At 39.4% G+C, this 115,343-nt stretch carries 114 protein-coding genes and 2 rRNA genes (1 of these 116 running past the window's edge); 46 read left to right on the top strand and 70 right to left on the bottom strand.

All coding sequences use genetic code 11. The features are described 5' to 3' along the window. The 3 genes from E6C50_RS00570 to E6C50_RS00560 all read left to right on the top strand — a co-directional run. Positions 1-765, top strand: the final stretch of a protein-coding gene (locus E6C50_RS00570) for an NADP-dependent isocitrate dehydrogenase (RefSeq protein ID WP_136401264.1). Its footprint begins 1,458 nt before the window's first position; the window shows 765 of its 2,223 coding nt (coding positions 1,459-2,223); its start codon lies beyond the left edge, outside the window; its stop codon occupies positions 763-765. Between the two features lie 230 nt (positions 766-995). After that, positions 996-1,547: a hypothetical protein gene (locus E6C50_RS00565; RefSeq protein WP_136401263.1), complete on the top strand. Its 552-nt coding sequence runs from the start codon at positions 996-998 to the stop codon at positions 1,545-1,547. A 40-nt stretch (positions 1,548-1,587) separates the two neighbouring features. Continuing rightward, positions 1,588-2,379: a polysaccharide deacetylase family protein gene (locus tag E6C50_RS00560; protein ID WP_136401262.1), complete on the top strand. Its 792-nt coding sequence runs from the start codon at positions 1,588-1,590 to the stop codon at positions 2,377-2,379. 99 nt (positions 2,380-2,478) lie between these two features. On the opposite strand, the gene E6C50_RS00555 is transcribed toward E6C50_RS00560, so the two are convergent. From E6C50_RS00555 to E6C50_RS00540, 4 genes are all read right to left on the bottom strand, one after another. After that, the gene (locus tag E6C50_RS00555) at positions 2,479-2,814 is read right to left on the bottom strand and encodes a T9SS type B sorting domain-containing protein (RefSeq protein ID WP_230978924.1); all 336 of its coding nucleotides are present in this window, start codon (positions 2,812-2,814) and stop codon (positions 2,479-2,481) included. Beyond that, positions 2,786-3,106, bottom strand: coding sequence for a hypothetical protein (locus E6C50_RS00550; RefSeq protein ID WP_136401260.1), 321 nt, complete (start codon positions 3,104-3,106; stop codon positions 2,786-2,788). Before E6C50_RS00550 ends, E6C50_RS00555 begins: the two co-directional genes overlap by 29 nt. 296 nt (positions 3,107-3,402) lie before the next feature. Continuing rightward, positions 3,403-4,098 (bottom strand): LytR/AlgR family response regulator transcription factor, encoded by a 696-nt coding sequence (locus E6C50_RS00545; RefSeq protein WP_136401259.1) that lies wholly within the window; start codon positions 4,096-4,098, stop codon positions 3,403-3,405. Further along, positions 4,074-5,078: a sensor histidine kinase gene (locus tag E6C50_RS00540; protein ID WP_136401258.1), complete on the bottom strand. Its 1,005-nt coding sequence runs from the start codon at positions 5,076-5,078 to the stop codon at positions 4,074-4,076. The genes E6C50_RS00545 and E6C50_RS00540 overlap by 25 nt, the downstream gene beginning before the upstream one ends. A gap of 177 nt (positions 5,079-5,255) precedes the next feature. Between E6C50_RS00540 and E6C50_RS00535 the strand changes: the two genes are divergently transcribed. The 4 genes from E6C50_RS00535 to E6C50_RS00520 all read left to right on the top strand — a co-directional run bounded on the left by E6C50_RS00535 (position 5,256) and on the right by E6C50_RS00520 (position 10,345). After that, on the top strand, positions 5,256-7,622 hold the full coding sequence (locus E6C50_RS00535; protein WP_136401257.1) for a TonB-dependent receptor: 2,367 nt from the start codon (positions 5,256-5,258) through the stop codon (positions 7,620-7,622). Positions 7,623-7,646: 24 nt separating this feature from the next. After that, a complete protein-coding gene (locus E6C50_RS00530; protein ID WP_136401256.1) occupies positions 7,647-8,462 on the top strand; it encodes a DUF4249 domain-containing protein in 816 nt (271 codons plus the stop codon). An 82-nt stretch (positions 8,463-8,544) separates the two neighbouring features. After that, complete coding sequence (locus tag E6C50_RS00525) at positions 8,545-9,207, top strand: thiamine diphosphokinase (RefSeq protein WP_136401255.1); 663 nt, start codon at positions 8,545-8,547, stop codon at positions 9,205-9,207. Positions 9,208-9,322: 115 nt separating this feature from the next. Further along, positions 9,323-10,345, top strand: coding sequence for a M28 family metallopeptidase (locus E6C50_RS00520; RefSeq protein ID WP_136401254.1), 1,023 nt, complete (start codon positions 9,323-9,325; stop codon positions 10,343-10,345). 105 nt (positions 10,346-10,450) lie between these two features. On the opposite strand, the gene E6C50_RS00515 is transcribed toward E6C50_RS00520, so the two are convergent. The 7 genes from E6C50_RS00515 to E6C50_RS00485 all read right to left on the bottom strand — a co-directional run bounded on the left by E6C50_RS00515 (position 10,451) and on the right by E6C50_RS00485 (position 17,811). Next, on the bottom strand, positions 10,451-10,666 hold the full coding sequence (locus tag E6C50_RS00515) for a heavy-metal-associated domain-containing protein (protein ID WP_136401253.1): 216 nt from the start codon (positions 10,664-10,666) through the stop codon (positions 10,451-10,453). Between the two features lie 5 nt (positions 10,667-10,671). Beyond that, complete coding sequence (locus E6C50_RS00510; protein WP_136401252.1) at positions 10,672-12,876, bottom strand: heavy metal translocating P-type ATPase; 2,205 nt, start codon at positions 12,874-12,876, stop codon at positions 10,672-10,674. 83 nt (positions 12,877-12,959) lie between these two features. Beyond that, on the bottom strand, positions 12,960-13,520 hold the full coding sequence (locus E6C50_RS00505) for a helix-turn-helix domain-containing protein (protein WP_136401251.1): 561 nt from the start codon (positions 13,518-13,520) through the stop codon (positions 12,960-12,962). A 61-nt stretch (positions 13,521-13,581) separates the two neighbouring features. After that, the gene (locus tag E6C50_RS00500; RefSeq protein ID WP_136401250.1) at positions 13,582-15,852 is read right to left on the bottom strand and encodes a cation:proton antiporter domain-containing protein; all 2,271 of its coding nucleotides are present in this window, start codon (positions 15,850-15,852) and stop codon (positions 13,582-13,584) included. A gap of 123 nt (positions 15,853-15,975) precedes the next feature. Then, entirely contained in the window at positions 15,976-16,695 is a 720-nt protein-coding gene (locus E6C50_RS00495; protein WP_136401249.1) for a LytR/AlgR family response regulator transcription factor, read from the bottom strand. Further along, positions 16,664-17,410, bottom strand: a complete 747-nt coding sequence (locus E6C50_RS00490; protein ID WP_211089508.1) for a sensor histidine kinase — start codon at positions 17,408-17,410, stop codon at positions 16,664-16,666. The genes E6C50_RS00495 and E6C50_RS00490 overlap by 32 nt, the downstream gene beginning before the upstream one ends. Before the next feature lie 11 nt (positions 17,411-17,421). Further along, complete coding sequence (locus tag E6C50_RS00485) at positions 17,422-17,811, bottom strand: rhodanese-like domain-containing protein (RefSeq protein ID WP_136401248.1); 390 nt, start codon at positions 17,809-17,811, stop codon at positions 17,422-17,424. A 134-nt stretch (positions 17,812-17,945) separates the two neighbouring features. Between E6C50_RS00485 and hemN the strand changes: the two genes are divergently transcribed. Next, positions 17,946-19,304 carry an oxygen-independent coproporphyrinogen III oxidase gene (gene hemN / locus E6C50_RS00480; protein WP_136401247.1) on the top strand — a complete coding sequence of 453 codons (1,359 nt, stop codon included), beginning with the start codon at positions 17,946-17,948 and terminating at the stop codon, positions 19,302-19,304. A gap of 1 nt (position 19,305) precedes the next feature. Here hemN and E6C50_RS00475 read toward each other — a convergent pair whose 3' ends face one another. Further along, positions 19,306-19,770, bottom strand: a complete 465-nt coding sequence (locus E6C50_RS00475) for a hypothetical protein (protein WP_136401246.1) — start codon at positions 19,768-19,770, stop codon at positions 19,306-19,308. A gap of 117 nt (positions 19,771-19,887) precedes the next feature. Between E6C50_RS00475 and E6C50_RS00470 the strand changes: the two genes are divergently transcribed. Next, entirely contained in the window at positions 19,888-20,463 is a 576-nt protein-coding gene (locus E6C50_RS00470) for a uracil-DNA glycosylase family protein (protein ID WP_136401245.1), read from the top strand. Here the strand turns inward: E6C50_RS00470 and E6C50_RS00465 are convergent. From E6C50_RS00465 to E6C50_RS00430, 8 genes are all read right to left on the bottom strand, one after another. Then, positions 20,460-21,161: a sulfite exporter TauE/SafE family protein gene (locus E6C50_RS00465; RefSeq protein ID WP_136401244.1), complete on the bottom strand. Its 702-nt coding sequence runs from the start codon at positions 21,159-21,161 to the stop codon at positions 20,460-20,462. The two genes, E6C50_RS00470 and E6C50_RS00465, sit on opposite strands and share 4 nt — an antisense overlap. Positions 21,162-21,240: 79 nt before the next feature. Next, the gene (locus tag E6C50_RS00460) at positions 21,241-21,687 is read right to left on the bottom strand and encodes a FixH family protein (protein ID WP_136401243.1); all 447 of its coding nucleotides are present in this window, start codon (positions 21,685-21,687) and stop codon (positions 21,241-21,243) included. 33 nt (positions 21,688-21,720) lie between these two features. Next, on the bottom strand, positions 21,721-23,139 hold the full coding sequence (gene ccoG / locus E6C50_RS00455; protein WP_136401242.1) for a cytochrome c oxidase accessory protein CcoG: 1,419 nt from the start codon (positions 23,137-23,139) through the stop codon (positions 21,721-21,723). A 46-nt stretch (positions 23,140-23,185) separates the two neighbouring features. Next, a complete protein-coding gene (locus E6C50_RS00450) occupies positions 23,186-24,130 on the bottom strand; it encodes a cbb3-type cytochrome c oxidase N-terminal domain-containing protein (RefSeq protein ID WP_136401241.1) in 945 nt (314 codons plus the stop codon). Between the two features lie 11 nt (positions 24,131-24,141). Further along, on the bottom strand, positions 24,142-24,330 hold the full coding sequence (locus E6C50_RS00445; protein WP_136401240.1) for a CcoQ/FixQ family Cbb3-type cytochrome c oxidase assembly chaperone: 189 nt from the start codon (positions 24,328-24,330) through the stop codon (positions 24,142-24,144). Between the two features lie 6 nt (positions 24,331-24,336). Then, positions 24,337-26,532: a cytochrome-c oxidase, cbb3-type subunit I gene (ccoN, locus tag E6C50_RS00440; protein ID WP_136401239.1), complete on the bottom strand. Its 2,196-nt coding sequence runs from the start codon at positions 26,530-26,532 to the stop codon at positions 24,337-24,339. A 2-nt stretch (positions 26,533-26,534) separates the two neighbouring features. Beyond that, positions 26,535-26,726 (bottom strand): cbb3-type cytochrome oxidase assembly protein CcoS, encoded by a 192-nt coding sequence (ccoS, locus tag E6C50_RS00435; protein WP_136401238.1) that lies wholly within the window; start codon positions 26,724-26,726, stop codon positions 26,535-26,537. A gap of 127 nt (positions 26,727-26,853) precedes the next feature. Next, positions 26,854-29,235: a heavy metal translocating P-type ATPase gene (locus E6C50_RS00430; protein ID WP_136401237.1), complete on the bottom strand. Its 2,382-nt coding sequence runs from the start codon at positions 29,233-29,235 to the stop codon at positions 26,854-26,856. 105 nt (positions 29,236-29,340) lie between these two features. On the opposite strand from E6C50_RS00430, the gene E6C50_RS00425 reads away from it, so the two are divergent. Beyond that, positions 29,341-30,021, top strand: a complete 681-nt coding sequence (locus tag E6C50_RS00425) for a Crp/Fnr family transcriptional regulator (protein ID WP_136401236.1) — start codon at positions 29,341-29,343, stop codon at positions 30,019-30,021. A gap of 35 nt (positions 30,022-30,056) precedes the next feature. Here E6C50_RS00425 and E6C50_RS00420 read toward each other — a convergent pair whose 3' ends face one another. From E6C50_RS00420 to guaA, 11 genes are all read right to left on the bottom strand, one after another. Continuing rightward, positions 30,057-30,995, bottom strand: a complete 939-nt coding sequence (locus E6C50_RS00420) for an NAD(P)H-dependent flavin oxidoreductase (RefSeq protein WP_136401235.1) — start codon at positions 30,993-30,995, stop codon at positions 30,057-30,059. Positions 30,996-31,006: 11 nt separating this feature from the next. Further along, a complete protein-coding gene (locus E6C50_RS00415; protein WP_136401234.1) occupies positions 31,007-32,617 on the bottom strand; it encodes a S8 family serine peptidase in 1,611 nt (536 codons plus the stop codon). A gap of 25 nt (positions 32,618-32,642) precedes the next feature. After that, entirely contained in the window at positions 32,643-33,830 is a 1,188-nt protein-coding gene (mnmA, locus tag E6C50_RS00410) for a tRNA 2-thiouridine(34) synthase MnmA (protein WP_136401233.1), read from the bottom strand. Positions 33,831-33,888: 58 nt separating this feature from the next. Then, entirely contained in the window at positions 33,889-34,635 is a 747-nt protein-coding gene (locus E6C50_RS00405; protein WP_136401232.1) for a toxin-antitoxin system YwqK family antitoxin, read from the bottom strand. Positions 34,636-34,749: 114 nt separating this feature from the next. Then, positions 34,750-36,645 carry a membrane protein insertase YidC gene (yidC, locus tag E6C50_RS00400; RefSeq protein WP_136401231.1) on the bottom strand — a complete coding sequence of 632 codons (1,896 nt, stop codon included), beginning with the start codon at positions 36,643-36,645 and terminating at the stop codon, positions 34,750-34,752. A 31-nt stretch (positions 36,646-36,676) separates the two neighbouring features. After that, positions 36,677-38,293, bottom strand: coding sequence for a CTP synthase (locus tag E6C50_RS00395; RefSeq protein WP_136401230.1), 1,617 nt, complete (start codon positions 38,291-38,293; stop codon positions 36,677-36,679). 102 nt (positions 38,294-38,395) lie between these two features. After that, a complete protein-coding gene (locus E6C50_RS00390; RefSeq protein WP_136401229.1) occupies positions 38,396-38,632 on the bottom strand; it encodes a DUF3820 family protein in 237 nt (78 codons plus the stop codon). Then, entirely contained in the window at positions 38,632-39,072 is a 441-nt protein-coding gene (locus E6C50_RS00385; RefSeq protein WP_230978923.1) for a DUF805 domain-containing protein, read from the bottom strand. Before E6C50_RS00385 ends, E6C50_RS00390 begins: the two co-directional genes overlap by 1 nt. Beyond that, positions 39,072-39,473, bottom strand: a complete 402-nt coding sequence (locus E6C50_RS00380; RefSeq protein ID WP_136401228.1) for an OsmC family protein — start codon at positions 39,471-39,473, stop codon at positions 39,072-39,074. The genes E6C50_RS00385 and E6C50_RS00380 overlap by 1 nt, the downstream gene beginning before the upstream one ends. Next, positions 39,473-41,473, bottom strand: a complete 2,001-nt coding sequence (locus E6C50_RS00375) for a PBP1 and LysM peptidoglycan-binding domain-containing protein (RefSeq protein ID WP_136401227.1) — start codon at positions 41,471-41,473, stop codon at positions 39,473-39,475. The genes E6C50_RS00380 and E6C50_RS00375 overlap by 1 nt, the downstream gene beginning before the upstream one ends. Before the next feature lie 75 nt (positions 41,474-41,548). Further along, a complete protein-coding gene (guaA, locus tag E6C50_RS00370; protein ID WP_136401226.1) occupies positions 41,549-43,078 on the bottom strand; it encodes a glutamine-hydrolyzing GMP synthase in 1,530 nt (509 codons plus the stop codon). 282 nt (positions 43,079-43,360) lie between these two features. Between guaA and E6C50_RS00365 the strand changes: the two genes are divergently transcribed. Together E6C50_RS00365 and E6C50_RS00360 are read left to right on the top strand one after the other, a co-directional pair. After that, the gene (locus tag E6C50_RS00365; protein WP_136401225.1) at positions 43,361-43,840 is read left to right on the top strand and encodes a DUF6932 family protein; all 480 of its coding nucleotides are present in this window, start codon (positions 43,361-43,363) and stop codon (positions 43,838-43,840) included. A gap of 27 nt (positions 43,841-43,867) precedes the next feature. Then, positions 43,868-44,071 carry a hypothetical protein gene (locus tag E6C50_RS00360; protein ID WP_136401224.1) on the top strand — a complete coding sequence of 68 codons (204 nt, stop codon included), beginning with the start codon at positions 43,868-43,870 and terminating at the stop codon, positions 44,069-44,071. 50 nt (positions 44,072-44,121) lie between these two features. On the opposite strand, the gene E6C50_RS00355 is transcribed toward E6C50_RS00360, so the two are convergent. Both E6C50_RS00355 and E6C50_RS00350 read right to left on the bottom strand, forming a co-directional pair. Further along, entirely contained in the window at positions 44,122-44,811 is a 690-nt protein-coding gene (locus E6C50_RS00355; protein WP_136401223.1) for an SIMPL domain-containing protein, read from the bottom strand. Positions 44,812-44,860: 49 nt separating this feature from the next. Further along, positions 44,861-45,499, bottom strand: a complete 639-nt coding sequence (locus E6C50_RS00350) for a rhomboid family intramembrane serine protease (RefSeq protein WP_136401222.1) — start codon at positions 45,497-45,499, stop codon at positions 44,861-44,863. 110 nt (positions 45,500-45,609) lie between these two features. Here E6C50_RS00350 and E6C50_RS00345 point away from each other — a divergent pair, with 110 nt between their 5' ends. Beyond that, positions 45,610-46,521, top strand: coding sequence for a lysophospholipid acyltransferase family protein (locus E6C50_RS00345; RefSeq protein WP_136401221.1), 912 nt, complete (start codon positions 45,610-45,612; stop codon positions 46,519-46,521). Between the two features lie 18 nt (positions 46,522-46,539). Here E6C50_RS00345 and E6C50_RS00340 read toward each other — a convergent pair whose 3' ends face one another. From E6C50_RS00340 to def, 8 genes are all read right to left on the bottom strand, one after another. Beyond that, positions 46,540-48,033, bottom strand: coding sequence for an aminotransferase class V-fold PLP-dependent enzyme (locus tag E6C50_RS00340; protein ID WP_136401220.1), 1,494 nt, complete (start codon positions 48,031-48,033; stop codon positions 46,540-46,542). Positions 48,034-48,187: 154 nt separating this feature from the next. After that, the gene (locus E6C50_RS00335; RefSeq protein ID WP_136401219.1) at positions 48,188-48,934 is read right to left on the bottom strand and encodes a succinate dehydrogenase/fumarate reductase iron-sulfur subunit; all 747 of its coding nucleotides are present in this window, start codon (positions 48,932-48,934) and stop codon (positions 48,188-48,190) included. A 16-nt stretch (positions 48,935-48,950) separates the two neighbouring features. Continuing rightward, positions 48,951-50,867 (bottom strand): fumarate reductase/succinate dehydrogenase flavoprotein subunit, encoded by a 1,917-nt coding sequence (locus E6C50_RS00330; RefSeq protein ID WP_136401218.1) that lies wholly within the window; start codon positions 50,865-50,867, stop codon positions 48,951-48,953. Between the two features lie 13 nt (positions 50,868-50,880). Next, complete coding sequence (locus E6C50_RS00325) at positions 50,881-51,537, bottom strand: succinate dehydrogenase cytochrome b subunit (RefSeq protein ID WP_136401217.1); 657 nt, start codon at positions 51,535-51,537, stop codon at positions 50,881-50,883. A gap of 16 nt (positions 51,538-51,553) precedes the next feature. Then, positions 51,554-52,984 (bottom strand): anion permease, encoded by a 1,431-nt coding sequence (locus E6C50_RS00320; RefSeq protein WP_136401216.1) that lies wholly within the window; start codon positions 52,982-52,984, stop codon positions 51,554-51,556. Positions 52,985-53,010: 26 nt separating this feature from the next. Further along, positions 53,011-54,183: a porin gene (locus E6C50_RS00315; protein WP_136401215.1), complete on the bottom strand. Its 1,173-nt coding sequence runs from the start codon at positions 54,181-54,183 to the stop codon at positions 53,011-53,013. 198 nt (positions 54,184-54,381) lie between these two features. Then, positions 54,382-54,774, bottom strand: coding sequence for a VOC family protein (locus E6C50_RS00310; protein ID WP_136401214.1), 393 nt, complete (start codon positions 54,772-54,774; stop codon positions 54,382-54,384). 2 nt (positions 54,775-54,776) lie between these two features. Continuing rightward, positions 54,777-55,424 (bottom strand): peptide deformylase, encoded by a 648-nt coding sequence (def, locus tag E6C50_RS00305; protein WP_136401213.1) that lies wholly within the window; start codon positions 55,422-55,424, stop codon positions 54,777-54,779. 75 nt (positions 55,425-55,499) lie between these two features. Between def and E6C50_RS00300 the strand changes: the two genes are divergently transcribed. The 6 genes from E6C50_RS00300 (at position 55,500) to E6C50_RS00275 (ending at position 59,983) form a co-directional block, all read left to right on the top strand. Next, complete coding sequence (locus E6C50_RS00300) at positions 55,500-56,312, top strand: AraC family transcriptional regulator (protein WP_211089507.1); 813 nt, start codon at positions 55,500-55,502, stop codon at positions 56,310-56,312. A gap of 92 nt (positions 56,313-56,404) precedes the next feature. After that, positions 56,405-56,779, top strand: a complete 375-nt coding sequence (locus E6C50_RS00295; RefSeq protein ID WP_136401212.1) for a VOC family protein — start codon at positions 56,405-56,407, stop codon at positions 56,777-56,779. Between the two features lie 45 nt (positions 56,780-56,824). Beyond that, positions 56,825-58,075: an agmatine deiminase family protein gene (locus tag E6C50_RS00290; RefSeq protein WP_136401211.1), complete on the top strand. Its 1,251-nt coding sequence runs from the start codon at positions 56,825-56,827 to the stop codon at positions 58,073-58,075. 92 nt (positions 58,076-58,167) lie between these two features. Next, positions 58,168-58,623 carry a GNAT family N-acetyltransferase gene (locus E6C50_RS00285; protein ID WP_230978922.1) on the top strand — a complete coding sequence of 152 codons (456 nt, stop codon included), beginning with the start codon at positions 58,168-58,170 and terminating at the stop codon, positions 58,621-58,623. Positions 58,624-58,629: 6 nt separating this feature from the next. Then, positions 58,630-59,148, top strand: a complete 519-nt coding sequence (locus E6C50_RS00280) for a 5' nucleotidase, NT5C type (RefSeq protein ID WP_136401210.1) — start codon at positions 58,630-58,632, stop codon at positions 59,146-59,148. 76 nt (positions 59,149-59,224) lie between these two features. Continuing rightward, entirely contained in the window at positions 59,225-59,983 is a 759-nt protein-coding gene (locus E6C50_RS00275) for an SDR family NAD(P)-dependent oxidoreductase (protein WP_136401209.1), read from the top strand. Between the two features lie 83 nt (positions 59,984-60,066). Here the strand turns inward: E6C50_RS00275 and glmM are convergent, their stop codons facing one another. Continuing rightward, complete coding sequence (gene glmM / locus E6C50_RS00270; RefSeq protein WP_136401208.1) at positions 60,067-61,455, bottom strand: phosphoglucosamine mutase; 1,389 nt, start codon at positions 61,453-61,455, stop codon at positions 60,067-60,069. A gap of 207 nt (positions 61,456-61,662) precedes the next feature. On the opposite strand from glmM, the gene E6C50_RS00265 reads away from it, so the two are divergent. The 5 genes from E6C50_RS00265 to E6C50_RS00245 all read left to right on the top strand — a co-directional run bounded on the left by E6C50_RS00265 (position 61,663) and on the right by E6C50_RS00245 (position 68,950). Then, entirely contained in the window at positions 61,663-62,265 is a 603-nt protein-coding gene (locus tag E6C50_RS00265) for an acyl carrier protein phosphodiesterase (RefSeq protein ID WP_136401207.1), read from the top strand. Then, positions 62,249-62,914: a DNA alkylation repair protein gene (locus tag E6C50_RS00260; protein WP_136401206.1), complete on the top strand. Its 666-nt coding sequence runs from the start codon at positions 62,249-62,251 to the stop codon at positions 62,912-62,914. Before E6C50_RS00265 ends, E6C50_RS00260 begins: the two co-directional genes overlap by 17 nt. 81 nt (positions 62,915-62,995) lie before the next feature. Continuing rightward, complete coding sequence (locus E6C50_RS00255; protein ID WP_136401205.1) at positions 62,996-64,816, top strand: chloride channel protein; 1,821 nt, start codon at positions 62,996-62,998, stop codon at positions 64,814-64,816. 253 nt (positions 64,817-65,069) lie between these two features. After that, positions 65,070-67,904, top strand: coding sequence for an excinuclease ABC subunit UvrA (uvrA, locus tag E6C50_RS00250; protein WP_136401204.1), 2,835 nt, complete (start codon positions 65,070-65,072; stop codon positions 67,902-67,904). Positions 67,905-68,224: 320 nt separating this feature from the next. Continuing rightward, positions 68,225-68,950 carry an LOG family protein gene (locus E6C50_RS00245; protein WP_136401203.1) on the top strand — a complete coding sequence of 242 codons (726 nt, stop codon included), beginning with the start codon at positions 68,225-68,227 and terminating at the stop codon, positions 68,948-68,950. An 89-nt stretch (positions 68,951-69,039) separates the two neighbouring features. Here the strand turns inward: E6C50_RS00245 and E6C50_RS00240 are convergent, their stop codons facing one another. The 4 genes from E6C50_RS00240 to E6C50_RS00225 form a co-directional block, all read right to left on the bottom strand. After that, positions 69,040-69,360: a rhodanese-like domain-containing protein gene (locus E6C50_RS00240; RefSeq protein ID WP_136401202.1), complete on the bottom strand. Its 321-nt coding sequence runs from the start codon at positions 69,358-69,360 to the stop codon at positions 69,040-69,042. A 99-nt stretch (positions 69,361-69,459) separates the two neighbouring features. Continuing rightward, positions 69,460-69,888, bottom strand: coding sequence for a lipocalin-like domain-containing protein (locus E6C50_RS00235; protein ID WP_136401201.1), 429 nt, complete (start codon positions 69,886-69,888; stop codon positions 69,460-69,462). A 244-nt stretch (positions 69,889-70,132) separates the two neighbouring features. Beyond that, positions 70,133-70,744, bottom strand: a complete 612-nt coding sequence (locus tag E6C50_RS00230) for a thioredoxin family protein (RefSeq protein WP_136401200.1) — start codon at positions 70,742-70,744, stop codon at positions 70,133-70,135. A gap of 25 nt (positions 70,745-70,769) precedes the next feature. Further along, the gene (locus tag E6C50_RS00225) at positions 70,770-71,336 is read right to left on the bottom strand and encodes a TlpA disulfide reductase family protein (protein WP_136401199.1); all 567 of its coding nucleotides are present in this window, start codon (positions 71,334-71,336) and stop codon (positions 70,770-70,772) included. A gap of 136 nt (positions 71,337-71,472) precedes the next feature. On the opposite strand from E6C50_RS00225, the gene E6C50_RS00220 reads away from it, so the two are divergent. The 3 genes from E6C50_RS00220 to E6C50_RS00210 are packed head-to-tail and all read left to right on the top strand — an operon-like array spanning position 71,473 to position 73,167. Continuing rightward, complete coding sequence (locus E6C50_RS00220; RefSeq protein ID WP_136401198.1) at positions 71,473-71,928, top strand: MarR family winged helix-turn-helix transcriptional regulator; 456 nt, start codon at positions 71,473-71,475, stop codon at positions 71,926-71,928. A gap of 11 nt (positions 71,929-71,939) precedes the next feature. Continuing rightward, positions 71,940-72,572, top strand: coding sequence for an NAD(P)H-dependent oxidoreductase (locus tag E6C50_RS00215; RefSeq protein ID WP_136401197.1), 633 nt, complete (start codon positions 71,940-71,942; stop codon positions 72,570-72,572). Positions 72,573-72,600: 28 nt separating this feature from the next. Beyond that, entirely contained in the window at positions 72,601-73,167 is a 567-nt protein-coding gene (locus tag E6C50_RS00210) for a YceI family protein (RefSeq protein ID WP_136401196.1), read from the top strand. Between the two features lie 82 nt (positions 73,168-73,249). On the opposite strand, the gene E6C50_RS00205 is transcribed toward E6C50_RS00210, so the two are convergent. The 6 genes from E6C50_RS00205 to E6C50_RS00185 all read right to left on the bottom strand — a co-directional run bounded on the left by E6C50_RS00205 (position 73,250) and on the right by E6C50_RS00185 (position 77,120). Beyond that, the gene (locus E6C50_RS00205; RefSeq protein WP_230978921.1) at positions 73,250-73,678 is read right to left on the bottom strand and encodes a TSUP family transporter; all 429 of its coding nucleotides are present in this window, start codon (positions 73,676-73,678) and stop codon (positions 73,250-73,252) included. A gap of 87 nt (positions 73,679-73,765) precedes the next feature. Beyond that, the gene (locus E6C50_RS17565) at positions 73,766-73,912 is read right to left on the bottom strand and encodes a hypothetical protein (RefSeq protein ID WP_168732715.1); all 147 of its coding nucleotides are present in this window, start codon (positions 73,910-73,912) and stop codon (positions 73,766-73,768) included. A 298-nt stretch (positions 73,913-74,210) separates the two neighbouring features. Then, positions 74,211-74,495 carry a preprotein translocase subunit YajC gene (gene yajC / locus E6C50_RS00200; protein WP_136401195.1) on the bottom strand — a complete coding sequence of 95 codons (285 nt, stop codon included), beginning with the start codon at positions 74,493-74,495 and terminating at the stop codon, positions 74,211-74,213. 7 nt (positions 74,496-74,502) lie between these two features. Next, positions 74,503-74,961, bottom strand: a complete 459-nt coding sequence (locus tag E6C50_RS00195) for a DUF1573 domain-containing protein (RefSeq protein WP_136401194.1) — start codon at positions 74,959-74,961, stop codon at positions 74,503-74,505. A gap of 20 nt (positions 74,962-74,981) precedes the next feature. Then, entirely contained in the window at positions 74,982-75,929 is a 948-nt protein-coding gene (gene nusB / locus E6C50_RS00190) for a transcription antitermination factor NusB (protein WP_211089506.1), read from the bottom strand. An 87-nt stretch (positions 75,930-76,016) separates the two neighbouring features. Then, positions 76,017-77,120, bottom strand: coding sequence for a Glu/Leu/Phe/Val dehydrogenase dimerization domain-containing protein (locus tag E6C50_RS00185; RefSeq protein WP_136401193.1), 1,104 nt, complete (start codon positions 77,118-77,120; stop codon positions 76,017-76,019). Between the two features lie 199 nt (positions 77,121-77,319). Between E6C50_RS00185 and E6C50_RS00180 the strand changes: the two genes are divergently transcribed. From E6C50_RS00180 to E6C50_RS00155, 6 genes are all read left to right on the top strand, one after another. Next, positions 77,320-79,068, top strand: a complete 1,749-nt coding sequence (locus E6C50_RS00180; RefSeq protein WP_136401192.1) for an ABC transporter ATP-binding protein — start codon at positions 77,320-77,322, stop codon at positions 79,066-79,068. A 72-nt stretch (positions 79,069-79,140) separates the two neighbouring features. Next, the gene (locus E6C50_RS00175) at positions 79,141-79,515 is read left to right on the top strand and encodes a PUR family DNA/RNA-binding protein (RefSeq protein WP_136401191.1); all 375 of its coding nucleotides are present in this window, start codon (positions 79,141-79,143) and stop codon (positions 79,513-79,515) included. 125 nt (positions 79,516-79,640) lie between these two features. Continuing rightward, positions 79,641-80,330: a response regulator transcription factor gene (locus E6C50_RS00170; protein ID WP_136401190.1), complete on the top strand. Its 690-nt coding sequence runs from the start codon at positions 79,641-79,643 to the stop codon at positions 80,328-80,330. Continuing rightward, the gene (locus E6C50_RS00165; RefSeq protein ID WP_136401189.1) at positions 80,331-81,698 is read left to right on the top strand and encodes a sensor histidine kinase; all 1,368 of its coding nucleotides are present in this window, start codon (positions 80,331-80,333) and stop codon (positions 81,696-81,698) included. 60 nt (positions 81,699-81,758) lie between these two features. Further along, on the top strand, positions 81,759-82,220 hold the full coding sequence (locus E6C50_RS00160; RefSeq protein WP_211089505.1) for a carboxypeptidase-like regulatory domain-containing protein: 462 nt from the start codon (positions 81,759-81,761) through the stop codon (positions 82,218-82,220). Between the two features lie 40 nt (positions 82,221-82,260). Then, positions 82,261-82,995 (top strand): carboxypeptidase-like regulatory domain-containing protein, encoded by a 735-nt coding sequence (locus E6C50_RS00155; RefSeq protein WP_136401187.1) that lies wholly within the window; start codon positions 82,261-82,263, stop codon positions 82,993-82,995. A gap of 280 nt (positions 82,996-83,275) precedes the next feature. Here E6C50_RS00155 and E6C50_RS00150 read toward each other — a convergent pair whose 3' ends face one another. Together E6C50_RS00150 and E6C50_RS00145 are read right to left on the bottom strand one after the other, a co-directional pair. After that, on the bottom strand, positions 83,276-86,305 hold the full coding sequence (locus tag E6C50_RS00150) for a PAS domain-containing hybrid sensor histidine kinase/response regulator (RefSeq protein WP_136401186.1): 3,030 nt from the start codon (positions 86,303-86,305) through the stop codon (positions 83,276-83,278). A gap of 2 nt (positions 86,306-86,307) precedes the next feature. Further along, positions 86,308-87,450, bottom strand: coding sequence for an FIST signal transduction protein (locus tag E6C50_RS00145; RefSeq protein ID WP_136401185.1), 1,143 nt, complete (start codon positions 87,448-87,450; stop codon positions 86,308-86,310). 431 nt (positions 87,451-87,881) lie between these two features. On the opposite strand from E6C50_RS00145, the gene E6C50_RS17560 reads away from it, so the two are divergent. Beyond that, positions 87,882-88,034, top strand: coding sequence for a hypothetical protein (locus E6C50_RS17560; protein WP_168732714.1), 153 nt, complete (start codon positions 87,882-87,884; stop codon positions 88,032-88,034). Between the two features lie 27 nt (positions 88,035-88,061). Next, positions 88,062-90,740, top strand: a complete 2,679-nt coding sequence (mgtA, locus tag E6C50_RS00140) for a magnesium-translocating P-type ATPase (RefSeq protein ID WP_136401184.1) — start codon at positions 88,062-88,064, stop codon at positions 90,738-90,740. 11 nt (positions 90,741-90,751) lie between these two features. Here mgtA and E6C50_RS00135 read toward each other — a convergent pair whose 3' ends face one another. After that, complete coding sequence (locus E6C50_RS00135; RefSeq protein ID WP_136401183.1) at positions 90,752-91,672, bottom strand: DUF4421 family protein; 921 nt, start codon at positions 91,670-91,672, stop codon at positions 90,752-90,754. 33 nt (positions 91,673-91,705) lie between these two features. After that, positions 91,706-92,056, bottom strand: a complete 351-nt coding sequence (locus E6C50_RS00130; RefSeq protein ID WP_136401182.1) for a winged helix-turn-helix transcriptional regulator — start codon at positions 92,054-92,056, stop codon at positions 91,706-91,708. 138 nt (positions 92,057-92,194) lie between these two features. Between E6C50_RS00130 and E6C50_RS00125 the strand changes: the two genes are divergently transcribed. From E6C50_RS00125 to E6C50_RS00110, 4 genes are all read left to right on the top strand, one after another. After that, positions 92,195-92,833 carry a peroxiredoxin-like family protein gene (locus E6C50_RS00125; RefSeq protein ID WP_168732713.1) on the top strand — a complete coding sequence of 213 codons (639 nt, stop codon included), beginning with the start codon at positions 92,195-92,197 and terminating at the stop codon, positions 92,831-92,833. Continuing rightward, on the top strand, positions 92,830-93,624 hold the full coding sequence (locus tag E6C50_RS00120) for a DNA alkylation repair protein (RefSeq protein ID WP_136401180.1): 795 nt from the start codon (positions 92,830-92,832) through the stop codon (positions 93,622-93,624). The genes E6C50_RS00125 and E6C50_RS00120 overlap by 4 nt, the downstream gene beginning before the upstream one ends. A gap of 46 nt (positions 93,625-93,670) precedes the next feature. Beyond that, positions 93,671-94,576 (top strand): LysR family transcriptional regulator, encoded by a 906-nt coding sequence (locus tag E6C50_RS00115; protein WP_136401179.1) that lies wholly within the window; start codon positions 93,671-93,673, stop codon positions 94,574-94,576. A 61-nt stretch (positions 94,577-94,637) separates the two neighbouring features. Beyond that, complete coding sequence (locus E6C50_RS00110; RefSeq protein ID WP_136401178.1) at positions 94,638-95,582, top strand: YeiH family protein; 945 nt, start codon at positions 94,638-94,640, stop codon at positions 95,580-95,582. Positions 95,583-95,607: 25 nt separating this feature from the next. Here E6C50_RS00110 and E6C50_RS00105 read toward each other — a convergent pair whose 3' ends face one another. After that, entirely contained in the window at positions 95,608-95,952 is a 345-nt protein-coding gene (locus E6C50_RS00105) for a tRNA-binding protein (protein ID WP_136401177.1), read from the bottom strand. A gap of 84 nt (positions 95,953-96,036) precedes the next feature. Between E6C50_RS00105 and E6C50_RS00100 the strand changes: the two genes are divergently transcribed. The 3 genes from E6C50_RS00100 to E6C50_RS00090 all read left to right on the top strand — a co-directional run bounded on the left by E6C50_RS00100 (position 96,037) and on the right by E6C50_RS00090 (position 98,833). After that, complete coding sequence (locus tag E6C50_RS00100; protein WP_136401176.1) at positions 96,037-96,594, top strand: thioredoxin family protein; 558 nt, start codon at positions 96,037-96,039, stop codon at positions 96,592-96,594. 275 nt (positions 96,595-96,869) lie between these two features. Then, complete coding sequence (locus E6C50_RS00095; protein WP_136401175.1) at positions 96,870-98,432, top strand: FMN-binding glutamate synthase family protein; 1,563 nt, start codon at positions 96,870-96,872, stop codon at positions 98,430-98,432. A gap of 11 nt (positions 98,433-98,443) precedes the next feature. Next, a complete protein-coding gene (locus E6C50_RS00090; protein ID WP_136401174.1) occupies positions 98,444-98,833 on the top strand; it encodes a GreA/GreB family elongation factor in 390 nt (129 codons plus the stop codon). 51 nt (positions 98,834-98,884) lie between these two features. On the opposite strand, the gene E6C50_RS00085 is transcribed toward E6C50_RS00090, so the two are convergent. The 11 genes from E6C50_RS00085 to E6C50_RS00035 all read right to left on the bottom strand — a co-directional run bounded on the left by E6C50_RS00085 (position 98,885) and on the right by E6C50_RS00035 (position 112,238). Next, entirely contained in the window at positions 98,885-99,436 is a 552-nt protein-coding gene (locus E6C50_RS00085; protein WP_136401173.1) for a hypothetical protein, read from the bottom strand. Between the two features lie 87 nt (positions 99,437-99,523). Then, positions 99,524-101,287 (bottom strand): 30S ribosomal protein S1, encoded by a 1,764-nt coding sequence (gene rpsA, locus E6C50_RS00080; RefSeq protein WP_136401172.1) that lies wholly within the window; start codon positions 101,285-101,287, stop codon positions 99,524-99,526. A gap of 246 nt (positions 101,288-101,533) precedes the next feature. Then, positions 101,534-102,910, bottom strand: a complete 1,377-nt coding sequence (locus E6C50_RS00075; protein WP_136401171.1) for a nucleoside permease — start codon at positions 102,908-102,910, stop codon at positions 101,534-101,536. A 139-nt stretch (positions 102,911-103,049) separates the two neighbouring features. After that, positions 103,050-103,736: a (d)CMP kinase gene (cmk, locus tag E6C50_RS00070; RefSeq protein ID WP_136401170.1), complete on the bottom strand. Its 687-nt coding sequence runs from the start codon at positions 103,734-103,736 to the stop codon at positions 103,050-103,052. A gap of 12 nt (positions 103,737-103,748) precedes the next feature. Next, complete coding sequence (porQ, locus tag E6C50_RS00065) at positions 103,749-104,768, bottom strand: type IX secretion system protein PorQ (RefSeq protein ID WP_136401169.1); 1,020 nt, start codon at positions 104,766-104,768, stop codon at positions 103,749-103,751. A 136-nt stretch (positions 104,769-104,904) separates the two neighbouring features. Next, entirely contained in the window at positions 104,905-107,364 is a 2,460-nt protein-coding gene (lon, locus tag E6C50_RS00060; RefSeq protein WP_136401168.1) for an endopeptidase La, read from the bottom strand. Between the two features lie 189 nt (positions 107,365-107,553). Beyond that, complete coding sequence (locus E6C50_RS00055) at positions 107,554-108,363, bottom strand: hypothetical protein (RefSeq protein WP_136401167.1); 810 nt, start codon at positions 108,361-108,363, stop codon at positions 107,554-107,556. A 144-nt stretch (positions 108,364-108,507) separates the two neighbouring features. After that, on the bottom strand, positions 108,508-109,275 hold the full coding sequence (locus E6C50_RS17830; protein ID WP_211089504.1) for a hypothetical protein: 768 nt from the start codon (positions 109,273-109,275) through the stop codon (positions 108,508-108,510). A gap of 150 nt (positions 109,276-109,425) precedes the next feature. Then, entirely contained in the window at positions 109,426-110,016 is a 591-nt protein-coding gene (locus E6C50_RS00045) for a lipocalin-like domain-containing protein (protein WP_136401166.1), read from the bottom strand. 48 nt (positions 110,017-110,064) lie between these two features. Continuing rightward, on the bottom strand, positions 110,065-111,360 hold the full coding sequence (locus E6C50_RS00040; RefSeq protein ID WP_136401165.1) for an MFS transporter: 1,296 nt from the start codon (positions 111,358-111,360) through the stop codon (positions 110,065-110,067). 56 nt (positions 111,361-111,416) lie between these two features. Next, positions 111,417-112,238, bottom strand: a complete 822-nt coding sequence (locus E6C50_RS00035) for a M48 family metallopeptidase (protein ID WP_136401164.1) — start codon at positions 112,236-112,238, stop codon at positions 111,417-111,419. 165 nt (positions 112,239-112,403) lie between these two features. Between E6C50_RS00035 and E6C50_RS00030 the strand changes: the two genes are divergently transcribed. The 4 genes from E6C50_RS00030 to E6C50_RS00015 are packed head-to-tail and all read left to right on the top strand — an operon-like array spanning position 112,404 to position 114,764. Beyond that, a complete protein-coding gene (locus E6C50_RS00030; RefSeq protein ID WP_136401163.1) occupies positions 112,404-113,264 on the top strand; it encodes an alpha/beta hydrolase in 861 nt (286 codons plus the stop codon). Between the two features lie 6 nt (positions 113,265-113,270). Continuing rightward, positions 113,271-113,747: a peptide-methionine (R)-S-oxide reductase MsrB gene (gene msrB, locus E6C50_RS00025; RefSeq protein ID WP_136401162.1), complete on the top strand. Its 477-nt coding sequence runs from the start codon at positions 113,271-113,273 to the stop codon at positions 113,745-113,747. After that, positions 113,728-114,120 carry a peptide-methionine (R)-S-oxide reductase MsrB gene (gene msrB, locus E6C50_RS00020; RefSeq protein ID WP_136401161.1) on the top strand — a complete coding sequence of 131 codons (393 nt, stop codon included), beginning with the start codon at positions 113,728-113,730 and terminating at the stop codon, positions 114,118-114,120. The genes msrB (E6C50_RS00025) and msrB (E6C50_RS00020) overlap by 20 nt, the downstream gene beginning before the upstream one ends. A 2-nt stretch (positions 114,121-114,122) precedes the next feature. Then, on the top strand, positions 114,123-114,764 hold the full coding sequence (locus E6C50_RS00015) for an endonuclease III domain-containing protein (protein ID WP_136401160.1): 642 nt from the start codon (positions 114,123-114,125) through the stop codon (positions 114,762-114,764). Between the two features lie 270 nt (positions 114,765-115,034). On the opposite strand, the gene rrf is transcribed toward E6C50_RS00015, so the two are convergent. Both rrf and E6C50_RS00005 read right to left on the bottom strand, forming a co-directional pair. Then, positions 115,035-115,144 (bottom strand): 5S ribosomal RNA (gene rrf / locus E6C50_RS00010). A gap of 111 nt (positions 115,145-115,255) precedes the next feature. Continuing rightward, positions 115,256-115,343, bottom strand: a 23S ribosomal RNA gene (locus E6C50_RS00005); the annotation flags it as partial.

Genomic DNA, 115,343 nt, shown 5'->3' with positions numbered 1-115,343 from the left:
TTGGATGAAAACAGAGCGCATGATAGAGAATTAATCAAAAAAGTAACTATGTACTTAAAAGAGTACGATACTACAGGATTAGACATCCGAATTCTTTCTCCGGTTGAAGCAACTCTTTTCTCATTAGAAAGAATCAAAAACGGATTGGACACCATTTCTGTAACCGGAAACGTATTACGTGATTACTTAACCGACCTGTTCCCTATTTTAGAATTAGGTACATCGGCTAAAATGCTTTCTATCGTTCCGTTAATGAACGGTGGCGGATTGTTTGAAACCGGTGCGGGAGGATCGGCTCCGAAACACGTAGAACAATTCCTTGAAGAAGGTTATTTACGTTGGGATTCATTAGGAGAATTCCTGGCTTTGGCAGTATCATTAGAACATTTAGGAAATGTTTTCAATAGCGATAAAGCTTTGGTTCTTGCTGAAACATTGGATCTGGCTACTGAAAAATTCCTTGCTAATGACAAATCTCCTGCCCGTAAAGTAGGTCAGATTGACAACAGAGGATCACATTTCTATTTAGCGCTGTACTGGGCGGAAGCATTGGCTACCCAAACTAAAGATTCAGAACTTCAGGCTAAATTTGCTCCAATTGCAAAAGAACTAAGCGAAAACGAAGCTAAAATTGATGCTGAATTAATCGGTGCTCAAGGTAAACCACAAAATATCGGTGGTTACTATCAGCCAACTGAATCATTAACAGATCAGGCAATGCGTCCAAGTGAAACATTGAATGCCATCTTATTGAAATTAGTGTAATCTTTACTTGATTATATATCATGATAAAGGGGTTGTCTCAAAAATGAGACAACCCCTCTTTTTTTTAAAATATGTCAGGCTTATATTTTACACAAAATACAAAAGTGACAGCGAAGAATTAAAAAACATCTTTATGTCCTAAAGGAATCTTCATTTATTCTTCATTTGTGATCAGTATATTTATTTCTTAATTTTAAGAATTACCATCACATTTAAACCATAATTGTATCATGGAAACACTATCAAAAAAAGATTGCAGAAAAAACAATACAAATAAAGTTTTCAGAGTTGTTATTTTATTGCTGATTATTTCTTTTACTACCAGATCTTTCGGACAGGAAAAACCAGAAAATAAAATTGTATTGCCTATTGAAGTGAAAGCCGCTTTTGAAAAACGATATCCAGATGTTAAGGCTTCCTGGACAAGGGAATATAGAGGCTATAATAATAATCAGCTAAGGTATGAAGCCAAATTCAGAGGCAGTCAAGGAAATGATCTTGCTGTATTTGATAATCTAGGCAACCTGAAAGCATTTGAATCCAGTATTGCTTTGAGCAACCTTCCTAAAAAGGCGACTAATTACTTAAAAAAAGCACATTTATTAAAGAAAGTTACCGAAGCGGTTAAGGTTACCGATATGGATATACAATCGGATTCCGATATTGATTTGAATGTAAAATCTATGATCACGTATGAAGTTGGGGTTGTTAAAGAAAACCTGTTTTATGATTTGGTTTTTACCGATAAAGGAGATTTTATCAGAATGGTACAAAAGGATTAAATCTTTTAAAACAGTATTTAAAAAGTAAACCATAATATTCATGAAGCCAATTATTTACAAATTCCTTTTGATTACCATCACGATAATTTTATCCGCATGCGAAAATAAAAAAGTATTATCTCAATCTGCCTCATCTGCAAAACCCTATAAAGCAGGTGTGGTTTTATCTTTTGACGATGCTTATGTAGATGAATGGTTTGAGGCCGATCAGACTTTAAAAAAATACGCCTGGAAAGCCTCTTTTTGTACTTGCAGGATTGATTCTATTGGGGCGCCCCAATTAAGCAAACTTCTTCAGATGCAGAAAAACGGACACGAAATAGCCGGACATGGTTATCATCATTTTAATGCAGTTAAGTATGTGGCGGCAAACGGAATCGACAATTATATAAAAGAAGAGATAGACCCCATGCTCGCTTCGATGAAAAGGTTATCTTTAAACGTAACCTCATTTGCGTATCCCTACGGTGAAAGATCTAAGGAACTCGATGAGGCTTTGGCTCTAAAATTTAATATTATGAGAGGAAGGGCATTTTGTGGTGATGTTCCGGAAAAAGAAGGCTGTTATTTTAGAGATACAAAATATATGTATGCCTTTGATATCGATAATAACCATGTTCATTTTAGCATACCTTACCTTTTAGAACTATTAGATTATGCCCGGGAAAAAAATAAGATACTTATTTTGTGCGGCCATAAACCGGTTAAGGAGTTAACGGATAATTATCAAATAAAAATTGAAACACTAGAGTTTATCTGTAAATACATAAAACAGAACAACATGAAGTTTTACACCTTATATGATTTGGGTAACCTAATTAGAAAGGAATAAAAAAGATTACTGCTATATAACATAAAAAAGGCTGTCAATGACAGCCTTTTTTATGCTTTTCGTAACCAGACAGGTTTTAGAAACCTGTCTGGTTACGCTTTATCGTTTTAACGAGAAATGCGCTTTAAACTCTTTAATCTCTCCATTCTCCGTATAGGTCACTGTGAACCAGTAATCCGTTGATGGTAGCTGTTGAGCGTTCATCGTTCCGTCCCATCCGCTTGAGCGCGATGGTTTGATCTGTTTCAATAGTTTTCCGTATCGGTCAAATATATAATTTTTTGCGTTTGGATCCTTTTCTAAATCACCAATATTCCAAAACTCGTTGTGATCGTCTCCATTTGGTGTAAAGTAATTCGGATAATTGATCACCGTTACAGGAATGGTTACTGTAGCACAACCTTTATTATCGTAAACCGTTATCCTGATTATCAAAATACAATGCTCTTAAAATTCTGGATTGGGTAACCGACACTTCTACGGCATCTCTTTCTGATAAATCAGCAACTCCTTTATTCGCTTCATACAGATAGATCAGCGCGTTGTTATAATCGCCTTTTGCCTCATAAATTTTGGCCAGCAAGAGATTGATTTTTGCGTTTTCTTTTCCGGAATTGGCATTTTTCAGTAAATGCTGTGCTACTTTTAAAGCTTCGTCCGGTTTGGAATAAACCATTTCTTCTGATTCGTTAAATAAAAGCTGTTGTTTAGATACAGCTTGTGCCATAACAGTATCTGATGATGCTATCCAGGTAAAAATAAACAGTAATAAGTAATAAGATTGTACTTTGTTATACTTCATCTGACCGTTCCGAAATTATACAATGTGTTACAAATGTATCGATAATACTAACAATCACAAGATTTTACAAGGTTAAAACAATATCGCTTATATCCTGATTTTTTGAAACGAATCGGCTTTATATTACAAAAAATGTAACATGAAAAAAGGACAACTGTCATGCAGTATCAAGCTATTCTAAATAAAAAGACAACCCGAAAGTTGTCGCACCAGAATCTACATTAATTGAGCTTATCGACCAGAATCTGGTATTTCCTCCCAACCGGAACAATCCGGTCATCTGTAAGACACAGATTGTGTTTATGATTCACGCAGAGATGTTCGCCATTAACAATATGGGAACGATGTACCTGTACAAAACGACTGTCAAGATTGTCCATGATCTCGATCAAACTGCCATATACTACAATGGGAACAATCGTATTCTGAATATAAATCTTCAGGTAATTGCCCACACTTTCGATACAAATAATCGCAGTTAGCTTAATTTCCGTTATTTCACCGTTTACTTTAAGGCGTATGGTATCCTTAATCTCCGTTTTCTGACTATTTGCATTACAAAACAGCTTTGCTTTTTCTATCGCTTTTATAAAAAGTGGAAACGAAACCGGTTTTAACAGATAATCCACTACATCGTGTTGAAATGATTTTAAAGCATAATCCGAATAAGCCGTTGTAACAATCGTTACGGGACGTTTTGGCATACGCTCCATCAATTCCACACCGGTAAGTATAGGCATATTGATATCCAAAAACACCATATCATAACATTCATTAACGATCATTTGCAACGCATCTTTACCGTTATAGGCACTTCCACCATATACCAACTCCGGACACTGTTCCATATGTGATTTTATAACCCTGTGTGCTGGTTTTTCATCATCTACGATCAGGCATTTATATTTAATTTCCATAATTGTAATTCCAGTTTAAAAACTCCAATGACATTTTTGTCGATGGTAATTTTGTGTTTTACAAACGATACAACCAATCTTCGTCTCAAATTTTCCAGTCCAAGTCCGGTACTTTCCAGAAACGAACCTTCCGCCAGACAATTATTCTCAATTGTAAAAATAAGATGATCCTCCATAAACTTCCAGTGGATGTCCACATACGGCTGTTCGCATTCGGATGAAAACTTGATGGCATTCTCAATTAACGTCATAAATACGAGTGGCAGTATAAAAAAATCTTCAAAATCGCCTTCAGAATATTCGGTTACCTTGAGATTATGGCTCTTATATTGATGATAACCTATATATTTTTGCACAAAATCGATTTCTTCCGTCAAACAGACATATTCTTTTTTGGTAGCTTCAATCTGATATCGTAACAAGCCGGAAAGCTTTAAAATCTTTTCAGCAACCGTTTGCGGTTCGGCCAATGCATCTCCATACAAATTATTCATTGCATTAAGCAGAAAATGCGGATTGAGCTGTTGTTTTAAAAAAGTAAGCTCTGCCTGTGAATTCAGGAGCTTTTTATGGGTTCGGAAAACATTTTGTAATACCCATAAATTGATAAAATAGATCCCGGTTCCTACAAAAAGCATAAAAAGCGTTCCAAGTATCTCATTAAAAAGTGAAATATATTCTCCAAAATTCTGAGTAAACTGAACCTGTACGATGATATAACACACCCAAAAAAGCGCAAAATATTTAAAAAAAGTAAAATATTTTTTCTCTAAAAGAAATTTTCTTACAAGAATTACGTTACTAAACAGGACCGCCCCATAAATGGCTGTTAAGATCAGTAGTAATTCTATGAATATGTATTCCGGCGTTTTATCCTGCTTTCTGTCAGCATATTCATTATAAAGGAATAAGGACAAAAGGAGTAAATAAAAGGTAACATTCCGGAACCAGAAGTTTTCGTAGGAAAGGCGTATTTTCATGAGTACAAAAATAGAGTAAACGGACTATTTTCAACTCCTTAGCCTTATTTTTTATACAAACGCCACTAGTATAATAAATCGAATAATTTATATAAATTTTAACTTAATTTTTCTTGCAGAAGATATCTTTGCAGTAATTTTTTAATCATCAATCAAAAAACGACAATTATCAAAAAAATGAACTTTAAACTTTTTATTTGCCTGTTTTTTTGCTCAGTCGGCATATTTGCCCAGGAGAAAGTGACACTAAGCGGTACCATTTCGGATACCCGGAACAACGAAACCCTGATTGGGGTAACCGTTTACATTAAAAGCCTGCAAACAGGGGCTACAACAAACGAGTATGGATTTTATTCGATTACTGTTCCGAAAGGAACCTACACCGTACAGGTGAACTATATGGGCTATCAGAGTATTGAGGAAAACATTACCCTAGATCAAAATACCCGTAAAAACTTCGCATTAGGTGAAAACTCACAGGATTTGCAAGAGGTTGTAATTACCGAAAACAAGAAAAAAGTGGATATCCGCCGTCCGGAAATGAGTGTTAACAAGCTTTCGATTAAAGAAATCAAAAAAATGCCGGTTGTTTTAGGAGAAACCGACGTCTTAAAATCAATTCTGACACTTCCCGGTGTGACCAATGCCGGCGAAGGTGCCTCTGGATTTAACGTACGTGGAGGTGCGGCCGATCAGAATCTGATCTTACTGGACGAAGCGACGGTTTACAATTCGTCTCACCTTTTCGGTTTCTTTTCGGTTTTTAACTCCGATGCGATTAAAGATCTGAAACTATATAAAGGCGGAATTCCGGCGCGTTTCGGTGGTCGTCTGTCTTCGGTTCTGGATATTTACCAAAAAGAAGGAAACAGTAAAGAATTTCATATGAATGGCGGTATCGGATTAATTTCCAGTCGTTTATTAGCCGAAGGCCCTATCACAAAAGACAGAGGATCATTCCTGGTTGCCGGTAGAGCCTCATATGCTCATTTATTCCTAAAAATGACAGACAATAAAAACTCGGCTTATTTTTATGACCTGAATACCAAATTGAGCTATAAACTCAACGATAACAACAACCTGTATTTATCCGGATATTTCGGTCGTGACGTATTCGATCTGAACAGTAATTTTATAAATACATACGGAAATACGGTTTTTAATCTACGTTGGAATCATTTGTTTTCGGATAAACTATTCTCTAATATGTCGATGATCTATAGTGATTATTACTATGGTCTTACATTAGACTTTGTAGGATTTAACTGGGATTCCGGTATCAAAAACTACAATTTCAAATACGATCTGAAACATTATATATCCAATAAGCTACAATTGAGCTACGGTGTAAACGCCATTTATTATGATTTTAACCCGGGAACGATCGAACCGAACAAACCAAATTCGGGTATCAACGCAGATCAATTGGATAAAAAATATGCTTTCGAACCTTCGTTCTATATTGATGCCGAGCAAAAAATCACGGATAATCTTTCCGTTAATTATGGTTTACGCTATTCGATGTTCTACCGTTTGGGACAACAAAAAATGAATATTTACGAAAACAATCAAGCCGTTATCTTTAATGATGATCTGAAAATTTATGAAAAAGGGACGCCAACCGGCAGCGAATATTTCGGACGTAATAAAACCATCGCCAGCTTTGATAATTTCGAACCTCGGGTAGCCGTTTCCTATGCTTTAAATGATGATCAATCTGTAAAAGCAAGTTATAATCGGATGAGTCAGTATTTGCATTTGATCTCCAACACAGCTTCTCCTACGCCTTTAGACGTATGGGCGCCAAGTGATAATTTCTTAAAACCACAGACTCTGGATCAGTATGCGATTGGCTATTTCCGCAACTTTAGTGAGGACAAATATTCCCTTGAAGTAGAAACCTTTTACAAAAACATCAAAAACCGCGTTGACTATATTGACGGAGCCGATCTGATTGCTAATAATGCGATCGAGCAGGTCATCCTAAACGGAAAAGCCCGCGCCTACGGTTTGGAAGTATTATTGCGTAAAAACACCGGAAAACTAACCGGGTGGGTATCGTATACTTTATCCCGTTCTGAACAGCAAACACCGGGAAGAACGCCAAATGAAACCGGAATCAACAATGGTGACTGGTACCGTACCGGATACGACAAAACCCATAACCTTTCGATCACAGGATCGTATACCCATACCGAAAAATGGACATTTGGAGCCATCTTTGCACTACAATCCGGACAACCGGTAACCTATCCGAACGGACAATATATTTATCAGGGAATTTCGGTACCAAGTTATGGCGCGCGAAACGACAATAACCTTCCGTTATACCACCATCTGGATGTATCGGCAACCTATACGCCAAAACCGGAAAAGAAAAAAGGATGGCAGGGCGAATGGGTCTTTAGTATTTACAACCTGTACAGCCGCAAAAATGCAGCATCAATCAGTTTCCGTCAAAATGAGGATACAGCCCGAAACGAAGCGATAAAACTATCTATTTTCGGGATCGTACCATCTGTAACGTATAACTTCAAATTCTAAAGTTTCAATTAAGATTCTATCATTATGAAAACGATATTAAAATATTTTACATTCCTGTTTACTATTCTGATGCTGAATAGCTGCGAAGAAGTTGTTGACGTTAAACTGGACACTGCTCCGCCCCGCCTGGTTGTGGATGCCGCTCTTAACTGGATTAAAGGCACAACGGGCAATAATCAGGTAATCTATTTAACCACCACCGCCGATTATTTCGGTACGGAAATTCCGAAAGTAAGCGGTGCCACAGTGGTCGTAACCAACAGTAGTAACGTTGACTTTAACTTTTTGGAAGCCGTACCTGGTGAATATATCTGTACCAATTTCCAACCGGTTTTAGGAGAAACCTACACCCTAACCATCGTTAGCAATGGGGTAACCTATAAAGCGACCGAAACCTTAAAAAGCGTAGCCAGTATTCTAAATATCGAACAGAAAAACGATGGTGGTTTTACCGGTGATCAGATTGAGTTAAAAACCTATTATAACGATCCCGGAGACGAAGACAATTACTATTTATTCCGTTATATTCGCAATAATACTCTGGCTGTTTTCCGTGCCAGCGACGACCGTTTTGTACAGGGAAATACGACTTTCGATATTTATTCGCACGAAGATCTGAAAGCCAACGATAACGTAAACATCCGTTTAATGGGGATTTCCAGACAATATTACAATTATATGAACATTCTGATTAATGTGGCACAAGGCGGTGGCGGGCCGTTCCAAACACCACCGGCTACCGTACGTGGTAATGTGATCAACCAAAACAATCAGGCCAACTATCCCCTCGGGTATTTTAGCCTGTCGGAAGTCGACGAAACCACTTATACCGTTCAATAAAAATCAAAAAGACAACTTTCACCGGTTGTCTTTTTTGTTTTAAAATCATTGCTTACTTTTGGAATAACTCAAAAGCAAACAAATGTCTTCACACCATATTGTCCGCGACGACCAGGAACCGGCCTTAATTATTGCCAACGGAGCGCCCTGTAACGACGAATTGCTCGGACAGCTACTGGAATGGTCACCTTTAGTTATCGTGCTCGACTCGGCTATCGAACGCGTTCTGGATCTGGGAATCAAAGTCGACGTACTCTTAGGCGATTTTGACCGGAATTTTGATGCGGAATTTTACCGTCAGTCCCAATACCCAATAGAAATTGTTCATACGCCCGATCAGGACAAAACCGATCTGGAAAAGGCCTTTGACTATCTTATCGAACGAAAAATACCGGCTGTTAACGTGGTTTGGGCCACCGGAAAAAGAGCCGATCATACCATTAGCAACATCACCAATATCGTCCGCTATCGCAACCTGCTTAAGATTGTAATTTTGGACGATCATTCAAAAGTATTTTTGTTACCGAAAAAGTTTGAAAAATGGTATCCGGCCGATACGATACTGTCCTTAATTCCGATCGGAACCGTACAGGGCATCCATTCGAAAAACCTGTTTTATCCGTTACAAAACGACACCCTAACCATTGGCTATCGAACCGGAAGTAGCAATCATGTTCATGAAGACGGACTGGTGTGTATCGAACACGAATCCGGAGATTTACTATTAATGGAATGCTTTGATTAGTATTTATTTTTTTACCGCTAAAAATAAATAATAAATAAAATTTACTTTTCAATTGAAACAAAATAGTATTTTAGGCTACCTATAAATAAGCATACAACCTACAACTCCAGAACCAATGAAAAAAATATTGCTTTGCGGCTTCGCACTTTCCCTGTTTTTAAGCAGCTGTTCTACTCAAAAAACCAGCGCTTCCAAGGATTATGTATCCAGGTATATGAATACAATTAATAAAGACGAGTTAAAAAAACACCTTTATATTGTAGCTTCCGACGAGATGCAAGGACGAGATACCGGCACACCGGGACAGAAAAAAGCCGGTGAATACCTGATTGCCGAATATAAAAAAATGGGGATTTCCTATCCAAAAGGAGCCGATGGTTTTTACCAGAAAGTTCCGTCCGAATTTATGGCACGTCCCTTTAGTCCTAAATTAGGAGACTCGGAAAATATCTGGGCCTATATTGAAGGTTCTGAAAAGCCGGATGAAGTGTTGGTGATTTCCGCACATTATGATCACGTAGGAATGAAAAACGGAGAAATTTACAATGGCGCCGATGACGATGGTTCCGGAACGGTAGCCTTACTGGAAATCGCTCAGGCCTTTATGGATGCCAAAAAAGCCGGCCACGGTCCAAAACGTTCGATCCTTTTCCTTCATGTTACCGGAGAAGAACACGGATTACACGGATCCCGTTACTATTCCGAACATCCGTTATTTCCGTTAAAAAATACGATTGCCGATATCAATATCGATATGATCGGACGACGCGATCCGGCACATAAAGACAATGGCAATTATGTATATGTGATCGGTTCCGACCGTTTGAGTACGGATTTGCATAACATCAATGAGGAAGCGAATAAAAAATATGTAAACCTGTTGTTGGATTACAAATACAACGACCGCAACGATCCGGAGCAAATCTATTACCGTTCCGACCATTATAACTTTGCCAAACACGGTGTACCGGCGATCTTTTTCTTTAATGGTGTTCATGAAGATTACCACCAACCGGGTGATACTCCGGACAAAATTGAGTACGACTTACTGGAAAAAAGAGCCAAACTGGCTTTTGCTACCGCATGGGAACTGGCCAATCGCCCTAACCGTATCGTAGTGGATAAAAACGGTGAATAAATCCCAAATAAAAACACCCGACCCATTTTAAAAACAGATCAGGTGTACAAATTAAAGATTAATCCGGAACAGCTGTCAGATCATAAGAATCCGACAGCTGTTTTTTTATTCGGTTACTTTTTCGATGATATAACCTACATTTTTTAATTGTTCCGTTAAAGTAGCTTCCGAAACTGTATCGCTGTTAATTGTTAGTATCTTTTGCGGGTTTTCGGTATCTACTTTCCAGTTATCCGAACCGACAAGCGGATTTAAAACCGGAGTTACTTTTTCGATACATCCGGCACATTTAATATTGGTTTTAAATTTCATCGTTTTCATTGTATTTATTTTTTAAATTTTAAAAGTAAACTGTTACTCACCACACTCACGGAACTCATTGCCATGGCTGCTCCGGCAATCATCGGGTTTAGTAAAAATCCGTTAATCGGGAACAATACGCCGGCGGCAATCGGAATTCCGATAACGTTATAGATAAACGCCCAAAACAGGTTTTGTTTGATTGTTTTTACGGTTTGCTTTGACAAGTGAATCGCCACCGGAATTTTTTTCAGATCGGACGAAATGATTGTCATATGTGCCACATCCATCGCAATATCCGATCCTTTACCCATCGCAATACTTACATTGGCCTGTGCCAGTGCCGCACTGTCGTTAATTCCGTCACCAACCATAGCCACCACGCGACCTTCGTGTTGCAATTGCTTAACAAAATCCGATTTATCCTGTGGTAATACTCCGGCTTTGTAGCGTTTAATATTTAATTGTTTTGACACCGCTTCTGCCGTTGCCTGATTATCCCCGGTTAGCATAATAACCTCAATACCGTCCCGTTGTAAATCTTCGATAGCCTTTAACGATGTTGGTTTTATCGCATCCTGAACCGCTATAACAGCCAGTACTTCCTGAGTCGAACCAAAAAACAAAACGGTAGCTGCATTTTGGTAATATTCGTCTGCAAATCGCTGTAATTCTTCTGAAATGCGAATCTTTTCATTTTCCATCAATTTTTGATTTCCAACAAAATAGGTTTCGCCACCGGCTGTTGCTTTTACGCCAAATCCGGTAATGCTCTCAAAATGATCCAGACCAATAGTATCCAATAAAGCATATTCCTCGACCACCGCCTGCGCTAATGGATGTTCGGATTGTTTTTCAATCGTTTTTAAGACCGCAGCTTTAGCTGCCTTATCGTGTAACCATTTTGTAGCCGTCACTTTTGGTTTTCCTTCGGTAATCGTCCCGGTTTTATCCAAAATGATGGTATCCACTTTTTGAGCCAATTCCAGACTTTCGGCATCTTTTATCAGAATTCCCTGTTCGGCTCCTTTTCCAACACCAACCATAATAGCCGTTGGTGTAGCCAATCCCAACGCACACGGACAGGCAATTACCAATACCGTTACCATCGCCATTAAGCCTTGGGTAAATCCGTTTTCACCTCCGAAAATCAACCATACGATTAAGGTAAGGATCGAAATTCCGACCACAATCGGTACAAATATCCCGGCAATTTTATCGACCAGTTTTTGAACCGGTGCTTTACTACCCTGTGCATTCTGTACCATTTTAATGATATGTGCCAGTAAGGTATCTCCGCCTACTTTCCGTGCCCGAAACTGTAAACTTCCTTTTTGGTTGAGTGTTCCGGCAAAAACAGTCGTTCCGATTCCCTTTTCAACCGGAACCGGCTCACCGGAAATCATACTTTCGTCAACAAACGAACTACCGGAAACCACTTCTCCATCTACAGCGATTTTTTCTCCGGGTTTTACCAGAATCAGATCGTCCAATACAATCGATTCGATTGGCGCTTCCACAAACTCCCCATTGTCTTTTACCACGGTTACTGTTTTGGGTTGTAAACCCATCAGTTTTTTAATTGCCGAAGCGGTATTTCCTTTAGCCTTTTCTTCCAGTAATTTACCCAAAAGAATAAACGCGATCACGACAGTAGCCGCTTCAAAATAAACATGCGCATGTAGTCCTCTTTGATGCCAGAAATCGGCAAAAAGGGTATTAAAAACACTAAAAACATAGGCGATACCGGTACTTAATGCGACCAAGGTATCCATATTGGCCGAACGGTGTTTTAACTGTCTCCATGCATTTATAAAGAAATCTTTTCCGTACCAGAACAAAACCGGCGTGGCAAAAAACCACATGATTTCATTTCCATAGGGCATATCCATAAAAAACATCCCGATGATAAAAACCGGAAGGGTTAATAGCGACGCTCCTATCGTTTTCTTTTTTAGTTCTTCGTAATGATTTTTTTGTTGGGTTTCGACTAGCTCGTTTACATTGCCATCTTCTTCAATGATCATATCGTAACCAATGGCTTGCATTGCTTTTTTAAAATCCTCGAGTGAAGCAACATTCGAATCGTATTCTATTTTGGCAGAGGCATTCGCATAATTAACAGCGGCATCGATAACACCTTTCTGATGTTTCAACATACTCTCCACGCTTACCGCACATGAAGCACAGGTCATCCCGGTTACCGGAAAATTTTTAGTGATGGCTTCCATATCGTTATTTGTTTTTGTTAGAACAAAGTTAGACCGGAATGAGCAGAAAACTATTGTAGAATTTTATAATGGAGTTGTAAGATTTACACTTTGTCTAACGGAATTCGTTTCTCTGAGCGAATGTTCTTAAAGTGTGATGGTGTTAATCCTGTTACTTTTTTAAACTGATTACTCAGATAGGCCACACTACTGTAACCTAACTGATCAGCAATTTGTTTTAGCGACAATTCATCGTAAACAATCAGTTCCTTTACTTTTTCGATCTTTTGATTGATCAGATATTTTTCGATCGTAATCCCTTCCATTTCCGAAAAAAGACTACTCAGGTAATTATAATCGTATTGTACTTTATCCGATAGAAACTCCGACACCGTCAGTTTTGTTTTTTCCTGATCGTGGTGAATAAAGTTGATAATCGTCGTTTTTACTTTTTCAATAAGCTGCTTGCGTTTGTCATCGATAATCTCGAAACCAATCGCCTCCAAAGCATCCGAAAACTGTTGCCTTTTTTCTTCCGAAACAGAATCCGAAAGTATCACTTCCCCCATCGTAACCTGTTGGTACGGAAGCTCCATTTGATCCAGGATTTGGGTAACCGCCAAAACGCAACGTTGGCAAACCATATTTTTAACAGCTATTTTCATATTCTAAATTTACTGTCAAAAATACAATTTGCCAACGGTATTTTAAATTCTTAACTTCTTTTTAAGGTTTTAAGATTAGAAGTGATGGTGTGTTGTTAAGCCAGGTACTTCTGGATTCTACCAGTTTTTTCCAACTGTCAACACTAATGATCATCAAATCTTGATCCTGTAAAAAGTCTTTTTCGATTTTGCGTTCGTTTAACAACTTAATATGATTGGGCGCCTGTTGTTCGATAGCGCGGATACCTTCTTTAATCGTCGCATTATTTTTAATATTTCCAACCACATCCAGCACCGTTACCTGCGATTCGACATTTGCGATCAGCTTTTGGGCATATTCGATCAGGAAAGCATCGGAATCATCAAATAAGGTTACAAAAACGCGATCGGCTTTTTCAAAATTTTTGTTCACCAACACCCCAACCGGAACTTCTGTTTTTGCCAGAATCTGTTCGGTTCGCTCGTCAAACGGTGAATTTTCGAATAGTTTTTCCTTACCGGTAAACTTATTCAACAGGTTTTCCGGATTGATGATACGGGTTGTAAAACCAAGAATTTTCCCCAATAGTGTGCCTTCAAAAATAGATTGTCCTAAAGCGACCAAAACCAGGTCAAATTCACCTTTATTAGACACTTCAATAATATCCGAATCCACGTCGGTTGAGGTTTTAAACAAGGTAGTCACCTTTTGTTTTAACTCTTTTGATTCGGCTAATACCGGTTTAAAACATTGTTCTTCGAATTCTTCCACATTAAAGGGATGTACTTCGTTACTCGACGGAATATGCATGGCCGTAACCATCGCATTTTTCTTCATCTTCTTAACAAAAGTATTCGCAAGTCGTAATAAACCTTTTCCTTCTTCTGGCGTATCGAACGACACCAATACCTTATATTTACTTACCTGACTGATTTCAGCCGGGATAATCTCGTCTTTGGTCTTGAATATGAAATTGATCAAATCTAAAGCCGGTCCGGTCATTAAGGTCGTAGCCAAAGCCATGATAACCATCATCGCAAAGATTTCCGGTTTTAACACCCCTAAATCATATCCGATATTTAACACGACCAGCTCCATCAATCCTCTGGTATTCATCAGCGCGCCGATCATTAGACTATCACGCCAGTTCTGACCTACAAATCTGGCTGTTATTGTACTTCCTACAAATTTTCCAACAACCGCTACCAATACAATCAAACCACAGATTTTCCATAAATACGGATCATCCAAAAGTCCGATTTGCGTACGTAATCCGGTAAAAACGAAAAACAACGGTAGTAACATTACCTGCGAAACGTCTTCCACTTTTTCGATAAAGATATTTCGAAAACGCATATTGTCCGGCATAATCGCTCCGGCCATAAAAGCTCCGAATAAAGCATGGATACCGATTACTTCCGTAGCATAGGATGAAATTAATAATGTCAGGAAAAATATTGCCACAACCGATTTGGTAATGCTTTCTTTACTGGTGTACAATTCCCCGATTCTTTTTAGGAACGGGCGCACCACTTTTAGCATTAGAATCACATAGATAATCGCCAATGCTATAATATATAAGGAACTTAAAAACGAACCGGCCTTAACGATTGCGATTACAGCGGCCAGAATACACCAGGCCGTAATATCGTCGGCTGCGGCACAGGTAATTACCATGGCGCCAAGTTTGGTTCGGTGTAATCCTCTTTCCTGTACAATACGTGCCAATACCGGGAAAGCCGTAATACTCATTGCGATACCGGTAAACAAAGCAAACGAAAGGAATTCTACACCATCCGGGGCAAATTGGGTGTAAATAAAATAAGCCAGAACCATCCCGAGGGTAAACGGAATCACGATACTCGCATGGCTGATAACTACTGCTTCTTTGGCTTTATTTTGGAGTACTTTCAGATCGAGTTCCATCCCGACCACAAACATAAAAAGAATTAATCCGATCTGACTCAGGAACTGTAAATTCCCTAATGAGGCTTCTGGAAATAATAAATTGGAAAACTCCGGGAAATAGGTTCCCACAAGCGAAGGACCTAAGACAATACCGGCCAGGATCTCACCAATAACCATTGGTTGGCCTATTTTTTTACATAACTCTCCGAATAAACGCGCCACAAAAACAATGGTCACAATTTGTGCTAATAAAATCGCCAACGGATGTGTCAGATTATGAATCAGAGATGCTAAAAATTCCTGCCATTGGCTATTCCCGGAATTGGGCAATACAATATGACGGCCACTTTCCAGAACCTTTCCGTTTTGGACAGTCCAATACATAGCCGCAAAAGCGACTCCCAATACGCCGAAATAAAAAAAGCTGTTTTTAAAATTTTTCATAAGTTATCATTTTGGCTTACACTTATTTTGGTGCAAATATGCTATATAAAGCCTTGAAAAAAATGAATTTGTACTATTAAAAACACCTCTTGTAACGAAGCCGGCAAAAATTGTAACGAAATACTATAGCTTCACTTTGTCTACAAATTCCGGTCGGTAACTTTCACTTAAACCGAAACTAAACGGCTTACCATTTGCCATCATCACATTGGCAGTAATCTCGTCGTGCGAATAAAACTGTATGTTTTTTATAGCCAATGCTTCTTTTTTATTGATGCGGCAAAATTCTTCCGCAGGCAATTGTTGTAACAACTTGTCAAAAGAGTAATTTTTAGCGACAAAATTGGTAAGATCCTGTAAATAAATCACTTTATCCCGGCTGTCCGTTTCTGCCGATTTGATAAAGAAAATCTGATCGATCGACAATATGGTTTTTCCTTTATCGGTATTTAACTGTAGGTGTTTTCGAATCGTTTTTGTAGTTTCAAAACGTTTTAATGCTTTTTGAACCGCTTGCTGCAGACGTTCTTTTTTAATTGGTTTTACGACATAATCCACCGCATCAAGGTCGTATGCTTCAACCGCAAAGTCTTTATAAGCCGTAGTAAAAATAATTGCCTTCCCTTCCAATAAGTTAGCGACTTGTAATCCATTGATTCCCGGCATCTCAATATCGGAAATCAAAAGGTCAAAATCATACTTATTACATTCGGCAAGAAAGGTTTCCGGGTTATTAAAAGCTTTGATCACTTCCAATTCGGGAATTTGCTCACAAAGCATTTTAAGATAGGTTAATCCCGGTAATTCGTCATCAAGAAGCAAGCATTTGAGTTTTGTACTCACGTAAATCAATTTTTAATTGTGCAACATAGACATCTCCTTCAATGAATTTGTCCAGTTTATAATGGTTTTTATAAATAATCTTTAATCGTTGTTCCAAGGTTTCCGATCCTAGTCCACTATTTTCTTTTTTAAAGGCCGCTTTACTGGAAATTTTATTGGTCACCGTCATTGAAAAAACCTGACCTTTTAATTCGATAACAACCGTAATAAAAGCATCGGCACTTTGTAAATCGGCATGTTTAAAAGCATTTTCAATCAGATCGATTGAAATTAGCGGCGCCATTAACTGTTGCTGGTATGAGGCATCCGTTTCGTCGATTTTCTTTTTTACCGTAAGTGCAAAAAGCGGACTAATTTTGATTTTATTAATCTCAATCAGGTTTAAAGCGAAGTCGATTTCTTCCTTTGGGCTCACAAAACGCCTTCTACTTTCATACAAGATATAATCCAGTACATTCGACAACTTATCCATCGCAAAATAGGTTTGATAGGCATGCGATTGTATCGAATTTAATATATTTTTAAACAAATGCGGATTCAGTTTGGATTCGAGTGTTTCCAATTGCAAATGGTTGAACCGTTCTTCAAAATCCACATATTTAACCTGCATATACTTTTTCTCTTTTTCCAACTGTTGCAGTCGATACAAGAGATAGCCCGCGATGCAAAGGATCAGCAGGCACAAAACTAAAAATATATAATCCAGGTTTGTCATGTAGTAAAAACTTATTTTTCCACCGGTTTTTTCTGATCATTCCATGCGTCGATACCACCGTCCAGTTCCACGATCTTTTTAAACCCCTTTTCTTGTAGGATTTCAACGGCTTCGGCGCTTCTTCCTCCTGCTTTGCAGTAAACATAAACCGGTTTTGTTTTATCCAATTTGTCCACTTCCTCTGCGAAGTTCTTTTCGTAAAGATGCAGATTTTTAGCCCCTTTGAGGTGACCGGACTGGTATTCTTTTGGAGTACGCACATCGATCAGTTGTCCTTTATTGGCTGTGATTGTTTTTTCAAAAACTTCCGGGTTTACCAATTGCGTTCCGTCTTTTACCTGCGCCTGACAAGCGGTAAAAAACAATAGCAAAAATAACAGTTTAAAAATGTTCCGTATCATAATCGTTCAATATTAAAGCCCTAAAAGTACAAAAAATGTCCGTAATCGACCGTCAATGTTTTTGTATGATAAATATCATTTTTTACCGTCGCACAACGGCTTATTTTTGTTTGTTGAAAATTCAGTTTTAGGTTATGGCAATTTCACTAGTTCAAAAATATAATGTTCCCGGACCGCGCTATACAAGCTATCCAACGGTTCCGTATTGGGACGATTCGCAGTTTTCTGTTGCGGCATGGCGGGATACATATATCCGTTCGTTTCGGGAGAGCAATACTTCCGAAGGCATTAGTCTTTATATACATCTACCGTTTTGCGAAAGTCTATGTACTTTTTGCGGATGTCACAAACGGATTACCAAACGTCATGATGTTGAAGACACCTATATTCAGGCGGTTTTAAAGGAATGGGCATTGTATTGCGATACCTTTCCGGAAACACCGAATATCCGGGAAATCCATTTGGGCGGTGGTACACCTACCTTTTTTTCTCCGGAAAACCTTGAACTTTTGATCAATGGAATTTTGAGTCGTGCCAACCGTATGGATAACTACGAATTCAGCTTTGAAGGACATCCCAACAATACAACCCGGGCACATCTGGAACACCTTTATAAACTGGGATTTCGCAGGGTCAGTTTTGGTGTTCAGGACTACAGTCCCGTCGTTCAGAAAGCGATCCATCGTGAACAACCGTTTCACAATGTAGCCAAAGTAACTTTTTGGGCTAAAGAAATTGGCTATACCTCTATTTCGCATGATCTTGTATTTGGTTTACCTTTTCAAAAACTGGAAGATGTGATTGATACGATCGAAAAAACAAAATCGTTGGCGCCACACCGTCTGTCATTTTACAGTTATGCCCATGTACCGTGGATTAAAGGAACCGGGCAACGTGGTTTTAAAGACGAAGATGTACCTAAAGATCAGAAAAAAAGGCAACTTTATGAGGTCGGAAAAATGATGTTGGAAAAAAACGGTTTTCATGAAATCGGTATGGATCATTTTGCAATTGAAGAAGACTCGATGTATACAGCATTCCATAAAGGAAAGTTACACCGTAATTTTATGGGTTATACCTCCTCCAAAACACAATTGATGATTGGATTGGGTATGTCCTCTATTAGCGACAGTTGGTATGCTTTTGCTCAAAATGAAAAAACACTGGAAGACTATTATGCCCGACTGGAACAAAACGAACTGGCAGTTTTTAAAGGTCATCTTTTAACGGATGAAGATTTGATCATTCGTCGTCATATTTTAAACCTGATGTGCCGTTTTCAAACGAGTTGGACGCAAGAAACATTTCCCGAAAAAGACATCATAATAGCACAATTACGGGAAATGGAAAAAGATGAATTAGTGGTCATGACAGCCGATAGCATTACTGTTACCGAAAAGGGAAAGCCATTTGTTCGAAATATCTGTATGGCTTTTGATTTACGCCTGAAGCGAAAAGCTCCACAAACCCAGTTATTTTCAATGACGATTTGATTTAAAGCAGTTCTGCATCGGTGATCACAATATTATTAAAGGCAAACTGTCTGTAAATACCTTTCAGCATGACTTTATCTCCATTTTTAATATCGTTGTAAAGTTGTTTCATATAGCATCCAATGTTATCCATATCTCCTACCTTTAATATCAGATAGGGCGTTTTATCGATATCCTGATTTCTTCTAAGCACAGTTCCGACGATCAGGATTTCCTTATTGTGCAGACAGGAATCTATTTCACATTTTTCGTTACAAATAAGACCTGCTATTTCCGGTGTCAGAATATAAGCTTTCGGGAGATTATCAGTAACTTTTACCGGATTTTCGACAATAGCAGTTACTTCTTTTTTTATATCGGTAATCGGTTCGAGAAAATAAAACATCCACAGACTGGTTATTCCATACACAATGACCATTGCCCAAAACGTCGCTTTTAGCATAAATTTTAGTTGTTTTTTCTTCATGTTACCCTTAAATTTTAAAATCAAAAACCTTTTTTCAATACCAGACCGAACACAATCAAAATACAGGAAGAAGTATTATTTTTACTACTTAAACCTTTTGATCTAAAACATTTCATTATGAATCCGTTATTAGAACGTATCCATTTGTGTACACTGTGTCAGGCATCATTACCTAACCTACCAAAGCCTATACTTTCTTTTGAGAGTACCTCCCGGGTTTTAATTATCGGACAGGCACCGGGACAAAAGGCGCATACCAGTGGGATTCCGTGGAATGATGCAAGTGGGGAAAAATTAAGAAACTGGTTAGATGTGGAACCATCTGAATTTTACGATACGTCATTATTTGGTATCGTTCCAATGGGGTTTTGTTTTCCGGGTAGAGGAAAATCAGGGGATTTACGTCCGAGGCCGGAATGTGCGCCAACCTGGCATTCACAGATCCTTACGGCACTTACGGATGTAAAACTTATTTTATTGATTGGGTCATATGCCCAATCCTACTATCTTAAGGAACGCTCCTATCGAACGTTGACAGAAAACGTATCGCATTACCGCGATTTTTTACCGGATTATTTTCCTTTGGTTCATCCATCACCGCGAAACCGGATCTGGCAGAAAAAAAATCCCTGGTTTGAGGAGGAAGTTATCCCCGAACTACGAAAACAAGTCCGGATGGCACTGGTTCCTTAACCACAATGTGCTTCACCTCTAACAAAAAGACTCATATTCCCGGGAGAAACATATGGAATACCGAGCCCCAATCCTCTCAATATAAACAACATACCAATACAAACCGCTACATAAGGAATTATTTTCCCTATTTTGTTTCGTATTGGCTGACTAATCCAATTGGAGGCATATACAACCGTGCTCATCATGGGTATCGTTCCTAATCCGTAAAGTAACATATATACAACACCGAGTGATTCACTCTGCATCGCAATGGCACCAAACAGAGCGGCATATACCAATCCACAAGGCAGCAATCCATTAAGCAGACCTATTGTAAAAAGTGCTGTATAACTTTTCTTTTTAAACTGATTTCCCAGACTACTTTTAATTTTAGAAAGCAGACGATACACCGGTTTTGAAAAATTATAACGCGCGAGGACTTTCTCCGGAACAAGCACGACTACAATCATTAAAATTCCGGCTATAATAGACATTTGTTGCTGCAATCCGGCCAAATAAAGACCTTTTCCTACCATCCCAAAAACCAATCCTAAGGTAGCATAGGCCATTAAACGACCACCATGGTACATTAATATCTGGATTACTTTTTTAGCTGGATTATGCTGATCAACTGGTAACATCATGGCAATAGGTCCACACATACCAATACAGTGTAGACTACTTACCAAACCGAATATAAATGCAGAAAGCAACATACTTTTTCGGATTAATTTAGTTTGTAGCCAGGAGACAACCAAAAAACTATTAAAAACATCCCTGACTACAAACTAAAAATTACAAATTGACTACTAACTTATTCAAATAGGCTTTTCCTTCGTATTCCCAATCGATAGCAATGTCCCAGCGACCGTCCACCAAATTTGTTTTAGGTATGAGCAAATTTGAAGCAGACAACGAAATCGGAACTTCGAAGTCCAGTTTCTGGTTGGACGGTCTGTAAAGGGACACTTTTCCTTTGATTTTGTCTTTATTGAAACTTGCCGGAAAAGCAATCATAATACCTTCTGGTGTTGTGGAGACTGTCACTTTTTCGGTTAAGTCGGCCGCATTCTGTTCTTTATCGAGCTGTTGCTGAAAGCTCATTTCTTTTTTATAATATTCTTCCGTAACCATTTCGTGGTCATAATTTTTATCAGACTGTACTTTAAATACGAAGTACATAATAAAAGTGATAAATAATCCGAAAGCGATTACAATACTGGTTCCCCAATTTACTTTCATGGTGCGTTTTTTTTAAGGGTTATAAACGATTCTTTAGTTAAAACTTCGCGGACCTAAAAAGTTGGTCGTCGTGGTTTCAATCAATACGTCTCCGTCATAGACTTCAATCGTTATTTTGGTTTTATCTCCTTTTAGAAAAGCCGGATGGATCTCAATAAACAAGGTTCCCTGAGCCATTCCTTCTTTTTTAATCTGAAACTGTGGTTTTCCCACTACTATAATTTTTCCTTTAGGATCTACTAACTTAAAGTGTACCTTATTAAAATCTTTTACCGTTTTATTCACGATTTTATAGGTAAATACATTGCTAATATTATCGCCTTTACGTTCGTATAATTGTCCCGGCAACCGCAATACGGTAGCTTCCACTTCGTTTCTTAGAAACAACATTCCAATGAAAACACCGGTTAATATTATCAGAACAGACACATAACCTTTCATTCGTGCCGTAAAGACGAATTTTTCTTTTTTTACAATTTCATCTTCAGAGGCATAGCGAATCAATCCTTTTGGCAGGTTGACACTTTCCATGATGTGATCACATTCGTCGATACAAGCGGTACAATTGATACATTCCAATTGCGTTCCGTTTCGGATATCGATTCCGGTTGGACATACGTTTACACATTGCCGGCAATCGATACAGTCCCCTTTTCCGACTTGTGACCGGTCTTCATTTTTACGGAATTTGGCTCTTCCGTTTTCACCTTCTCCCCTCACATGGTCGTAGGCCACAACAATTGACTTATTATCCAATAACACGCCCTGTAAACGCCCGTAAGGACAAGCAATAATACAAACCTGTTCTCTGAGCCACGCAAAAACAAAATAGAACACTGCTGTAAAAATCAACAGCGCGATCAACGTATTGGTATTGTGAAACGGTCCTTCTTTTACCATTTCGAGCACATGGTCACTTCCAACCAGATAGGCCAGAAATACATTGGCAATTAAAAACGATATGATAAAGAACACGATCCATTTGGTAACTCTTTTTCGTATTTTTTCGGCATTCCACTCTTGTTTGGCCAAACGCATTTGTGCCCCTCTGTCGCCATCGATCCAGAATTCGATTCGTCGGAAAACCATTTCCATAAAAATGGTCTGCGGACAAATCCATCCGCAAAAAATACGTCCGAAAGCAACGGTAAAGAGTGTTACAAACACAACACCAACGATCATTGAGATTACCACCAAGTGGAAATCCTGTGGCCAGAATGGAAATCCAAAAAAATTAAACTTCCGATCCAACACATTAAATAACAGAAACTGATTTCCGTTAATTTTAATAAAAGGGGCCGAAAACAAGAAGGCTAACAGAAAATAGCTGACCAGCTTTCTTTTTTCGTAGAATTTTCCTTTCGGAATTTTAGGGAAAACCCAAGCTCTTTTACCTTCTTTATCGATAGTTCCGATACTATCTCTAAAACTTTCATCGGGTAAACCAGACATGATATTTTTGATTTAACCTCAGGATTATGAATCCCGAGGTGTTATTTTACTTTAGGGTTACAGCAGCCGTATGAAGGCTGTCGGCCGGTTTGGCAGCATCGGTAGCCGGAGCACTGTTGTCTTTCCAAACATCACCTTCCGGAGCTTTTCCATCTTTTGGATTAGATCCTTGCAAACTCAGCACATAACTGGCTACTTTCTGGATATCGGATGGTTTGATAATCGCTTTCCAGGATACCATTCCTTTTCCATCACGTCCACCTTCCATAACCGTATTGAATACATTTTTGATTCCACCTCCAAGAATCCAGTGGTCGTCGGTTAAATTCGGTCCGATACCTCCACCGCCATCATTTCGGTGACAAGCGATACAGTTAGTTTCGAAAATCGCTTTACCGGCAGCCAGTGAAGCCGCATCCGTGAGCAATGTTACTTTTTCTTTATCCATTAAATCCGGTGCCGTTTTTTTGTATTCTTCGACTGCTATTTTGGCTTCCGCCATTTCTTTTTCAAATTCCGCAGTCTGATCGTCATAACCCAGGATGTGGAATTTTACCAGATAAATAAAGGCGAAAGCGATACAGGCATAGAACAAATATACCCACCATGGCGGCAATACATTATCCAACTCTTTAATCCCGTCGTAATCGTGATCCATCATCAACTCGCCTTCTTCTTCCATTTTACGGGAACGCGTCAGTTTTTGCAACAGATTTTTTACAAACGGTGTTTCAGCCAACGGAAGATTCTCTTCGATTTCTTTTTGTTTGCGTTGCTCTTCCGTTAACAGCGCATCAAGGATATTATTGGTCGCTTTTAGGACAATTTCTATTGCAATCAATACAAAAAGGAACAATAATAAGATCATCGATACGATAGGATACTTGATAAAAGCGGGTCTGTCGCCGGAATCGATAAAGAATTCCATGGCCATAAAAAAGATGGCAAATAAAACCGGAATTCGAACATATACTGGAAAATACTTTTTCATATTACTTACAATTATTGGTTGTTGGCCATGTCCTGATCTTCAAAAGGGATATTACTCATTTCGGTGATTTTTTCTTTTTTATAGGTGAAAACCCACACGTACAATCCTATAAAAAACAGGAAGAAAATAAGCAGTGAAATGATGGGATAGATTTCAATTCCTGAAATGGTCTCCATATTGTGTTTGATGAACTTTAGCATAACAAATTAATTTTTATTTTCCGCTACATCTTTAACTTTAATATCCGTTCCCAGGCGTTGTAAGTAGGCAATTAAGGCTACAATTTCCCGGTCATGCATTGGTACAAAAGCTTCTCCTCTGGCAGCAGCATTCTTTTTACTTTCTTCATAACTCTTCACAAAATCCGGATCGGCATGTAAATTCTTTTCTATTTTTTGAGCCTGCTCTTTAATCTGTTGTTGCGCATTGGCGATTTCCTGATCGGTATATGGAACCCCTAATTTTACCATGACCCTCATTTTATCTTCTGTTTTGGAATAATCCATCGGTTTGTTATCGAACAGCCATTTGTAACCCGGCATAATAGATCCTGCTGAGGTACTTTGTGGATCCCACATATGGTTAAAATGCCAGTTGTCGGAATATTTTCCACCTACACGCATCAAATCGGGACCGGTTCGTTTGGATCCCCATAAGAACGGGTGATCGTAAACATATTCTCCGGATTTGGAATATTCGCCATAACGCTCTACTTCCGAACGGAAAGGTCGTACCATTTGAGAGTGACAACCCACACAGCCTTCGCGGATATACAGATCACGCCCTTCCAGCTCCAGCGGTGTATACGGTTTAACACTTGTAATCGTTGGAATATTCGATTTTACTACCAGTGTTGGAATAATCTGTACAATACCACCGATAAGGATGGCTATAGTCGCTAAAACGGTCAACTGGATTGGTTTTCTTTCCAACCATCCGTGGAATTTTTCGCCTTTTAGTCGGCCGCTTGAAATTTTTTGTAATTCCGGTGCTTCTGCCAATTCATCTTCAATTTTCTGACCTACTTTAATGGTCATGATAATGTTGTATACCAGTACCAGTAAACCAATTACGAACAGGGTACCACCAACGGCTCTCATCGCATACATTGGCATGATTTCTTTTACCGTTTCCAGGAAGTTACCGTAAACCAATGAACCGTCCGGGTTGAATTGTTTCCACATTTGCGCCTGAACAAATCCGGCTACATATAGTGGTAAAGCGTATAATATAATCCCCAGCGTTCCAATCCAGAAGTGGAAATTGGCCAGTTTGGTCGAATACAATTGTGTTTTTGTCATACGCGGGATTAGCCAGTAAATCATACCGAAGGTCATAAAACCATTCCAGGCCAATGCTCCAACGTGAACGTGCGCTACGATCCAGTCGGTAAAGTGTGCAATCGCATTTACATTTTTAAGGGATAACATTGGCCCTTCGAATGTTGCCATCCCGTATCCGGTGATTGCCACGACGAAGAATTTTAAAACCGGTTCAGTTCGTACTTTATCCCAAACACCTCTTAGTGTTAGTAATCCGTTAATCATACCTCCCCATGATGGCGCGATTAGCATTACAGAGAAAACAACACCCAGATTTTGTGCCCAATCCGGTAAAGCGGTGTATAACAAGTGGTGAGGACCGGCCCAGATATACAGGAAAATTAAAGACCAAAAGTGGATGATAGACAAGCGGTAGGAATATACCGGGCGGTTTGCTGCTTTCGGAACGAAATAATACATCAGTCCGAGGAATGGTGTGGTTAAGAAAAATGCTACCGCATTATGACCGTACCACCATTGTACCAGTGCATCCTGAACTCCGGCATAAACCGAATAACTTTTCATGGCACTCACTGGTAATGCAAGACTATTAAAGATATGCAGCACTGCAACGGTCACAAATGTTGCCAGATAAAACCAGATTGCAACATATAAATGGCGCTCCCTTCTTCGCAAAATGGTCATTATCATATTAATACCAAATACTACCCAAATAATTGCAATGGCAATATCTATGGGCCATTCCAGCTCTGCATATTCTTTAGATGTTGTATATCCTAACGGTAATGATATGGCAGCGGCAACTATAATTAACTGCCAACCCCAGAAATTGATGTTACTCAGTACATCGCTGTACATTCTGGTTTTTAATAATCGTTGTAAAGAATAGTAGACTCCCGCAAAGATAGCATTCCCTACAAAGGCAAAAATAACAGCATTTGTATGTAATGGTCTTAAACGTCCGTAACTCAACCAGGAGATTCCATCGGTTAAATTCGGAAACAGGTACATCGTAGCTATAAGGAGCCCGACGAGCATTCCCACAACCCCAAAAACGATTGAGGCATACAGGAATTTCTTTACAATTTTGTTGTCGTAATAAAATTGTTGCACTTCCATAATTAGTTTTGTTTTTCTATTTTTGTTTCTGTTTTTTGTTTGTTATCCTTCTGTAACTCATCGTCGAAAAGCATTCGTACAGATGGTGTGTAATCGTCGTCAAACTGTCCGCTTTTGACTGCCTTTATAAAGACATACAGAAACACCGCAGCAACAACTATACTGATGGAGATTAAAATGTAAATGACACTCATACCTTAAAATTGTGTTAAACAAAATTACTTCAGCCGTTTGTCAAAAAACATGATATTTATCATGTCTTCGCAGATATTTAAATACGACAAACAACTGTATTTCACTAATATGCAAATAAATTTTATTTTAATTTCGCTCTTTGCGAGCGTATAGATTACTCATTACCGTTACAAAGCTTACAATCGTGATGGTACTCAAAGGCATAATGATCGCAGCAACCAGAGGTGAAAGATTTCCTGTTACCGCAAAACTCAATCCTACGGCATTATACAGCAGTGACAATCCGAAACTCATCATGATGGTTTTCATAGCGTTATGAGAATACTTTAGGAAATAGCTGATTTTCGAAAACTGACTCGCATCGAGTATTCCGTCGCAAGCCGGTGAAAAGACATTTACATTTTCGGAAATTGAAATTCCTACGTTGCTCTGTGCCAAAGCTCCGGCATCGTTTAGTCCGTCGCCAATCATCATCACATTGCATCCTTTTTCCTGTAACTCCTTTATATAAGCGAGTTTTTCTTCGGGTTTCTGATTAAAGACCAAGATGGTTCCAGCCGGTAATAATTGCGTCAGGTTATCCCGTTCGCCTTCATTGTCTCCGGAAAGAACGGTAAGGCTATATTTCCGACTTAACCTTTTAAACAATTTTTCAAGACCTTCCCGATATTGGTTGTCGAAGGTGAACTTTCCTTTATACTCACCATCAATACTGACGTGAACATTCGTTTGTTTTGATTTTTCCGTTTTTGATGATCCTACAAAGGTTGCCGATCCCAAACGGATTTCACTATTGGCAACGATAGCCCGTATCCCTTTTCCGGTTATTTCTTCAAACTCCCTGATTTCCAATAGTTCCATAACCGGTAGAAAATCATATAGTCTTCTGCTCAACGGATGATTGGATGCCCGAAGTAGGTTTTTTAGTTTGCCGATTTCTTTTTCCTGTAATGGTGTGCCTTCATAGGCAATTGCCGATTTTTTATTGGACGTAATCGTTCCGGTTTTATCAAATACAATGGTATCGACCTTTGCCATTTGTTCGATGACGGTTGCATTTTTCAGATAAAGTTTCCGATTCCCCATAATCCGCAATACATTTCCCAGTGTAAAAGGAGCCGTAAGTGCCAGTGCACAAGGACAGGCTACAATCAATATAGCGGTAAAAACATTAAAAGCAGTGTTTGTATCGATAAAAATCCAATAGCCAAACGAGATAAAGGCCAATAATAGCAATGCCGGAGTAAAATAGCGACTTACGGTATCGGTTATGGTTTTATACTTTAAGTTTGTTTTTTTCTGAAAAACTTCATTACTCCACAATTGTGTCAGGTAACTTTGTGAAACGGAATGCAGCACTTCCATTTCAATCACTTTTCCGATTTGTTTCCCGCCGGCAAAAATTTTATCGCCCGATTTTTTAGCAATCGGCACTTCTTCACCAGTCACAAAACTGTAGTCGATATAGGCGTTTTCGGAGATTAGAATACCATCAACCGGGATAAGTTCCTGATTTCGGATTAGCAAACGATCGCCCTTTTCAACATCATATACCTGTGTCGCTTCTTCTCTTCCATCGCGATTAATTTTGGTAACGGCTATTGGAAAATAGGATTTATAATCGCGTTCAAACGACAGGAAACTATAGGTTTTTTGTTGAAATAATTTTCCGAGTAACATAAAAAAGATCAAACCGCACATACTGTCAAAAAAGCCCTGGCCATAATCGAACACGATATCGACCGTACTTCTGACAAACATGACAATGATTCCCAATGCGATTGGAATATCAATGCTAAGCATACGCGATTGAATGCTTTTCCAGGCAGACACATAGTATCCCCATCCAGAATAGAAAAATGCGGGAAGTGAAAGTGCGAAGATCAACCAACGGAAGAAATCTTTATATTGATCAATCCAGTATTCGCCAACTTCAAAATATTCAGGAAAAGACAGGAGCATTATGTTTCCAAAACAAAAAAACGCTACCCCTATTTTGTAAATCAAACTCCTGTCGACGGTTTTCCTGATACCTTCATAATTTTCAAGACTTATATACGGTTCGTATCCAATAGCGTTTAATAGTAATACGATAGTCTTCAGATCGGTAAGTTGTGGATCATAAGTAATACGCACTTTTTTTTGCGAAAAGTTTACCTGTGACTGACTGATACCTTTTTGTAATTTTTGCAGATTTTCCAGTATCCAGATACAGGAACTACAATGTATATGCGGAATATAAAGCGATACAATATGTACCGTTTCTTCTTCAAATTCCAGCAATCTGGAAACGATTTCCCGATTATCGAGAAAATCGTATTTTCCGTGAACTTCTTGTGGTGTCGCACCCGGTGCTTTTTCGAAATCGTAATAACTTGTCAGGTCGTTTTGGCTGAAAATTTCATATACCGTTTTACAACCCAGACAACAGAATGATTTATCCTCAAAGAGGATTTCTTCCGTTTTTACAATATCGTTGCCACAATGGAAACAATTTTGCGTATTCATAATTTGCTCATTTTACCTATTACAAAGATTAGAATTCGTCTCTATATAAAATATGATATTTGTCATACTTTTGTTATATTTGTATGAAACGCTAAGGATAATTTTATGGGGAAATGTGAACAATGTATCGTTAGGGAATTCAGCTCACTCAAGGCCTTGAATAAGGAGGAGTTACTGAAGATCGCAAGCTGTAAAACTTCGTACACTATAAAAAAAGGGGAACCTATTTTTGAAGAAGGAGAGATTACCAATGGTATTTATTGTGTAAAAGACGGTGTTTGTAAATTATCCAAACTGAGCCAAAACGGTAAAGACCAGATTGTAAAACTGGTAAAACCCGGCGAACTTTTAGGTCAGCGTTCGATGATTAGTGACGAACCAACCAATTTAAGTGCGATTGCTTTAGAAGATATGCAGGTTTGTTTTATTCCGAAGAGTGAAATTCTTGCATTTTTCAACAACAACAATCAGTTTTCCATGAATGTAATGCGAACGATTTGCAGTGATCTAAAGGAAGCTGATGACCATATGGTTTCCATGGCGCAAAAAAGTGTAAAAGAACGTTTGGCTGAGACTTTATTGTACCTGCACGATACTTTTGGTGTTAATGCTGACGGTACTTTAAAAATTCAGCTTTCGCGTGAAGAGCTGAGTAGTATTATCGGTACCGCGACTGAAAGTTGTATCCGTTTATTATCTGATTTTAACAAAAGTGGGGTCATTACCCTAACCGGAAAAAAAATAAGCTTAAAAGATAAAAATCAACTGCGAAAAATGGCAGAATAGAAAACCGGCAGCATCGAACTGCCGGCTTTTTTTATTTAGAATGTTGCTACTTGTTTTTTAGCCGCTTCAAATTCGGCGATAACATTTGTCACGATTTCTGAAACCGGTTTAATATCGTGGATTAATCCTGCTATTTGTCCGATTTCCAGTTCTCCGTCTTCCAGATCACCTTCAAACATCCCTCGTTTGGCTCTTGCACGCCCCAATAAGGCTTTTAATTCGTCCGGTGTAGGACATTTGGTATATAGAGTCTGTACTTCTTCGTAAAACTTATTTTTGATCAATCGAACAGGAGCCAACTCTTTTAACGTTAACTGTGTATCCCCTTCTTTTACATTTAATATTGTTTGCTTAAAATTATCGTGCGACGAACTTTCTTCGGAAGCCGCAAAACGCGATCCCATTTGTATGCCATCAGCGCCTAATACCATCGCAGCCAACATTCCTCTTCCGGTAGCGATTCCACCGGCCGCAATTAACGGAATGTTGATTTGCTCCTTCACCATTGGAATCAGTGTTAGTGTAGTCGTTTCTTCACGACCATTATGTCCGCCGGCTTCAAAACCTTCGGCCACAACGGCATCGACTCCGGCTTCCTGTGCTTTTAAAGCAAACTTCGAACTGCTCACCACATGTACTACGGTAATTCCGTGTTCTTTTAAAAAAGCGGTCCAGGTTTTCGGATTTCCCGCTGAGGTAAAGACAATTTTAACCCCTTCTTCGACAAGAATATTCATAATTTCCTCGACATTAGGATATAACATCGGGACATTTACGCCAAAAGGTTTATCCGTTGCTTTTTTACATTTCTGAATGTGTTCGCGTAAAACATCCGGGTACATCGATCCCGCACCAATTAGCCCAAGACCACCGGCATTACTTACGGCACTGGCTAATTTATAGCCACTGTTCCAAATCATTCCTCCCTGAACAATCGGATATTGAATATTAAAAAGTTCTGTTATTCTATTCATTATACTATTTACTATTTTTTTATAATCTTTCCTGAAAACGTATTTTGTCCGGCTACAATCGTATATAGGTAAATACCCGATTTCAGATTTTCCATTCCAACTGTTGTTTCTTGTAAGTCATTTAATTTTTTGCGAATTACTTCCTGTCCAAGGTTATTGTAAAGTACAAAACTAGCTTCTCTTTGTCCCGAAGCCGAAATGGTCAGGTTTGCATTTGTAGGATTAGGATATAGGCTAAATCCGTTTAATGTAAAAGCCTCGGTTGCCAATGTAAGACTTAAGGCCGAATAGAAATCCGGAATTCCATAGCCGTAAAAATTGTCCGGGTTAGTATAGCGATCGGCCGATTGTTTTATGCGTTGTACAATCTCCGCATTGGTTTTGTCTGGTAATGCCTGCCACAAACAAGCTACTAATCCGGCAAGCGTTGGTGATGAAAAAGATGTTCCATTATTAAAGCCTAGTTCTCCGGTTTCTGTAGTTACGACCGAAGCTGCGCCCATAGCCATTACATCAGGCTTAATCCGTCCGTCGGCAGTAGGTCCCTGCGAACTAAACGACGAACGTACTTCGGATGCATTTACAGAACCGATGGTCAAAACATTTGGTCCATCTGCAGGAGCCGTAATATATTTCCACGGTTTTGCCCCTTCGTTACCGGCTGAACACACTACAATCATACCTCTTGTAAAAGCGATATTGGCACCGCGAGTCACAAAGGTTGTAGTACCGTTCATATCCTGATAGGTATAATTATAGCTGGCGTTTGTGAACTGACTATAACCTAAAGAAGAATTGATCACATCCACACCCAAACTATCAGCCATTTCTGCCGCTTCCACCCAAAGGCTTTCTTCCAGTGGATTTTCGGTATTATAATCTTCCGTTACAAATAAATAATAGGATGCATCCGGTGCGGTTCCCACCAACTGGTTTTCGACATAAGCCGCCATATTCGACAACACCTGGGTACCGTGTTGGTAGCCGGTATAAAAATCAGCATTGCGGTTTACAAAATTATAGCCTCCTTTAATCTGATTATTATTTCGGATACGGGCAAATGGTGTGGTTGTATCGACTCCCGGAAAGCCGGCATCGAGTACGGCAATAATCTTTCCGTTACCGGTATAGTTTTGCTGATGTAGTAAATGTCCGTTAAGCATTTGTATTTGTGTTGCCGATTGTCCATAAGGGAAATCCGCCTGTACGCTGAATGCTTTCTGGAACAAACCGGAAACCGGATTTTGTATCGTTTTTCCGGCATTTAATGTTTTATTCGCAAAATCAACACTACTCACAAACGGCAGGTTTGTTAAGTTCGTGATCGCTTGTTGCGTTCCGCGAATATGTAATGCATTTAACCATTTGGATTTGGCCATAACCGTAATCCCCGGAGTTGCTGTTACCTGATCAATATAGGATTGATGAATGGGTGCATCTTTTTCATCCAGTGCGATTCCCTGTGCGGTTCTCCGGTCTAAAGCACGTTGTGAAAGTATTGACAACGGATTATTCAGAAACGTTTGCGCATTGGGTTTATCCAAAAAATAAACCCAAGCGTCTTCTTGTGAAAAGGATACGTTATATAATAAAAGTATAAATAGCGTAAAGTACGTTCTCATGTTTTCGGGGATTTGAAAACGCAATTTAAGAAATTACTCCCGAACCAACTAATTCTTCTCCAATATGCCAGGAGACAAATTGCCCCTCTGTTATGGCCGATTGTGGCTCTTCGAAAAGGACATACATTCCGTCTTCAAATTGGAATAAGGTTGCTTTTTGTAATGGTTGACGGTAGCGGATACGCGCCATCACTTCCATTTTTTCACCGGCTTTTAATTTCAAATCCTCACGAATCCAGTGCACTTCCGGTTGTTGGATAAACAAGGCTTTTTTAAACAAACCGGGATGGTTGTTCCCCTGACCGGTATAAATCGTATTCGACGTAACATCGGTAGCAATGATAAACAACGGTTCTTTTGTACCGCCAACATTCAAACCTTTACGCTGACCGATTGTAAAATAGTGCGCGCCCTGGTGTTTTCCAACCACTTTCCCCAATTCGGGTGTATAGGCTATATTTTTAGATAAATAGGCCAATTCTTCTTCCTGCGAAGCGAATGTTGGTTGTTCCTGATGGTACACCGGACTATCGGCATCCACTTCAAAAATTAATCCTTCTTTCGGTTGTAATTGTTGTTGTAAAAACTCCGGTAGGCGTACTTTTCCGATAAAACAAAGTCCTTGTGAATCTTTCTTTTCAGCCGTAACCAATTCCATGCGCGCTGCAATTTCGCGTACCTGCGGTTTGGTTAATTCTCCGATAGGAAACAAGGATTTAGCCAGTTGCTCCTGCGATAACTGACACAGGAAATACGACTGGTCTTTATTCCCATCGACACCCGCCAGCAGTTGATATACTTCTTCTCCGTCTTTTTCAAGGATTCCTTTACGACAATAATGTCCGGTAGCCACATAATCGGCACCAAGACTTAACGCAATTTTCATAAAGACATCAAACTTGATTTCGCGGTTGCAAAGTACATCCGGATTTGGGGTTCTCCCCTTTTCGTATTCGTTAAACATATAGTCTACGATACGTTCTTTATATTGTTCACTCAGATCGACTGTCTGAAAAGGAATTCCTAATTTTTCGGCTACTAAAAGCGCATCATTACTATCTTCCAGCCATGGGCATTCGTTCGATATTGTTACCGAATCGTCGTGCCAGTTTTTCATAAAAAGGCCAATCACTTCATAGCCCTGCTCTTGTAAAAGATAGGCTGCCACACTCGAATCCACACCACCGGAAAGTCCTACGACTACTCGTTTCATTTATTTATTCTCCTTCTTTTTATATTGATTTTCAGTTATTTTCAGCAAAAGTACAATATTATTCGGTTTTGCTTTTTAATTCGGTTGGTTTCTTCTTTCCGTCCGAATCGGTAACCATTTTAAACGTCATATCGTTTACCTTTTTCGCATTGACTTCCTTAACCAGTTTATTTTTTTCGTAGAATTTCCAGATTCCGGATTTTTTACCATTTTTAAACTGACCGCGAACGGTTACCTCGTTGGCCGCATTGCGATAGATGGACGGTCCGTCGAATTGATCATTAAAATAACCCGTTTCTTCAATCACCACCCCTTTATCGGAATACTTTTTATAAATCCCTTGCTTTACGCCGTTCACATAGGTTACTTCTTCGGCAATCGCACCATTTGGGTAGAAAGTTTTTCGTATACCGTCTAATTTTCCATTTTTATAATACTCCAGTGTCATCACCGGTTTCCCCCCTTTGTGATAAATCTTCCATTCGCCTTCGTGTTCTTTGTTGACAATTTTCCCTTCGCTTACCTTATTTCCTTTCTGATCGAAAAAAATACTGTAATTAGACCCATCGTTGGCTGAAAAATCACGAGTCCCAATAACCGGACCTGCTTTGGTGTTGTCGAAATATTTAAAAACACCTGTTTCTTTACCATGATCAAATGTTCCTTCATAGCGCGGGTACTTAGTATCTTCATAAATACCTTTCCACAATCCGTGACGTTGACCTTTATCGTCGGTTTTATTGATTTCCTGTGCGAAAGCTACAGCAGAGAATAAAGAGCATAGCGTTAAAAATGTTGTTTTCATAGTATTGGGCTTATCCAAAATTAAAACGTATAATTCTGAAAATAATTTTATAAAGTCGGTTCGCTAATTTATCAAAAGATTGTACAAAAAAAGCATCCATGATGGATGCTTTTCTTATTTTTTGTTACCCTTGGCATTTTTCTGTGCCTCGGCCTGCTCCATCATTTCCTGCATTTTTCGTTGAAACTTACTCTGTTTCTGAGGTTTCGTCTTATTTTCCTGAATCTGAGCATGGATCTTTTCTTCGTTAACAATGTAATTCTTGATAACCAACATAATACCAATTGTGATGGTGTTTGAAATAAAATAGTACAAACTCAAACCAGAGGCATAGTTATTAAAGAAGAACAACATCATGATAGGTGAAACATAGATCATGATTTTCATGATTTTGCTCATATCCGGCATTCCTTCCTGTGGCGGTGTACTCATTGCCTGATCGCCGGTTGTCATTTTCATATAGAAGAAAATCGCAACTGAAGCCAAAATCGGGAATAAACTCACGTGGTTTCCATAGAATGGAATATAGAATGGTAAATGTAATACCGAATCGTATGATGATAAGTCATCTGCCCAAAGGAAACTCTTCTGTCTTAAGTCAAAATAAGATGGGAAGAACTGAAAGAGGGCGTAGAAAACCGGAATCTGCATCAGCGCCGGCAAACAACCCGCCATCGGGTTTACGCCTGCTTTATTGTACAGTTTCATCGTTTCCTGTTGTTTTTTCATCGGATCTTTACCGTATTTTTCGTTTAATTCGGCAATTTCCGGACGCAATACTTTCATTTTCGCTTGCGACAGGTACGATTTATATGTTACCGGTGACATCACCAAACGCACTAAAATCGTAAAGATAATAATCGCAATTCCGTGTGGAATATAATCGCTCAACACATTGTAAACCGGGATAAATACATAACGGTTAATCCAACCGAAGATTCCCCATCCCAAAGGCATGATTTCGTCTAAATTCTTATTGTATGAATTTAAAATATTATAATCCGACGGACCATAATACCAGTTCATATTATAGTTTAATTCGCCGTTTTTAAATTCCAACGGCAATTTTGCTACAAAGTTTTTGGTATAAACCGTATCGATTTTTTCATCGTGAACCAGATTTTCCGATTTTAACTGTGCCGTTTTAAACGGAGTATCGGTTAATAAAATCGACGTAAAGAAGTGTTGTTTAAAGGCTACATACGTTACCGCTTCAGCCGATTTTTCGTCCAGTTTACTGGCCGCACTTAGTGAGTTGTCTTTTCCGTTTTCGTATTCGTATACCAAATCGGTATAACGGTTTTCATAGCTTACACTTTTCTCGTTACGGAACGATTTTAACTGCCATTCCATATCCAATGGTTTGGCTGTGTTCACTACCGAGCTCAATCCTTGCGAACGGATCGCAAAATCCATCATGTATTCTTTTGGTTTTAATACATAACGGTATTCCAGGAATTGATTCGCACCTGCTTTTAAACGCATGGTTACAACATCGTTAGCGCCTTCTTTGGTAACGGTTGGTTCGAAATATAGGTCTTTCGTATTTAAAATACGATTGTCCTGCGTATGGATTTGTAAGTTCAGGTTAGCATTGTTTTGCTGAATCAAAGCCACCTGTTTTTTAGAATCTTTACTGAATTGCTCAAAACCGTTAATAGTTGCTTCGGTAATATAACCACCTTTGTTCGCAATTTTTAACGTTAAAACGCCATTGGATACTTCCGTAACGTTTTCTTTAGCCGACGGCAATGACGCGCTATAGGCAAAAGCACCTAAGGATCCCTGTAACGCTTTTACGCGAAGTGAATCGGTTTTTGTGGTATCCGCTATTACTTTGCTAACCGCAGCTTCACGGGCTTTTTCCACTTTTTCGGTTTTCGCTTTTTCAGCGTCAGCAGCCATGGATTTTTTCTCTTTTTCGATGTTGTTAAACATCATCCAGATCATCAATCCGGCAATCAAAACAAATCCTACAATAGATTTTGCGTCTAATTTCTTTTCTTCCATTCTAATGTTTACTATTTACGGTGTTGCTTTTTTAGCAACCAACTTTATTCGTAACCGCCGCCTGTACAAAATGTACGAATAACGGATGCGGATTCGCAACGGTACTCTTGTACTCCGGGTGGTATTGTACTCCGATAAAGAACGGATGGTTTTCCAGTTCGATAACTTCTACCAGTCCGGTATCCGGATTCACACCCGATGCTTTTAATCCTGCATTTTCCAGAACCTCCATATAATCGCCGTTAAATTCGTAACGGTGACGGTGGCGTTCCAAAATATTGGTTTTCCCATAGATGGAGTGTGCCAGTGTGTTTTCTTTTAAGGTGCATTTCCAGGCCCCCAAACGCATAGTTCCTCCTTTATCGGTAATATTTTTTTGTTCTTCCATGATACTGATCACCGGATACGCCGTACTTTCGTTCATTTCGGTTGAATTGGCATCCGCATAACCCAGTACATTTCTGGAATATTCGATCACCGCCATTTGCATTCCCAAACAGATTCCGAAAAACGGAATTTTGTTTTCGCGGGCAAAACGTACGGTTTCGATTTTTCCTTCAATTCCTCTTCCACCAAATCCCGGTGCCACTAAAATACCATCCAAACCTTTTAGCTTGTCGGCTACCGTTCTTTCGTCCAAATGTTCCGAGTGAATGCTGATCACGTTCACTTTTGTTTCATTGGCCGCTCCGGCATGAATAAAGGCTTCCAGAATCGATTTATACGAATCCTGTAATTCTACATATTTACCAACCAAACCGATGTTAACGGTGTGCTTCGGGTTTTTCAGTTTGTGTAAGAACTCATTCCATTGTGACAAATCCGGAGTATTTTTTTCCGGTAAGTCCAGTTTTTTTAACGCTACGCGATCCAATCCTTCTTCCAGCATTAAATTTGGTACGTCGTAAATCGTAGAAGCATCGATCGACTGGATCACCGCTTCTTTTTTAACGTTACAAAACAAGGCCAGTTTCTGACGTAAATCAGACGATATTTCATGTTCGGTTCTACAAACCAGGATATCGGCTTTGATACCGCTTTCCATCAGGGTTTTAACCGAGTGTTGCGTTGGTTTTGTTTTTAATTCTCCTGCAGCCGCCAGATACGGAACCAATGTCAGGTGAATCACAATTCCGTTGTTATCCCCCAATTCCCATAATAACTGACGAACCGATTCGATATACGGTAAGGATTCGATATCCCCTACTGTTCCACCAATTTCGGTAATCACTATATCATAATCGCCGGATTTACCCAGCAATTGCATACGTTCTTTAATTTCGTTCGTGATATGCGGAACAACCTGTACTGTTTTTCCTAAAAACTCACCACGACGTTCTTTTTCAATTACCGAAAGATAGACTCTACCGGTAGTTACGTTATTAGCCTGTGATGTCGGTACATTTAGAAAACGTTCGTAATGTCCTAAATCCAGGTCGGTTTCTGCCCCATCATCCGTTACATAACACTCGCCATGTTCGTAGGGATTTAATGTCCCCGGATCCACATTAATATAGGGATCGAATTTCTGGATCGTCGTTCGGTAACCTCTTGCCTGTAATAATTTAGCTAAAGAAGCTGCGATAATTCCTTTTCCTAAGGAAGAAGTCACACCTCCTGTAACAAAAATATATTTTGTCTGATTCATTGTGTTGTTGTTTGTTGTAGTTGTGTAAAAAACTTGGCAAAAGTACAATTATAAATTGAGAATTAATAACGGTACCCTGACAATTATTCGTTAATAAATCGGTTACGGTTTTGGGAAATTCCTTTTGATGTTTCGCACCAATTCTTCCAGTCCGTTTAATTTTAATTCGTATACCAACTGTAGTTGTTCGCCCAGTTGTCCTTTTGGAAAACCTTTATTGTGATACCATACGACATAGTATTCGGGTAGGTCGATAAGAAAACGCCCTTCGTATTTTCCAAAGGGCATTTTGGTATGCGCTAATTTTATTAGTAGTTCTTTTTGTTTATCCGGAAACATTATTCCCTTCCAATTTGAGAAATTGAACTTCTTCCAACCGGCATTTTCGGGTCTTCCCCATAATCGTTTCTTCCGCGATCACCGTCCAATACCATATAATATAACAGCACAAACGATCCAAACGGAATCAAACTAATCAGATACATCCATCCACTTTTATTCACATCATGTAGTCTTCTCGCTGTAACCGCCAGCGATGGAAGAAACGTCGCTAAAATATACAAGCCCAAAAGAGCAACACTTAACATACCGATCTCCCAAGATCCAATACCGATAGCAATGAAAAGTCCCATCCACAATGAAAACATAATGACAATGTGAAACAACATAAAATACCAATATTCAGAACGTCTGGCACGACCGGAAAAGGTAGCATAATTATCGATCATTACTTTTTTCCACCAGTCTAACATGTTGTAATCCTGTTCTTTTTTTATCATTATTTCCAGTTAAAGGTTATCACTTTTTTGATATCCGGGTTTAAACTCAAATACACCGGACAGGTTAATGCGGTTCTTTCCAAAATTGTTCTGGTTTTAGCATCGGCTTCGATATCCATATGGAAAATCACCTGGATTTCTGAAATTTTACGCGGTTCCGCTTGCATGATTTTGGTTACTTCGGCCGTCGATCCGGAAAAATCCACATCCATAGAACGAGCTTTAATTCCCATTACGGTAAACATACAACTTGCCAAAGCATTGGCTACTGTATCGGTTGGCGAGAACGCTTCCCCTTTTCCGTTGTTATCTACCGGCGCATCGGAAATAATTTCACTTCCGGATTGTAAATGGATAGACGATGTTCTTAAATCGCCCAGATAGGTTACTTTTGAGGTCATTATTTTGCTTCTTTAACAGTTAAATCGTCATTATAATTCATAATATACACACCGGTATTGTAGTAACCACCACCCAAACTGGTATAGTCAAATTTATTTTCCACCTGTTCGGAAGCATTTTCATTTACCGATTCTTTAAATCCGTTTTCCTGGAACATACGCACAATTACATCGAACGTTACATCGAAACCACGGGTTGCAAAACGGTTCGGGAAAATATTGTTTTTCTTTTTAAAGGTATTGGCAAAAACCAAAGCCTCCGGTGTTTCGTTATCTTTGGTTACCGACGGATACAATAAGCGTAGTTTCGTTAAACGACTCAACGGAATTTCATCAAAATCCAGAGTTTCGTTTTTCTCCAGCGTTACCAATTGTACCTGGAATTGCGACAAAGCACTTACCAAAATATTCAGTGAATTCAACACCAGTGTTTTGCTTTCGGTTTCCAGAATCACAAAATTCACTTTATCGGCTTCCATCAAACTTTTGATGTTTTCCAATGTCACAGCACCTTTTTCGTTTAATTCTGCCAATCGTACCGATGGGTAATTTTCTTTTAGAAATTGTCGTGAAGAACCTTTTTTCGGATCGACAATCGCAATAATGTTTCCGTTTTTAGATTGCATATAGTCGAACATCTTGCGTTTTACATCATCTGAATTCGGCATCGATTGAAAAAGATTCGAATAGGGTTTTCCTTTTTCATTCGACAATGGCGAAATCACCGGTGTATTGTACTGACTTAACAAGCTTGCGGTATTTTCCACATTCGACTGGAAAAATGGACCGATAACGGCATCGGTATTCGAAAAATTGTTTTTATCGATAACTGCCGCAACAGCCGAGTTGTTTTTTGTTTCTTTCGAATCAAAAATTCGAACCTTAACCGGTAATCCCAACGCACGCGCTGAGTCGATCGCTATTAAAGCACCGGCATAAAAATCCAGTGTCATGTTCAGGAATTTATCCGAACGCAAGCGTTCCTGAGTGGTACGAACCGAGTCGGATGCAATACGATCCAGATTAAACGGCATAAACAATACCAACTCTTTTTCGTTGTCTTTTTTCAGCGTTTTTACGATATCAACCGATACTTTATTAGCTTTAACGTCGTCAAATTTGGATGTATTCGGCATTTTCAGCTGCATTCCGGCTTTAACACCATCTTTTAATTCCGGATTTAATGCGATAAGCTGTTCTTCCGATAAACCGGACGATTTTGTCAAACGGTACATGGTTTCCTTTGGTTTTACCTCGTAGGTCATGTATTTGTTGTTTACAGCAACTTTTTCGATTTCTTTTTCTATGGTTTTCTGAACCGCCGGAACGTTTTTACTCAATCTAAGATTGTATCCGATTTCCAGATTCTCTTTGATCGCCGGGTTCAGGTCTTCCAGTTCCGAAACCGATAGTCCGTATTTTTTAGCGATACCAAATTTGGTTTCTTTGGCTTCAACTATATGGTACAAGGTTTTACCATTGGTTGATACAAGTGATTGTTTCACTTCCTGAACCGTATTTTTAACCGGCTCTTTGTCGGTTTTTGGCACGTTAATCGTTAACACCTGACCGATTTTCAATCCTTCTTTTTCAACAGACGGATTGCTTTTATAAATCGCTTCAATAGTGGTTCCGTATTTTTTTGCGATACCGTATACCCCTTCTTTTGGTTCTACCGTATGAGTGATGGTTTTAGTCGCAACCGCTTCTTTGACCTTATCTTTTACCACCTCTTTAAACGGTGCTTTTTTATCGTCTGCTTTAGCAGCAAGCATTTTGCCGACTCCTGTCGGAACCAGTATTTTCGTATTTTCCTTTAATCCGTTTTGCGAATCGGGATTCATCCGATAAATATCATAAGGCGTTACACTGTACTTCTTGGCAATCTGCACTACCGTTTCCCCTTTTTCTACCTTATGTTCGATGTAATTTTTGGTTTGCGCAAAGGCAACATTCGACAGGAACAATCCTGAAATTACAACAGTTACAAAATGTTTCATACTACTTTTTTTACGCGAATAAGTCGTTATAAAGTTAGAATTTTATAACGACTTATTCAGAATTTACTTTTCTTTTTATTCCCATTCAATAGTGGCCGGCGGTTTGGAGCTGATATCGTAAACAACCCGGTTTACCCCTTTCACTTTATTGATAATTTCGTTTGATATTTTCATTAGGAAATCATACGGCAAATGCACCCAGTCGGCCGTCATTCCATCAGTTGATTCCACCGCACGTAATGCCACCACTTTTTCATAGGTACGCTCGTCTCCCATAACTCCTACGCTATTTACAGGAAGGAGTATTGCGCCCGCCTGCCATACCTTATCATATAATCCGTGTGATTTTAAACCTTCGATAAAGATCGCATCCACATCTTGTAGAATCTGAACTTTTTCCGGTGTAATATCTCCTAAAATACGGATCGATAAACCTGGTCCCGGGAATGGGTGTCTTCCTAATAAATCCGGACTGATTCCCAATGTAGCACCTACTCTACGCACTTCGTCTTTAAACAACATTCGAAGTGGTTCTACGATTTGTAATTTCATATAATCCGGTAAACCACCCACATTATGGTGTGATTTAATTGTAGCCGATGGTCCTTTAACCGATACCGATTCGATTACATCCGGGTAAATCGTTCCCTGAGCCAGCCATTTTACATCTTCGATCAGATGGGCTTCATCGTCAAATACTTCAATGAACACGCGTCCGATTGTTTTACGTTTTAACTCCGGATCTTCAATTCCTGCCAATTCATTCAAAAAACGTGCCGAGGCGTCTACTCCTTTTACATTTAATCCCATTCCTTTGTATTGTTCCAATACACTTTCGAATTCATTTTTACGTAAAAGTCCGTTATTCACGAAGATACAGTATAGGTTTTCGCCGATTGCTTTATTTAACAATACGGCTGCCACGGTTGAGTCGACACCGCCAGAAAGTCCTAAAACAACCTTGTCACCTTTTATTTTTTCGCGCATTTCTTCTACGATTTCCTCTACAAAGGCTTTTGGCGTGAACGTTTGCGGTACTTCAGCAATTTTTACCAGGAAGTTTTCCAACATTTGTTTTCCGTCGGTTGAGTGATATACTTCCGGGTGGAACTGAATTGCATATGTTGTTTCACCATCAATACGGTAGGCTGCGTTTTCCACATCTTTGGTACTGGCCAGGCGTATACCGTTCGTTGGTAATTGTTTAATCGTATCGCTATGGCTCATCCAAACCTGACTGTTCAATGCTACTTCATCAAAGAACAATTCATCGTCTTTAACAAAAGATAGGTTGGCACGTCCGTATTCACGGATATTGGAAGGTGCTACTTCTCCACCACTAAAATGTGCCAGGTATTGTGCACCGTAACAAACGGCTAATAACGGCATTTTACCTCTGATTTGAGACAAATCAGGATGTGGAGCGTCTTCTGATCTTACGGAATACGGGCTACCGGAAAGGATAACCGCTTTATAACTTGATAAATCACCCGGAAAGTGATTGTAAGGAAAAATTTCGCAGAAAATATTTAATTCGCGAACTCTTCTCGCAATAAGCTGTGTGTATTGCGACCCGAAATCTAAAATAAGTACGTTGTGTTGCATGTGCAAAAATAGACAATTCTTGAAAATTGAAAAATTTAAACGATCGAAAAAATGTAAAGAAATCGTACTCAAATGATTACATAAACATTTTCACCTTATACCAGTCGTTTTCGATGTTAAACCTGACAGGTTTCGCAAACCTGTCAGGTATGAAAGTACTCCAAACACCCTATTACGGTTTAAAACGGAATGTCATTATAGTCGTAATCGGTGTCAAAACCCGACATTTTATTTCAGGTCCTTTTATTTTCAATATATTATATCTTATTAGTTATAAGCCTTATGATACAGTTCAATCCAAGCGGCTTTTTAATCCCTGATACCAATATTATAATATCTTTGGAAGACTTTCAGCATCACTTTGTTAATAGAATTTCATCCCAAACCCGACAAAGCATTTTTAAAAAATATGTTACCTATTCCAACGCTCTAAAGCGAACATTAAAAGTTACCTCTTTAAAACAATGGATTGACGGCTCTTTTGCTACAAACATCAATAATCCAAGAGATATCGACCTAATCACTTTTATTGATCTTAGCAAAAAAATAGAATTTGAAAAGGAATTACAGAATTTTGAAAAGGAAGCGGCTCTCAAAAAATATGGTGTAGATGCCTATATCCTAACCGTAATCCCTCAAGACCACGATAATTTATTCCTTTATAAAAGCGATAAAGCCTATTGGATGACTCTTTTCAGTAAAACAAAACGGGATAATTATGGACGAAAAAGTCCTAAAGGTTTTTTAGAAATACACTTTTAATCCGTAAAAAAACACTAAATTAGTACTATGAATAAAGCTAAACTATATAAAATCATCGATTTACTGGACGAAATTCGTATTGTAAACGAAATGATCCAGTTACATTTGAGTCATAATGATGTAGCTATGATGCTGGGACAATACCAACATAGAAAAAACAGATTGATTGAAGATTTAGCTTATGAATTGGGTCAAAATAATTCGAAAACAACAATTCTTACAGGTTTATAAATAAAAAACGGCTTCAATGAAGCCGTTTTTTATTTATGTAAGACACTTTACTAGTCTAAAGCGTAGTTGATCGTTACGTTTGCTGTTACTTCGATTTCACCGATAGCCAAAGTTTCTCTTGACATTTCCGTATCAGCCGACATTTTCATGGCCGCCATATACGGTCTTGGGTAATAGGTCGATGAATTATCAGATACTAAAATCGCTTTCCCCATTTTCTGGTTTAAAGCACCGGCATAATCCTGTGCTTTAGCTTTAGCATTCTGAACTGCTTTAACACGTGCCTGTGATTCGTATTCAGCTACTTTAGTCGATCTGAAATCCACTCCGTTGATTACATTGATACCGGAATCTACTAATCCTAACATCATCGTATCGTATTTAGACAAATCTTTTAAGGTAATAGAAATCGTCTGACTAGCTGTAAAGTAATGTTTTTTCTTTTCGTAATCGTACGTTTTGTTTAACTGAACCTGTTTGGTCTGAAAATCCGATTCCGGCAATTTTGCTTTTTTCAGGTATTTGATTACCGCATCAATTGCGATATCGTTTTTCTTTTTTACATCAGCGGCCTGATCACCGGTATTCTCCACTCCTACGTTGATAATCACATAGTCTGGGGTTACTTTAATTTTTCCTTCTCCGGAAACAATTATCTGAGGTTGTGTTTTCATTTCCTGTGCGTTTGTTGTAACGGTTGCCATAAATAAGGCTACTGCGAATACTGCTAATTTTTTCATTTTTGTGCTTTTAAAGTTAAATCGTATAAATCAAATGTGATGCCAAAATTTACAACTTCCCTGTTTTCGTCAGAAAAAACAGGATAATAATTGGTATGGCCAACAGGATTACCATTAGCGTATTTTCGGTTAACATTTCTGGTACTTTGGCAATTGTAATCACATAACCACCAATCGCGCCGCCAAAATGCGCTACGTGTCCGATATTATCGTTTTTGGCTTTCATCCCATAAATCGAATACAATAAATAACCAATTCCGAACAAATAGGCCGGAACCGGAATAATAAAATACAAGCCTAGCGTCATGTCCGGACGTAATAATATAGCCGAATACAATATTCCTGTTACGGCGCCCGAAGCACCAATCGCTCTGTAATAATAATCATCTTTATGAAAATACAACGTCAGTAAACTTCCGCACAGTAAACTTCCGATATAGATAATCAAAAACGAAAGCGTTCCCAAATCGTGTAGTACCACGGGTGCAAAAAAGAAAAGGGTTATCATGTTAAACGCCAGATGGGCAATATCGGCGTGTAGAAAAGAAGACGAAAACATTCTGATCTGTTCTCCGGCACGAATACTACCGATATGAAATTCGTATTTTCTAAAAAAAGCCGGATCGTTAAATCCTTTAAAACTTACGATTACATTAATCGCAATAATCACTAACAATACAGGATTCATGCTGCTCTATTATTTTCTTTGTGTAAAAATACACATTGTTTGTTTAGGTAATGTTAATTTGGAATGGTAAAAATATTTTTAAAAGGTATATTTGTAAAAAATAATTTAAAATGCAGTTTATACTCTATATAATAGCATACCCGTTTTTATGGTGTGTCTCTATGCTTCCTTTTCCTGTTTTTTATCTGCTTTCGGACTGTATTTATTTTATAGTATACCATGTTATCGGATATCGAAAAAAGACCGTGCGAAAAAATTTAGCCGATACTTTACCCCATTTATCGGAACAGGAACGCCGTCGTATTGAACGAAAGTTTTTCCAGCATATGTGTGATATGTTTTTAGAAATGGTAAAAACGATGACCATCTCAGAAGCCGAAATGAAAAAACGTTTTGTTTTCACCAATATCGAGCTGGTTCAGGAAATGGAGAAAAAAAACAAAAGTATTATTATGATGTGCGCACATTATGCCAGTTGGGAATGGCTGATCATTATCGATAAATACATTAATTTCCGAACATTTGCCGTTTACAAAAAAATACAAAACAAATATTTTGACAAACTAATCCGCGATATTCGCTCCCGTTTTAATTCTACCGTAATTGAAGCCAAAGAAACGGTTGATGCCATTCGTCGTAACGAGATCAATAATATAAAAGGGTTCTACGGATTTGCGAGTGATCAGTCGCCGCAATTACACCGTACGAATTATTTCGACACTTTTATGGGCATAAATGTACCGGTATTCACCGGTGCCGAAATGTTGGCCAAAAAACTGGATTTATCCTTGGTTTTTGTAAAAGTACAAAAGGTCAAAAGAGGTCATTATCAGGCTACTTTTGTTCCGTTATCTGAAAACCCAAAGGAAGTTCCGAATTATGAAATTACCTCGACATATTTACGAATGGTTGAAGCGCAAATTTACGAAGCTCCGGAATTTTATCTCTGGACACACAAACGCTGGAAACACCGCGACAAACAATCGGATCGATCGCCAAGAATTAAAAAAGCCCTGAATTAATCATCAGGGCTTTGTTTTTTATAGTTGAAACCAGTTTTCGACCATTTCTTTTTCGGAATGCAATGCTTGTTTATGCACAAACTCATTTGATTTTTTGTTGTATTCGTAATCCTTGCTCCATTCTTTATGATTCTCGGCTAACGCCTGTAAACTGTTACAAACATAGTCCACCTCATCGGTCGTCGTTGTTGGGTGAATGGACATTCTAATCCATCCCGGTTTTTCGATTAAGTCACCAGAAGTAATTTTATCGGTAAGATAATGCGATGTTTCCTGATCAACGTGTAACAGATAGTGTCCGTACGTACCGGCACAACTGCAACCGCCACGGGTTTGAATACCAAATTTATCGTTTAGTATTTTTACACCCAGATTAAAATGCAGTTCGTTGATATAAAACGAAACCACACCAAGGCGATCTTCGTGTTGTCCGGCCAGAATGTTAATATTCGGTACACTTTTTAAGCGGGCAAAAACCTGTTCGATAATTTCATGTTCGCGTTTCAGTATATTATCAATCCCCATTTGTTCTTTTAGCTTCACAGCTAAAGCGGTTTTGATTACCTGTAAAAAGCCGGGGGTACCACCATCTTCGCGTTCTTCGATATTATCCAGATATTTGTGTTCGCCCCAAGGATTCGTCCAACTCACTGTACCGCCACCCGGGCAGTCCGGGATCATATTTTTGTATAGTTTTTTATTAAATACCAACACACCCGACGTACCTGGTCCGCCCAGGAATTTGTGTGGCGACATAAAAATAGCGTCCAGATACCCTTCCGGATTATCGGCCGGATGCATGTCAATTTTTACATAAGGTGCCGAACAGGCAAAATCGACAAAACAAACACCATTGTATTCGTGGATCATTTTTGCGATTTCGTGATACGGTGTACGGATTCCCGTTACGTTAGAACAAGCCGTAACCGAAGCAATTTTTAATGTACGGTCTTTGTATTCTTCCAAGAGACTGCGGAAGCTATCCAGACAAATCAATCCCTGTTCGCAAGCCGGAATTACCTCCACTTTTGCAATGGTTTCCAGCCAGGATGTTTGGTTGGAATGGTGTTCCATATGCGAAATAAAAACAACCGGTTTTTTCTCGTCCGGTATCTGCGTGTATTTCTGTAAGTTTTCAGGAACTTTTAATCCCAAAATACGCTGAAACTTATTAATTACACCCGTCATTCCCGAACCATCAACAATTAGCACATCATCCTGATTGCTGTTTACATGTTTTTTGATAATATGTCGCGCTTCATGGTAAGCCATTGTCATGGCAGTTCCGGAAACCGTCGTTTCGGTATGTGTATTCGCGACAAAAGGACCAAAATCGTTAATCAGTTTTTCTTCGATCGGACGATACAAACGTCCACTGGCCGTCCAGTCGGTATAAATAATTTTTTGTTTTCCGAAAGGGGATTCGAATTCCTGATCAATTCCGATAATATTTTTTCGGAATTGTTGGAAGTACTGTTCTAATGTTGTGGGTTCCGTCGCTGTTGTTATCATTATAAAAACTATTGAAATGCAAATTTATAATTTATAACTACTAAAACTGTTAAAAATAACCTCGAAATAATCATAACTAAATTATAATCCTAAAAAAAGATGGAAGCCTTAACCTCCATCATTCCCCTTTTTAGAAATATATAACAGTGTGCGTCTACTTTTTCAGAACTTTTGCCCGGTTGTATTCGTAATTCATCTGCGCGATATTCAGTACCGATATACTCTGTGGGCATTCTACTTCGCAGGCTTCCGTATTCGAACAATGTCCGAAATCTTCATTGTCCATCTGATGCACCATATTGAGTACGCGATGTTCTCTTTCCTCTTTACCCTGCGGCAGTTTCGCCATATGCGAAATTTTAGCCGACGTAAACAAGGCTGCGCTTCCGTTTTTACAAGTCGCCACACAGGCTCCACATCCGATACAAGCAGCCGAATCGAAAGCAGATTCTGCTGTTTCGTGGTTTATCGGAATGCTATTGGCTTCCGGTGCTTGTCCGGTATTAACCGATACAAATCCGCCGGAAGCAATAATCCGGTCAAAAGCAGCACGATCGACTTTGAGGTCTTTTTTAACCGGAAAGGCTTTGGAACGAAATGGTTCGATCACAATTGTTTCCCCATCCTTAAATTCCCGCAAATGCAACTGACAAGTCGTGGTGTTTTTTAGCGGACCATGTGCCAGTCCGTTTATCATCACGCCACATTGTCCGCAGATTCCTTCCCGGCAATCGTGATCAAACTCAACGGGCATTTCATCCGAAAGCACTAGTTTTTCGTTAAGCGTATCCAACATTTCCAGGAACGACATATGCGGATTAACGTCTTCCAACCAATAATCGACCAGTTTTCCCTGTGTATTTTTATCTTTTTGTCTCCAAATTTTCAGGTGTAATTTCATAGTCCTTTCCCTTTAATTATTTGTAGCTTCTTACAATAGGTTTTACATTTTCGAATACCAATGGCTCTTTATGCAATGTAGGTTCATTATCTTTTCCACGCCATTCCCAGGCGGAAATAAACTGAAAATCAGCATCGTTTCGCATAGCTTCTCCGTCGGGTGTTTGGTATTCTTCGCGGAAATGTGCACCGCAGGATTCCTTCCGCGTTAAAGCGTCGTAGCACATCAATTCTCCTATTTCCAGATAATCGGCTACACGACCGGCTTTTTCCAGCTCGGCATTCATCGTATCGACCGTTCCCGGAATATGGACATTTTCGTAGAACTCGTTTCGCAACTTCCGGATTTCGGCAATTGCAAACTGTAAGCCCGATTCATTACGCGAAAGTCCACAATAATCATATAACAGCTTACCTAATGTTTTATGGTACTGATCGACCGTTTTAGTTCCTTTTGAATGGACAAAACGCTCCAACTGTTCTTTCACCTGCTTTTCGGCTTCGTCAAAAGCCGGATGATCCGTTGGAATTTTTCCGGTATGAATTTCACCCGAAAGGTAATTGGCCATCGTATACGGCGCTATAAAATACCCGTCGACTGAAGCTTGTAATAACGAATTCGCTCCCAGTCGGTTTGCCCCATGATCGGCAAAATTGGCTTCGCCCAAAGCAAAAAGCCCCGGAATGGTCGTCATCAGTTCATAATCGACCCACAATCCGCCCATCGAAAAATGCGCTGCCGGCGAAATCATCATCGGTTCTTTATAGGCATCGATCCCGGTAATTTTCCGATACATATCGAACAGGTTTCCGTATTTCTCTTTGATTTTAGCCACACCCTGTTCCCGGATTGCTTTGGAAAAATCCAGATAAACCGCATTTTTTAACGCGCCTACGCCAAATCCTGCATCGATCCGTTCTTTCGCTGCGCGGGACGAAATATCCCTTGGCGCCAGATTTCCAAAAGCCGGATAACGCCGTTCGAGGTAATAATCGCGTTCTTCCTCCGGAATGGCATTGGCTTCACGCTGTTCGTTTTCTCGTAACGGTACCCATATCCGCCCGTCATTCCGCAGGGATTCCGACATTAACGTCAGTTTCGATTGGTAATCACCCGATTGTGGCAATGATGTCGGATGAATTTGTGTCCAACTCGGACTCGCCATCAGGGCGCCTTTTTTATGTGCTCTCCAAATCGCCGAACCGTTGCATCCCATTGCCAACGTCGACAAATAATAAATTTTACCAAATCCGCCGGTAGCCAGCACCACCGCATGCGCTGCATGTCTTTCGATTTCTCCGGTATCCAAGTTTCTCACAATAATGCCCCTCGCCTTTCCATCGATCACCACCAAATCGAGCATTTCATGACGGGTAAACAATTGCACCGTTTTTTTATGTACCTGGCGCATCAATGCCTGATAGGCTCCAATTAATAATTGCTGACCTGTTTGACCGCGGGCATAAAACGTCCGACTCACCTGTACGCCACCAAAAGAACGATTGTTCAGGTAACCACCATACTCCCGACCAAACGGAACGCCTTGTGCTACGGCCTGATCGATCAGATTTAGCGAACATTCCGCCATACGATATACATTGGCTTCACGGGCTCTGAAATCGCCTCCTTTTAAGGTATCAACAAACATCCGGTACACACTATCGCCATCGTTTTTATAATTTTTAGCCGCATTGACACCACCCTGAGCCGCAACAGAATGTGCTCGTCGCGCACTATCCTGAAAGCAAAACGATTTTACATTATAGCCCATTTCGCCCAACGAAGCGGCAATAGAACTTCCCGCCAATCCGGTTCCCACCACAATCACATCGATTTTTTTACGGTTGGCCGGATTGACCAGTTTGGCATTCTTTTTATAATTGGACCATTTTTCTTCGAGCGGTCCTCCCGGTATTTTAGCATCCATATTCATATCCCATCATTTTTTATTTAGCATTTAGAAAGTAGACATACACCGGAATAATGGCAAATCCAAGGCTAATCATCAGCGAATAACCGATTCCGAAATAGCGGATCCATCGTACAAACTTGGGATGAAATACACCCAAAGTCCGGATAGCACTGAAAAAACCATGCAAAAGATGATACCCCAATGCGATCATCGCTATCACATAGATCACTACATACCATCCTTCCTGATAGGTTGTTACCACCAGCGTGTACAGGTCTTTATTACCGTTGGCATCCATTGGTAACACTCCGAATTTATATTCGTACCAGAAATTTTTAAAATGAATGATCAGAAAAACTAATAAAACCGTTCCCAACATACCCATATTCCGACTGTACCATTTACTGGCTCTACCGCGGTTATCCGTTTTATAACTTCCGCCCGACTGTTTGTTTTTCATCGTAATTACCAAAGCGTACAGCGCATGGAGAATAATGGACGCGTAGAGCACGTAGGACACCATTTTGATAAACAGATTTCCCGATAGAAAATGCGAATAGGCGTTAAACTGTAATTGTGCTGTTTTGGCCGGTAGGAACAGTTGCAGATTTCCCAAAAGATGAATGATCAGAAAGAAACACAAAAACAACCCCGTCAGGCACATCAAAATTTTTCTTGTAAGTGATTGCATGCTATATTCTTTTAAATTAATAGTAACCAATAATTTTCATCCATAGTCCGCCAATGGTCATATAGATGAGTAGTAAGATCAAACCGGTTTCGAGTCCGCGGAGCCACCAATTTTTCAAATCGACATAACCGCTTCCGAAGAATACCGGCGCCGGCCCGTGACCGTAATGTGTTAATGTTCCGTATAAAGACCCGATAAAACCCAACATAAAAGCCAGTAAAAGTCCCGGAATACCCATCGAAACACCTACGCCTAGCAAAGCCGCATACATCGCTGCCACATGCGCCGTAGCACTCGCAAACAAATAATGACTGAAAAAATAAACCAGAATGATCACCGGAAAGGCAATCTGCCAGCTTAAATCGCCAATCTGTACTTTTACCAGGTTACTAAACCATCCGATAAAACCCAATTCATTTAGCGAACTGGCCATCATTACCAAAACCGAAAACCAAACAATCGTATCCCAGGCTCCTTTTTCCGATTTAATATCTTCCCAGGTCAATACAGACGTCAGTAATAGCATAATCAAACCGATAAAAGCCGTTGTTGTTGCATCAATTGAAAATAAATCTCCGGTGATCCATAAAAACAACAAAATGAAGAACGCCAGTAACATTAGCCATTCGTTACGGGTAACCGGTCCCATTTCCGTTAGTTTTTTGGCGGCCATTTGCGGTGCATCGCCAGTTTTCTTTAATTCGGGCGGATATAATTTATACAACACGAACGGAATCACAAAAAAAGAAACCAATCCCGGGATAATGGCCGCAATAGCCCACGACATCCAGGAAATTGTAATCCCCAGATCGGCTGCAAACTTCTGACACATCGGATTACTGGCCGTTCCGGTTAAAAACATAGACGACGCGATTAGGTTCATATTATAACTGTTTAGCGTTAGGTAGGACCCCAATTTGCGGTGCGTCTCCGGTTTATCGGGTTCGGAGCCAAAACTAATAGCCATCGATTTCATAATCGGATAAATGATCCCCCCACCACGCGCCGTATTACTCGGAATAGCCGGTGCCAGACACAAATCGGCCAGTCCCAATCCATAGGCTAATCCGAGGGAGCTTTTTCCGAAAATCCGGATAAACAAAAAGGCAATACGGTTTCCCAATCCGGTTTTAATAAACCCACGGGCGATAAAAAACGAAATTCCGATAAGCCAGATGACTTTATCGCCAAACCCTCTTAGTGCCAATGTAATGGATTTACCGGCTTCACCCGGTGCCAACACCTGCGAAAATGCCGTGATCCCGATGGCAATCATACACATCGTTCCCATTGGAGCCGCCTTTAGTATGATTCCTAAAATAGTGGCTACAAAAATGGCAAATAAATGCCATGCCTCAGGAGTAACGCCATCCGGTTGCGGAATCAGCCATAAAGCAATACCGGCAGCCAAAGTGATCAAAACCCTGGTAATGTTAACTTCTTTCATGGGGAGCAGTTTTATATTAATATTTTTTAAAGGCGACTCTGTACCTGTAGTAGCAACAGGTTATTGTTATGCGTAGTCGTATCGTCTATCGTGTGCTTAAAACGATCGATTTGTAATCCCAACTGAATCCGGGCACCATAATCTTTCAGGAATTCGAATCCAAGCATCGGCACAAGTGTCTGCCGAACATTGGAATTGATTCGGAAATTGGAATCCATATATTCATAACGACAGGAAAACTCGATTGCACTCAGTTTTTTATATTTGATTTCGTACCGTAGATTGGGCAGAAAATAAAAACCGCGTATCTGGTAATTACTGATATACGGTGTGCGTTCGTCTGCTGGTAGTGAAAAATACAGATTGTGATTAATGGCTTGTTTGGCTTCCATTTGGGTTTCGAAAAACAAGCGATCTGTGAGTTGAAAATCAGCCGTGATATCGGCACCAAAAGCGTATACTTCTTTTTTAAAAACCTCGCCAAGTCCTGCGTTTAATCCAAAGTTGACATTGTTCTTCTTAGACAATCCCATTACAATCCGGGTCGAATATTGTTTCCCGTTATCTTTGTCCATTTCCTGGTTCCTGCCATTTCCGTTTACCACCGAAAAAGAATACGTTATCGGTAAAGTCCCTATATTTACCGCACCACTTAATGCAGCACCAATCTGGAAGCTTGTCCAGCCATTTTTCCCGAATTCATAATACTGATTCGAAAAATCCATTGATTTGATAATATCAACCGGATAGGTCTCTTCAATACCAAACCAGGGACGAAATTGGCCAACGGTAATCGCAAAATAGTTATTAAACGTATATTTGAGGTAGGCGTTTTCGAGTACTTTGTTTTTGGGATCCGATTTAAAGTCGGCCAGATTTACCAGAGCTACGACTTCCGTTCTTTCGGATATTTTGGCTCTGACCTGTGCCCGCATTCTTTTAATATCGAACGAATTTTGGGTAACATTGCCATCGGAATGGTGTAAACCATTTACGTCCACATTATCGGTAAGTCCTACCAGATAACGTGCCTGAAATAGGCCTTTAAACTGAACTTGTGGGTATTTTACCGGAGCAACAACCGGAACCGGAGCTGGCGGTATTTTTAAGCTATCGGTATTTTGAGCCAGCAGGTTATAGGGCAGCAAAAAAAGAAATAAAGCTTTGGCTAGTAATACGTTAACAATTTTATTATTCATAGTGACGAATTTAGAGCCTCGTAGGTATTAGGTATTTACCTTACAATGGAAATTGTTATCACTATAAAATTAACAAAAAAATTATAAAAAAATACCTTACAAAATATTTTTTTCAATTTTAAATACAAGTTGTTAAAAACACAACATTTCGTTAACAAGAAGTCAATCGAAACGTCTGAAGTTCAAAAAAAGTAAAAGTTAGTGGAGTACTTCAACAACCGTAAGTCGGTTTCCGTATAAATCTTTACAGTGAAAAAACTTACTTTCGGGTGTAACGGTGAGTCCTTCGATAATTTCGACCGTATTGGTCTTAACATAATGGTAAAGGTCTTCACAATTATCGGTATAAATTACAATGGTGGGCTGGCCACCGGTTTGGTGACCAATACGTTCCGACTGGGTCGCATCATCAGCTTTAAGCAACCATAGTCCAACGGTAGTATTATCGGAAAAACCAATATGAACATAGCGTTGTCCGTCTGGCATAGTCTCGTCGTAAAGTTTTCTGCAGAAAAAATTTTTGCGATAGAAATCAAATGCTTTGTCGTAATCTTCCACTAAGAGAATTACCCTTCCCAAACTGACTTTCATAATTACTTGCGTTTTAAACGGTCTTCTAAATATAACGAGGTCTCATTGTTAATACTGTGATAGGTATTCTTTGTTTGTTCCTCCAGTCGGTCGGTAAACAAAATACCGTTCAGATGATCGGTTTCATGCTGGAAAATCACTGCTGTAAAGCCTTCGATAATTTCCTCCTGCTTCACACCTTTAATATCCTGATAGGACAATCGGATCGTATAATTGCGGAATACATCGCCACTTCGATCCGGAATCGACAAACAGCCTTCATTTCCTTTTCGAAGCAATTTGGAACGCCAGATAATCACCGGATTGATATAGGCTTCAAATGGTTCTCCGCTTTTATCAAACCGCTGAACCCAGATTACATTTCGATTAATTCCAACCTGAGGTGCGGCGATTCCTACCCCACCATCTTCCGGATCCGTAACCGCCAGATACATTCTTTCCAGTAGTACTGTCAAATCTTTGTCGTTGGGATTTATATCTTTTGATACCGATTGTAGTATGCTCAACTCCGAAGGTTCCGTTATCTGAATAACCTTCATTTTCTGTTTTCTGTCACCGGAATAGATACGAGCTTTTTCTTCTTTTGTAAAATGTTGCGCCATAGAAGTCATACTAACAAAAGTAAATAACAATAGGTATATTTTTTTCATTTCTAAATTTAAGACATTATTTTTACCGGTAACAAAGATTTAAAATTAATCGGATTCCGGCAAATCACAATCATTTTGACGATAAATAGCAATATAAAAGGGTTATACAGACCTATCCAGCCTACCATACAGCCCACTTCTGATGGTGTGAGCTATCGGGAATTTCCGCCCGATACCAGGCTTTCCGCTTATATTTATTGCTACTGGCAATTGAAAACCAATCAGAAACTTCAGGATGAATTCAGCTATCAGGTAATCGCAGACGGTTGTATGGATATTTATTTTGAACCCAATAATCCTTCAGAAGCTTATATTAGCGGATTTAGTGCACATTGCACTGAATTTCCATTGGGAAAAACATTCCATTATATTGGTATTCGTTTTTACCCGGCCATGTTCCCGCTTCTTTTTCAGATTGATGCTTCCGAACTATCCCATCGTTACGAATTACTACAATTGGTTTTACCGGAAAAAGCCAACTATTTCAAAATGTATTTTACCCCCGGTCAGGATACCAAAACCATTAAACGCCAACTGGATCATTACTACCTGAACCGGATCAATCGTACGGCGCTACAACCCGATTTTCGCTTTTTTAGTGCCATCAACAACATCTTTACAAAATCCGGGAATCTGAATCTCGAAACGGAACTTGAAGCTGGCATCAGTCCGCGGCAATTACGCCGTTTGTCCCATTATTACTTAGGTGATTCTACAAAGACATTTTGTAAGGTCATACGCTTTCAAAACGCAATACGACAGCATTTCGATTCGAATAGTCCTAATGATTATTCTTTTTTGGATTATGGTTATTACGATCAGGCTCATTTTATCCGGGAATTCAAAAGCATGTATGGTCGTACTCCTAAAAATGCTATAAAAAAATAAAATTTTAGAACCGACATTGCGATTGTCCGTTTTTTACAATTTTTTCTTCATTTAGTAACAGAACTTTGTTTTCAAAATTTAAAACAACAATCATGAAATTCAACTTTGGCATTATCACGACAAAACTTGCAGAAAGTAAAGCTTTTTACACTTCTGTATTAGGCTTTGGAATAACATTCGAAAACGATTTTTACCTGTTGTTACATAGCCCGGACGGTTTTTTCGAAGTCAGTTTTTTAATTCCGAACCATCCGTCACAACAACCATTATTCCAGTCGGTATTTACTGGTAGCGGTATGTATCTTACTATTGAAGTTGACAATGTAGACAGTGTTTATCAGGACATGCTTTTCAAAAACATTCCTATCGAAATCGGATTACGGGACGAGCCCTGGGGCGACCGACATTTCGCTATCAAGGATCCAAACGGAATCGGAATTGATATTGTTACCTACTCCGGTTCCTAAAAACCCGTATATTTTTTGTAACTTTATAAGTCAAAATTACTTGTAATGCGCGCACATAACTACAAAACCGTTGGTGAATTCGAACCACAGGAATCCGTTTTACTGATATGGCCATTGGTACAATATGCCACTGCTTCCAAAGAATATGACATCGAAGCGGTAACCATTTCCATTATTTCACATTTATTGGACCATGTAGCCATTATCGTTTCCTGTTATGACGAAGCCGCCAAAGAACGCGCGATGCAGGAATTGAAGAATCACACGATTGACTGTGAAAAAATCAGTTTCATGGTTTTCCCGTCCGATTTTATTTACCCGCGGGATTTCGGAGCCGAAATATTGATAAATGAAAAAGGCGAACGCGCTGTAGTTGACTTTAATTTCGATTCCTACGGTATTTTTCCCAACAACCATCCGATTTCCAAAAAGATGGAAGAATTTGACCGGGTTCATGCTAAATTTATCGATATCGAAGGTTTGATTTTTACGCGATTAACCAGTGAAGGCGGTGATCGGGAATTTAACGGAAATGGCATTTTGATCACCATTGAAGATACTGAAGTTACAAAACGCAACAAAGGCTGGACCAAAGAACAGGTTGAAGATGAATTCAAACGGATTTTTAACCTCGATAAAGTAATCTGGTTACCCTATGCCACTTATGACGACGAAGATATGCATGCCGGCCCCATTCCAGACGAAAACGGAGCGTTTCTCGCCTATCGTTCGGCTTCGGCAAACGGTCATATCGACGAAATGTGCCGTTTTGTAGGCCGGGATACTATCCTACTGGCACATATTACAACAGAAGAAGCCTTACAAAGTCCGATTCATGCCTTAAATAAAGAACGACTAGATTTGGCCTATACCATATTGCAAAAAGAAACCGATCAAAACGGAAACCCATTTAACATCATTCAAATGCCGGTTCCGGAACCCATTTATATTACCGTTAAAGAAGGTGACAACATTTATGAAAATTATCATTTCCCTTATGATTTACTTCACGGTAAACTCAAAGACGGAAGTCCGTTTCCACAGGAACGTATGAAAGTACTACCAGCGTTGAGTTATTGTAATTTCCTGATCACCAACAATCTGGTTATCGCTCAAAAATACTATCGCGAAGGTATGCCGTATATCATAAAGGAAAAAGATGAAACCGCTCTGACCATTTTAAAAAACATATTCCCGGATCGGAAAGTCATCGCAATCGACAGTATCGCCCTGAATTTATGTGGTGGCGGTATTCATTGTCATACGCGCAATGTACCAAAAGTCAATCCGAAATAATCGCTATACAATTGCAGCAACATCGTCGCAAAATTTATACATAAATTAACACCTTTCAGCACCACAATTCTGACGTAAAAGGTTAAATTTGAATGATGACCGATTTGCAAACTTCAATTATGTCCATCCGTAAAGCTACTTTAGCCGACAGCACCAAAATACAGAATTTACTAAAACAAATGGATTATCCCGATACCGGAAATTTTATCCTGAAAAAATTAGAAATCCTACTGTCGCATCCCGATGCGGTTTTATTCGTTTATGAAGAAGCCAACAAAGTACTCGCTTTTATTTCGATTCATTTTATCCCACAATTAGCCCTTGAAGGCGATTTTGCACGGATCTGTTATTTTGCCGTAGACGAAACCGCCCGTAGTAAAGGTATCGGTAAAGAAATGGAAGCCTTTTGTGTGGCATTGGCACGGGAACGAAACTGTGATCGGATCGAATTGCATTCTCATTCCAGAAGAACCGAAGCACACCGGTTTTATGACCGACAAGGGTATACCGAGGTGCCTAAATATTTAGTAAAATCGCTTAAATCATAATACTATATGAAACAACGCTTATTAGTGGATATGGACGGCGTCCTGGCCGATATATATGCCCAATTGATCGAATTCGAATACCAGGAACTTGGCATCCGCCAATCTTACGAAAAAATGAATGGAACATCAGAAGTCGACACTTTTAAAAATGCTTTAGAATATATTTTTAGTGATGGTTTTTTTAGAAACCTACCGGTTATGGAAGGTAGTATCGAAGTAATGCGACAACTCAATGAGAAATACGAACTGTTTATTGTGAGCGCTGCTATGGAATTTCCCAAAAGCCTTACGGACAAATTCTATTGGTTGGAAGAACATTTTCCATTTCTCCACTGGAAACAAATCGTGATGTGTGGTTCAAAAACGGTTATAAAAGGGGACATTATGATCGATGATCATTTTAAAAATCTGGATTATTTTGACGGAAAAACCCTGTTGTTTTCCCAGCCGCATAATAGTTCCGGAAATACAAAAAATCATACGCGTGTAGATAGTTGGTCGGATGTTGCAAAAATTTTGTTGTAAAATACTTAAACTATCACCATAATTAGCTTTTTGCAACCACTTATCTTTGTTTAGTAAAACTTTAAAAATCAAAGCAATGGCTCAAAAAATAGTACTTGTAACCGGTGGAAGCCGCGGACTTGGCAAAAATATGGTACTGCAACTGGCCCAAAAAGGACTGGATGTTGTACTAACCTATAACAGTAAAAAAGAAGAAGCCCTTGAGGTTGTAACAGAAATCGAACAATACGGTCGGAAAGCCGCTGCCGTTCAGCTAAATGTATCTGATATCGCATCGTTTGACGCTTTTTGGATAACCGTTCAGCAGACTTTAAAAACCCATTTTCAAGCGGATCATTTTGATTATCTGGTCAATAATGCCGGAATTGGTATTCACGCTTCTTTTGAAGCCACTACCGAAGAACAGTTTGATACCTTAATGGGAATTCAGTTTAAAGGTCCGTTTTTCCTTACTCAAAAAGCCTTACCACTTATGGCTAACGGCGGTGGTATTGTAAATATTTCGACCGGGCTGGCACGATTTTCGTTTCCGGGTTATGCCGCTTATGCTTCGATGAAAGGTGCCATTGAAACTCTAACCAAATACCAGGCTAAAGAATTAGGTTTCCGAGGAATCCGCGTGAATGTGGTGGCTCCGGGTGCTATCGAAACCGATTTTGGTGGCGGTGTGGTTCGCGATAATGCCGAAATGAACAAAAATATTGCTGCGGCAACTGCGTTAGGTCGTGTTGGTTTGCCAGACGATATTGGCGGTGTAGTTGCTTTCCTTTGTACCGATGACGCACGTTGGATTAACGCACAACGTATTGAAGTTTCCGGAGGAATGATGTTGTAAAAACAAAGGACATTGCTCCTAAAAAATAAAACCTGTCCGTTTGAGTGAACAGGTTTTATTTTTTATAATTCTGTTTTTTTTTATTAGATACCGGCGATTTCTTTAATCTCATCAATAATTCGCAACGCCAGTTTATCGGCTTGTTCCTGAGTAGGTGCCTCCGTATAAATTCGAATAATCGGTTCCGTATTTGACTTTCTCAAATGTACCCAATCTTCCGCGAAATCGATTTTCACCCCATCAACCGTCGAAATATTCTCCTGTTGGTATTTTGCCGTCATGGTTTTTAAAATCGCATCGACATCAATTTGTGGCGTTAACTCGATTTTATTTTTACTCATAAAATACTGCGGATAACCGGCTCTTAACTCGGCTACCGATTGCTCTTGTCCGGCCAGATAGGTCAGGAATAAAGCGACACCCACCAAAGCATCACGTCCGTAGTGTGCTTCCGGATAAATAATACCACCATTACCTTCACCACCAATAATCGCGTTATTCTTTTTCATCAGTTCCACCACGTTCACCTCTCCCACCGCGCTGGCTTCGTAGGTTCCGTTGTGTTTATTCGTAATATCGCGCAAAGCTCTTGACGACGACATATTCGAAACGGTATTTCCAGGTGTACGACGCAATACATAATCGGCCACGGCTACCAGTGTATATTCTTCACCAAACATTTCTCCGTCATTCGAAATAAACGCCAATCGGTCTACATCCGGATCTACTACAATACCGAAATCGGCTTGTTCTTTTACCACCAATTCGCAGATATCGCCCAGATGCTCCTTTAATGGCTCCGGATTGTGAGGAAAATGACCATTTGGTTCGCAATACAAACGTACCACTTCCACGCCCATTTGCTCCAGTAATTTTGGAATGATAATTCCTCCCGAGGAATTCACACCATCGACCACCACTTTGTATTTTTTCTTTTTTACCGCTTCGGCATCCACCAATGCTAAATTCAATACCTCATCGATATGAATGTCCATATAGGCATCGTTTTCGGTAATCGTTCCCAAATGATCCACATCCGAAAAATCGAACGCTTCACTTTCGGCAATTTCCAGAATTTTAGCACCATCGGCACCATTTAAAAATTCGCCTTTATCATTTAATAATTTTAGCGCATTCCATTGTTTCGGGTTATGCGAAGCCGTTAGAATGATTCCGCCATCGGCTTTTTCCAACGGAACGGCAACTTCTACAGTTGGCGTAGTCGATAATCCCAAATCGATCACATCGATCCCAAGTCCTATCAGTGTATTGACAACGAGATTGTGAATCATCGGGCCGGAAATCCGGGCATCGCGACCAATCACAACGGTTAATTTTTCCTTATTGCTATTTTGTTTTAAAAACGTTCCATAGGCGGAAGCGAATTTTACTGCATCCACAGGTGTTAGGTTATCACCCGTTTTTCCTCCTATTGTTCCTCGAATACCGGAAATCGATTTTATCAGTGTCATATATGCTATTGGGGATTAAAAATTCAAATTCATCACAAATATAAAAAGTTGTCGGCGTAGTACCCTATTCTAATTCTTTTTTATTTTATTCTAAAATAATTACACCGGTTGAATCCGGTAAAACCTTCCCTTTTTCGATACTGCTTTTAAAAAAGTTATCGTTACATTTACAAACCAGAGTCTACAATGACTGAAATGTAAACACTAATGAACTTTTTAGCCCATATCTATTTATCCGGAGATGATGATCTGATTAAGATTGGCAACTTTATGGCCGACGGAATCCGCGGTAACGATTACCGAAACTTTAACCCGGATATTCAAAAAGGCATACTGTTACACCGCGCGATCGATACCTTTACCGATACGCATCCGATTTTCAGAAAAAGTAAACACCGACTGCATGAAGCCTACGGCCATTATTCCGGTGTGATTATGGATGTATTTTATGATCATTTCCTAGCTAAAAACTGGGATCGCTATTCCGAAACACCTCTGGAAACCTATGTTGCGGCATTTTATTCCTCTTTAAAGGAGCATTATGATTTGCTAACCGAAAAAACCAAAGGACTAATGCCGTATATGATTGAACGAAACTGGCTGGTGAGTTACGCCTCAATAGATGGTATTGCGACCATACTTTTCCAAATGGATCAGCGTACAAAAAACCGTTCCCGTATGCAATATTCCGTACGGGAATTACAGGAATATTATGTCAACTTTGAAATCGAATTTACCCTTTTCTTTGACGAAATAAAACAATTTGCAACCGATAAATTAGCGGAAATTACGCATGACTTTTCTAACTGATCTTACACAAGCTTTCCGCGAAAATGCTTCGGCAGACAATGCCGGACCTATGGAAGCCTATATGAAACATCATTTTCAATTTTACGGCATCAAAGCGCCTTTGCGAAAACAGATTACCAAACAAATCTGGTCGCTGCATAAAACCGAAGTCAAAAACAATGCCCGTGAAATTGGTTTAACACTCTTACAGCAACAACAACGAGAGTTTCATTATGCCGCTATGGAAATACTGGAAAAGGAATTGCGCGGAAAATTTGTAAAAACCGATATCGAGCTGATCGAAAAAACCTTAACCACTGATTCATGGTGGGATACCGTCGATTTTCTTGCCAAATACCTGTTAGGCAATTACCTGACCCAATTTCCGGAAGAAACTGACACTGTGATTAGTCGGTTTTCCGATTCCGACAATATGTGGTTAAACCGATCGGCTATACTTTTTCAACTGGGTTATAAAAGCAAAACCGACGCAGCCTTATTGTTTGCCTTATGCGAAAAACATTCCGGTTCGGGTGAATTTTTTATCCAAAAAGCAATTGGCTGGGCACTGCGGGAATATGCGAAAACGGACCCAAAAGCCGTTATAAAATTTGTTTCGGAAACCACTTTAAAACCATTAAGCAATCGGGAAGCTTTAAAAAATTTATAACATTTTTAAAATGATACTGGTTCAAAAGGCGTAATTTAGCAGTTTAAAGTTTCCATAACGGATCACAAAAACATTCCTACAATGCCGAATAAAAACGTATCGCCTATAACCCTCTTTTTGCGAAAAAACTTAAAGCGTTTAGAAGCCACGTTATTTTTTCTAAAAGCCATTTTAAACAACCGGCAGTTTATTTATTTATCCTGTATTTTAGTGGCTTTATCCTCAGCTTTGGCGGTAATCGTACTAAAAACGTTTGCACACTCAGTATTCCGTTTTGCAAATTATATCGACAACATACTTCACTTACCCTATAGTAACAGTATCCTGCCAATCGTCGGGATTTTACTGACTGCTTTTGTGATCAAAAAATTTCTGGACGGAAGTATCGAAAAAGGTACGTCCCAGATTATGATTGCCGTGGCAAAAAAATCGGGTATCATGCCCCGAAAACAGATGTATGCGCAGATCATCACGAGTTCCCTCACGGTAGGCTTGGGAGGATCGGCCGGATTGGAGTCACCGATTACCATTACCGGAGCAGCTTTCGGATCGAACTATGCGCAAAAATACCGTCTGAATTACAAAGACCGGACGCTTTTATTAGCCTGTGGTGTGGCCGCTGGTATTGCCGCTGCATTTAACGCACCCATTGCCGGTGTATTGTTTGCCATTGAAGTGATTCTGGCCGATATGAGTGTCACCGCTTTTATCCCGATCATGATTTCAGCCGCAACCGGATCATTAGTGACCAATGTACTTTTAAAAGAAGACATCCTGTTATCCTTCCACCAACAACTCTCTTTCGATTATCACAATATCCCGTATTATATTGCTATTGGAATTTTTGCCGGACTGGTATCCGTTTACCACGCCCGGACGTTCCGAAAGGTGGAACATTTTTTCGATCGCTATAAAAACAAAACCTATAAAAAAGCATTGATCGGTGCTTCGGCGCTAGCCATACTGATTTTCTTTTTTCCGACACTCTTTGGTGAAGGATATGAAAGCATCAAAATACTATCGAACGGAAACCCAAGCAAAATACTCGAAAACACCCTTTTAAATTCGTTTAAAGACAATGATATTATTCTGTTGGTGTTTGTTGGTGCGACGATGTTTCTAAAGGTTTTTGCCACCGGACTTACGTTAGGAAGCGGCGGAAACGGTGGTAACTTTGCTCCTTCCCTTTTTGTAGGTTCCTATCTGGGCTTTTTCGTAGCGAAGTTTTTTAGTTTAATCGGATTGTCGGACAACCTTCCGGTTAGCAATTTTACCATTGTCGGAATGGCAGGCGTTTTAAGTGGACTATTCCATGCACCGTTAACCGCGATTTTCCTTATTGCCGAAATCACCGGTGGTTACGGTTTAATGGTTCCGTTATTGATCGTTTCGTCTATCAGTTTTGCGATTACCAAAAAAATGGAAATTCATTCGATGGACATTAAAAATCTGGCCGATAAAGGTCAGGTATTTACCAGTGATAAAGATAAAAACATTCTTTCCTCGATTGACCTGTCAAAGCATATTCGCAATGATTTTACAACGATTACTTCCGATTCGAAACTGGAAAATATTGTCGATTTACTTTCGAATACACGACAGACGCTTTTTCCGATACTAAACGAAAAAGAAGAACTAACCGGTGTGATTAATTTTGATTCCATCCGAAATATTATTTTCAAACCTTTTCAAATCAAATACACCTCCTTACAGGATGTAACCGAAAAACCCGAAGCCGTGATCTGTTATGACGAAATCATGGAAACGGTAATGGACAAATTCGAGACCTATCATACCGACATCCTTTTTGTTTTAAAAGACAACAAATACCTGGGGTATATTTCCAAAATTGAAGTACTCGAAAGCTATCGTGAAAAGTTAAAAGACATGCGAATCGAATAATCGCCGATTATCGCAATAAAACTCATCATTATTTCCCCGATCATCAGAAGATTTTACAGAACGTTTACAACTAAAAAAACTTTCGTTCCGGGTTCTTTATAAGAATAGTTATCTATTGGGAATCAAATACTTTTTAGTTTGGTTTCGCGGTCTGATCCTAACTTTTCACTATTAAAAAATAACAAAAATTTCTTTCTTCGGGACGTCTCAAATCGCGCTCAAAACAGTACCTTTGCGTTTTGCTCGATTTTTTATGCTAAACACAGAAGAAACTATTGAAGTATTAGGCGCAAGAGCGCATAATTTAAAGAATATTGACGTTGTGATTCCGCGGGAGAAACTGGTTGTAATTACCGGTTTATCCGGCTCCGGAAAATCATCGCTGGCTTTCGATACCATTTATGCCGAAGGACAGCGCCGTTACATTGAAACTTTTTCTGCGTATGCCCGCCAATTTCTGGGTGGACTGGAACGTCCGGATGTGGATAAAATTGACGGTCTTTCGCCGGTAATTGCCATTGAGCAGAAAACAACCAGTAAAAGTCCGCGTTCTACCGTAGGAACCATTACCGAGATTTACGATTTTCTTCGTTTATTTTATGCCCGTGCCGGGGAAGCCTACAGTTACAACACCGGTGAAAAAATGGTGAGCTACAGTGATGAGCAAATTAAAGAACTGATTTTTGAAAACTTCAACGGAAAGCGCATCAATATTCTGGCACCGGTTATCCGATCCCGAAAAGGACACTACCGTGAATTGTTTGAACAAATTTCCAAACAGGGCTTTGTTAAAGTCCGCGTAGACGGAGAAATCCGCGATCTGGAATTCGGTATGAAAGTTGACCGTTATAAAACCCACGATATCGAAATTGTAATCGACCGTATGCTAATCGAAAATACGGAAGACAACGACAAAAGACTGACCGAAAGTATTAAAACTGCCATGTATCACGGAGAGGATATCATGATGGTAATCGAACAGGAAAGTCAGGAAGTTCGCTTTTTTAGCCGAAACCTCATGTGTCCGTCGACCGGGATTTCGTATCCGAATCCGGAACCGAACAACTTTTCGTTTAACTCGCCAAAAGGCGCTTGCGAACATTGTAACGGACTGGGATTGGTGAGTGAAGTGAACCTGAATAAAATTATTCCAAACCCAAAACTTTCAATTAAAAACGGTGGTTTTGCACCATTAGGCGAACAAAAAAATTCCTGGATATTTAAACAACTGGAAATCATCGGTGAAAAGTTTGGCTTTAAACTAACCGATCCGATCGAAAAAATTGCACCGGAAGCGATCGATATGATCCTTAACGGCGGAAATGAAAAATTCTCGGTGGTTTCGAAAGTCATGGGAATCACAAAAGAATATAAAATCGATTTTGAAGGGATTTCCAATTTTATCAAAAACCAGCACGACGAAAGTGATTCGGCAACGATCAAACGTTGGGCTAAGGAATTCATGGACGAAGTGGACTGCCCGGTTTGCGAAGGAACCCGATTGAAAAAGGAAGCCTTATACTTTAAAATCAACGAAAAAAATATTGGCGAACTTTCGGCCATGGATATCGATGAATTGAGTCTGTGGTTTCAGGAACTTGAACCGCATTTATCCGAAAAACAAAAAGCAATCGCCACCGAAATTGTAAAAGAGATACGCGCGCGTTTGCGCTTCCTTGTCGATGTAGGCTTAAATTATCTGTCCTTAAATCGTAGTTCCAAATCCCTTTCGGGTGGTGAAGCACAGCGAATCCGACTGGCAACGCAAATCGGTTCGCAACTGGTTGGTGTGTTGTATATTCTGGACGAACCGAGTATTGGTTTGCACCAACGCGACAACGAACGATTGATCCGTTCACTGGAACAATTGCGCGATATCGGAAATTCGGTTATTGTGGTCGAACACGACAAAGACATGATTGAACGCGCCGATTATGTAATCGACATCGGACCAAAAGCTGGACGTTTTGGCGGGGAAATCATCAGTAAAGGAACGCCGCAGGAATTGTTATCCGAAAAAACCTTAACTGCCTCCTATCTCAACGGAACCATGGAAATCGCGATTCCGGAAGTACGCCGTGAAGGAAACGGAAAAGTATTAAAACTGAGTGGTGCGACCGGAAACAACCTGAAAAACGTAAATGTTGAATTCCCATTGGGAAAATTAATCTGTGTGACTGGTGTTTCCGGAAGCGGAAAATCAACGTTGATCAACGAAACGCTTTATCCGATTCTGAACGCACACTTTTTTAATGCTGTTAAAAAACCGCAACCGTATAAAAAGATCGAAGGACTGGAACATATCGACAAAGTAATCGATATTGATCAAAGTCCGATTGGGCGAACACCACGTTCCAATCCGGCAACCTATACGGATGTATTTTCGGAAATCAGAACCTTGTTTACCCAAACTCCGGAAGCGATGATCCGTGGCTATAAACCTGGCCGTTTTAGTTTTAACGTATCCGGCGGACGTTGCGAAACCTGCGAAGGATCGGGTGTTCGTACGATCGAAATGAGTTTCCTACCGGACGTATATGTAGAATGTGAAACCTGTCAGGGAAAACGTTTTAATCGCGAAACACTTGAAATTCGTTATAAAGGAAAATCCATTTCGGACATATTGGAAATGACTGTAGATGAAGCGGTTCCGTTTTTTGAAAACATTCCGAAAATCTACCGTAAAATTAAAACCATACAAGATGTCGGCTTAGGCTATATCACCCTTGGTCAGCAAAGTACAACCCTTTCCGGAGGTGAAGCACAACGGATCAAATTGGCTACTGAATTATCCAAAAAAGACACCGGTAACACTTTCTATATATTAGACGAGCCAACAACCGGATTGCATTTTGAAGACATTCGTGTTTTGATGGAAGTGATCAACAAGCTGGTTGACAAAGGAAATACCGTCGTGATCATCGAACATAATTTAGATGTGATCAAATTGGCCGATTATATTATCGATATCGGTTATGAAGGCGGTAAAGGCGGCGGACAACTGGTTAGCAAAGGTACACCGGAAGAGGTCATTAAAAACCAAAAGAGTTATACCGCTAAATTCCTTAAAAAGGAATTGCATTTATAAAACACAAAAGGCAATGTTATATTGCCTTTTATTTTTTCCGAACAAGACACTGTTGTACAACACCTTACAACAAAACCGTTTGAATTCGTTCATTTATTTAAAAAAAAGGGAGTGCTAAATTTGCATAACGTCAAAAAAGATAATAGTTTTAGACTATGTTTATTCGGTTTTCGGATAAATGTCAACAAACAACAACACTCCTAATTCACATCATTATACCGACCTATCAGTTGCATCTAGTGTTACTGCGGGATAATTATGACAAATGATCTACGAATTCCAATACAAAATAAAATAATAATTAATAGAAAAGAGTTTAGATGATGAAAGAACAATTTGAAAACGAAGACGACAGAATACAGGATAAATTCAAACAAAAAACCTGGAACGAGATACGAACCAATGATTCCTGGGCGATTTTTAAAATCATGTCCGAATTTGTAAACGGCTATGAAACGATGGGACGAATTGGTCCCTGTGTATCGATTTTCGGATCGGCCCGAACCAAACCGGAAGATAAATACTACCTATTGGCTGAAAAAATTGCCTATAAAATCAGTAAAGCGGGTTATGGTGTGATTACCGGTGGTGGTCCCGGAATTATGGAAGCCGGAAATAAAGGTGCTCATTTTGGCGGCGGAACTTCGGTAGGTTTAAACATTGAATTGCCGTTTGAACAACATTTCAATCCGTATATCGACCGCGATAAAAACCTGCAATTTGACTATTTCTTTGTACGCAAAGTAATGTTTGTAAAATACTCTCAGGGATTTGTGGTCATGCCGGGTGGATTCGGAACACTAGACGAATTATTTGAAGCCATCACTTTAATTCAGACCAAAAAAATCGGAAAATTCCCGATTATCCTGGTAGGTCGTGATTTCTGGTCCGGTTTATTGGAGTGGATCAAAACGGTGATCATTGAAAAACATGCCAATGCCAATCCGGCCGATCTAGATCTTTTCCGAGTGGTAGACAACGAAGATGAGGTATTGGAAGCGCTGGATAATTTCTATAAGAAATACAACTTAAGTCCTAACTTCTAATAGGGATATAAACTAAAAAAGGGACTTTAAATAGAGTGCCTCCAAAAAGTTAGATACTATTTGGGGGCAATTCAAAAAAGTCCCTTTTTTTATTTTTCTTCCGGCATCACTACCGGTCCATTCCATTCCATAATTCCGCCTACAAGATTATAGGTTTTGGCAAACCCCATTTGTTGCATCAGGTTACACGCCTGACCGCTTCTTCCTCCGGATCGGCAATAAATATAATAAGTTTTGAATTTGTCCAGTTCGTCTACCTGATAGATAAATCCCTGTCCTTTATAAATATCGATGTTGATGGCTCCCGGAATGATTCCCTGATTCCATTCGTCTTCAGTACGCACATCCAGAATCACAGCATTGCTGTCCTGTTGTGCTTCCTGCCACCATTGTTCTTGAGTAATGTCCATTGTTGATTTGCGTTTAAAAGTCAAATGTAGACAAAAAAGTGCAATTAGTTACCCGAAAAATATATGTCTACACATAAGAAACAGAAAATTTGTTTAGTCCTAGATCTTAGTCAACACCACCAAATTCGTATTTCCGGAAAGTACAAATTTTAATTTCAATGTGGTATTGGTTAATTGCATAATTTCTGCGTTAACGGTTGTTCCGTTTTGATATACAAATGTCAGCGCATTATTATTTCTAGTCCAGACTCCAGTATCGATTGTTTCCTGACAGTTTGGATTGTCGAAATAATGATCTTTAATTACGTTAGCGGCAAATATTTCAAGATAATCTTTTGTACAGCCGGTAGCATGCTGATAATCATTTATAACCTCCTGATTATTCGTTATGGTTCCTTCTTTTGTAAATTGCCAGGTTCCTTCAACCTGAGCGGCTACTTCCTGAGTGTCATCGTTATCTTTACTACATGAGGATAAACCTAAAAATAATACTGCTGCAAATACAGACAGTTTTTTTAATTTAAACATAATTATAATTTTTAAGAGTTTTTCTATTTTAATTATTACAATCAAAGCTCGCAAAAGTAAAATATATAATTACATAATTAAACAAATTACCTATTTTAATTTACTGTTACTTTTAAACAATGTATTTTTTACATTATTGCTTTTCCATCTGTAAAATTTATGATCAAATGATCACATATCATCAAATAAAAAGGAGTCAGTACTATACTGACTCCTTTTCCTTCAAAATTTTTTGAAATGCTTATTACGTTTTAATCGAACAACCGATCGCTTTGGTTTCTTTTACCGCTACTTCTTTGTTTTTTAATAAAGCATCCAATGCATTTTCGGCATATTTTTCTTTTACGGCTGCCGCATCGCTATAATTATCGTCGATCGCACCAATATATTTTACCACATTTCCAACTTTTGTTTTTTGTAAAATATACACGTGAGGCGTTTTAGTCGCTCCGTATTGCGGATAAACTTTCTGACCTTCATCCAATAAATACGGGAACGTAAAATTTTTCTCTTTGGCACGTACCTGCATCAATTCGAAACTATCGTCTTTTTGTTTGGCCGGATTGTTCGGATTGATCGCTATTACCGGATATCCTAATTTTTTATATTTTTTGTCCAATGCTATGATACGATCTTCATACGCTTGTGCATACGGACAATGGTTACAGGTAAACACCACGATAAAACCTTTTGCCGCTTTGAAATCGGCTAACGATACTTTTTTATTGTCGACATTTTTCAGACTGAAATCGGTCGCCACATCGCCTACCTTATAACCGGCAGCTGGTTTGATCATCGTAAACGCGCTTATAGCTCCCACGACTAAGGTCAAGGCTAAAAATTTAATTGCTTTCATATAATATACTTGTTTTTTAGGTTGCTTACTTCATTACAGATTTTAATTCTTTTTCAAGAGCCTCGTACGTAAATTGTTGTTCATAGAATTTACGTTGGCCTCCTTTATAAATAACTGTTGCCGGAATTGCACCCGACCAGGCCGTATCGACTTTACTAATCCAGGCGTTGGCATCCGGATCGTTCAGATAGATCACCTCCGATTGCATGCTTTTCTTTTTTACAAAGGGTAACAAATTGGATTCCACTTTTTGCGGCATGTCCAGACTCACCAACAGTACTTTTACTTTTTGATCCTTATAGGTTGTATTCAGTTTTTCAAAATGCGGTAATTCTTCCACACATGGTACACACCAGGTTGCCCAGAAATTAACCACATAGGTCGTATCGTTATCCTTTTTTAAAAACGGCTCAAAAGCATTAAAGTCATAAGATGCTACCTTAATTCCGTCTTTTTCATAAACTTTAATCGGTTTTGGTTGATCGGCTACAACTGCTTTTTCCGGTTCTGATACAGTTGTTTCGGGTGAGGTTACTTCTTTTTTACACGACATAAAGCTAAAAACCGCCAGCAGTATTATCATTTTTCTCATGGTATAAATCGGGTTTAGGCCACTAAAATTAAGCATTCTAACAGGCTCAAAAATAAATTTAACAAAAAATTAAACAAACATTTGTATATACAATTAAAAACATTACTACATTTGTACCTACAAATTTAATAACACAATGAAAATCGAAGACATCATCAAATCTACAAAAGCATTATCACTGGGCAAACGAACAGTGCTAAACATTTTGTACACGCAAAATTTGGTTTCCGAGAAATTCGCTGAGGTATTAAAGCCTTATGAATTATCAAGCGAACAGTACAACGTATTGCGGATTTTGAGAGGCCAAAAGGCAAAACCAACCAATATGTGTGTAATTCAGGAACGGATGCTGGCCAAAACCAGTAACACGACCCGATTGGTTGACAAATTATTATTAAAAGATCTGGTAACCCGCGAAGTTTGCCCGGACAATCGTCGGAAAATGGAAGTAACCATCACCGAAAAAGGACTGGAACTACTGGAAGAACTGGATCCAAAAGTAGATCATCACGAACAACTGTTTGCACAAAACCTGACTGTGGAAGAACAGGAACTTTTAAATGATTTGCTGGAACGCTATCGAACAATATAATCAGAATATACATGAGTAATTTAATAGAAACGCTAAAATGGCGTTATGCAACAAAGAAATTTGATGCTACCAAAAAAATTTCCAACGAAGATTTGGAAACCCTTAAAGAAGCGATCCGTTTAAGTGCTTCTTCTTACGGTCTGCAACCGTATAAAGTATTGATCATTGAAAATCCGGAAGTACGTGCCAAATTACAGCCGGTTTCATGGGGACAATCGCAAATTGTTGACGCTTCTCACCTGCTTGTTTTTGCAAACATGACCGATTTTGGAGCCGAACAAATTGATGCTTACCTAAACAATATAGTAGAAACACGTCAGATTCCTTTAGAATCGATTGCCGGATATGGTGATTTTATGAAAAGTAAGCTAACCACTTTGCCAGCCGACAAACTAAGCAACTGGACTTCCAAACAAACCTATATCGCATTAGGTAATCTTTTAAGTGCTGCTGCCGAATTAAAAATCGATGCCACACCTATGGAAGGTTTTGAAGCGGAAAAGGTAAATGAAATCCTGGGATTAAAGGAACTTGGATTAAATGCATCCTTAATGGCTACTTTAGGGTACCGACATGAAGAAGATGCTACACAGCATTATGCCAAAGTGCGAAAATCAAACGAAGAATTATTTATCAATTTATAATCAATTAATTAAACCATTTTAAAATCAAATGAAAAATTTAAAATCAATTGCGTTAGCTTTAGTAGTAGCTTTAGGTACTTTATCTGCATCAGCTCAGACTAAAAAAGTAGATGTTTCTAAAAGTACAATCAACTGGGTTGGTAAAAAAGTAACCGGACAACACGAAGGTACTATCAACTTAAAAGAAGGTGCTTTAGTTTTCAAAGGAAAAAAATTAAAAGGTGGTAACTTTACTGTAGACATGACTACAATCAGCGCTACTGACGTTTCTGGTAAATCAAAAGCTGGATTAGACGGTCACTTAAAAGCTGACGATTTCTTTGGCGTTGAAAAATATCCAACGTCTAAATTAGTTTTCAAAACGATTGCTGACAAAGGTAACGATGTGTATACTGTTACTGCTGATTTAACAATTAAAGACAAAACTAACCCTGTAACTTTCGACATCACTGTAAAAGGAAAAACGGCTACAACAAGCTTTAAAGTTGACAGAACTAAATTTGGTATTGAGTACAACTCTGGTTCTATTTTCAGTTCAATCGGTGACAAAGCCATCAACGACGAATTTGATTTAACTGTAAACTTACAGTTCTAATATCCCCTATTATATAATTGCTATGAAAAGGAAAAAGGTGCCGTTTATTGCGGCACCTTTTTTTTGTTTCATTTTGAAAGCCTTAGAATATTTTAAACAACATTCGGATACTGAATACAATAACTAAAAATGCTACGGCCAATATGGCTGTTTTTTGTGGTAATTTCCCGGCCAGTCGTGCCGCTAATGGTGCCGCAATGGAACCACCAAAAATCAGTCCGACTACAATATACCAATGACTGACGCCCAATGAGGCAAAAAACGTAGCCGAAGCCGCCAGTGTCACAAAAAATTCGGCTAAACTCACTGTTCCGACCACATAACTGGATTTTCGACCTTTGGCCAATAAGGTCGAGGTAACAATTGGTCCCCATCCACCGCCGCCAAAGGCATCGAAAAGACCTCCTGAAAATCCGAGTAAACCGGTATTTTTTATTTTTTTCCGAACGATTTTTTTCCGTAAAGCGATCAACACCAAACGTATCCCGATGATCATGGTATAGGTAGCCAAAACAGCATACGTAAAGATTCATTCTCAAGTAAAAGCTCCTCTTCTCGGGTAAGAGGTTTAGCGGATTTTTTTTAGCTCTTTTGTAAGTCATGATTTTGGTCGGCCTTCGGGCTTATATTGTAAACCTGTAAATCCTTGTGCTTTAAATTTCCCTTGCCAATTGATGATTACTCCATCATTGGGGATATTAAAGAACAAACAGGTTTCACCCAAAGATAAGGACTTCTCTTCCATGGTATGTATAACTTTTAGCTTAAAATCGGAACTGTAATTCTGATTCTTACGAGATAACAGTCCTTCCTTTCCGTATTTTAGATAAAAGTTCAGCCATCTACCAAGATTAGTTGCGCTGATTCCATTTTCAACAGTAACCTATTCTTTTGACCTGTTTTTATTCAAAACCTCACCTATGCAGCGAAGTTTAAATTCATAATTGTACTTGACTTTTCTTTCCATAAAAATGCCCCCAAATAGAGTCTAACTTTTTGGGGGCAGTTCAATGAGTTGCCTTTTGTTTTTATTGTAAAAAGAATTATTTCGCAGCGTTTACTTTCTGACTTAATTCCATTGAAATAGCCGAACGCTCCATTTTGATTTTTCCAGCCATAGTTTCCACTACAATTGAATCATCATATAGTTCAGCGATCTTTCCGTGGATACCCGCTTTGGTAACGATCTTATCACCTACTTTAATATTACTTTCAAATTCTTTCTCTTTCTTCTGACGGGTTTGCTGCGGGCGAATCATTAAAAAATACACCACAACAAACATTAATATAATGGGTAAAAAACTTCCTAATTGTCCTAATTGTTCCATATTAAAATTATTTTGCTTTTGGAGTTACATCAGCTTTAATGGTTACTACTTCATTACCTTTAGCTGTATTTGTAGTTAAGGTTACGGTTTTTTGTTGTTGTCCTGGTTTTCCGGAAGAATCGAACGTTACTTTCATTGGAGCCGAAGTTCCCGGTTTAATCGGTTCTTTTGGCCAATCCGGTACCGTACAACCACAACTTCCTTGTGCGTTAACGATGATCAAATCAGCCTCTCCTTCATTACTAATTGTAAAAACGGTTTCTGCTTTATCCCCTTCATTAATGGTTCCGAAGTTATGTTCTTCTTCGTTAAATTTAATTACCGGTAATTTTCCAGATGCTTCGTTGTTTTTAGCAGCTGCTGCTACACTGGCATCATCAATTTTTTCGGATGCATTTTCTTTTTTACAAGAAGTTGTTAGCACTAAAGTTACAATGGCTAACATTCCAAGAGTTTTGTTAATCATATTCGATTTTTTTTACAATTTTACATTAAACCTCTTCCGGTTTTTATCAGTCTGTTGTCTTTTTGATAATCCTTTACCAGATTATCTAAAATTCCGTTGATAAAAATACTACTTTTTGGAGTAGAATACTCTTTTGCAATTTCTAAATATTCGTTAATTGTAACTTTTACCGGAATCGATGGAAATTTAAGAAACTCACAGATGGCCATTTTCAGGATAATCGCATCGATTTCCGCAATACGTTCCGCATCCCAGTTTGGTGTTTTGTCTATAAATTCTTTTGTTAATTCCGGATTGTTCAGAACCGTTTTACGAAACAGGTTACGTACAAATTCCTTATCATCGGCATCTTTGTATAGTTTGGAAACGTAAAATGAGTCCGGATCACTACTGTTCTTAATCTGTTTTAACTGCTTTTGGATTGCTGTATTTACCAATGGAATATCGTCAATCCAGGTTAGTTTGTGGTCTTCCAGATAATCGTATAACTTTTCGTTTGGCGCGATGATCTCCGTAAAAACATCCACCACAAATTGTTGGTCTTCTTCAAACGTATTCACGTTGTTACGCATATACGTATCGTACAACTTACTCTTTTTAATCGCATCCAAAAGGATCAGAATATAGTCGTCGTTATTTTTCCAGTTAGTGATCTTGCGATCTTCCAATGCAATACTAAGGGAATTATTCTCCGAAAGAATATCCAGTACCGCATTATTGATAAATTTTTTATTCGGATTGCGTTCTTCTTGAGTCGCCAGGTGTTTTTTACTCGATTTATCAATAAAATCTTCTTCTGCTTTTTTGATTTCCACCAAAGAAGAGAGCATAATTAAATATAAATCCTGAATATTTTCGATACTATGAAACAGGAATTTCTCTTCCTTTTCAAGATTATCGGAACCGTTTTGATGCATTGCATAAATGGATTGCATCACCTTTACACGAATATGTCTTCTGTTTAACATCCTGCTGATAAGAACTTTTAAAAATTAAAGAAGCGAAAGAATAATCTTTCGCTTCGCAAAATTAAAAAATATATTGTTGGAAAACTACTACTTCGCGTTTTCTTTTTTACGGGCATCGATACGCTCCTGTGCCATTCGCATAGCAGCCTGGTGTGTCGTAATGCTATTTTCTTTGGCGTAGTTAAAAATATCCAATGTTGTATTGAAGATATTTTCGGTTCTGCGCATGGCTTCTTCTTTACCGTATCCGGCAATTTCACCATATACATTGATAATTCCACCAGCGTTAATCAAGAAATCCGGAGCATATAAAATGCCTCTTTCCTGAAGTCTTGCACCGTGGATATTTTCAACTGCTAACTGGTTATTCGCTGCACCAGCGATAACTTTTGCTTTGATTTTTTCGATCGTATCATCGTTGATCGTAGCACCTAATGCACATGGTGCATAAATATCTACGTCTGCACTATATAAATCGCCACCGTTAAAAACCTGAGCGCCATATTTAGCACCTACTTCCTGTAGACGTGCTTCGTTGATATCTGTAATTTGTACTAAAGCACCTTCTTTACTGATCAGCTCTACTAGCGTTTCACCAACATGACCGATACCTTGTACTAAAATTCTTTTTCCTTCCAGGTTATCCGTACCAAACTGATATTTTGCAGCCGCTTTCATCCCCATATAAACACCGTAAGCTGTTACTGGCGAAGGATTTCCGGAACCACCTCTTGATTCTGAAATTCCGGTTACATAAGGCGTTACATCACGGATAAGATCCATATCAGCCGTAGTTGATCCTACATCTTCCGCAGTAATATATTTTCCGCTTAAGGAATTCACAAACTGTCCGAATTTTGTGATCATTTCCGGAGTTTTATCCACTTTGGAATCTCCGATGATAACCGCTTTACCACCTCCAAGATTTAACCCGGAAATAGCTGATTTAAAAGTCATACCGCGGGAAAGACGTAAAACATCGTTTAAAGCTTCCCACTCATTTGTATATTTCCACATTCTGGTTCCTCCTAAAGCAGGTCCTAAAACTGTGTTATGAACACCAATTATTGCTTTTAAACCAGTATCTTTGTCGTGACAAAATACGATTTGCTCATGATTATCAAATGAAACCTGCCCAAAAACCGGGTCGATTTTATGAAGCTCATTAGCACTTGTAACTTCTGTTATCATGTTTTTTTTTATTTTGAGGTTGAAATTTATTCAAAAATAGACTGCTAAATTACACTTATATTCAGAATAATTCAACACAAATCGTTTTTTTTAATTATTCAATAATAATTATTTTTAAAAACAACTTTAAAAATCATTATCAAAAACAATTCGATTTTAACAGAATACAAAACAATAAAACAACCTACAGGATTAAAAAATGAAAGAACTTCAATATTTAAACAAATACTTCATCAAATATAAATACCGATTTTTAATTGGTATTATTATCACAATCGTAGCGCAATTCTTTACCTTATATACTCCAAAACTGGTTGGAGATTCGATCAAGGCACTGGAAAACAGCAAACTGAATCCCGATACGGTACGTCAACTCCTTATGGAAAACATCATTCTCGTTATTGTTACCACGTTAATTGCCGGTTTCCTTACTTTTCTGATGCGCCAAACGCTAATTGTGATGTCGCGTCATATCGAATTTGACCTTAAAAATGAAGTATTCCGACAATACGAAAATCTATCCCAGAATTTCTACAAAAAAAACAGAACCGGTGACCTGATGAACCGTATCAGCGAAGACGTTGGTAAAGTCCGCCAATATGTTGGTCCGGCCGTAATGTATTCCATCAACACTTTTATACGTTTTGCTGTCGTAACGGTACAGATGTATATTATTTCACCGGAACTTACCCTCTATTCGCTTTTACCATTACCGATTCTGGCGTATAGCATTTTTAAAATCAGCTCCGAAATCAACAAGCGAAGTACAACCTACCAACAAAACCTTTCCAAACTATCTACGTTTACACAGGAAATGTTTTCCGGTATCCGTGTAATTAAAGCCTACTCCATCGAAAACGAAAAACAGGACGACTTTACCGCCTTATCACAGGAAAGTAAAGACAAAAACATGCGCCTGGCAAAAGCCAATGCCTTGTTTGGTCCGCTAATGATTCTATTAATCGGTGCGAGTAACCTCGTGGTCGTATATGTTGGCGGAATGATGTATATTAACGGTAGTATTCCGGATATCGGTGTAATCGCTCAATTTATCCTTTATATCAATATGCTAACATGGCCGGTAGCGTCATTAGGATGGGTATCCTCAATGGTTCAGGAAGCCGAGGCCTCACAAAAACGAATCAACGAATTCCTTAAGATCAAACCGGAAATCCAGAATACCGTACCGGAACACACCCCTGTTAATGGCGAAATCACTTTCGAAAATGTAACCTTCACCTACGAAGATACAACGATTACCGCTCTTAAAAATGTAAACCTTCAGATCAAAAAAGGTCAGACATTAGCCATATTAGGAAAAACCGGTTCCGGTAAATCCACATTACTTTCATTGATCAGTCGTTTATACGATGTTAACGAAGGTGCTGTAAAAATCGATGGTAGCGACATCCGCGACTTAAATCTGTTTGATGTGCGCAATCATATCGGCTTTGTACCTCAGGATGCTTTTCTGTTTTCGGATACGATTAAAAATAATATTAAATTTGGAAATGAAGAGGCAACCGATGAGGAAGTAATCGATGCGGCTAAAAAAGCGGTAGTTCATAAAAATATTGTCAAATTTAAAAACCAATACGATACGGTTTTAGGCGAAAGAGGGATCACTTTATCGGGCGGACAAAAGCAACGGGTATCGATTGCAAGGGCGCTGATAAAAAATGCTCCTATCCTACTTTTGGACGATTGTTTGTCGGCAGTGGATACCGAGACGGAAGAGGCAATTTTAAGCAATTTAATGGATTTTTGTAAAGATAAAACTACAATAATCGTTAGTCATCGGGTATCTTCTGCTAAAAATGCCGATCAGATTATCATCCTGGACAACGGAAAAATAATTCAGCAAGGAACTCATAATCAATTGGTAAACCAGGACGGTTACTATAAAGATTTGTACTTTAAGCAACTTTCAGAAAAAGAATTACAATAAATGTTGGTTTTTTTGGTTTTTTTTTAGATTTTTGAGTTCTACTTAACACCATAAATTATTGACTGAAGGATTATGAGAGAAAATGAAATGTTAGAAAAAGAAGAAATTTTTTCTAAAGTTTTACGCGCAGGAAGAAGAACGTATTTCTTCGATGTGAGAGCGACAAAGGCTGATGATTATTACATTACGATTACAGAAAGTAAAAAATTCACCGAAGATGATGGCTCATTCCATTTCAAGAAACACAAAATTTATTTATATAAAGAGGATTTTGCAGCTTTCAAAGACATCTTAAACGAAATGACTTCGTATGTATTAAATCATAAAGGAGAGGAAGTAATTTCAGAAAGACACCAGAAAGACTTTAAAAAAGAGTATTTTTCTGAGAAAACAGAAGAGGGTACATCTTCCGGAAGTTTCACTGATATTGACTTTGACGACATTTAAATATTGAATAAAACAGTACATTACCAAAGCCTGAAAATATGACCATTTTCAGGCTTTTCTTTTTTTAACCACTATCGCCAGAAAAGTTTACTTTTGTTATAGTCAACTTGTAAGTCCGGACGAATATGCCAAAAATTTTAATTGTTGAAGACGATACCCGCGTAGCCGAATTACTCAAAAGAGGTTTGGATGAAGAAGGTTTTGATACCCAACTCGCCTACGATGGCGAAATGGGAAAAAAGCTTTCCCTATACAATACCTACGATTTGGTAATTACCGATATTATTTTACCCAAAATAAGCGGAATCGATTTGTGTCTTTCGATACGCAAAAGTAATCCCGGTCTGCCTATTATCATGCTGACAGCTTTGGGTACTACCGATGATAAAGTGGACGGATTTGATGCCGGTGCCGACGATTATCTGGTAAAACCATTTGATTTCCGGGAATTACTCGTACGTATCCGGGCGTTGCTCAAACGAAGTAGTTCAGTAGCCAATTATACCGATAAATTCACCTATCAGGATTTGGAACTCAATTACAATACCAAGACCATCCGACGTGCCGGTAAAGAAATCAGTCTGACACCAAAAGAATTCAAACTTCTGGAATATATGATGCAAAATGCCGAACGGGTGCTGAGTCGTACCGAAATCGCCGAAAAAGTTTGGAACACCCATTTTGACACCGGCACAAATTTTATTGACGTCTATATCAATTACCTCCGAAAAAAAATAGACAAGGATTTCGACAACAAACTAATCCATACCAAATCCGGAATGGGCTTTATTTTAAAACTGGAAAGCGATACGTAGATGACCATACAAAACCGACTGAGTTTATTGTTTACTTTTCTAACAGCATCCATATTATTGGTTTTTGCAGTGATTATCTATGCCACAAGCGAAAAAAACCGGGAAAACACGTTTTACCGTACGCTTCACAAAGAAGCACTCACCAAAGCCAATCTGTTTTTTAAAGCCAAAATCGATACGAAAACCCTTCAGGCAATTTATACCAATAACCGGTCGATCATCAACGAAGTCGAAGTGGCTATATATGATGATCATTATAATCTTTTATACCATGATGATGCGAATATTGACGTGGTAAAAGAGAATACCAAAATGCTGAATTCGGTTTTAAAGAAAAAAGAAATCCGTTTTTACCTTGACAAATGGCAGGCCATTGGTATGCGATACGAACATGACGGAAAAAATTATATTATCATGGCCGCGGCCTACGATTTGAATGGGTATCATAAAACCTATATCGCCAAAAGGAACATACTGATTGTATTCTTGTCCTCAATTATTTTTATTTATATCATGGGGCGTATTTTTTCACGTAAAGCCTTGTCGCCCATGACCAATATTGTGGCCAATGTAAAAGAAATATCGGCTACCAATCTCGATTTACGGGTACAACTTCCTAAAAACAAAGACGAGATTGCCGAACTGGCCACTACGTTTAACCAAATGCTCGACCGACTGGAAAAATCATTTGACGCTCAAAAAGATTTTGTTTCGAATATTTCGCACGAATTGCGAACACCTTTAACAGCCATGCTAACCGAGCTGCAATTATCGGCCGGAAACCTGCGCAGCAACGACGAATACCGGAAATCGATCGACAATGCGATTAATGACGCTCAAAAACTGGTTCGTTTGTCCAATAGTTTGTTGGATTTGGCCAAAGCCAATTACGATCAAACCGAAATTGTCCAGAAAGAAATCCGACTTGACGAAGTGTTATTGGATGCCCGAAACGATGTACTGCATAACCAACCCGAATTTAAAGTCAACCTTATCTTTGAAAAGGAAATTGAGGACGACGATTTTATTTCGGTAAAAGGAAACGAATATTTGCTCAAAGTCGCTTTTATGAATCTGATCGAAAACGGCTGTAAATTTTCGGAAGCAAAAGAAAGCACAATAGCGATCACCTACTTTAAAGACAAAACAATTATTCGTTTTCAGGATAACGGAATCGGAATTGCCCCGGACGACCTACCGAATATTTTCACACCATTTTTTAGAGGAGATAACAAAGGATTTGCCAACGGAAACGGAATTGGGCTTTCACTCACTCAGAAGATCATTGCACTCCACAACGGCACGATATCCGTAGTCTCCGAACCCAACGAAGGAAGCACTTTTACCGTTGAATTACCGCATGTGTAATTTTTTTTCACACATAAAGGATAAATTCATATATTTATGATATTAAATACTTTTACAGCCATGAAATACGTAAACAACACTACCAACACGCCCCTAAAATCCCTATACGGACTATTATTTATTGGCGCTATAAGTTTATTCATGCCCGGTCACATCGTTGCTCAGGAACAATCCGTTACATCTAGAATGTCTTCGGAAATGGCAAAAAAATCCGATCAATTAATTACCATCAAAGGTACCGTTAGTGAAGGAGAACTTCCAATACCCCAAGTTAATATAGAACTCATCGGTTACGAGTGGTCTAAAACTACAACAGATAATGATGGAAATTTTGAAATTACTTTTCCTAAATCGTCCGTAAAAAAAGGGATTGCTTTACAGGCTTCGTATCCCGGATTTCAAACCTACACTCAAGAAATAACAAGTAAAGAAATTAGAAAAAAGGATCCTATAGCAATCAATATGGTTGGGGTACAAAATACAGTTATAGGCTGTATCCCCATAAAAAAGAAAAACCTCTAATTCTCGTTTGAAGAGGTAAAACGCATTTAAAATAATCCAGATGAAAACCTCCGATAACTATAGTATTACCATTCCAAAACCCTGTTCGGAATCTTGGTCGACAATGGATCAGAATCTAACGGGGCGTTATTGTCATAGTTGTTCCAAAAATGTCATTGATTTTACGCAAAAAAGCAATTCAGAAATCCATGCGATAATACAAGGAACCCAAGGAGCAAAAATCTGTGGCCGTTTTAGAAATGATCAACTGAACAAATTTATTTTAAACGAAACGCCACAATCAAAATCGCATTTATTTGGCTCTTTAGCAGGCACTTTTTTAGCGTTATTCAATTATACTACGACTTCTGCACAAGAGCATCCTATTTCTTCATCTGTAGTTACACCCAAAAAAAGTACTGAAATACTAACAACACCTTTGGCAGACACTATACATGTAGTAACCATTCGTGGAGTTGTAATAGAAGGAGGACTACCTTTACCCGGAGCTTCTATAATGGTTAAAGATCATAATTGGCTCCATTCCCAATCCGATATGGATGGGAAATTTGAAATAGAAATCCCAAAATCAATGCTGGATACACCGATAATGATAGAAACCCGTTTTATAAGTTTCGAAACAATTCAGCAAGAAATTGCATCCAACGATATCTTAAATAATAACGAAATAAAAGTTACCATGCTATCTCGTAACATCGAAATTACTGTAGGGGCAGTTGTTCCTGCTTTAAAAAAGAAAAGTCTCTGGAAAAAATTAACTTCTTTATTTCAATGAGAATAATGCTAAACTTATAATTTAAAATCCTGTTTTGAATCATGATCGGTTACCCGAAATCCGGAGACGATCAAAAATGCCGATCAGGTGTTTGTGCTTCACAACGGAAAACTTGAAGAACATTCGAATGCGGTGTTTTTACAACCACACCCATCAGTGGAACCTCCGACTGGAATTTTAAAGAACCATAACCAGCTTTTTTTGATACAACGTTCTTAAAGGTTTCGGCGATCACCTCAACGAAACCTTTAAAAACAATATTGTCCCGGAATTGCTTCCCTTAATCGAGTTCGTATTTTTGCAATTGCGCCACTACGGTTTCCAGCTTTTCTTTTACAAAAAGATATAACGCTACCCGCGAAGGATCCTCCTGACTTTCTTTTGTCTTTTGTTCCAACGATTTCAAATCCTCGGCAATGCTATTGATTTTTAAGCTTTCCACACTCGGCCTGATTTTATGAATCAGTTTTCCCAATTCGGAAAAATTCCCATTTTCCATAGCCTTTTCCCCGCAATCGATCAGTTCGGTCACCTGTGTCCTAAAAACATGGACCACCTCCCGAACAAAATCAGAACTGTTACCCGACAATTCCCGTAACATATCCAGATCGTATAACTTCAATTCCGGTACTTCCGGCGCGATCATCCGATTTTGTACGGTATATTTAGCGATGAGCCCTACCAATAACGCTTCGTCAAACGGTTTGGTGACATAATCGTTCATGCCCGCAGCATAACAACGGTCTATTTCGGTTTTAAAAGCATTGGCCGTAAGCGCAATTATTGGCGTATTTAGTTTTAATTCGTTACGGATCGCCAGTGTCGCTTCGATTCCATTCATTTCCGGCATCTGAATATCCATCAGAATAATATCGAATTTTCGCTGTTTTAAAATTTCCAGTGCCTTTAAACCGTTTTCGGCTTCTTCTACCTGACAGTTGTAATATTTGAGTGAATTCTGAGCCACCATACGGTTCAATATATTGTCTTCTACCAATAAAACCGAAACATCCTTAAGACTTCCGGGTTCCATTTTTCGTCCGGCTGTCTGTATTTTTTCCGGATTTCCTTCTTCCAGTTTCAGGTATACGTGAAAGGTTGTTCCGTTTCCTTTTTCACTTTCAATTTCAATCCGCCCTTTCATCAGTTCCACCAATTCTTTGGTGATAAACATACCCAATCCGGTGCCGCCATATTTTTTGGTCGTCATGGCTTTGTCTTCCTGCGAAAACTTTTTAAAGATATTTTTCATATAACCGGCATCCATTCCGATTCCGGTGTCTTGTACCGATATTTTAATTTTTTGCCATCCGGTTTCTTCATTTTCCAAAACACAGTTGATGCTAATGGCTCCGCTAGCGGTAAATTTAATTGCATTTCCCAACAGGTTAAACAAGATCTGTTCCAGTCGGAGTTCGTCCCCTTTTAAAACCTTACTCACTTCCGGTGCTACGTTTTTAGTAACAGTTAATCCTTTTTCCTGTGCTTTCGGACTTAAAACGGTAATTACGTTTCCGATGGTATTTTCCAAAACGAAATCAGTATTCTCTAACGTCATTTCACCGGCTTCGATCTTCGAAATGTCCAGTACGTTATTGATAATGGCCAAAAGGTGTTTGGATGCAATTTCGCTGTTGTTGATATAATCCCGTTGGGTTGATGTGAGCTGTTGTTTTCCTAATTCTCTAAGAAAACCGACAATCGCATTTAAAGGCGTCCGGATTTCGTGGCTCATTTGCGCCAGAAATGCTTCCTTCGATTTGGAAGCCTGCTGTGCTTTTATTTTCTGATCTTTCAGGGCAATCTCCAAGCGTTTTTGTTCCGTAATATCGAGATGGATTCCTATCGAACCGATCCATTGTCCGTTATCGTCATAATTTGGTCCGCCGCTAATCGCCCACCAGCGTTTTTCGCCTTTTTTATTTTTAACCGGTATCTGAAACAAATTCGAAATCCCTTTTTCCCGTAATTTCCGTTTGGTTTTCACCAATTCCAGATGCTCTTCAAACATAAATAAATCCGGGGCATATTTCCCGAGGATTTCGTCCAGTTCATATCCCGAAATCGACAAAAAGCCCTGGTTCGCATACAGGATATTTTCATCGCGATCCACTTCGATAAGTCCCATATTCATATTGGCGATAATATTCCGGTATTTCTCCTCCTGTGCTTTCAGACTGTTTTCGGCTTTTTTACGTTCGGAGATATCCTGAATAAAAGCGCAGAAAAACTTTTTCCCGTTGTGTTCGATTGGCAAAATCGAAAGCTCAATAGGAAATTCATTTCCGGCGCGGTTTAGTCCGCTCAGCTCGATTCGTTTATTTAAAACCGGTCCTTCTCCGGTTTCCAGATAGCGTTTTAATCCTTCGTTGTGTCTGATCACATAGCGTTCCGGTATAATGGTTTCGGCCAGATTCTTACCCCGAACTTCCAACTGTGACCAGCCAAACATTTTTTCGGCCTGGCGGTTCCAAAAGGTGATTTTTCCTTTACTGTCGATCGTAATAATCGCATTCAGCGACGCATTCATGATCAAACGATTGCGTGCTTCACTCTCTTCGATCAGAGAAAGTGCGTTTTCCCGTTCGGTCACATCGGTATATTTCCACAGATGCCCCATTAAGGCTCCGTTTACCAGAATCGGAATATGATCCCGCTCAAAAAAATGCCCGTCGGCGGTTTCCATAATCTCGTTGGTCACCATCATTTTGTTTTTAAAAACCGTTTCGAAACGTTTTTTAAACAGTACGGGATCTTTAAACAAATGACTACGTTCGGCCACAATAGCCTTACAATCCGCTCCAATCAGATCGTCGGGTGTTCTCCCCAACGCAAAAAAGTCGCAAAACAGCTGATTTGCGAATAGTATATTCCGATTTTTATCTTCCACCATAATCCCCGACTGAAGATTCGCTAGAAGCGTTTTAAGCAACTGAATGGTATGGTTCAGGCTTTCTTCGGATGCTTTTCGTTTGTTAATCTGCTCGCTCAGATAACCGGAAATAAACAACAGGTCGTTTTTCTCCTGATCGCTAATTGCGATAGGTGTTTCATTAATTTGCTGTAAACTATCATATAAATTATCGATCGATCGTTTTTTAAGCTCGTATTCCTTTTTCAGGCTGTCGTGTACTTCGTTATATTCCCGTTCACTTTCCTGAAAAGCGTGATGCATGATGTTCTTCTCTTTTTCAGAACTGCGGTACGTCGCATCAATAACCGCCAGAAAATCGTTCAAATCGTTATCGTGCTGAAGTGCTTTAGGCAAATACTTATTGATTTGTCGTTGTAATAGTTTATGATACGTCATAGTTATTCCATTTCATTAAGTCCTGTGATTGTCATCGTCTGGTTATGAAATTCACAATTTGAAAAAGGCTGTAAAGGCGATATCTCTCCGTAGGAATAAAATCCGGTTACTACTGTTTGTGCGCCAAACATCTCGGCTACGGCCTCGACCTCTTCCTCTATTCTGTTTCCTAATATTATTTTCCGTCCCACACAACTGATCAATAATGCTAGCTTAGGACTGGCCTGAGTTATCGTAAGACAGGAACCGGCGGCATCACTGGCAGCATCGATCAGTTTATCAAAATTTGCTTTCATAAATTTCACCTTAGCGCCTTCGGGTAAATCCCCGGCGAACGTCATCGTTTTGGCTACGTTATCAATAGAGAGTATGGTACGCACCACCGTTTCGTCGCTACCTTCCAACGTGAGCGACAACGGAAAAAGCAAAGCTGATCCGGGTAATTCGGCGGCATATTCCCCGAGGTAATTGATATACAAATCCAAGGCATTTTTATGATCAATTTCATAAACGATGTTTTGTTCGGATCGGGTTACAGTGCGTTCCAATCCAAAAGCCTCCCATCCTCCTAACGAACCGTGCGACAAGACGAGTTTTTCGCCATAAAAACCAATTGCAACAATTTTTCCCGATTCGGGATAGCCGTTTAATCCGACATAGGTCTTTTCAAACCGATCGGCATCGCCCGCCAATCCACCTGTGATCAATACATGATCCGGTTTTACGGCATTCATCCCTTTTACCAGCTCACTTCCGTTCACTTTTCCACCGTCGGACAACACCAATACCAATCGCAACCCCGCAATGGGCATACGTTGGATAAGTGCTTTACCGGCTTCATAGGCCGATGTAAAATCATCGATAGCAACCATAGCTGTTGCCATCGTTGTAGACACAAATGTACTGGCACTGATGGTAATGGTACCGTCTCGCACTTCCTTTTCGTAAATCTCACCGGAAGACGAACATAAAACGATATTGGCAGCAGGAAACTGTTGTTTTAAAAAATCGTAGGATTCCGGGGCGCGAACCAATTCAGGTGCGCCAAAGCCCATTACCAGTTGTGCTTCGGAAAAAACGAGTGCCTCATCGTTTCTGATACTGGTAAAAGCTCCGTCCTGATAACATAACAAAGCCGTTTTCATACTACCGGAGCATTATAGGTTATCGGAATCATTTCCGGTTTTGGAATACCGGATACTGCCAGGAATAGCATCGCTAAAAATAATTGTAGTCATAGGAATTTGGGTTTTGGGGATCGTGCTACCTAAATTACTAAAAAAACATCGCTTTACTAACTTTTTAAAGCCTAATTTTTATTACTAATAAAATTTTAAGTCTTATATTACTGAATAATAATTATATTCCTTAATTACATTTAAAGTATAAAACAGGCGCTCTAATATTTTTCTAATACTATTCTAAAGTATCTCTAACAGCCCTGTTCGAATTTGTGCCTTACTTTTGCCTTAACAATAATTATAATCATGGACGATTATCCCGAATTAAGTACTAACATTTCATTATAAAGACAAGCCAATGTTGTTTGTCTTATAGCGACAAAAACATGGATGTCATGAAAATCTTCTTTTCAATCATTAGCTTTTTCAGACCGGTTAAAAAAGAACAGCCGGTTAAAAATTACGATACTTTTCTAGGACTTGACCTGGATTCTTTTTTAGCCGAAACCATAGGCAGGAAATCGTGTTCGAACGAAATCCGCTTGTAACAAAACCAATCTTAAAAAAGTATCCGAATGTTTAGCTCAAAAATAAAAATCGCCCCAAAAGGTTTTCCGGTTTTTGAAACCAACCGGCTTAGCGAAATAGCAAAAGCCGATACCACTACTATTTACGCCTTATTAGAAAGTCGGCCGGAAGGATTGTCCGAAGCACAGGCCGACGAAAAAAGAAAAGTTTACGGATCAAACGAGATTCTACATGAAAAACCCGATCCGTGGTACAGCCAATTATGGAGTGCCTTTATTAATCCGTTTATCATTGTACTATTGGTATTATTGATCATTTCGGTTGTAATGGACATTATTCTGGCCGAACCGGGACAACAGGATTATAAAACCATAGTCGTGGTGAGTGTTATGGTTCTCTTAAGCTCCTTACTCCGTTTTTGGCAGGAATTTAGCAGTAACAAAGCAGCCGAAGAACTTAAAAACATGGTCGAAACAACGGCTACCGTATTGCGTGGCAGTGCCGGAAAACAGGAAGTTAATTTTAAAAATATCGTACCGGGTGATGTGGTGTATCTAAGCGCCGGCGATATGATTCCGGCCGATATCCGCATTCTGCAATCGAAAGACCTTTTTGTGAGTCAGGCGATTTTAACCGGGGAATCGCTTCCACTGGAAAAACAGGAAAACCCAATAGTTGTCAACGACACCAAATCGCCGTTGGAATTTGACAACTGCTGTTTTATGGGAACCAACGTTATTAGTGGTACGGCAACTGCTATTGTTGTTGCCACCGGAAAAGACACCTATCTGGGTAAAATTGGCAAAGCCATTAGCGGCAAACGTCCGGAAACCAGTTTCGACAAAGGCGTGAATAAAGTAAGCTGGCTATTGATTCGCTTTATGCTGGTTATGGTTCCGCTGGTTTTTGTGATCAATGGTGTAACCAAAAACAACTGGCTGGATGCGTTGCTTTTTGCTATCGCCATTGCCGTTGGATTAACCCCGGAAATGCTTCCGATGATCGTGACTGCCAATCTTGCGAAAGGCGCCAAAAACATGAGCAAACGAAAAGTGATCGTCAAACGGCTTAACGCAATCCAAAACATTGGCGCGATGGATATTTTGTGTACCGATAAAACCGGTACGCTTACGATGGATAAAATTATCCTGGAACGCCACCTCAACGTTTTAGGAAACGAAGACGATGAAGTTTTAAAATGGGCCTATTTTAACAGCTTTCACCAAACCGGACTTAAAAACCTGTTGGATGTAGCGGTGCTCGAACACGTTGAACTGCACGATTATTTAAAAGTGGAAGAAAACTACCGTAAAGTAGACGAAATCCCATTCGATTTTCAACGCCGTCGTATGAGTGTCATACTCGAACAAAAAAACGGGAAACAGCTACTCATTTGTAAAGGCGCCGTGGAAGAACTGTTGGGACTTTGTTCTCATGCCTTTTATCCCGGCGAAAATGCACAGATTCATATTGAAAACGATGCCATAGTACCGTTGGACGATAGTATCCGGGCTACGGTTATGCAAACCTCTAAAAAACTCAACGAAGACGGTTTACGCGTTTTATTGGTTGCGATTAAAGAATACGACAGTCGAAGTGCGAATTATAGTATCGCCGACGAAAGCAATATGGTACTCACCGGGTTTATCGGCTTTCTCGACCCGGCCAAACCATCGGCCAAACCAGCCATTGAAAGTTTACAAAAACTCGGTGTTTCGATCAAAGTATTAACCGGCGACAATGATATCGTAACCAAAAAAATATGCCGGGACGTAGGGATTCCGTTTCATCAGGTTTTATTGGGAAATGAAATCGCCCAACTAAACGATGATCAATTAAGCAAACGTCTGAAAACCACCAGTATCTTTGCCAAGTTAAATCCGGTACAGAAATCCCGAATCGTTACCTTATTTCAGGAACAAGGTCATACGGTAGGTTTTATGGGCGACGGAATTAACGATGCACCGGCCTTGCGCAACGCCGATGTAGGTATTTCGGTGGATACCGCTGTTGACATCGCTAAAGAAAGTGCCGACATTATTTTATTGGAAAAAGATCTGATGGTGTTACGAAAAGGTGTGATTTATGGCCGCCGGACTTTCGGAAATATCATCAAATATATCAAGATGACCACCAGTAGTAATTTTGGCAATATGTTCAGTATGCTTGGTGCCAGTATATTTTTGCCGTTTTTACCGATGTTACCGATACAATTACTGATTCAGAATTTGTTATACGACATTTCCCAAATCTCCATTCCCTGGGACCGAATGGACGACGACTTTCTGGAAAAACCGCAAAATTGGGACGCCAACAGTATTAGTCGGTTTATGTTGTATATCGGACCGGTAAGTTCCCTATTCGACTATATGACTTTTGCCGTTTTGTTTTATGTTTTTAAAGCGAATACACCCGAACACCAACAGCTGTTTCAGACCGGGTGGTTTGTTGAAGGCTTGCTCTCACAGGTATTGATTGTTCATATGATCCGTACCCGGAAAATTCCGTTCCTGCAAAGTTGGGCTACCGCTCCCGTAGTTGCGTTAACTTCATTGGTCATGTTAATCGGGTTGCTACTTCCGTTTACGCCGTTTGCGCATTCGGTAAACCTGCAATCGTTACCGTTAGCCTATTTTCCCTGGTTAATCGGTATATTAATCGGGTATTGTTTTCTGGTACAAATCGCCAAGGAACGCTTTATCCGTAAATTTGGTTCCTGGCTTTAGTTTTATATTTACTAAAGTCGGGGCAATTTTTTAAGCAACCGGGAAGAACTGTCAAAACGCTTCACCAGCATTAGTTGTAAAGTGGCAGTGCTTACACCTACCTGGTTGCTTTGTTCATAGGAAACATACAATCGGTTCATCAGGAAAGAAAGATTAACCGACCAGTCATTGATATTATAACCGGAGGCAAAACGGAAAAACAAACTGGGATTCCAATCAATCTTATCTTCGAAGTTTTTAAACCCCATGGTAACGCCCGGCGTTAAAGAGCCTGTTACAAAAAACTGAGGGTTTATCACCCAGGTATAGGCATACCCAAGGCTTGGTCCGATCTGATACAATTCTTTTCGGAAACCAAATACATTATCGGCGCGAACCCGGTTGTAATACGCTCCTCCTCCGAGTAAAAAGCTACCCGCTGATTTTAACTGCACCTGAACCTGATCGAAAGCCGCGCGATAGGAAAAGCGTTCTCCGTTAAACACATACTGTCCAAAAACGCCAATATTGGTCAGTTGTGCATCGGGATACATATTCAACACGTCATTTTCCGTATCCTGATAATACAATCCTTCATAATCCAATCCGAAAAAGTCGAGAACAATTTTTCGTCCGTAATAATGGTATTCCAAATCAAAATACCGGGTTTTTCCTTTTGATTTATCCGCCAGAAAACCAAAGCCGTAACTATAACTCAATCCGGAATTGCCCCAGGTAAAACCTGCTCCTATGGCAAACGGACTATTGGCCGTATATTCCTTATTATCGGCATCCGGGTATTGACTACTTAACGTCACAAACTTTCGGGATAGATATACCCGAGCCGAATATTCCTGAGGAAATTTCCCGATATACGTACTGTCAACCTGTGCGACTACAGTTGGTATTCCGGATAAAAATAGTAAAAGCAAGAGCCATTGGGGAACTGTCATGTAGTTTTATTTTTACAAGATTCTAACGTAAAATCAAATGCTATATTGTGATTCCCGATGCGCAATCAGGGTTTCGCCCCAACTATTTAACGACCATAATACCTGAACCAGATTTTCGCCTAAAGGTGTGAGCGTATACTCCACGCGTGGCGGTACTTCCGGAAATACTTCTTTTTGTATCAATCCGTCGGATTCCATTTCCCGGAGTTGTTGGTTTAAAACCCGACGGTCGACCACGGCAATCCCTCTCAGCAATTCACTCGGTCGGCGAATACCTTCGTTCATCTGCCATAAAATCGGAATTTTCCACTTTCCGCTAATGGTATTCACGGCTTCTTCCAACGGACAAATCTTATTTTCGGTAATGCGTATTTTAGTTTTCATGTTTTTTATCAGAATTTTATTTTACGGAATAGACTGTAATCCAGTAAAAGTGTCCTTTTTCGCCCTATGGGGTAAAAAAATGCGGTATTGTGTGCTTCATTTAAAGCGATGATCTTTACAAAAATAACAGAAAATACGATGCCAACACTACAAGAACAAATCAAAGCCCTGAATGAACAACTCGCTACGCAGGTTCCGTTGGAAACCCTTATGAACTTCCAGCATTCCATAACCGATTTACAGGCGACCTATTCCGAAAAAGATACCGTTAAAATCGGTGCTTCATTTCCGGAATTCGAACTTACCGATCCATCGGGACAAACGATTCGTTTACAGGATGTCCATACGGAAGAAAAACTGATCATTGCCTTTTTCAGAGGATCCTGGTGTCCGTATTGCAATCTCGAATTACAGGCACTGGAAAAGGCATTACCTCTTTTTCATGCCAAAAAATCCCGACTGATTGCGATTAGTCCGCAAAAACCGGTTTATAATGACAACTTACAACAAACCCATCGGCTATCCTTTCCCCTGTTAACCGATTCCGAAAACAAACTTGCACAACAGTTGGGCATTACCTTTCGGCTACAGGATTTTGTACGTCCCCATTACCAACAACTAGGTATCCAACTGGAGGATTTTAATGCCGACAGCAGTGGTATTTTACCAATTCCTGCTATATTTGTTATCGATCGCAACGCTCTGATCCGTTATATTTACCTTGATCCCGACTATCGAAACCGTATTGAAATCGCAACACTAACAGCCCAATTATGACCGTACGAAAAGGCGCCCGAACCATCGCTCAAATCCCTCCGGAAATACGGGAACAACTTAACAATGGCAGTATCGAATCGGCCAATCTGAATGAATGGCTGGCTATCAATCCAAAACAACTGTTGGAGGGGGTACTCACGCAATTGAACCGCAAAAACTACCTCAACGACATTCTGACCGATGTTGCCAATTTGAAGAAACAAACCGTCACTGTTGTCAACGAAATGATTGGTGTGCGTCTTTTAACCCTAAGTTACATTTACAACGATACGACGCTGTTTGAAAAACTCGCAACACATCCGTCGGATACCGTACGTTGTTGGGCAACTTATTTTATTGGAAAAAGTGACCATTCACTGGAGGAAAAACTGGAACGGATGCGTCCATTTGCTGCGGATACCCATTTCGGCGTACGGGAAATCAGCTGGATTGCACTTCGTGCCGACATTACCGAAAATCTGGAACAGGCGATACGTTTACTCACACCGTGGACCGTTTCCGAAAACGAATATATCCGAAGGTTTGCCTGTGAATCCATTCGGCCAAGAGGTGTTTGGTGTAAACATATTGAGACCTTAAAAGAGCAACCCGAATTGGCAACCGCTATTCTGGAACCCTTAAAATCAGACACTTCCAAATATGTCCGCGACAGTGTAGCCAACTGGCTTAATGATGCCTCCAAAACCCGACCGGATTTTGTAGTCAATTTGTGCAAAAATTGGGAAAAAGAAAGTCAAAGTAAAGAAACCGCCTATATTATTAAAAGAGCCTTACGGAGTATAAACGGTTAAACCATTATTAAATCGTATCTTTGAGGCTAATGCAATTGCTCCGGATATGTCTGATATACGCCTAAAAGTATTTTATACTGTTGCCAGTCACTTAAGCTTTACTAAAGCCGCGGACGTCTTATGCATCACCCAACCGGCCGTTACCAAAAATATCAAAGAACTGGAAACCGAACTGGATATCCGTTTATTTGAACGCCGGGGAAATAAAATAACCCTTACAGAAGCCGGTGAAATCCTATACCGACATGCGGAATCGATTTTTGAAATCTACCGGAAAATCCAATACGATCTGGGATTACTCAAAGAAAAACAAGCCGGCGAATTATTATTGGGCGCGAGTACGACACTGAGTCATTATATCCTTCCTCCGATACTGGCAAATTTTTACAAACATTTCCCGGACATCCGAATTTCATTACTCGATGCCAATACCGAAAAAATAGAAGAAGCCGTATTACAGAAAAAAGTAGTCCTGGGAATTGTTGAGGGTAAATCCAAAAACAAGGATTTAAAATACGTTCCATTTCTAAAAGACGAAATTGTAGCCGTGGTACATACTTCTCAGGAACTGGCAAACAAAGATCGGATCAGTAAAGCCGAATTTCTTGGTATTCCGTTGGTACTTCGGGAAAATGGTTCCGGGAGTTTAGAAATCATCGCACACGAACTCCACAAACACGATATTTCGTTAAATGAATTAAACCTGATTATGCAACTTGGCAGTACGGAAAGTATTAAATCGTTTCTGGCAAATTCCAATTGCATGGCTTTACTTTCCATTTCGGCGGTCAGTAAAGAAATTGTAGAAGGGCAATTTAAAATAATTGATATCGATGACATCGACATTAAACGTGTCTTTTACTTTACGCATTTACAAGGACAATTGGAAAAAATACCGGAAATGTTTTTACGATTTGCACAAAACAGTATAACCAAAAGTTATAACATATAACTATTTATCATTGGTGTTATCTTGTTTATTGACGGAACTTTGTCAGACAAAACAAAACACCATGACCTTTACTTCGCTTACCCTTAACCACAAAAAAGGACTGTACCTGTTTGGTATCATCTTATGTCTTTTTCCTTTTATCAGTGCGCCATTAGCACTTTTATCTGGTTTTATCTTAACCCAGTTTATTGGTCATCCGTTTGAAAAAACCAGTCATAAACTCACCAAAATCCTATTGCAGTTTTCCATAGTCGGATTGGGATTTGGGATGAATCTGACCGATGCACTACAAACCGGTAAAGAAGGTTTTCTTTTTACAATCGGATCCATTACGACAACGCTTATCTTAGGTGTTATTCTTGGTAAATTTTTACGGATTCCGCGAAAAACCGGTTTTCTGATTTCGGCCGGAACGGCAATTTGTGGTGGAAGTGCGATTGCCGCATTAACACCAATTATAAAAGCGCGCGAATCTGAAATATCGGTTTCACTGGCAACCATTTTTATTCTGAATTCGATTGCGTTGTTCCTATTTCCGTTTTTAGGACATTTATTTGGAATGAGTGAATCGCAATTTGGAATGTGGTGTGCCATTGCCATACACGATACTAGTTCGGTTGTAGGTGCGGCACAACGGTTTGGCGATACGGCACTTCAGGTTGCCACCACCGTAAAACTACAACGCGCGCTTTGGATTATTCCATTGTCACTGGCTACTTCCTTTATCTTTAAAAACAAAGAAAGTCGAATTTCCATTCCCTATTTTATCTTCCTTTTTGTACTGACCATGCTTTGGAACAGCTACTTTCCGGATTTCCGGGTTTTAAACGACACCATTGTACTGATAGCCAAAAAAGGTTTAGTGGTCACTTTATTTCTTATCGGAGCCGGATTAAACCGCGAATCGCTTAAAAAAACCGGAATACGCCCCTTATTACAGGGAATACTGTTGTGGTTCTTTATTTCCGTAGTTTCTTTTGTCGTGATTTGGACCACGATTGCCTAAAGAGTGTTTTGATAACTATAGGTTATTAAGCAATTCGCAATCCGTTTTCTACTTTAAAATCAGTAGACAATAATATGACGTCACCATCTCCGGCAACAGCCCCCATAACCAAACATTCGCTCATAAACTTTCCGATTTGTTTTTTAGGGAAATTCACCACCGCAATTATTTGTCGGCCGGTTAAGGCTTCTTTGGTATAGTGTTTGGTGATTTGTGCCGATGATTTTCGGATTCCGATTACCGCTCCAAAATCGATCGTTAGCTGAAAAGCCGGTTTACGGGCTTCGGGGAAATCGTTAACTTCCAAAATGGTTCCGACTCTCATTTCTACTTTTTCAAAATCGGCCCACGTAATCGTCTCTTGGTTCATTTTCTTTTTAAATTCGTTTTTCCCAAAATTAGCAAATCATTCGGTAAATTCTTATCTTTAGACACTTTTAACAATCCGATACAAATGGCCCGTACTCCGTCAAATATGTTACCGTTAGGCACTATTGCTCCTGAATTTTACCTAAAAGACACCAATTCGTCAGATACGTTTTATTCGTTTTCCGATTTAAAAGGCGAAAAAGGAACGGTAGTACTGTTTATCTGCAACCATTGCCCGTTTGTACACCATGTTATCGAAGAAGTAGTTCGTATTGCCAACGATTACCGCGTGCAAGGCATTGGCTTTATCGCGATTTCGAGTAACGATGTCGTTAATTATCCACAGGACGCCCCGGAATTAATGACCGAATTTGCCTTTGAAAACAAGTTTGAATTTCCGTACCTGTACGATGAAACCCAACAGGTTGCCCGCGACTATGACGCCGCCTGTACTCCGGATTTCTATTTATTCGACAACCTGAACAAACTCGTTTACCGTGGTCAACTGGACGACAGCCGTCCCGGAAACGGAATTCCTTTAAGCGGAAGCGACTTACGTGGCGCCATAGACGGTGTGATTTACAACCGGGTGATCAACCCAAATCAAAAACCCAGTCTGGGCTGCAATATTAAGTGGAAATAATGCAGATATAAAAAAAATACCTACCTTTGCCCTGTGTAAACAAAAAGAACACCATGTTAAGTAGTCCCCTATTTATCGTTATCAGGCCATTGCTTTCTGTAAGGAAACGCAGTGTGGCTGTTCTATTTTCGCACAACAAAGCCTTCATCAATTAGGCCCCGTATATAGTTCGTTTTTCTTTTTGCATATATACGCGGGTACATCCTTTACACTTTATACAGTAAATTAATTTTTTTCGGCCGATAAACGCTGCCGGACACTTTTGTATATTTATCATGACATCAAAAAAGTTTTTTGCATCCCTTGTTGCACGTCAAATTATTTGGTTTGTAGCGATTACCGCTTTAATCGCAGGTTTGTATTTTGTAAAATTCCACGGTTTGGCCTGGGAAGTCCTCTTACTTCCGATAGCCCTGATGGTTATTATTGCTGTCGACACCTTTCAGCCACGCCACTCCATTCGTCGTAACTACCCGTTAATTGGTAGGATGCGTTATCTGTTCGAATCGGTTCGCCCCGAATTCCGCCAGTATTTCTTTGAAGGCGAACTGGACGGGAAACCTTTTAACCGACGTCAACGCTCTATCGTTTACCAACGTGCCAAAAACGAAAAACAAACGGTATCCTTTGGAATGCAGGACGACCCGAATCGTATCGGCTATGAGTGGGCGGCACATTCGGTATACCCTAAAAAGGCAGACGAATCAACTTTCCGTATTACGATTGGGAATACCCAATGTTTGCAACCCTATAGTGCCAGCATTTTAAACATTAGTGCAATGAGCTACGGAGCGTTGAGTAAAACAGCCGTTACTTCTTTAAACAAAGGTGCCAAAATGGGTGGATTTGCGCATAACACCGGCGAAGGTGGTATTAGTGACTACCATCGTCAGGGAGGTGATTTAATCTGGCAAATCGGAACCGGATATTTTGGTTGTCGTAATCAGGATGGTACGTTTTCGAATGAATTATTTGCCGAAAGAGCCGCTTATCCGGAAGTAAAAATGATTGAGTTAAAGCTGTCGCAAGGTGCCAAACCGGGTCATGGCGGATTATTACCGGCAGAAAAAAACACGCCGGAAATTGCCAAGATTCGTAATATTGAACCGTATACCACGGTACATTCACCATCGGCACATACGGCGTTTAGCAATGCTATCGAACTTTTGTATTTTATCAATCAGTTACGACAGTTATCGAATGGAAAACCGGTTGGTTTTAAAATCTGTATCGGTCGTCAGGACGAATTTGTAACCATTGTAGAAGCCATGATGGAAACCCGAATTTTTCCGGACTTCATCACTGTTGACGGTGCCGAAGGCGGAACCGGAGCCGCTCCAATGGAATTTATCGACTATATGGGAATGGCCTTATCGGATGCACTGGTATTTGTGAGCGCTACCCTACGCCAATACGGAATTCGCGAGCAAATCAAAATTCTTGCGGCCGGAAAAGTAATTTCTGCTTTCGATATGGCAAAAGCACTGGCTTTAGGTGCCGATGCATGTTACAGTGCGCGTGGAATGATGTTTTCGCTGGGATGCATCCAGGCGTTACAATGTGACAGCGGAAAATGTCCGGTAGGAATTGCGACTCAGGATAAAGCGCTATACAAAGGAATTGATATTACCGATAAGAGTGTGCGTGTGGCGAATTTCCATAAAAATACGATGAAAGCTTTAGCTGAATTTATCGGAGCCTGTGGTTTTGAAAACCCGAAAGAGATTACACCAGGTGTCTTTTACCGCAGAACATCAGGTAATTCCAACCAGAGTTTTGCCGAGTTATATTTTAAAGAAAAAGAAACGAATAGTAAAAAGGAAATGTCTAATTTTTAAAGATAATAGTTATGAAACCAATACCTGTATTAACACTGACCGATTATCAGTTGCTTCGTGAATTGACAAAAAGCAGTCAGAACAGTACCAGTAAAAAAGAAATAATGCAATTGTCGCAGGAGTTGGACCGAGCCATTGTAAACAAAAACGATGTCCTGGAAGACAATATAGTACGTATCAATTCTTTTGTGGAAATTGAAGATACAAAAGCCAAACAACGTATGAAAATTCAGATTGTACTGCCACAACTTTCCAATATCAAAGAAGGAAAAGTATCGGTAATTGCACCGCTTAGCATCGCGCTGATTGGTTTTAAAGAAAATGACGAAGTCGATTGGGAAATGCCGGCCGGAGTAAAATCACTGCGCATTATTTCGGTTTCCAACCCGATTGAAGAATAATCCATAAAAAAACACCTTCCTATACTGATGGTGTTTTTTTATGCCTACTGCTTAACGCTCCAGAATAATCTCCACCGGTCGGTTGGTTCTTGGTCCAAACTGCATCGCTTGTCGTTCGTTTTGTGCCGAACACAACACATACATATTATAGCTGTTCAACGGAACGATTTGTGTTTTAAACAAACCACCGTTCGCCTTTCCGTCGACATCTTCTACTTTTATCGAAAAATTTTCGGCCGGAAATGTATTTGCTACCGAAAGCAGATAATTTTCTTTTGCAAAGGGGAAAAACCAACGGCTCTTCGCATTTTTATCGGTTTCTTCGGTAATTCTTTTACCGGAATCATCAATTTTATAATTGAGTGAAAAAACCAACGATTTGTTAGCATTGGTCCAACTATAGGCATTATTCAAGTTGATCACGTCATTTCCCGCACTATCCACAATCGTGATTTTTAAACCCTTAATGGTTTCTTTTTTACCATTTTCATGGACGTCCAACACCAGATAGGACGTAAAATCGTACCCGCAATGTTGCGCGGCAACCTGCGCTTTGGCAGTAAAAAAACTAAAAAACAACGGTAATATATATAGGTAACGCATAATCATTAAATAAGGATTGTAAAAATACAAAAAAACAAAAAAGTCCCGATTATCCGGGACTTTTAAAAGTATTATTTAGATAAGGGATTACTCTCCTTTTTCCATTTTAGCTTTTAATTCAGCTAATGCATCGATATCTCCTAATGTTGTTTTTTCAGCATTATTAGTTGATGTCATAGTCGCTTCAGCAGTTTTCACATTTTTCTCTTCTTCTTCACGGAAGATAGCTGTGTGAGAGGCTACTACTCTTTTGAATTCTTTGTTGAATTCAATTACTTTGAAATCAGCTACATCACCTTTTTTCAATTTCTTTCCGTCTTCTTTTTCTAAGTGACGTGTAGGAATGAAAGCAACGATATCATCACCGAATTCTACAGTAGCTCCTTTGTCAACGATTTCAGAGATTGTTCCGTTGTGGATTGTTCCAACAGCGAAAGCATCCTCATACTGATCCCAAGGATTAGCAGTTGTTTGTTTGTGACCTAACGATAATTTACGTCCTTCAACATCCAATTCTAATACAACTACATCTAATTTATCACCTACGTTAACAAATTCAGATGGGTGTTTAATTTTCTTAGTCCAGGAAAGGTCAGAGATATATACTAATCCGTCGATTCCTTCTTCTAACTCTACGAAAATACCGAAGTTAGTGAAATTTCTAACGATTCCTGTGTGTTTCGAACCTACAGGGTATTTAGAAGTAATATCCGTCCAAGGATCTTGCGATAATTGTTTGATACCTAAAGACATTTTTCTGTCTTCTCTGTCTAATGTAAGGATTACAGCTTCTACCTCATCTCCAACTTTTACGAAGTCCTGAGCAGAACGTAAGTGTGTAGACCAAGACATTTCAGAAACGTGGATTAAACCTTCAACACCTTCTGCAACTTCGATAAATGCACCGTAATCAGCGATTACAACTACTTTACCTTTTACTTTATCTCCAACTTGTAAGTTTGGATTTAAAGCGTCCCATGGGTGTGCGTTTAATTGTTTTAAACCTAATTGAATTCTTGTTTTCTCATCATCAAAATCAAGGATTACAACGTTTAATTTCTGGTCTAATTCCAATACTTCACTTGGGTGGTTGATACGGCTCCAAGATAAGTCAGTGATGTGGATTAATCCGTCTACACCTCCTAAGTCAATGAATACACCGTAAGAAGTGATGTTTTTCACAACTCCTTCTAACACCTGTCCTTTTTCTAACTGACCGATAATTTCTTTTTTCTGTACTTCGATATCTGCTTCGATAAGCGCTTTGTGTGATACAACAACGTTTTTGAATTCGTGGTTAATTTTAACAACTTTGAATTCCATTGTTTTGTTCACATACTGATCGTAGTCACGGATTGGTTTCACGTCGATTTGAGAACCTGGTAAGAATGCCTCGATTCCGAATACGTCAACAATCATACCACCTTTAGTTCTACATTTAACGAAACCGTTAACAATTTCACCTGATTCGTTAGCAGCGATAACTCTGTCCCAAGCTTTGATTGTACGTGCTTTTTTGTGAGATAATACTAACTGACCTGATTTGTCTTCACGAACGTCAATCAATACTTCTACTTTGTCACCTACTTTTAAGTTCGGGTTGTAACGGAATTCATTTAATGAAATTACACCCTCAGATTTAGCGTTGATATCAACGATAGCATCCCTTTCAGTAATTCTTACTACTACTCCTTCTACTACTTCCTCAGCGTCAGTAGAGATAAAAGTTTTTGCTACTAAATCTTCAAATTCTTGTAAGTTTTTTTCGTCAACAGCATCGATACCTTCTTCGAAGTTATGCCAGTTAAAATTCGCTAAAAACTCGTCTTGTGTTTTTGTTTGTTCAGACATGTCTGATAAAAAATTTGTATTCTGTGTTTTCCTGAGTTTCTTAATGCGATCGAAAACAACAGAAGTGTTTTACATAAATTGTTGACACCTAAAGGAAACCCGTCTTCGCCAAAAGGTGTGCAAAGGTAATACTATTTTTTTGATTTACAAAACTTTATTCCATTCCTAAACAACAGCTTACAGTCCTATTTAAAATCTTTTTTTAGGAAACGGATACAAAAAAACCGGCTTTTAACCGGTTCTTTATTAATGTACTATAGTTTCCACGTCTTTCGGATCGTGTTTGTGTTTAAACATCAAGGCGAAAGCAATAGCGATAATCAGTGCGTAAGCTGCAAATGTCAGCCAGATATGATGCCAATCTTTCATAAAGATCGGATTACTGAAAAGTCCGTCAGCCGAAATTTCCACGCCGTGTCCTTTTACAAATTCATTCATTAATCCGTTGGTTGGTTCCGTTTGCAAATAGGTTGCCAGTTCTGTGGTGTTGGAAAACGATTTGGTAAAATATTTATCAATCGCCCATCCGGACGTAAAACTTCCCAATACCGCTCCGAATCCATTGGTCATCATCATAAACAATCCCTGAGCCGACGAACGGTTTTTAGCACTGGTGTTGGTTTCCACAAATAGCGATCCCGAAATATTAAAGAAGTCAAATGCCATACCGTAAACGATACACGACATTACAATCATCCACAAACCGGTTACCGGATCACCAAAGGCAAATAATCCAAAACGCAATACCCAGGCCAACATACTGATCAACATTACCTGTTTGATGCCAAATCGTTTTAAGAAAAACGGAATCGCCAAAATAAATAAGGTTTCCGATATCTGCGAAATCGACATGATAATAGTAGAATATTCCACTACAAATGAATTGGCATATTTTGGAAAATGTTTGAATTCATCTAAAAATACATCCCCATAGGCATTGGTCAGCTGTAAAGCCCCACCCAAAAACATGGAGAAGATAAAAAACAAGGCCATTTTATAGTTCGCAAACAATTTAAAGGCTTCCAATCCTAAGGTTTCCGATAAAGAAGCATTCTCACTGATCAATCGTTGTGGCTTACACTTTGGTAATGTAAAAGCGTACAATCCCAGGATCAATGCCGCAATTCCGGCAATATAAAACTGGTATTCGGTTGCTTTATTTCCGGTAAGATTGGTAATCCACATCGCTACAATAAATCCAATCGTTCCGAAAACACGGATAGGCGGAAAATCTTTTACCACATCACTACTGTTTTGCTTTAAAGCCGTATAAGAAATGGAATTGGATAACGAAATGGTTGGCATGTAAAAGCACATCGCCAAAAGCATCACATAAATAAAAGTTGTTGGTGTGGCTACCTGCGGTAACGAAAACAATACTCCGGCGTATAATATGTGTAATATCCCGTATAATCTTTCAGCATTCACCCATCTGTCGGCGATGATACCTGTAAGCGTAGGCATAAATAAAGAAGCAATTCCCATGGTTCCAAAAACCAGTCCAAATTGGGTTCCTTCCCAGTTTTTAGTTCCAAACCAATAATTTGCTATGGTGATAAGCCACGCCCCCCAAACAAAGAATTGGAAGAAGTTCATCAGTATAAGACGATTTTTTATAGTCATTATGTGGTGTAATTTTGTGTATTAGATTCGTTTTAATTTTTAAAAAAGCTGGTAAATCTATTAATAAAAACAGGAAATCCAAAATAAAATGCGCTATAAAACGAACCGCATCCTATTCTGGATTTTATTTTTAAATGAATCAGGATCCTTTTTCCATCGCTAGTTTTAACACTAACGCAAATTGTTCCTCCCGACTTAAATTGGAATTGTCTACTTCATACGCATCATTGGCTTTTACCAACGGAGAATCCTCCCTACTCGTATCGATTTTGTCACGTCCCACTACATTTTGCAATACATCCTCATAGGTAACCTGTTGCCCTTTAGCTGTTAACTCATCAAAACGGCGTTGTGCGCGGGTTTCCGGACTGGCCGTCATGAAGATTTTTAATTCAGCATCCGGAAATACGACCGTTCCGATATCACGTCCGTCCATTACAATACCTTTATCGGCGCCCATTTTTTGTTGTTGCTCGACTAGTTTTGCCCGTACTTCCGACACCTCGGCAATACGACTTACCTGTTGCGAAACTTCCAGTGTACGGATTTCAGTCTCTACATTCTGACCGTTCAGATACATCTCGGCAAATCCCAATTGCGGATTAAACTGAAATTGCAGACTAATTTGCGGTAAAGCGGCAATAAGTTGTTTTTTATCAAAGTGGCTATCGGAAATCAATCCCTGTTGCATGGCAAATAAAGTTACCGCACGGTACATGGCACCCGTATCCACATAAACATATCCCAGTTCTTTTGCCAGTTGTTTGGCCAGCGTACTTTTTCCCGTGGATGAGAACCCATCTATTGCTATGGTAATTTTTTTCAAAACGTTTGTATTTTATTGTAAGTTAATGGTAAGTCCAAAAAGACTGGTATTCCCTGCCGAAGTATAACGCGAATAGGAATAGTCAAATTTTACGGTGTTGAAACGCAATCCGAAACCGGCAGAAATTCCGGCAAAGGTACGTTGATCGGTTATCGAAAGTTCTTCTCCTCTCCTGAAGTTATAGCCCAGGCGGAAATTAAGGCTTTTCCCCGGAAATAATTCCGCTCCCAGAATTACGTGCCGCAAGGCATTATTTATAAAGGATACTTTTTCTTCCTGCACTTCTCCATCGATACTGCTTTCGGCCCGGTTCGGATTGGAAAAAGCGATATTCCATTGTTGTAGGTTTTCGAGTGTCAGGTGCCAGCGAATAGGTACATTTTCCATTTGCTGCGAAATTCCGGCGATGATTTCTAATGGTAGTTTTTCCTGTAAACCAGCATAGGTGGTAATCTGCATTCCTACATTTCGCACTGCTAAACCGATGTTTATATCATTGTCTTCGTCTACATAAATAGCGCCCAGATCGACCGCGGCTCCAAAAGAATTATAACTTTCCAACGTGGACGAGATCAGTTTGGCATTGGCACCGATATGAATGTCAGTCCACGGAATATTATAAGCATACCCGAAGGAAAGGGCGATTTCACTACCGGTAAAATCGGACGTACGGTTTCCGGTTTCATCATATCCTTCGAAAGTACCGTAATTTACATAGTTTACACCGGCATGAAACGTTTGTACGTGACGATCCCAGGTATAGGCATAGGCAGCCGTACCATAGGTCACTTCTCCGTAATAACTACCATAGTTAACCGAAAGATGATTATCCATTTCCACATTGATGGTCGCCGGATTAAAGATAGCCTGGTTTACGTCGTTGTCATAAATCGTGACTGTTTTCCCTCCCAGTGCTGCCTGACGGGGTGATGTCACTAAATTCAGAAACTGATAGGTATATTTTCCACCAATCTGCCCATAGGAAAGAGCTGTCAGGATTAGAAAAAATGAAGTCAGTATTTTTTTTGCCATTGTAATGGTGGTCGTTTCTGAAATTATATAACGCAAATGCGAAGATATTATTTTTTTATTTACAGTAAAAAATAAAAGACAAAAGGCACAAGCCGATTTGCGCGACTTATGCCTTTTTATAATGCGTTTGCTGTTTTTATTCGGCGATCAGTTTTTTGGCATGTTTTGCCTTTTGATCTGTTATCGCGATTTCCAGCACTTCACTCATTTCTTTTACATAATGGAACGTTAATCCATCCAGATATTCCGGTTTGATCTCATCGATATCCCTTTTATTTTCATAACACAGGATGATCTCTTTGATATTGGCTCTTTTTGCCGCCAGAATTTTTTCTTTGATGCCGCCAACCGGTAATACTTTTCCACGTAGGGTAATTTCACCAGTCATTGCCAGGCTCTTTTTAACCCTTCTTTGCGTAAAACTGGACACCAATGACGTTAACATTGCCACACCGGCACTTGGTCCGTCTTTTGGCGTTGCACCTTCCGGTACGTGAATATGTACGTTATAATTCGCAATCACTTCCGGATTAATACCCAATTGCTCGGCATTCGATTTGATATATTCCAGCGCAATGGTTGCCGATTCTTTCATAACCGTCCCCAGATTACCGGTCATCGTCATATTTCCTTTTCCTTTGGAAATAATCGATTCGATAAACAGGATATCACCGCCAACACTAGTCCATGCCAATCCGGTTACCACGCCTGCCGTTTCATTATTTTCGTATTTGTCACGTTCCATTTTCGGAGCACCCAATACTTTAATAATATCTTCATCGGTTACCTTAACATTGTATTCCTCTTCCATTGCGATCGATTTGGCTGCATTTCGCACCATAGCTGCAATCTGTTTTTCCAATCCTCGCACTCCGGATTCACGGGTATAACCCACTACAATTTTTTCGATTTGTTTTTTACCAATCGAAAGATCTTTAGTTGTCAGTCCGTGTTCTTTTAATTGCTTTGGAACCAAATGCTGTTTGGCAATCTCTATTTTTTCTTCAATTGTATAACCTGTCATGTTGATCACTTCCATACGGTCGCGTAAGGCCGGTTGTATGGTCGACATATTATTGGATGTTGCAATAAACATCACTTTTGACAAATCGTACCCCATCTCCAGGAAATTATCGTAGAAATCGGAATTTTGTTCCGGATCCAACACTTCCAATAAAGCCGATGACGGATCACCGTTATGACTACTTGACAATTTATCGATTTCATCCAGTACAAATACCGGATTGGACGTTCCCGCTTTTTTAAGACTCTGAATGATACGTCCCGGCATTGCTCCGATATAGGTTTTACGGTGACCTCGGATTTCCGCTTCATCGCGTAATCCACCCAGTGAAATACGAACGTATTCTCTTCCCAAGGCTTCGGCAACCGATTTTCCGATCGATGTTTTTCCGACACCCGGAGGGCCGTACAAACATAAAATCGGCGATTTCATATCGTTACGCAGTTTTAATACTGCCAAATGTTCGATGATTCGTTTTTTAACATCTTCCAGTCCGAAATGATCGCGATCCAATACTTTTTCGGCATGCTTTAAATCGAATTTATCTTTGGAAAAGTTATTCCAGGGCAATTCTAAAAACAACTCCAGATAGTTACGCTGAATCGAGAATTCGGCCACCTGCGGATTCATCCGTTGCATTTTCGCCAGTTCCTTTTCAAAATGGGCTTTTACTTTATCATCCCACTTTTTAGTTTTGGCTTTCTGACGCATTTCTTCGATTTCCTCTTCATAGGAAACACCGCCCAATTCTTCCTGAATGGTTTTCATCTGCTGTTGTAGGAAGTATTCCCGTTGTTGCTGATCCAGGTCAAAACGCACTTTGGACTGAATGTCGTTTTTCAGTTCCAATTTCTGCAATTCCAGGTTCATATAACGCAGGGTTTCCAGCGCTCGATCTGTCAGATCATTAATTGCCAGTAATCCCTGTTTTTCGTGAACCATCAGATTCATATTCGAGGATACGAAATTGATCAGGAAGGATTTGCTTTCGATGTTTTTAATCGCGAAAGTCGCTTCCGTAGGGATATTCGGACTCTCTTTAATAATCTGGATCGCCAGTTCTTTTATCGAATCGATAATAGCGTTGAACTCTTTGTCTTTATCCGATGGCCTTTTTTCCGGTACTTCTTTAACCGTAGCCTTTAAATACGGCTCTTCGGTTGTGATCTCGTCGATTTCAAAACGCTTTTTCCCCTGAAGGATAACCGTTGTATTTCCATCCGGCATTTTCAACACGCGTAAAATACGCGCTACGGTACCAATTGTATTAATATCGGCCGCAGTTGGCTCTTCAACGTTTTCATCTTTTTGTGCCACTACCCCGATAATTTTACCGGCGGCATTTGCATCGTTGATCAATTTAATGGATTTATCCCTTCCCGCTGTGATTGGAATCACAACACCCGGAAACAACACCGTATTGCGCAACGGCAAAATGGCCAGATCGTCCGGAAGCACTTCGTTGTTCATTTCTTCCTCGTCTTCCGGCGTCATTAAAGGGATTAATTCCGCATCGGTATCGATTTCATGAAGTGACAAATTGTCTAATGTGAGTATCTTTTGATTTGACATGGTTTTTTTTAAGTCATTTTGTCATTAAATAGTACTGCAAGATAAAAGTCTTTATTGCTATTACCTTGATAATTAACGGTTATTTGGCATATTGCCTAGCCCGCTATGCTAATAAATCAATCTTTATGCCATAAAAAAACCCGTAAACAATCCGGGTTTTTAATGGTTCTGTCTTTTATTTTTTAAGTCTTAGTTCACTATGTAAGACAACAGCTCCGAATGTAAACTTTCAGATCCTGATTCTCCAGACATGGTTACTTCCGATTTAATTACCCCTATGTTTCGTGCATACCAATTGTAGACCGTTATTGTAGCCGTAAAATTTTCCGTTTCCGGTAGACCAGGCATGCTCATTCTCGACACCTGCTCCATTTTTACTTTTATCACATTCTGATAGGTATGTCCTTTTACCGTTAGTATCTGGTCACGTTGAAGTATAGTGTGCGTTTCCGACACCGTTGTGGTTATTACCTGATCCTGAGGCAGCATTGGATGATAATTCGTAAGGGTATACGAATAGTCATTGTGCCATGTTCCGGTCACTGGTAAATCCTGTTTTAAAATAACAATATCACCCGTTCCTGAAAATCGTGTCCCAAAGGAAATTCCCGATGGTGGTCTGTCAAAGGCATCCATTTTTCCATAATAGATATTATTTTCTTTTCTCACTTTGTCTACAGAACGATTTCCTATTTCGGCAACAACTTCCTCTCCTTCTTTTTTATTCCCCAGATAATACAACTTTCCATTATCCATCTGAGTATCCACTATTTTTGAAGTATCAATGCTAATTTCTCCTGTATTCTGATTAATTGATTCGGATACCCACCGGTTCCCTATAGCCAACGGATAATAATCGCCTCCTGAAACCGTATTTCCGCCACCGTTAGTATTGTTATTTCCAATCAAGGAAGCATCAGCCGATTCTGTCTCACAAGACGTTAATATACCTCCTGAAAAAGCGACTAGCATTACTGCTAAAAATGTAATTTTTTTCATACTTATTTTAAAAATCGATGCAAAAATACTTTTTATTTGTTTGCTTTATCTAACAAATGGTGTATCGCTTCATTTATAACAGAACTTTTTTATTTGTGATAAAAAAAGCCGCCCGAAGGCAGCTCTGGATATTCTTATCAGATATTAATGTAATGTATAATTAACCAAATTGGATTGGGAAATACCGCTACCTGCATACATCGTAATACGAACCGGACCGATATTTTTTGCAAAATAATATTCGGTATTGGTAATCGAAAATCCACCAGTCATTGTGATCTGCTGTTGTAAGTTCATTTTTATTACATCCGTATAGGTTACTCCATTCACCGTTATTGTAGCATTTTTTTCAAGGATTTCTCCGGTATAATTTGTAGTTGTCACCATTCCTGTTGGGATTCCGGTATAGGTCGTTGTTTGCGTATACGTACCCGACCATGTTGCATTTACCGGAAGATTGTCTTTTAACAGCACCATTTCATAACCCGTTTGCGTTCCGATCATTCCCATCATATTAATCTGCATATCCCCTGTTTTTAAAGTATATACACCTCCGCTTTTATGTAACCAAGTTGCAGCAGCGGTACCGGTCGTACCTCCGGAGGCACCTGATAATGCTGAAAACTTATAGTAGGTTGCTCCGTTAAAAATATCTGTTCCTATTACTTTTACATTTTGCGTCTCACTGTTTACCGCATATTTCCAGGTATTATTAATGGCTGTTGGCCAGTAATCTCCCGATGGTGTTCCGCCATTATTTCCACCTCCCGTATTTCCGCCTCCGGTGTTTCCGCCATTATTATTGGTTCCGTTAGCACTCAAAGCCGGATCGATCGATTCGACTTCACAGGATACAAAAGTAAAAGCCGTAAATACCACCAAAATTGTGGTTAAAAAAGTAATTTTTTTCATAGTGGATGAGTTAGTTAAAAAAACGCCCAAATATAATTTTATTTTTAACATTTTAACATATCATCCGAATGAATATATTTCAAAAAAGAAAAGTCATTTGTTATAAAAAAAGCCGCCCGAAGGCAGCTTTTTGAAATCTCTTTATGTCAATTATTGTTTGGTAAAAATAATATCAATGTTAGCTGTCAGATAAGCCGGTTCGCCTCCTGAAGCTTCTCCTACTATTGTTCCCTCTGCTATTGAAATCTTTAACGTATTTCCGGTAACGGTATACTGGTCTGAATACGTTTCTCCTTCGTCGGTATAGGTCAGAGTTAAAGTACTTCCGGACAAAGTCCATGTTCCGCCATAACTCGGATCTTCGGTACAATCCAATACTGTATTGGTTCCGTCTGATGTTATTTCGAGTGAACTTCCCGTAGCGGTAAACGTATGATTCGCACTTAATACTAACAAAGTGTTGTTAAAACAGCTGGTTTCATCCATCTGATTCGTGGAAGGCGTTCCGTCACCATTTAGGTCGGTAGGAACCGACGTATTAAAAGCCGTCATTTTATAGGTTCCTATGACATTGGTAGTTGTACCACCGCCGTTATTACCGCCGTTGTTGCCGCCATTATTTCCACCGGTATTTCCGGTATTTGTTAGTAAACCCGAATCAACAGGTTCCGTTTCACAACTTGATAATAATAGTCCTCCCGTGAACAGGAGCATAAGTCCAATAGTTTTAATTTTTTTCATGTGGGGTTAATCTTGTTGGGTTAATACTGTAACGTAATAATTTGATTTTTATTCTCTTGGTACCCGGGTTAATAACAATAATCCTGCCACAAAGAAAATTATCAAAAATAAAATGGCATTTTGCATCTTTCCGGTGATGTCGGCAATATAGCCATATAAAAACATTCCAATCACAATACCTATTTTTTCAGCTACATCATAAAAACTAAAAAATGACGTCGTATCCTGTGTTTTCGGGATAAATTTGGAATAGGTCGATCGCGATAACGACTGTATTCCGCCCATTACCAATCCAACACAAGCAGCTGCGATATAAAACTCATTTGGCGTTACTACAAAATAGGCATAAATACAGATCAATATCCATAGGAAATTGATCACCATCAAAACTTTAATATTTCCGAATTTAGCCGAGGCTTTTGAAGTCATAATCGCACCAAATACCGCAATTAACTGAATCAATAAGATACTCACGATCAATCCCATGGTTCGTTTTTCATCGCTTCCCCACTCCACTTCCTGTTCACCGAAATAAGCAGCGATGATCATCACTGTTTGTACCGCCATACTATACACGAAAAAGGCTCCCAAATAGCGCCGTAACGGTTTGATTTCTTTTAACTGACTCCAAACTTTTTGCAGTTCTTTAAAACCATTGAAAATAATCTGGCCTTTGATCTTTTTTCCGTTTTTATAATCCGGAAGGTAACGGTAGGTATACTGACTGAATCCGATCCACCACAAACCCACCATCACAAACGAAAACTGCATGGCTTTAAGCTGGTTTTCAAATCCGAAAATCTCGTATTTCATCACCATAACAAGGTTGATGATCAATAAAATTACACTGCCGATATAACCCAATCCGTAACCTTTGGCACTAATACTATCCTGTTGTTCCGGAAAAGCAATATCCGGGAGATAGGAATTGTAAAACACCAAACTTCCCCAAAAACCGATCAGTGCCAACATATAGGTTAGCAAACCGAAAATGATATTGTCCAGGGAGAAAAAATACAGTCCCATACAGGACAATCCTCCCATATAACAGAAGAATTTTAAAAATGTTTTTTTATTACCCATATAATCCGCAATACCGGAAAGCAACGGCGATAATATCGCTACACATAAAAAGCCCAGTGCCGTTATATAGCTGATCAACGATTCACTCCGGATCGATAGTCCGAAAAGCGGGATTTCTTCGATTCCTTTTATACGGAATAAAGCACCGTAATACAGCGGAAAAATAGACGATGAAATTACAAGCGCATAAACCGAATTCGCCCAATCATAAAATGCCCAGGCATTTAATAATTTTTTACTTCCTTTTTCAAGTTGTTTCATAAATAGATATAAAAAAAGCTGTTCTAATAGAACAGCTTCGAAGATACTATATTTTTTTATTTAAAAGCAACTCCAAATTTTTTTGCTTCGGCTTTTGCCTGAGGAATCAGATTTCGGATTTCTGCAATACGGGTTTCATTACTCGGGTGCGTACTCAAAAATTCCGGTTGCGATTGTCCTCCGGAATTGGCCGCCATCCGTTGCCAAAACGCTACAGCCGTGTCGGGATTGTATCCCGCAATCGCCATTAACGTCAGACCAATTTTATCGGCTTCACTTTCGTGACTACGGCTAAACGGTAGCATCCCGCCATATTGTGTGGTCGCCCCATACGCAGTCATCGCAATTTGCTGGGTTTGCGCACTTTTATTTCCTACAGCGGCACTCACTCCTGCAGCACCCAATTGTTGTAATAATCCGGCACTCATCCGTTGCTGTCCGTGGTTTAGCAAGGCATGCGCTACCTCGTGCCCCATTACTGTTGCCATTCCCGCATCGTCTTTACAAATCGGCAGGATACCAGTGTAAAAAACGATTTTTCCTCCCGGCATGCACCAGGCATTCACATCTTTACTGTCGACCAGATTGTATTCCCATTTGTAATCTTTCAGATAGCCCTGGTAACCATTGGCATTTAACCATTTTTCGGCAGCGGCTTTGATTTTCATCCCTACATCCGTAACGCGTTGTGCATCCTTGGTTCCTTTGATCACTTTATTTTCAGTTAGAAACTGGTTGTATTGCTGGAACGACGATGGAAAAATTTCACTGTCCGGCACTAATGCCAAGGTACTTTTTCCGGTAAATGGGTTTGTAGCACATGAAATTCCCAATACTAACAAACCACCGGCTATTAACAAACGATAACTCCTTTTCATATGATGTGATTTTATGTAACAAAATTAGTAATTCCTGATAAATTAGTAATGAATATCCTAACAAAATAGTCGTATCACTTCCTTTTTTCGGATTGATTTTTTAAGATTAATTTATCAATAAAACGACAGTTATAACTTAACTTGCAACTGTTTTAGTATACTGAAATGAAAGAAAACAAACCGAAACACCAGCAATCTCTGGAAATACCCAAAGTAATTCTGTTTACCGCGAGACTTTTTGAAAAAATATCTCCGGAATTGGCAACGCAGTTTGCGATGAAATTATTTACCACTCCTATTCGTTATAAAATACCGAAAAGAGAGTTTGAAATGGATCGGAACAGCCAACAGGAATTGTTGGAAATACCGGCTATTCAGAAAAAAGTAATGTTATATCAATATGGAACCGGTGACAAAAAAGTCTTGTTGGTTCACGGATGGAGCGGACGCGGAACGCAATTGGTAAAAATTGCTGACGAGTTCCTGAAAATGGGCTACCAAGTCTTTAGTTTTGATGCTCCGGCTCATGGAAAAGCACCTGGAAAAACCAGTAATATGACCGAATTTATAGCTGCTATACTCGAAATTGAAAAGCAATACGGACCATTCGAGTATGCGGTAGGTCACTCACTAGGTGGTATGTCGGTTATGAATGCGATTAAACAAAAATTAAACGTACAAAAAGCGATTATTATCGGTAGCGGTGATATCGTGACGGATATTATTTCAGATTTTATTTTAAAATTGGGTCTGAAACCGGAAATCGGTGTCCGGATGAAAAGTAAATTCGAAAAGAAATTCGGAGAAACCATGGATAGTTATTCTTCGTATATAGCAGCAAAGACGGTTACTATTCCAGTATTGGTGATCCACGACGAAATAGATGATGACGTTCCCGTTAAAGCGGCTTTTCATATCCGCGAACATTTAAAAAATGGTGATCTGATGATTACTAACGGTTTAGGACATCGCAAAATATTGGGTGACAGTAAAGTAATCCGACGGATTGTTCAATTTATATCCTAATTCAACATGAAAAAGTTAGTATTATTAATTGTTTTGTGCAGTTGCTTTGCTTCTTTTGGGCAAAATCAGAAGTTTAAAGTTCAGAAAACTGACAAAGAATGGAAAGCACAACTTTCTAAAGAAGAATATGAAGTATTGCGAAACAAAGGAACCGAACGTGCCTTTACTGGTAAATACTGGAATACTTTCGATAAAGGAAAGTATGTTTGTGCGGCTTGTGGCCAGGTTATCTTTAATTCCGATTCAAAATTTCATTCGGATTGCGGATGGCCTTCCTTTGACAAAGCCATAAAAGGATCGGTGATTTATAAAACCGATACCAGTCTTGGAATGGTACGTACTGAGGTTATGTGTGCCAATTGCGGTAGCCATTTGGGGCATGTTTTTGATGATGGTCCGGCTAATACTACCGGCAAACGTTTTTGTACCAATTCTGTATCTATCAAATTTATTCCTGCTAAAAATGAAATATCCCGTAAATAAAAGCGAAGAGGAATGGAAAGCTGAGCTTGGCCTGGAGCGTTATCGTATTCTACGTCAAAAAGGAACCGAATTCCCTAATTCCGGAAAATACAACCTTCATTTTCAAGAGGGTACTTATTGTTGTGGTGCCTGTGGCGAACCGCTCTTTGAAAGCAATTCTAAGTTTGATTCCCATTGCGGCTGGCCTTCTTTTGACGAATCCATACCCGGAAAAGTCGAATATATTCAGGATTTGTCTCATGGTATGATCCGGACAGAAATTCTTTGTGCCAATTGTGGCGGACATTTGGGACATGTTTTTAACGATGGCCCAACAGCAACCGGTATTCGTTATTGTGTTAATTCGCTTTCTATCGATTTTAAAGAAGAATAATTATGGATTTGTTTAGTGATCCGGTGAGTTGGTCAGAAAAATTAAATCCTATTGTTGTTCAATATCGGGATCGCAAACACCCTTTGGCCTACCAAAATCCGTATCAATTAGTGATCATGGTCATTCTTTCCGCTCAGGATTCCGATGCCAATATCAATAAAATTGCTCCGGCACTTTTTAATCGTTTTCCGAATATGGAAAGCCTTGTTTCGGCTACTTTTGAGGATTTGTTTCCCTACATCAGTGGGGTTCGTCATTTTCAGATGAAAGCCGGATGGATTTTGGAAACAGCACAAACACTACAATCGGATGCGAATATTCCGCTTTCAATGGAAGCGTTAACGCAGTTAAAAGGTATCGGTCGGAAATCGGCTAATGTGATAATGAAGGAGTTACAGGTTCGACCAACTGTTGGTATTGTAGTTGACCTTCATGTTTTACGGGTTGCCCCCCGGATTGGTTTAATCACTGCTACTCAGGATGGTACTAAAGCTGAAAAATTATTGATGCAACTTTTACCGCGGGACATTTGGGAGGATATTGGAATGTGCATTTCGTTTTTAGGACGGGAAATTTGTCGTCCAACCAGTCCAAAATGCACCATTTGTCCGATTCAGCAACACTGCATCTATTTTAATAATTAATTGATTTTCAACAATACAAAAACCGGAGTTGTCTCCGGTTTTTTTATGTTTTGTTTGGAACACCTGCTACACCTGACAGGTTTTGTAAACCTGTCAGGTGTGACATCTATGGTCAGGAAAAAACAAAACCCCGGGAATCCGGGGTTTAACAAAACAAAAAAACCTATCCGTTTGGATAGGGTTTTCAAAAGAAAGGCGGCGGATCGAGCAAAGCGACACGCCATACCTATAACAAAAAAAATCCCCATCAATAATGATGGGGATTCAAAAGAAAGGCGGCGACATACTCTCCCACAGGATTGCAGTACCATCTGCGCAGGCGGGCTTAACTTCTCTGTTCGGAATGGGAAGAGGTGAGCCCCGCCGCAATAACCACCTTAAATCGTTGGTCACTGAACTTGGTCAGAACACTAATATTGTAACATATTGAGATAAAAAATCAAAAACAATTATCAGAAAGACTTCCCTTCCGCCCTTAGGCGGAAGGACACGTACATAAGCTTACGGGTTATTAGTACTACTCGACTATGACATTACTGCCTTTACATCTATAGCCTATCAACGTGGTCATCTTCCACG

The sequence above is a fragment of the Flavobacterium supellecticarium genome, assembly GCF_004801375.1.
Taxonomy (GTDB): Bacteria; Bacteroidota; Bacteroidia; order Flavobacteriales; family Flavobacteriaceae; genus Flavobacterium; species Flavobacterium supellecticarium.
This window is presented reverse-complemented; position numbering and strand designations above follow the sequence as displayed.

What these genes read in the sequence shown, in the direction of transcription:
- E6C50_RS00530 (WP_136401256.1), top strand. Translation starts at nt 7,647, where the DNA reads ATGAAAACGATATTAAAATATTTTACATTCCTGTTTACTATTCTGATG.
- E6C50_RS00195 (WP_136401194.1), bottom strand. Translation starts at nt 74,961, where the DNA reads ATGATTAACAAAACTCTTGGAATGTTAGCCATTGTAACTTTAGTGCTA.
- E6C50_RS00545 (WP_136401259.1), bottom strand. Translation starts at nt 4,098, where the DNA reads ATGGAAATTAAATATAAATGCCTGATCGTAGATGATGAAAAACCAGCA.
- E6C50_RS00145 (WP_136401185.1), bottom strand. Translation starts at nt 87,450, where the DNA reads ATGAAAACGGCTTTGTTATGTTATCAGGACGGAGCTTTTACCAGTATC.
- def (WP_136401213.1), bottom strand. Translation starts at nt 55,424, where the DNA reads ATGAAAAAAATATACCTATTGTTATTTACTTTTGTTAGTATGACTTCT.
- E6C50_RS00100 (WP_136401176.1), top strand. Translation starts at nt 96,037, where the DNA reads ATGGCCCGTACTCCGTCAAATATGTTACCGTTAGGCACTATTGCTCCT.
- ccoN (WP_136401239.1), bottom strand. Translation starts at nt 26,532, where the DNA reads ATGGAAGTGCAACAATTTTATTACGACAACAAAATTGTAAAGAAATTC.
- E6C50_RS00115 (WP_136401179.1), top strand. Translation starts at nt 93,671, where the DNA reads ATGTCTGATATACGCCTAAAAGTATTTTATACTGTTGCCAGTCACTTA.
- E6C50_RS00265 (WP_136401207.1), top strand. Translation starts at nt 61,663, where the DNA reads ATGAACTTTTTAGCCCATATCTATTTATCCGGAGATGATGATCTGATT.
- E6C50_RS00170 (WP_136401190.1), top strand. Translation starts at nt 79,641, where the DNA reads ATGCCAAAAATTTTAATTGTTGAAGACGATACCCGCGTAGCCGAATTA.
- E6C50_RS00295 (WP_136401212.1), top strand. Translation starts at nt 56,405, where the DNA reads ATGAAATTCAACTTTGGCATTATCACGACAAAACTTGCAGAAAGTAAA.
- E6C50_RS00360 (WP_136401224.1), top strand. Translation starts at nt 43,868, where the DNA reads ATGAATAAAGCTAAACTATATAAAATCATCGATTTACTGGACGAAATT.
- E6C50_RS00380 (WP_136401228.1), bottom strand. Translation starts at nt 39,473, where the DNA reads ATGACCTCAAAAGTAACCTATCTGGGCGATTTAAGAACATCGTCTATC.
- E6C50_RS00240 (WP_136401202.1), bottom strand. Translation starts at nt 69,360, where the DNA reads ATGGACATTACTCAAGAACAATGGTGGCAGGAAGCACAACAGGACAGC.
- E6C50_RS00165 (WP_136401189.1), top strand. Translation starts at nt 80,331, where the DNA reads ATGACCATACAAAACCGACTGAGTTTATTGTTTACTTTTCTAACAGCA.
- E6C50_RS00415 (WP_136401234.1), bottom strand. Translation starts at nt 32,617, where the DNA reads ATGAGAACGTACTTTACGCTATTTATACTTTTATTATATAACGTATCC.
- E6C50_RS00135 (WP_136401183.1), bottom strand. Translation starts at nt 91,672, where the DNA reads ATGACAGTTCCCCAATGGCTCTTGCTTTTACTATTTTTATCCGGAATA.
- E6C50_RS00525 (WP_136401255.1), top strand. Translation starts at nt 8,545, where the DNA reads ATGTCTTCACACCATATTGTCCGCGACGACCAGGAACCGGCCTTAATT.
- E6C50_RS00460 (WP_136401243.1), bottom strand. Translation starts at nt 21,687, where the DNA reads ATGAAAGTAAATTGGGGAACCAGTATTGTAATCGCTTTCGGATTATTT.
- E6C50_RS00245 (WP_136401203.1), top strand. Translation starts at nt 68,225, where the DNA reads ATGATGAAAGAACAATTTGAAAACGAAGACGACAGAATACAGGATAAA.
- E6C50_RS00040 (WP_136401165.1), bottom strand. Translation starts at nt 111,360, where the DNA reads ATGAAACAACTTGAAAAAGGAAGTAAAAAATTATTAAATGCCTGGGCA.
- E6C50_RS00280 (WP_136401210.1), top strand. Translation starts at nt 58,630, where the DNA reads ATGAAACAACGCTTATTAGTGGATATGGACGGCGTCCTGGCCGATATA.
- E6C50_RS00285 (WP_230978922.1), top strand. Translation starts at nt 58,168, where the DNA reads ATGATGACCGATTTGCAAACTTCAATTATGTCCATCCGTAAAGCTACT.
- E6C50_RS00260 (WP_136401206.1), top strand. Translation starts at nt 62,249, where the DNA reads ATGACTTTTCTAACTGATCTTACACAAGCTTTCCGCGAAAATGCTTCG.
- yidC (WP_136401231.1), bottom strand. Translation starts at nt 36,645, where the DNA reads ATGGAAGAAAAGAAATTAGACGCAAAATCTATTGTAGGATTTGTTTTG.
- E6C50_RS00225 (WP_136401199.1), bottom strand. Translation starts at nt 71,336, where the DNA reads ATGAGAAAAATGATAATACTGCTGGCGGTTTTTAGCTTTATGTCGTGT.
- E6C50_RS00180 (WP_136401192.1), top strand. Translation starts at nt 77,320, where the DNA reads ATGAAAGAACTTCAATATTTAAACAAATACTTCATCAAATATAAATAC.
- E6C50_RS00155 (WP_136401187.1), top strand. Translation starts at nt 82,261, where the DNA reads ATGAAAACCTCCGATAACTATAGTATTACCATTCCAAAACCCTGTTCG.
- E6C50_RS17565 (WP_168732715.1), bottom strand. Translation starts at nt 73,912, where the DNA reads ATGGAAGAGAAGTCCTTATCTTTGGGTGAAACCTGTTTGTTCTTTAAT.
- E6C50_RS00365 (WP_136401225.1), top strand. Translation starts at nt 43,361, where the DNA reads ATGATACAGTTCAATCCAAGCGGCTTTTTAATCCCTGATACCAATATT.
- E6C50_RS00550 (WP_136401260.1), bottom strand. Translation starts at nt 3,106, where the DNA reads ATGGCACAAGCTGTATCTAAACAACAGCTTTTATTTAACGAATCAGAA.
- E6C50_RS00350 (WP_136401222.1), bottom strand. Translation starts at nt 45,499, where the DNA reads ATGAATCCTGTATTGTTAGTGATTATTGCGATTAATGTAATCGTAAGT.
- lon (WP_136401168.1), bottom strand. Translation starts at nt 107,364, where the DNA reads ATGTCAAATCAAAAGATACTCACATTAGACAATTTGTCACTTCATGAA.
- E6C50_RS00215 (WP_136401197.1), top strand. Translation starts at nt 71,940, where the DNA reads ATGAGTAATTTAATAGAAACGCTAAAATGGCGTTATGCAACAAAGAAA.
- E6C50_RS00045 (WP_136401166.1), bottom strand. Translation starts at nt 110,016, where the DNA reads ATGAAAAAAATTAAAACTATTGGACTTATGCTCCTGTTCACGGGAGGA.
- E6C50_RS00105 (WP_136401177.1), bottom strand. Translation starts at nt 95,952, where the DNA reads ATGAACCAAGAGACGATTACGTGGGCCGATTTTGAAAAAGTAGAAATG.
- E6C50_RS00255 (WP_136401205.1), top strand. Translation starts at nt 62,996, where the DNA reads ATGCCGAATAAAAACGTATCGCCTATAACCCTCTTTTTGCGAAAAAAC.
- E6C50_RS17830 (WP_211089504.1), bottom strand. Translation starts at nt 109,275, where the DNA reads ATGAAAAAAATTACTTTTTTAACCACAATTTTGGTGGTATTTACGGCT.
- E6C50_RS00160 (WP_211089505.1), top strand. Translation starts at nt 81,759, where the DNA reads ATGAAATACGTAAACAACACTACCAACACGCCCCTAAAATCCCTATAC.
- hemN (WP_136401247.1), top strand. Translation starts at nt 17,946, where the DNA reads ATGGCAATTTCACTAGTTCAAAAATATAATGTTCCCGGACCGCGCTAT.
- E6C50_RS00405 (WP_136401232.1), bottom strand. Translation starts at nt 34,635, where the DNA reads ATGAAAACAACATTTTTAACGCTATGCTCTTTATTCTCTGCTGTAGCT.
- E6C50_RS00470 (WP_136401245.1), top strand. Translation starts at nt 19,888, where the DNA reads ATGAATCCGTTATTAGAACGTATCCATTTGTGTACACTGTGTCAGGCA.
- E6C50_RS00310 (WP_136401214.1), bottom strand. Translation starts at nt 54,774, where the DNA reads ATGAAAGTCAGTTTGGGAAGGGTAATTCTCTTAGTGGAAGATTACGAC.
- guaA (WP_136401226.1), bottom strand. Translation starts at nt 43,078, where the DNA reads ATGCAACACAACGTACTTATTTTAGATTTCGGGTCGCAATACACACAG.
- glmM (WP_136401208.1), bottom strand. Translation starts at nt 61,455, where the DNA reads ATGACACTGATAAAATCGATTTCCGGTATTCGAGGAACAATAGGAGGA.
- E6C50_RS00320 (WP_136401216.1), bottom strand. Translation starts at nt 52,984, where the DNA reads ATGAAAGAAGTTAACATTACCAGGGTTTTGATCACTTTGGCTGCCGGT.
- E6C50_RS00485 (WP_136401248.1), bottom strand. Translation starts at nt 17,811, where the DNA reads ATGATACGGAACATTTTTAAACTGTTATTTTTGCTATTGTTTTTTACC.
- E6C50_RS00290 (WP_136401211.1), top strand. Translation starts at nt 56,825, where the DNA reads ATGCGCGCACATAACTACAAAACCGTTGGTGAATTCGAACCACAGGAA.
- E6C50_RS00500 (WP_136401250.1), bottom strand. Translation starts at nt 15,852, where the DNA reads ATGAAAAATTTTAAAAACAGCTTTTTTTATTTCGGCGTATTGGGAGTC.
- E6C50_RS00390 (WP_136401229.1), bottom strand. Translation starts at nt 38,632, where the DNA reads ATGTTTCCGGATAAACAAAAAGAACTACTAATAAAATTAGCGCATACC.
- mgtA (WP_136401184.1), top strand. Translation starts at nt 88,062, where the DNA reads ATGTTTAGCTCAAAAATAAAAATCGCCCCAAAAGGTTTTCCGGTTTTT.
- msrB (WP_136401161.1), top strand. Translation starts at nt 113,728, where the DNA reads ATGAAATATCCCGTAAATAAAAGCGAAGAGGAATGGAAAGCTGAGCTT.
- E6C50_RS00315 (WP_136401215.1), bottom strand. Translation starts at nt 54,183, where the DNA reads ATGAATAATAAAATTGTTAACGTATTACTAGCCAAAGCTTTATTTCTT.
- rpsA (WP_136401172.1), bottom strand. Translation starts at nt 101,287, where the DNA reads ATGTCTGAACAAACAAAAACACAAGACGAGTTTTTAGCGAATTTTAAC.
- E6C50_RS00090 (WP_136401174.1), top strand. Translation starts at nt 98,444, where the DNA reads ATGAAACCAATACCTGTATTAACACTGACCGATTATCAGTTGCTTCGT.
- E6C50_RS00430 (WP_136401237.1), bottom strand. Translation starts at nt 29,235, where the DNA reads ATGAATACGCAAAATTGTTTCCATTGTGGCAACGATATTGTAAAAACG.
- E6C50_RS17560 (WP_168732714.1), top strand. Translation starts at nt 87,882, where the DNA reads ATGAAAATCTTCTTTTCAATCATTAGCTTTTTCAGACCGGTTAAAAAA.
- E6C50_RS00335 (WP_136401219.1), bottom strand. Translation starts at nt 48,934, where the DNA reads ATGAAATTACACCTGAAAATTTGGAGACAAAAAGATAAAAATACACAG.
- E6C50_RS00520 (WP_136401254.1), top strand. Translation starts at nt 9,323, where the DNA reads ATGAAAAAAATATTGCTTTGCGGCTTCGCACTTTCCCTGTTTTTAAGC.
- E6C50_RS00515 (WP_136401253.1), bottom strand. Translation starts at nt 10,666, where the DNA reads ATGAAAACGATGAAATTTAAAACCAATATTAAATGTGCCGGATGTATC.
- E6C50_RS00220 (WP_136401198.1), top strand. Translation starts at nt 71,473, where the DNA reads ATGAAAATCGAAGACATCATCAAATCTACAAAAGCATTATCACTGGGC.
- ccoS (WP_136401238.1), bottom strand. Translation starts at nt 26,726, where the DNA reads ATGAGTGTCATTTACATTTTAATCTCCATCAGTATAGTTGTTGCTGCG.
- E6C50_RS00185 (WP_136401193.1), bottom strand. Translation starts at nt 77,120, where the DNA reads ATGATAACAGAAGTTACAAGTGCTAATGAGCTTCATAAAATCGACCCG.
- E6C50_RS00075 (WP_136401171.1), bottom strand. Translation starts at nt 102,910, where the DNA reads ATGACTATAAAAAATCGTCTTATACTGATGAACTTCTTCCAATTCTTT.
- porQ (WP_136401169.1), bottom strand. Translation starts at nt 104,768, where the DNA reads ATGGCAAAAAAAATACTGACTTCATTTTTTCTAATCCTGACAGCTCTT.
- E6C50_RS00055 (WP_136401167.1), bottom strand. Translation starts at nt 108,363, where the DNA reads ATGAAAAAAATTACATTTTTAGCAGTAATGCTAGTCGCTTTTTCAGGA.
- E6C50_RS00565 (WP_136401263.1), top strand. Translation starts at nt 996, where the DNA reads ATGGAAACACTATCAAAAAAAGATTGCAGAAAAAACAATACAAATAAA.
- E6C50_RS00275 (WP_136401209.1), top strand. Translation starts at nt 59,225, where the DNA reads ATGGCTCAAAAAATAGTACTTGTAACCGGTGGAAGCCGCGGACTTGGC.
- E6C50_RS00450 (WP_136401241.1), bottom strand. Translation starts at nt 24,130, where the DNA reads ATGAAAAAGTATTTTCCAGTATATGTTCGAATTCCGGTTTTATTTGCC.
- msrB (WP_136401162.1), top strand. Translation starts at nt 113,271, where the DNA reads ATGAAAAAGTTAGTATTATTAATTGTTTTGTGCAGTTGCTTTGCTTCT.
- E6C50_RS00110 (WP_136401178.1), top strand. Translation starts at nt 94,638, where the DNA reads ATGACCTTTACTTCGCTTACCCTTAACCACAAAAAAGGACTGTACCTG.
- E6C50_RS00150 (WP_136401186.1), bottom strand. Translation starts at nt 86,305, where the DNA reads ATGACGTATCATAAACTATTACAACGACAAATCAATAAGTATTTGCCT.
- E6C50_RS00340 (WP_136401220.1), bottom strand. Translation starts at nt 48,033, where the DNA reads ATGATAACAACAGCGACGGAACCCACAACATTAGAACAGTACTTCCAA.
- E6C50_RS00425 (WP_136401236.1), top strand. Translation starts at nt 29,341, where the DNA reads ATGGGGAAATGTGAACAATGTATCGTTAGGGAATTCAGCTCACTCAAG.
- E6C50_RS00395 (WP_136401230.1), bottom strand. Translation starts at nt 38,293, where the DNA reads ATGAATCAGACAAAATATATTTTTGTTACAGGAGGTGTGACTTCTTCC.
- E6C50_RS00490 (WP_211089508.1), bottom strand. Translation starts at nt 17,410, where the DNA reads ATGACAAACCTGGATTATATATTTTTAGTTTTGTGCCTGCTGATCCTT.
- E6C50_RS00035 (WP_136401164.1), bottom strand. Translation starts at nt 112,238, where the DNA reads ATGAAAAGGAGTTATCGTTTGTTAATAGCCGGTGGTTTGTTAGTATTG.
- E6C50_RS00210 (WP_136401196.1), top strand. Translation starts at nt 72,601, where the DNA reads ATGAAAAATTTAAAATCAATTGCGTTAGCTTTAGTAGTAGCTTTAGGT.
- E6C50_RS00475 (WP_136401246.1), bottom strand. Translation starts at nt 19,770, where the DNA reads ATGAAGAAAAAACAACTAAAATTTATGCTAAAAGCGACGTTTTGGGCA.
- E6C50_RS00345 (WP_136401221.1), top strand. Translation starts at nt 45,610, where the DNA reads ATGCAGTTTATACTCTATATAATAGCATACCCGTTTTTATGGTGTGTC.
- ccoG (WP_136401242.1), bottom strand. Translation starts at nt 23,139, where the DNA reads ATGTCTGGTTTACCCGATGAAAGTTTTAGAGATAGTATCGGAACTATC.
- E6C50_RS00375 (WP_136401227.1), bottom strand. Translation starts at nt 41,473, where the DNA reads ATGAAACATTTTGTAACTGTTGTAATTTCAGGATTGTTCCTGTCGAAT.
- E6C50_RS00330 (WP_136401218.1), bottom strand. Translation starts at nt 50,867, where the DNA reads ATGAATATGGATGCTAAAATACCGGGAGGACCGCTCGAAGAAAAATGG.
- yajC (WP_136401195.1), bottom strand. Translation starts at nt 74,495, where the DNA reads ATGGAACAATTAGGACAATTAGGAAGTTTTTTACCCATTATATTAATG.
- E6C50_RS00510 (WP_136401252.1), bottom strand. Translation starts at nt 12,876, where the DNA reads ATGGAAGCCATCACTAAAAATTTTCCGGTAACCGGGATGACCTGTGCT.
- E6C50_RS00385 (WP_230978923.1), bottom strand. Translation starts at nt 39,072, where the DNA reads ATGATAAAAAAAGAACAGGATTACAACATGTTAGACTGGTGGAAAAAA.
- E6C50_RS00540 (WP_136401258.1), bottom strand. Translation starts at nt 5,078, where the DNA reads ATGAAAATACGCCTTTCCTACGAAAACTTCTGGTTCCGGAATGTTACC.
- nusB (WP_211089506.1), bottom strand. Translation starts at nt 75,929, where the DNA reads ATGTTAAACAGAAGACATATTCGTGTAAAGGTGATGCAATCCATTTAT.
- E6C50_RS00125 (WP_168732713.1), top strand. Translation starts at nt 92,195, where the DNA reads ATGCCAACACTACAAGAACAAATCAAAGCCCTGAATGAACAACTCGCT.
- E6C50_RS00235 (WP_136401201.1), bottom strand. Translation starts at nt 69,888, where the DNA reads ATGTTTAAATTAAAAAAACTGTCTGTATTTGCAGCAGTATTATTTTTA.
- uvrA (WP_136401204.1), top strand. Translation starts at nt 65,070, where the DNA reads ATGCTAAACACAGAAGAAACTATTGAAGTATTAGGCGCAAGAGCGCAT.
- E6C50_RS00015 (WP_136401160.1), top strand. Translation starts at nt 114,123, where the DNA reads ATGGATTTGTTTAGTGATCCGGTGAGTTGGTCAGAAAAATTAAATCCT.
- E6C50_RS00120 (WP_136401180.1), top strand. Translation starts at nt 92,830, where the DNA reads ATGACCGTACGAAAAGGCGCCCGAACCATCGCTCAAATCCCTCCGGAA.
- E6C50_RS00325 (WP_136401217.1), bottom strand. Translation starts at nt 51,537, where the DNA reads ATGCAATCACTTACAAGAAAAATTTTGATGTGCCTGACGGGGTTGTTT.
- E6C50_RS00535 (WP_136401257.1), top strand. Translation starts at nt 5,256, where the DNA reads ATGAACTTTAAACTTTTTATTTGCCTGTTTTTTTGCTCAGTCGGCATA.
- E6C50_RS00030 (WP_136401163.1), top strand. Translation starts at nt 112,404, where the DNA reads ATGAAAGAAAACAAACCGAAACACCAGCAATCTCTGGAAATACCCAAA.
- E6C50_RS00420 (WP_136401235.1), bottom strand. Translation starts at nt 30,995, where the DNA reads ATGAATAGAATAACAGAACTTTTTAATATTCAATATCCGATTGTTCAG.
- E6C50_RS00355 (WP_136401223.1), bottom strand. Translation starts at nt 44,811, where the DNA reads ATGAAAAAATTAGCAGTATTCGCAGTAGCCTTATTTATGGCAACCGTT.
- E6C50_RS00465 (WP_136401244.1), bottom strand. Translation starts at nt 21,161, where the DNA reads ATGTTGCTTTCTGCATTTATATTCGGTTTGGTAAGTAGTCTACACTGT.
- E6C50_RS00230 (WP_136401200.1), bottom strand. Translation starts at nt 70,744, where the DNA reads ATGAAAGCAATTAAATTTTTAGCCTTGACCTTAGTCGTGGGAGCTATA.
- mnmA (WP_136401233.1), bottom strand. Translation starts at nt 33,830, where the DNA reads ATGAAACGAGTAGTCGTAGGACTTTCCGGTGGTGTGGATTCGAGTGTG.
- E6C50_RS00095 (WP_136401175.1), top strand. Translation starts at nt 96,870, where the DNA reads ATGACATCAAAAAAGTTTTTTGCATCCCTTGTTGCACGTCAAATTATT.
- E6C50_RS00175 (WP_136401191.1), top strand. Translation starts at nt 79,141, where the DNA reads ATGAGAGAAAATGAAATGTTAGAAAAAGAAGAAATTTTTTCTAAAGTT.
- E6C50_RS00560 (WP_136401262.1), top strand. Translation starts at nt 1,588, where the DNA reads ATGAAGCCAATTATTTACAAATTCCTTTTGATTACCATCACGATAATT.
- E6C50_RS00445 (WP_136401240.1), bottom strand. Translation starts at nt 24,330, where the DNA reads ATGCTAAAGTTCATCAAACACAATATGGAGACCATTTCAGGAATTGAA.
- E6C50_RS00085 (WP_136401173.1), bottom strand. Translation starts at nt 99,436, where the DNA reads ATGCGTTACCTATATATATTACCGTTGTTTTTTAGTTTTTTTACTGCC.
- E6C50_RS00505 (WP_136401251.1), bottom strand. Translation starts at nt 13,520, where the DNA reads ATGAAAATAGCTGTTAAAAATATGGTTTGCCAACGTTGCGTTTTGGCG.
- E6C50_RS00130 (WP_136401182.1), bottom strand. Translation starts at nt 92,056, where the DNA reads ATGAAAACTAAAATACGCATTACCGAAAATAAGATTTGTCCGTTGGAA.